This window comes from Oerskovia enterophila, assembly GCF_001692445.1.
Lineage (GTDB): Bacteria > Actinomycetota > Actinomycetes > Actinomycetales > Cellulomonadaceae > Oerskovia > Oerskovia enterophila.
The window spans coordinates 1-88,805 of record NZ_MAQA01000014.1 but is presented as its reverse complement, the minus strand read 5'-3'; the positions used below and the strand labels follow the sequence as shown (position 1 = coordinate 88,805).

At 72.1% G+C, this 88,805-nt stretch carries 77 protein-coding genes, 2 pseudogenes and 1 riboswitch; of the genes and pseudogenes, 20 read left to right on the top strand and 59 right to left on the bottom strand.

Annotated elements, in window-relative coordinates; genetic code table 11:
- A pseudogene (locus tag OERS_RS22230) lies at positions 1–126 on the top strand (biotin/lipoyl-containing protein); the annotation flags it as partial.
- A gap of 18 nt (positions 127–144) precedes the next feature.
- Here OERS_RS22230 and OERS_RS07850 read toward each other — a convergent pair.
- Positions 145–1,581: an MFS transporter gene (locus OERS_RS07850; RefSeq protein ID WP_322788285.1), complete on the bottom strand. Its 1,437-nt coding sequence runs from the start codon at positions 1,579–1,581 to the stop codon at positions 145–147.
- Positions 1,582–1,753: 172 nt separating this feature from the next.
- On the opposite strand from OERS_RS07850, the gene OERS_RS07845 reads away from it, so the two are divergent.
- Entirely contained in the window at positions 1,754–3,055 is a 1,302-nt protein-coding gene (locus OERS_RS07845) for a benzoate/H(+) symporter BenE family transporter (protein ID WP_231907809.1), read from the top strand.
- Positions 3,056–3,218: 163 nt separating this feature from the next.
- The gene (locus OERS_RS07840) at positions 3,219–3,761 is read left to right on the top strand and encodes an NUDIX hydrolase (protein WP_231907810.1); all 543 of its coding nucleotides are present in this window, start codon (positions 3,219–3,221) and stop codon (positions 3,759–3,761) included.
- 48 nt (positions 3,762–3,809) lie between these two features.
- Here the strand turns inward: OERS_RS07840 and OERS_RS07835 are convergent, their stop codons facing one another.
- Entirely contained in the window at positions 3,810–4,190 is a 381-nt protein-coding gene (locus OERS_RS07835; protein ID WP_068625351.1) for a DMT family transporter, read from the bottom strand.
- Between the two features lies 1 nt (position 4,191).
- Positions 4,192–4,506 carry a DMT family transporter gene (locus tag OERS_RS07830; protein ID WP_056650383.1) on the bottom strand — a complete coding sequence of 105 codons (315 nt, stop codon included), beginning with the start codon at positions 4,504–4,506 and terminating at the stop codon, positions 4,192–4,194.
- A 13-nt stretch (positions 4,507–4,519) separates the two neighbouring features.
- A riboswitch (guanidine-III (ykkC-III) riboswitch) is annotated at positions 4,520–4,587 on the bottom strand.
- 241 nt (positions 4,588–4,828) lie between these two features.
- Here OERS_RS07830 and efeU point away from each other — a divergent pair.
- The 3 genes from efeU to efeB are packed head-to-tail and all read left to right on the top strand — an operon-like array spanning position 4,829 to position 8,317.
- Positions 4,829–5,704 (top strand): iron uptake transporter permease EfeU, encoded by an 876-nt coding sequence (gene efeU, locus OERS_RS07825; RefSeq protein ID WP_068625350.1) that lies wholly within the window; start codon positions 4,829–4,831, stop codon positions 5,702–5,704.
- Positions 5,701–6,921, top strand: a complete 1,221-nt coding sequence (gene efeO / locus OERS_RS07820) for an iron uptake system protein EfeO (RefSeq protein WP_068625349.1) — start codon at positions 5,701–5,703, stop codon at positions 6,919–6,921. Before efeU ends, efeO begins: the two co-directional genes overlap by 4 nt.
- Before the next feature lie 13 nt (positions 6,922–6,934).
- Positions 6,935–8,317: an iron uptake transporter deferrochelatase/peroxidase subunit gene (gene efeB / locus OERS_RS07815; protein ID WP_068625348.1), complete on the top strand. Its 1,383-nt coding sequence runs from the start codon at positions 6,935–6,937 to the stop codon at positions 8,315–8,317.
- A gap of 19 nt (positions 8,318–8,336) precedes the next feature.
- Here efeB and OERS_RS07810 read toward each other — a convergent pair whose 3' ends face one another.
- From OERS_RS07810 to OERS_RS07790, 5 genes are all read right to left on the bottom strand, one after another.
- A complete protein-coding gene (locus OERS_RS07810) occupies positions 8,337–9,455 on the bottom strand; it encodes a TIGR03842 family LLM class F420-dependent oxidoreductase (protein WP_068625347.1) in 1,119 nt (372 codons plus the stop codon).
- Positions 9,456–9,471: 16 nt separating this feature from the next.
- Positions 9,472–10,908, bottom strand: a complete 1,437-nt coding sequence (gene hydA / locus OERS_RS07805) for a dihydropyrimidinase (RefSeq protein WP_056650367.1) — start codon at positions 10,906–10,908, stop codon at positions 9,472–9,474.
- Between the two features lie 83 nt (positions 10,909–10,991).
- Entirely contained in the window at positions 10,992–11,825 is an 834-nt protein-coding gene (locus OERS_RS07800; RefSeq protein WP_056650364.1) for a nitrilase-related carbon-nitrogen hydrolase, read from the bottom strand.
- Between the two features lie 101 nt (positions 11,826–11,926).
- Positions 11,927–13,297: an aspartate aminotransferase family protein gene (locus tag OERS_RS07795; RefSeq protein WP_068625364.1), complete on the bottom strand. Its 1,371-nt coding sequence runs from the start codon at positions 13,295–13,297 to the stop codon at positions 11,927–11,929.
- 82 nt (positions 13,298–13,379) lie between these two features.
- Positions 13,380–14,918, bottom strand: coding sequence for a CoA-acylating methylmalonate-semialdehyde dehydrogenase (locus OERS_RS07790; protein ID WP_068625346.1), 1,539 nt, complete (start codon positions 14,916–14,918; stop codon positions 13,380–13,382).
- Positions 14,919–15,105: 187 nt separating this feature from the next.
- Between OERS_RS07790 and OERS_RS07780 the strand changes: the two genes are divergently transcribed.
- Entirely contained in the window at positions 15,106–17,745 is a 2,640-nt protein-coding gene (locus tag OERS_RS07780; RefSeq protein ID WP_139107747.1) for an endonuclease/exonuclease/phosphatase family protein, read from the top strand.
- 112 nt (positions 17,746–17,857) lie between these two features.
- On the opposite strand, the gene OERS_RS07775 is transcribed toward OERS_RS07780, so the two are convergent.
- The gene (locus OERS_RS07775) at positions 17,858–19,309 is read right to left on the bottom strand and encodes an NAD(P)H-quinone dehydrogenase (protein ID WP_056763291.1); all 1,452 of its coding nucleotides are present in this window, start codon (positions 19,307–19,309) and stop codon (positions 17,858–17,860) included.
- Positions 19,310–19,419: 110 nt separating this feature from the next.
- Here OERS_RS07775 and OERS_RS07770 point away from each other — a divergent pair, with 110 nt between their 5' ends.
- Complete coding sequence (locus tag OERS_RS07770; protein ID WP_056650348.1) at positions 19,420–20,259, top strand: purine-nucleoside phosphorylase; 840 nt, start codon at positions 19,420–19,422, stop codon at positions 20,257–20,259.
- Position 20,260: 1 nt separating this feature from the next.
- Complete coding sequence (locus OERS_RS07765) at positions 20,261–22,087, top strand: phospho-sugar mutase (protein ID WP_083201305.1); 1,827 nt, start codon at positions 20,261–20,263, stop codon at positions 22,085–22,087.
- Positions 22,088–22,177: 90 nt separating this feature from the next.
- On the opposite strand, the gene OERS_RS07760 is transcribed toward OERS_RS07765, so the two are convergent.
- The 15 genes from OERS_RS07760 to OERS_RS07690 form a co-directional block, all read right to left on the bottom strand.
- Positions 22,178–22,990, bottom strand: a complete 813-nt coding sequence (locus OERS_RS07760; RefSeq protein WP_068625344.1) for a siderophore-interacting protein — start codon at positions 22,988–22,990, stop codon at positions 22,178–22,180.
- A 117-nt stretch (positions 22,991–23,107) separates the two neighbouring features.
- Entirely contained in the window at positions 23,108–23,815 is a 708-nt protein-coding gene (gene deoC / locus OERS_RS07755) for a deoxyribose-phosphate aldolase (RefSeq protein ID WP_056763287.1), read from the bottom strand.
- A complete protein-coding gene (locus OERS_RS07750; protein ID WP_056763285.1) occupies positions 23,812–24,924 on the bottom strand; it encodes an adenosine deaminase in 1,113 nt (370 codons plus the stop codon). Before OERS_RS07750 ends, deoC begins: the two co-directional genes overlap by 4 nt.
- Before the next feature lie 88 nt (positions 24,925–25,012).
- Positions 25,013–25,285, bottom strand: coding sequence for a hypothetical protein (locus OERS_RS21065; RefSeq protein ID WP_068625343.1), 273 nt, complete (start codon positions 25,283–25,285; stop codon positions 25,013–25,015).
- A 30-nt stretch (positions 25,286–25,315) separates the two neighbouring features.
- Complete coding sequence (locus OERS_RS07740) at positions 25,316–26,419, bottom strand: hypothetical protein (RefSeq protein ID WP_068625342.1); 1,104 nt, start codon at positions 26,417–26,419, stop codon at positions 25,316–25,318.
- A gap of 58 nt (positions 26,420–26,477) precedes the next feature.
- Positions 26,478–26,792 carry a DUF202 domain-containing protein gene (locus OERS_RS21725; RefSeq protein WP_056650332.1) on the bottom strand — a complete coding sequence of 105 codons (315 nt, stop codon included), beginning with the start codon at positions 26,790–26,792 and terminating at the stop codon, positions 26,478–26,480.
- The gene (locus OERS_RS07730) at positions 26,789–27,223 is read right to left on the bottom strand and encodes a YidH family protein (RefSeq protein ID WP_068625341.1); all 435 of its coding nucleotides are present in this window, start codon (positions 27,221–27,223) and stop codon (positions 26,789–26,791) included. Before OERS_RS07730 ends, OERS_RS21725 begins: the two co-directional genes overlap by 4 nt.
- A 1-nt stretch (position 27,224) precedes the next feature.
- Positions 27,225–28,571: a thymidine phosphorylase gene (locus OERS_RS07725; protein WP_068625340.1), complete on the bottom strand. Its 1,347-nt coding sequence runs from the start codon at positions 28,569–28,571 to the stop codon at positions 27,225–27,227.
- On the bottom strand, positions 28,568–28,978 hold the full coding sequence (locus OERS_RS07720) for a cytidine deaminase (protein WP_056650323.1): 411 nt from the start codon (positions 28,976–28,978) through the stop codon (positions 28,568–28,570). The genes OERS_RS07725 and OERS_RS07720 overlap by 4 nt, the downstream gene beginning before the upstream one ends.
- 4 nt (positions 28,979–28,982) lie before the next feature.
- Positions 28,983–30,251, bottom strand: a complete 1,269-nt coding sequence (locus OERS_RS07715; RefSeq protein ID WP_056651346.1) for an ABC transporter permease — start codon at positions 30,249–30,251, stop codon at positions 28,983–28,985.
- Between the two features lie 5 nt (positions 30,252–30,256).
- Positions 30,257–31,513, bottom strand: coding sequence for an ABC transporter permease (locus OERS_RS07710; RefSeq protein ID WP_056763279.1), 1,257 nt, complete (start codon positions 31,511–31,513; stop codon positions 30,257–30,259).
- On the bottom strand, positions 31,510–33,063 hold the full coding sequence (locus OERS_RS07705; protein WP_068625339.1) for an ABC transporter ATP-binding protein: 1,554 nt from the start codon (positions 33,061–33,063) through the stop codon (positions 31,510–31,512). The genes OERS_RS07710 and OERS_RS07705 overlap by 4 nt, the downstream gene beginning before the upstream one ends.
- A 112-nt stretch (positions 33,064–33,175) precedes the next feature.
- Positions 33,176–34,267: a BMP family lipoprotein gene (locus OERS_RS07700; RefSeq protein WP_068625361.1), complete on the bottom strand. Its 1,092-nt coding sequence runs from the start codon at positions 34,265–34,267 to the stop codon at positions 33,176–33,178.
- A 289-nt stretch (positions 34,268–34,556) separates the two neighbouring features.
- Positions 34,557–35,690 carry an amidohydrolase gene (locus OERS_RS07695; RefSeq protein WP_248948455.1) on the bottom strand — a complete coding sequence of 378 codons (1,134 nt, stop codon included), beginning with the start codon at positions 35,688–35,690 and terminating at the stop codon, positions 34,557–34,559.
- A gap of 300 nt (positions 35,691–35,990) precedes the next feature.
- The gene (locus OERS_RS07690; RefSeq protein WP_068625338.1) at positions 35,991–37,154 is read right to left on the bottom strand and encodes a mannose-1-phosphate guanylyltransferase; all 1,164 of its coding nucleotides are present in this window, start codon (positions 37,152–37,154) and stop codon (positions 35,991–35,993) included.
- Between the two features lie 324 nt (positions 37,155–37,478).
- On the opposite strand from OERS_RS07690, the gene sdhC reads away from it, so the two are divergent.
- The 4 genes from sdhC (at position 37,479) to OERS_RS07670 (ending at position 41,013) form a co-directional block, all read left to right on the top strand.
- A complete protein-coding gene (sdhC, locus tag OERS_RS07685; protein ID WP_082608862.1) occupies positions 37,479–37,862 on the top strand; it encodes a succinate dehydrogenase, cytochrome b556 subunit in 384 nt (127 codons plus the stop codon).
- The gene (locus OERS_RS07680) at positions 37,862–38,323 is read left to right on the top strand and encodes a succinate dehydrogenase hydrophobic membrane anchor subunit (protein ID WP_056650313.1); all 462 of its coding nucleotides are present in this window, start codon (positions 37,862–37,864) and stop codon (positions 38,321–38,323) included. The genes sdhC and OERS_RS07680 overlap by 1 nt, the downstream gene beginning before the upstream one ends.
- An 84-nt stretch (positions 38,324–38,407) precedes the next feature.
- Complete coding sequence (sdhA, locus tag OERS_RS07675) at positions 38,408–40,240, top strand: succinate dehydrogenase flavoprotein subunit (protein WP_056763275.1); 1,833 nt, start codon at positions 38,408–38,410, stop codon at positions 40,238–40,240.
- Positions 40,240–41,013 (top strand): succinate dehydrogenase iron-sulfur subunit, encoded by a 774-nt coding sequence (locus OERS_RS07670; RefSeq protein WP_056650307.1) that lies wholly within the window; start codon positions 40,240–40,242, stop codon positions 41,011–41,013. Before sdhA ends, OERS_RS07670 begins: the two co-directional genes overlap by 1 nt.
- Positions 41,014–41,101: 88 nt before the next feature.
- On the opposite strand, the gene OERS_RS07665 is transcribed toward OERS_RS07670, so the two are convergent.
- The 7 genes from OERS_RS07665 to sigE form a co-directional block, all read right to left on the bottom strand.
- The gene (locus tag OERS_RS07665) at positions 41,102–42,163 is read right to left on the bottom strand and encodes a YihY/virulence factor BrkB family protein (protein ID WP_068625337.1); all 1,062 of its coding nucleotides are present in this window, start codon (positions 42,161–42,163) and stop codon (positions 41,102–41,104) included.
- A gap of 29 nt (positions 42,164–42,192) precedes the next feature.
- Positions 42,193–42,744, bottom strand: coding sequence for a 2'-5' RNA ligase family protein (locus OERS_RS07660; RefSeq protein WP_068625336.1), 552 nt, complete (start codon positions 42,742–42,744; stop codon positions 42,193–42,195).
- Positions 42,744–43,781, bottom strand: a complete 1,038-nt coding sequence (gene trpS / locus OERS_RS07655; RefSeq protein ID WP_068625335.1) for a tryptophan--tRNA ligase — start codon at positions 43,779–43,781, stop codon at positions 42,744–42,746. The genes OERS_RS07660 and trpS overlap by 1 nt, the downstream gene beginning before the upstream one ends.
- Before the next feature lie 70 nt (positions 43,782–43,851).
- Complete coding sequence (locus tag OERS_RS07650; RefSeq protein WP_068625334.1) at positions 43,852–44,226, bottom strand: twin-arginine translocase TatA/TatE family subunit; 375 nt, start codon at positions 44,224–44,226, stop codon at positions 43,852–43,854.
- A gap of 9 nt (positions 44,227–44,235) precedes the next feature.
- Positions 44,236–46,092, bottom strand: coding sequence for a S1C family serine protease (locus OERS_RS07645; protein ID WP_083201303.1), 1,857 nt, complete (start codon positions 46,090–46,092; stop codon positions 44,236–44,238).
- On the bottom strand, positions 46,089–47,087 hold the full coding sequence (locus OERS_RS07640; RefSeq protein WP_068625333.1) for an anti-sigma factor family protein: 999 nt from the start codon (positions 47,085–47,087) through the stop codon (positions 46,089–46,091). Before OERS_RS07640 ends, OERS_RS07645 begins: the two co-directional genes overlap by 4 nt.
- Positions 47,084–47,713: an RNA polymerase sigma factor SigE gene (gene sigE, locus OERS_RS07635; protein ID WP_231907597.1), complete on the bottom strand. Its 630-nt coding sequence runs from the start codon at positions 47,711–47,713 to the stop codon at positions 47,084–47,086. Before sigE ends, OERS_RS07640 begins: the two co-directional genes overlap by 4 nt.
- Positions 47,714–47,940: 227 nt before the next feature.
- Between sigE and OERS_RS07630 the strand changes: the two genes are divergently transcribed.
- A complete protein-coding gene (locus tag OERS_RS07630) occupies positions 47,941–48,591 on the top strand; it encodes an O-methyltransferase (protein WP_369800608.1) in 651 nt (216 codons plus the stop codon).
- 124 nt (positions 48,592–48,715) lie between these two features.
- On the opposite strand, the gene OERS_RS07625 is transcribed toward OERS_RS07630, so the two are convergent.
- The 6 genes from OERS_RS07625 to dapE all read right to left on the bottom strand — a co-directional run bounded on the left by OERS_RS07625 (position 48,716) and on the right by dapE (position 55,015).
- Entirely contained in the window at positions 48,716–50,341 is a 1,626-nt protein-coding gene (locus OERS_RS07625; RefSeq protein ID WP_248948452.1) for a leucyl aminopeptidase family protein, read from the bottom strand.
- 6 nt (positions 50,342–50,347) lie between these two features.
- A complete protein-coding gene (locus OERS_RS07620; RefSeq protein WP_064506638.1) occupies positions 50,348–50,515 on the bottom strand; it encodes a DUF3117 domain-containing protein in 168 nt (55 codons plus the stop codon).
- A 161-nt stretch (positions 50,516–50,676) separates the two neighbouring features.
- Complete coding sequence (locus tag OERS_RS07615; protein WP_139107745.1) at positions 50,677–52,008, bottom strand: hypothetical protein; 1,332 nt, start codon at positions 52,006–52,008, stop codon at positions 50,677–50,679.
- 14 nt (positions 52,009–52,022) lie between these two features.
- Positions 52,023–52,913 carry a dihydropteroate synthase gene (gene folP, locus OERS_RS07610; RefSeq protein ID WP_248948450.1) on the bottom strand — a complete coding sequence of 297 codons (891 nt, stop codon included), beginning with the start codon at positions 52,911–52,913 and terminating at the stop codon, positions 52,023–52,025.
- 134 nt (positions 52,914–53,047) lie between these two features.
- Positions 53,048–53,866, bottom strand: a complete 819-nt coding sequence (locus OERS_RS07605) for an LOG family protein (RefSeq protein WP_068625332.1) — start codon at positions 53,864–53,866, stop codon at positions 53,048–53,050.
- Positions 53,867–53,908: 42 nt separating this feature from the next.
- The gene (dapE, locus tag OERS_RS07600) at positions 53,909–55,015 is read right to left on the bottom strand and encodes a succinyl-diaminopimelate desuccinylase (protein ID WP_068625356.1); all 1,107 of its coding nucleotides are present in this window, start codon (positions 55,013–55,015) and stop codon (positions 53,909–53,911) included.
- Between the two features lie 110 nt (positions 55,016–55,125).
- Between dapE and dapD the strand changes: the two genes are divergently transcribed.
- Together dapD and OERS_RS07590 are read left to right on the top strand one after the other, a co-directional pair.
- Positions 55,126–56,109 (top strand): 2,3,4,5-tetrahydropyridine-2,6-dicarboxylate N-succinyltransferase, encoded by a 984-nt coding sequence (gene dapD / locus OERS_RS07595; RefSeq protein ID WP_068625331.1) that lies wholly within the window; start codon positions 55,126–55,128, stop codon positions 56,107–56,109.
- 1 nt (position 56,110) lies between these two features.
- Entirely contained in the window at positions 56,111–57,121 is a 1,011-nt protein-coding gene (locus OERS_RS07590) for a hypothetical protein (protein WP_248948448.1), read from the top strand.
- Positions 57,122–57,251: 130 nt separating this feature from the next.
- On the opposite strand, the gene OERS_RS07585 is transcribed toward OERS_RS07590, so the two are convergent.
- The 3 genes from OERS_RS07585 to fdxA all read right to left on the bottom strand — a co-directional run bounded on the left by OERS_RS07585 (position 57,252) and on the right by fdxA (position 60,274).
- Positions 57,252–58,550, bottom strand: a complete 1,299-nt coding sequence (locus OERS_RS07585; protein WP_056650274.1) for a citrate synthase — start codon at positions 58,548–58,550, stop codon at positions 57,252–57,254.
- 251 nt (positions 58,551–58,801) lie between these two features.
- Positions 58,802–59,935 (bottom strand): succinyldiaminopimelate transaminase, encoded by a 1,134-nt coding sequence (dapC, locus tag OERS_RS07580; RefSeq protein WP_068625330.1) that lies wholly within the window; start codon positions 59,933–59,935, stop codon positions 58,802–58,804.
- A gap of 21 nt (positions 59,936–59,956) precedes the next feature.
- On the bottom strand, positions 59,957–60,274 hold the full coding sequence (gene fdxA, locus OERS_RS07575) for a ferredoxin (protein WP_056764260.1): 318 nt from the start codon (positions 60,272–60,274) through the stop codon (positions 59,957–59,959).
- Positions 60,275–60,364: 90 nt separating this feature from the next.
- Between fdxA and OERS_RS21970 the strand changes: the two genes are divergently transcribed.
- Complete coding sequence (locus tag OERS_RS21970; RefSeq protein WP_248948446.1) at positions 60,365–60,700, top strand: hypothetical protein; 336 nt, start codon at positions 60,365–60,367, stop codon at positions 60,698–60,700.
- A 48-nt stretch (positions 60,701–60,748) separates the two neighbouring features.
- On the opposite strand, the gene OERS_RS07565 is transcribed toward OERS_RS21970, so the two are convergent.
- From OERS_RS07565 to OERS_RS07525, 9 genes are all read right to left on the bottom strand, one after another.
- A complete protein-coding gene (locus tag OERS_RS07565; protein ID WP_068625328.1) occupies positions 60,749–61,150 on the bottom strand; it encodes a RidA family protein in 402 nt (133 codons plus the stop codon).
- A gap of 179 nt (positions 61,151–61,329) precedes the next feature.
- Entirely contained in the window at positions 61,330–62,346 is a 1,017-nt protein-coding gene (locus OERS_RS07560; protein WP_068625354.1) for a prephenate dehydrogenase, read from the bottom strand.
- Positions 62,343–63,341 carry a prephenate dehydratase gene (locus OERS_RS07555; protein ID WP_082848752.1) on the bottom strand — a complete coding sequence of 333 codons (999 nt, stop codon included), beginning with the start codon at positions 63,339–63,341 and terminating at the stop codon, positions 62,343–62,345. Before OERS_RS07555 ends, OERS_RS07560 begins: the two co-directional genes overlap by 4 nt.
- The gene (locus tag OERS_RS07550; protein WP_056654578.1) at positions 63,338–64,225 is read right to left on the bottom strand and encodes a hypothetical protein; all 888 of its coding nucleotides are present in this window, start codon (positions 64,223–64,225) and stop codon (positions 63,338–63,340) included. The genes OERS_RS07555 and OERS_RS07550 overlap by 4 nt, the downstream gene beginning before the upstream one ends.
- A 292-nt stretch (positions 64,226–64,517) precedes the next feature.
- The gene (locus OERS_RS07545) at positions 64,518–67,403 is read right to left on the bottom strand and encodes a VanW family protein (protein ID WP_068625326.1); all 2,886 of its coding nucleotides are present in this window, start codon (positions 67,401–67,403) and stop codon (positions 64,518–64,520) included.
- Between the two features lie 81 nt (positions 67,404–67,484).
- Entirely contained in the window at positions 67,485–67,955 is a 471-nt protein-coding gene (locus OERS_RS07540; RefSeq protein ID WP_197486997.1) for a DUF6113 family protein, read from the bottom strand.
- The gene (locus tag OERS_RS07535) at positions 67,952–69,073 is read right to left on the bottom strand and encodes a PIG-L family deacetylase (protein ID WP_068625324.1); all 1,122 of its coding nucleotides are present in this window, start codon (positions 69,071–69,073) and stop codon (positions 67,952–67,954) included. The genes OERS_RS07540 and OERS_RS07535 overlap by 4 nt, the downstream gene beginning before the upstream one ends.
- A 97-nt stretch (positions 69,074–69,170) precedes the next feature.
- Positions 69,171–71,081 (bottom strand): translational GTPase TypA, encoded by a 1,911-nt coding sequence (gene typA, locus OERS_RS07530; protein WP_068625323.1) that lies wholly within the window; start codon positions 71,079–71,081, stop codon positions 69,171–69,173.
- A 248-nt stretch (positions 71,082–71,329) separates the two neighbouring features.
- Positions 71,330–73,153 carry an ABC transporter ATP-binding protein gene (locus OERS_RS07525; RefSeq protein WP_068625322.1) on the bottom strand — a complete coding sequence of 608 codons (1,824 nt, stop codon included), beginning with the start codon at positions 73,151–73,153 and terminating at the stop codon, positions 71,330–71,332.
- Positions 73,154–73,224: 71 nt separating this feature from the next.
- Here OERS_RS07525 and OERS_RS22395 point away from each other — a divergent pair.
- A pseudogene (locus OERS_RS22395) lies at positions 73,225–73,530 on the top strand (PH domain-containing protein); the annotation flags it as partial.
- A 253-nt stretch (positions 73,531–73,783) separates the two neighbouring features.
- On the opposite strand, the gene OERS_RS07520 reads toward OERS_RS22395, so the two are convergent.
- From OERS_RS07520 to OERS_RS07510, 3 genes are all read right to left on the bottom strand, one after another.
- Positions 73,784–74,839: an ABC transporter permease gene (locus OERS_RS07520; protein ID WP_068625321.1), complete on the bottom strand. Its 1,056-nt coding sequence runs from the start codon at positions 74,837–74,839 to the stop codon at positions 73,784–73,786.
- Positions 74,836–76,362 (bottom strand): ABC transporter permease, encoded by a 1,527-nt coding sequence (locus tag OERS_RS07515; RefSeq protein WP_068625320.1) that lies wholly within the window; start codon positions 76,360–76,362, stop codon positions 74,836–74,838. Before OERS_RS07515 ends, OERS_RS07520 begins: the two co-directional genes overlap by 4 nt.
- A 259-nt stretch (positions 76,363–76,621) precedes the next feature.
- Complete coding sequence (locus OERS_RS07510; protein WP_068625319.1) at positions 76,622–78,469, bottom strand: ABC transporter family substrate-binding protein; 1,848 nt, start codon at positions 78,467–78,469, stop codon at positions 76,622–76,624.
- Positions 78,470–78,858: 389 nt separating this feature from the next.
- Here OERS_RS07510 and OERS_RS07505 point away from each other — a divergent pair, with 389 nt between their 5' ends.
- The gene (locus OERS_RS07505; protein ID WP_139107743.1) at positions 78,859–79,413 is read left to right on the top strand and encodes a hypothetical protein; all 555 of its coding nucleotides are present in this window, start codon (positions 78,859–78,861) and stop codon (positions 79,411–79,413) included.
- Positions 79,414–79,471: 58 nt separating this feature from the next.
- Here OERS_RS07505 and OERS_RS07500 read toward each other — a convergent pair whose 3' ends face one another.
- From OERS_RS07500 to OERS_RS07475, 6 genes are all read right to left on the bottom strand, one after another.
- Entirely contained in the window at positions 79,472–79,843 is a 372-nt protein-coding gene (locus OERS_RS07500; protein WP_068625317.1) for a zinc ribbon domain-containing protein YjdM, read from the bottom strand.
- 85 nt (positions 79,844–79,928) lie between these two features.
- On the bottom strand, positions 79,929–81,179 hold the full coding sequence (locus OERS_RS07495; RefSeq protein ID WP_068625353.1) for a DUF6357 family protein: 1,251 nt from the start codon (positions 81,177–81,179) through the stop codon (positions 79,929–79,931).
- Positions 81,176–81,829 (bottom strand): hypothetical protein, encoded by a 654-nt coding sequence (locus tag OERS_RS07490; RefSeq protein WP_068625316.1) that lies wholly within the window; start codon positions 81,827–81,829, stop codon positions 81,176–81,178. The genes OERS_RS07495 and OERS_RS07490 overlap by 4 nt, the downstream gene beginning before the upstream one ends.
- Positions 81,830–81,928: 99 nt before the next feature.
- A complete protein-coding gene (gene ychF, locus OERS_RS07485) occupies positions 81,929–83,014 on the bottom strand; it encodes a redox-regulated ATPase YchF (protein WP_030152107.1) in 1,086 nt (361 codons plus the stop codon).
- 136 nt (positions 83,015–83,150) lie between these two features.
- Positions 83,151–84,737: a hypothetical protein gene (locus OERS_RS07480; RefSeq protein WP_056654563.1), complete on the bottom strand. Its 1,587-nt coding sequence runs from the start codon at positions 84,735–84,737 to the stop codon at positions 83,151–83,153.
- On the bottom strand, positions 84,719–85,627 hold the full coding sequence (locus OERS_RS07475) for an ABC transporter ATP-binding protein (RefSeq protein WP_083201300.1): 909 nt from the start codon (positions 85,625–85,627) through the stop codon (positions 84,719–84,721). The genes OERS_RS07480 and OERS_RS07475 overlap by 19 nt, the downstream gene beginning before the upstream one ends.
- 132 nt (positions 85,628–85,759) lie before the next feature.
- On the opposite strand from OERS_RS07475, the gene rmuC reads away from it, so the two are divergent.
- Positions 85,760–87,370, top strand: coding sequence for a DNA recombination protein RmuC (gene rmuC / locus OERS_RS07470; protein WP_248948445.1), 1,611 nt, complete (start codon positions 85,760–85,762; stop codon positions 87,368–87,370).
- 218 nt (positions 87,371–87,588) lie between these two features.
- On the opposite strand, the gene OERS_RS07465 is transcribed toward rmuC, so the two are convergent.
- Entirely contained in the window at positions 87,589–88,608 is a 1,020-nt protein-coding gene (locus OERS_RS07465) for a 4-hydroxy-3-methylbut-2-enyl diphosphate reductase (RefSeq protein ID WP_056654561.1), read from the bottom strand.
- Between the last annotated feature and the right edge of the window lie 197 nt (positions 88,609–88,805).

Genomic DNA, 88,805 nt, shown 5'->3' with positions numbered 1-88,805 from the left:
GCCGTGGCCGAGGGTGCCGTGGTCGCCGAGGGCGACCTCATCGTGGTCCTCGAGGCCATGAAGATGGAGCAGCCTCTCGTCGCGCACCGTGCGGGGCGCATCACGGGCCTGACGGCGGGCGTCGGCGTCTCCGGCGTCTGGCGGTCAGACCGTGGTCGAGGTGTGCTCGTCCGCCGCACGCATGGCCCGGCGCCCCGAGGGAAGCAGGGTCGCGACCGCGATCACGACGAACATGAGCGCGCCCGACACGATCAGGAGCGACTCGACCGAGTACCGGTCCGCGAGCGGGCCGAAGATCAGCATGCCGAGCGGCATCGCGAGCGCCATCACGATGCCGACGAACCCGAAGACACGCCCCTGCCGGTCGGGTTCGACCGTCTCCTGCAGGACCGTCATCGAGGTCGTGGCGAAAGCGGGCACGGCGACGCCGAGGAGGAACATGAACGTGAAGAAGACCCACATGTTCGTCGACAGGCCCAGACCGACCGAGAGCACGCCGAACACGAACGTCGCGCCCACGATCATCGCGACCCGGTTCTTGAGCCCGCCCCAGGTGGCGAGCAGCACGCCGCCGACGATCGCGCCGAACGAGAACGCGAGCTCGTTGGCCGTGAGCTTCCAGACCTCCTCGCCGAACGTCCGCACGACCATGAGCGGCGTGAGATAGGACGGGGCCACGATCAGCAGGAACACGATCGCGTAGAGGCCCAGGACCCAGCGCACGAAGGTGTGGCCGCGCAGGTAGCGCAGGCCGCCCACGAGGTCGTCGAAGTACCCGACCTTCTCGCCCGCCGCCAGGTCGGCGCGCAGCACCTTGGTCACGGGGATCAGCGCCAGGAGGCCGATCCCGATCACGGCCGTGACGACGTCGACGAAGAAGATCGCGACGATCGAGGCGCTCGCGTAGACGCCCGCCGCGACCGCGGGGGCGAGCAGCGTCATGGCCGACTGGATCGACCCGTTGATGCCGTTGACCCGCATGAGCTTGCTCACCGGGACGAGCTGCGGGAGGAGCGAGGACACCGCGGGCATCTGGATCCCGGCACCGACCGAGCGGATCGCGAGCGCGGCGTAGATGAACCACAGGTCGTCGCTGCCCGAGAGCATGAGCAGCGCGAGGGCGAGGGTCGTGACCGCGATCGAGGCGTCGGCCGCGATGATCAGGAACTTGCGGTTGAGCCGGTCCGCCCAGACCCCGCCGAAGATCGACACGACCGCCTGGGGCAGGAACCCGAAGACGGTCGCGAGCGCCAGGACCGACCCGGACTTGGTCTCGAGCGTCAGGTGCCACATGATCGCGTACTGCACGAGCATCGACCCGAACAGCGAGACGGTCTGCCCGCCCAGGAAGATCGTGGCGTCGCGACGCCAGCGCGGCTTGTCGGCCTCGTCGTCGGTCGGCGGCGGGCCGGACGGGCTGGCGGGGTCAGCCTGGTCTGCGGGCTCTGGCTGGCCCGCGGGACCGTAGGGAGCGGCCGCAGGATCGGCGGGCTCGGCGAGGGAGGAGGGACTGGCGTCGGCGCCTGTCGAGGCATCCTCTGCGGTCGGGTCGGACACGATGTTCGGCTCGGGATGACTCACCCGTCCATGGTGCGGGGCGCAGGACCGTGCGTCCACCGAATTCGAGCCCGTCGTCCGCCCGCAGTCGAGTCGTCCGGCCCGCCCGCTGTCCCGGACCGCCCCCCGGAGTCGGCACGGCCGTCTCTCCGCCCGGTTCCCGCTCGCGGCACCGTCGTGGTGGCAGGGTGGGCCCGTGACGTCCGAACCGCCCGCACCGCTCCCCGCCGGGAGCCCCCGCGCCGCCCCTGCCCGGACGGTCGACCTGCTCACGGGCCCCGTACCCTCCCCCGGCCTGGTGCGCGCCTCGTCGGTCTCGGCCGTGGTCGCGGGCCTGGTCGCGGTCATGGTCTCGTTCGCCGGACCGTCGCTCATCATCCTGCAGGCCGCGCACGACGGCGGGCTCACGACGGCCCAGACGACCTCCTGGCTGTGGGCCGTCTCGATCGGCAGCGGACTGACGGGCGTGGTCCTGAGCCTGCTGACGCGTCAGCCCGTCATCACGGCATGGTCGACGCCCGGCGCCGCCCTGCTGCTCGGCACGCTGGGCGACTTCGCGTTCTCCGACGTCGTGGGCGCCTATCTCGTCGCGGCCGTGGCAGCGCTCGCGCTCGGCGCGAGCGGGGTGTTCGGACGGCTCCTGGCGGCGGTCCCGCCCCAGATCCTCTCGGCGCTGCTCGCGGGGGTCCTGCTCCCGTTCGTCCTGGGGGCGGTCGTGAGCGCGGTCGGCTCGCCCGCGATCGGGGCGAGCGTCGCGGTCGCGTTCGTCGTGGTGCGTCGCCTCGCGCCGCGCTACGCCGTCCTGGCGGCGCTGCTCGCCGGGGTCGTGGCGGCGCTCGTCGCGGGCGACGTCTCGCGTCCGACGACCGCGCTCGCCCTGGCCGTCCCCGAGTGGACCACCCCGACGCTCGACCTGGGCGCGGTCGTCGGGATCTCCGTCCCGCTCCTGCTCGTGACGCTGAGCGCCCAGAACGGCCCGGGCCTGGAGATGCTGCGCGCGAGCGGATACCGCCCGAACAGCCGGCTGCTGGTCGGCGGGACCGCGGCGGCCTGGGCCTTCCTCGCACCGTTCGGTGCGCACGGCATCAACCTGGCCGCGATCACCGCGGGTATCTGCACGGGCCCGGAGGCCCACGAGGACCGCACGCGCCGCTACGTCGCGGGGGTCGCGTGCGGCGTGGGATACCTGGTCGTGGGGACGTTCGCGGGGAGCCTGGTCGGCCTGTTCCACGCCGTGCCGACGGCCCTGGTCACGACCGTCGCGGGCGTCGCGCTCGTCGGTGCGCTCACGGGTGCCCTCGCGGGGACCTTCGCCCCCGCGGCCTCGACGCCCGGCGCGAGCCCCTCTCCTGCGGCACTCGAGGCGGCCGTGCTGACGCTCGTCGTCACCACCTCGGGGATCGTGGTCGCCCACGTCGGGTCGGCGTTCTGGGGAGTCGTCGTCGGGCTCGTCACCTACGGGGTCCTCACGGTCGGCAGGCGTCGCCGCGCGGCGTGAGGGCCGCCCGGGCCGCGTGGCGCCGTCGGGCCGGTCCTTCCTCCTGCCCGACGGCGGAGCCTCCGTTCTCGTCGCACCTCGCCCGTGCGGGGCTGCTGTCCACGACGTGGTCACCGCGGCCGGGCGCTGTCCCGGCGGGCCCGCCGGATGGCAGGGTGGGACCGTGACGATCCCGACCGAGCCCACGCCTCCGAGCCCCACGACCGACGCGCCCCGCGCTCCCCGCCACCTCCAGCCCGGGGACGGCTGGGTCGAGTGCACGTGCGGCAGGCGGCACTGGGGGCTCGCGGGAGCCGCGGGCCTGCTCGTCGCGCGCCGGGGCGAGGACGGGCGCGTGAGCCACGTCCTGCTGCAGCACCGGGCGACCTGGAGCGACCAGGGCGGCACGTGGGGCGTGCCCGGTGGTGCGATCCACCCCGACGAGACGCCCGAGCAGGGCGCGCTGCGCGAGGCGCACGAGGAGGCCGGCGTGGACCCCGCACTCGTGACGATCGTCGGCGACCGGGTCCTGGACCACGGGCCGTGGCGATACACGACGGTGCTCGCGGAGGTCGTGCCGGGTGCGCACCTCGAGGCACGAGCGACCGACGCCGAGAGCCTCGAGATCGCGTGGGTCGCGGTCGAGGACGTCACCTCGCTCCCCCTGCTGGACGCGTTCCGGGACGCGTGGCCCGAGCTCGTGGGGCGATTCGCCGAGGTCGCCTGACAACGTCGGCCGCCACGCGAGGCCCTGGTGCGCGAACGGCCCGTGGCGCTAGTGCTCCGGTCCGTCCGCCGGGGCGCTCTCGACCTCGGTGGGCGCGGGCTCCTTCGCGGGTCCGTGCGGGACGAGCTTGAGCCCCACGACCGCGGCGATGATGCCCGCGATGAAGACGACCTTGCCGACGGAGGCGGACTCGTCGCCCGTCAGGATCGCGTAGGACACGGTCAGGGCCGCACCGATGCCGACCCACACCGCATAGGCGGTGCCGATCGGGATGTGCTTGACGGCCCAGCCGAGCCCACCCATGCTGACGGCGAGCGCGACGAAGAAGACGATCGACGGGACGAGGTTCGAGAAGCCGTCGGACTGGCCCAGGGCCGTGGCCCAGACGGCCTCGAAGACGGCGCTGACGAGCAGGACGATCCACGGCATGTCAGCTCACCACCTTGAGGCCGACCACGGAACCGACGAGCAGGACCAGGAGCAGCCCGCGCAGCCAGGTGAACCGCTCGGCGCCGGTGAAGAATCCCCAGACGACCGTGAGCGTGGCGCCGATGCCGACCCACACCGCGTAGGCCGTACCCGTGGGCAGCGAGGTCATCGCCCAGGCGAGACCGACCATGCTCAGCGTCAGGGACAGGGCGAAGACGACCGTCGGTCGCTTGCGCGTGAAGTTCTCCGATGCGGACAGCGCCGTCGCCCAGACGGCCTCCAGCATCCCGGAGAGGACGAGGACAACCCAAGCCATGACAAGTAACCCCTCTGAGTCAGTCTTGTCCGTGCGGGTACTGCTCCCTCGTCCGCGCGTTCCTCGTCGGAGGAACTTGGTACCAGTGTACCAAGAGTGCGCCGCTGCGGCCAGGGAGAGGATCCAGGGTGGTGTGGGACAGGTCACGCGGACTCCGGTTCCCGCACCCGGGCGACGGGAGTACTGTTCTCGCGGAGGAAGGCAAGCCTTACCAAACTAGGACGCGAGTCCCAAGTCGGCCGGGCCCCACCGCTGCGACCACCGGCCGCCCCGGCCTCCGGCTCCCGGGCTCCCCCGCCCCGCGACCCGTCGAAGGACTCCCGTGTTCGCCAACTTCCTCATCGGCCTGCGTGAAGGCCTCGAGGCCGCGCTCGTCGTCAGCATCCTCGTCGCCTACCTGGTCAAGACCGGTCGGCGCGACCTGCTCCCGTACCTCTGGCTCGGGGTCGGCATCGCCGTGGCCGTCTCGATCGGCTTCGGCGCGGCCCTGACGTACGGGCCGCAGGGGCTGACGTTCGAGGCCCAGGAGGCCATCGGCGGCACGCTGTCGATCGTCGCGGTCGGACTCATCACGTGGATGATCTTCTGGATGGGCAAGACCGCCCGGCACCTCAAGACCGACCTGCAGCACAAGCTCGACGACGCCGTGGCGGCCGGGAAGTGGGCCGTGGTCGTCATGGCGCTGCTCGCCGTCGGGCGCGAGGGCCTCGAGACCGCGCTCTTCCTGTGGGCCGGCGCCCAGGCCACGGGCACCACGACCAAGCCGCTGCTCGGAGCCGTGCTCGGGCTGGCCGTGGCCGTCCTGCTCGGCTGGGCCGTCTACAAGGGTGCCGTCAAGCTCAACCTGCGCGTCTTCTTCGCCTGGACCGGCCTGTTCCTGATCGTCGTCGCCGCAGGAGTCCTCTCCTACGGCGTGCACGACCTCCAGGAGGCCGGCATCCTGCCCGGGCTGCACAACCTGGCGTTCGACGTCAGTGCGCAGATCCCGCCCTCGAGCTGGTACGGCACGGTCCTCAAGGGCGTCTTCAACTTCTCCCCCGCGACCACCTGGCTCGAGCTCGCCGCCTGGTGGCTCTACCTCGTCCCCACGCTGTTCTTCTTCGTCCGGACCGTCTGGTTCAGCGCGCCTCGCAGCAGTGCCCCCGCGCAGGCCAGCACCCCGGCAACCATCGTCACGACTCCCGGAGGAAACCGATGACCCGCTCACGGGCCACCCGCGTCGCAGCGCCGCTGCTCGCCGTCGCACTGCTCGTCCCCGCCCTGGCCGCCTGCACGCCCAACGACCCGCCCGCTGCCGGTGCGACCGGTGCCGCGGACGGTTCCGCGAAGCTCACGGTCGACTCCTCGGCCGACGCGTGCAAGCTCTCGGCCGCAGAGGCGCCGTCGGGCAACATCGTCTTCAGCGTGACCAACACGGGAGACGACGTGACCGAGTTCTACCTGCTCGCCGAGGACGGCCTGCGGATCGTGTCCGAGGTCGAGAACATCGGCCCGGGCATCAGCCGCGACCTGGTCCTCACGGCCAAGCCCGGCCGGTACGTGACGGCCTGCAAGCCCGGCATGATCGGCGACGGCATCCGCTCCGACTTCACCGTGACCGACTCGGGCAAGGACGTCGAGCCCACGGGCGCGGTCGCCGACCAGATCGCCCTGGCCTCGACCAACTACGTCGCGTACGTCAAGGACCAGACCGAGCAGCTCCTCGAGGGCACCCAGGAGTTCGTGACCGCGTACAAGGCGGGCGACGACGAGGCGGCCAAGGCCCTCTACGCCCCGGTGCGCGTCCACTGGGAGCGCATCGAGCCCGTGGCCGAGTCGTTCGGCGACCTCGACCCCAAGATGGACCTGCGCGAGGCCGACCTCGAAGAGGGCCAGGAGTGGACCGGCTGGCACCTGCTCGAGAAGGACCTGTGGCAGCCCGCGCCCGACGCCAACGGCGGCGAGACCTACGTGGCCCTGACGCCCGAGCAGCGCACGCAGTACGCCGACCAGCTCCTCGCAGACACCCAGGAGCTCTTCGACCGCACGCACGAGGCGTCGTTCGCGGGCGGCATCGACGCGCCCGCGATCGGCAACGGGGCCAAGGGCCTGCTCGACGAGGTCGCGACGGGCAAGGTCACGGGCGAGGAGGAGATCTGGTCGCACACCGACCTGTGGGACTTCCAGGCCAACGTCGACGGCGCCAAGGTCGCCTACGACGGTCTGCGCGACGTGGTCTCGGCCAAGGACGAGAAGCTCGCCACGACGCTCGACGAGCGCTTCCAGGCCCTTCAGGGCCTGCTCGACGAGCAGAGGCAGGGCGACGGGTTCGTGCTCTACACCGACCTCACGCCCGAGCAGGTCAAGGCGCTCTCGCAGGCCGTGGACTCGCTGAGCGAGCCGCTCTCGCAGCTCACCGCCGCCGTGGTGCTCTGAGGACCGACGCACCATGACGACCTCGCCCGACCAGCCCGACTCCCGCCCCTCCACGCCCGGCGCCCCGGCGGGACCTGCCGAACCCGCGCACGAGGCGCGACGCATCTCGCGGCGCGCCGTCCTGGGGATGGCCGGCGTCGGGCTGGCCGGTGCGGGGCTCGCCGGGGGCTTCCTCGCGGGGAGCGCCGCGGCCTCGGCGCGCGACACCGCGCCGAGCGCGGGCCCGGCCGAGGGGGACGGAGCGTTCGCGTTCCTGGGCGAGCACCAGGCGGGGATCACGACCCCGGTCCAGGACAGCCTGCACTTCGCGACCTGGGACGTCACGACCCAGGACCGCGACGAGGTCGTCGCGCTGCTGCGCGCCTGGACGCTCGCGGCCTCGCGCATGACGCAGGGCCTGCCCGCCGGGGAGTTCGGCCCCATGTCCGGTCCGTACGACGCGCCGCCGGACGACACGGGCGAGGCCGAGGGGCTGCCGGCCTCCGGGCTGACGATCACGTTCGGGTTCGGCCCGTCGTTCTTCACGGCCGCCGACGGGTCTGCCCGCTTCGGCCTCGACGGGCGCAAGCCCGACCTCCTCGCCGACCTGCCGCACTTCCCGGGCGACATGCTCGAGGACGCGCGCTGCGGCGGCGACCTCGCCGTCCAGGCGTGCGCGAACGACCCGCAGGTCGCGGTCCACGCGATCCGCAACCTCGCGCGCATCGCGTTCGGGACGGCGTCGGTGCGGTGGAGCCAGCTCGGCTACGGGCGCACGTCCTCGACCACGACCGCGCAGCCCACGCCCCGGAACCTGTTCGGCTTCAAGGACGGCACGGCCAACATCACGTCCGAGGAGTCCTCGGCGATCGACGAGCACGTGTGGGTCGCGCCGGGCGACGGGGCCGACTGGCTGGCGGGCGGCTCGTACCTCGTCGCGCGCCGCATCCGCATGACGATCGAGACGTGGGACCGCGCTCCCCTGCGCGAGCAGGAGACCATCGTGGGGCGGACCAAGGGCTCGGGGGCGCCGCTGTCCGGCGGCGAGGAGCGCACCGAGCCCGACTTCGAGGCCGCGGGCCGCGGGGGTGTCCCGCTCATCGACCCGGCGTCCCACGTGCGCCTCGCGCACCCCACGAGCAACGGCGGCGCGCGCATGCTGCGCCGCGGCTACAACTACACCGACGGCTCGGACGGGCTGGGCCGGCTCGACGCTGGGCTGTTCTTCCTCGCGTACGTGCGCGACCCCGCGACCCAGTACGTGCCCATGCAGAACGCGCTCGCCAAGCACGACCTCATGAGCGAGTACCTGCGGCACACCGGCTCGGGGATCTGGGCCGTGCCGCGCGGGGTCGCCGAGGGGGCCATGCTGGGCGGGGACCAGGGTGCGTTCGTGGGTCAGGAGCTGTTCGCCTGACCCCGCCCGGGCCGGGGCGTCACCCGCGGACCCGGCCCGCCTCCTGGACCGCGGGACGAACCAGCTCGCCGTAGGCCTGGAGCGTCTCGTCGTTCGCGTCGTGCTGGAGGTAGAGCGCGAACTGGTCGACGCCGAGCGCCTTGAGCTCGAGCAGCCGCTCGACGTGCCGCTCGGGCGGCCCGACCAGGCAGAACCGGTCCACGATCTCGTCGCTCACGAACGCGGTGTGCGTGTTCCCCGCGCGCCCGTGCTCGTTGTAGTCGTAGTCGACGCGCCCGGCCACGAAGTCGGTCAGGGCACGAGGGATGCGCGGGCCCGCGTCGCCGCCCGGCCCTGTGCCCGTGCTCTCCCCCGCCCCGTAGCGCGCGACGATCTCCGCGACGTGGTTGCCGACCATGCCGCCGAACCAGCGGCACTGGTCGTAGGCGTGGGCGAGCGACCGCCCGCCCGCGCTCCCACCCGTGCCCGACGGCGCCTCGTCCGTCACGTACGCGGGTGCGGCCACGCAGATGGTCACCTCGGCCGGGTCGCGGCCGGCCTGCTCCGCGGCCTGGCGCACCGCGTCGATCGACCAGGCCACGATGTCGGGGTCGGCGAGCTGGAGGATGAAGCCGTCCCCGACCTCGCCCGCGAGCGCCAGGGCGCGCGGGCCGTACGCCGCGACCCACACGGGGGTGCGGCTGTCGGGCGCCCAGGGCAGGTGCAGGGTCGTGCCGTGGTACTCGACCGACTGCCCACCGGCGAGCCCCCGGATGGCCGTGACGGCTGCCCGCAGCTCGGCCAGGGTCACGGGCTTGCCGTTGGTCACCCGGACCGCGGAGTCCCCGCGACCGATCCCGCAGACCGTGCGGTTGCCGAACATGTCGTTGAGGGTCGCGAAGAGCGAGGCGGTCACGGTCACGTCGCGCGTCGCGGGGTTGGTGACCATGGGCCCCACGGTCACGCGATGGGTCGCGGACAGGATCTGGGAGTAGATGACGAACGGCTCCTGCCACAGCAGGTGGGAGTCGAACGTCCAGACGTGGCTGAACCCGTGGAGCTCGGCGCGGCGCGCGAGGTCGACCACGCGCCAGGCGGGCGGGTTGGTCTGCAGGACGACGCCCAGGTCGAGGCGCGCGGCGGTGCCTGCTGCGGTCATGGCTGGTTCCCGCCCGTCATCGCAGGTAGGCCGAGGTGCTGCGGCGCAGGTACCGACCGTGCCCGGGGTGCCCGTGGTACTCGCCGTCCGAGATCAGGACCGTGCCGCGCGAGATCACGACGTCCACGTGCCCGTCGATCTCGAAGCCTTCCCACGCGGAGTGGTCCATGTTCATGTGGTGGGTCTTGCCGTTGCCGTCCGAGGGGTAGCCGATCGAGGTGTGCCCGGCGGGGTCGTAGACCACGACGTCGGCGTCGGCCCCCGGGGCCAGCACGCCCTTGCGGTCGCCCAGCCCGAACATGCGCGCCGGCGTCGTGCAGCACAGCTCGACCCAGCGCTCGAGCGAGATCTTCCCGTCGACCACGCCCTGGTACACGAGGTCCAGGCGGTGCTCGACGCCGCCGATCCCGTTGGGGATCTTGGAGAAGTCACCGAGCCCGAGCTCCTTCTGCTCCTTGAAGCAGAACGGGCAGTGGTCGGTGCTCACGACCGACAGGTCGCCCGTGCGCAGGTAGCGCCACAGCTCGTCCTGGTGCTCCTCGGCTCGCGAGCGCAGCGGGGTCGAGCAGACCCACTTGGCTCCCTCGAAACCGGGCGCCCCGAGCTGTTCCTCGAGCGAGAGGTACAGGTACTGCGGGCACGTCTCGCCGAACACGTTCCAGCCGTCGTCGCGGGCCCGGGCGAGCGTGGCCACGGCCTGCTTGGCCGACATGTGCACCACGTAGAGCGGGGCGCCCGCGAGCCGCGCGAGCATGATCGCGCGGTGCGTGGCCTCCTCCTCGGTCTCCCAGGGGCGCGTGGTGCCGTGGAAGTAGGGGGCCGTGTCGCCGCGGTCGAGGGCCTGACGCACGAGGACGTCGATCGCGATGCCGTTCTCGGCGTGCATCATGACCATCGAGCCGTTGGTCGCGGCCTTCTGCATGGCCCGCAGGATCTGGCCGTCGTCGCTGTAGAACACCCCGGGGTAGGCCATGAAGAGCTTGAAGCTCGTGATGCCCTCGGCCACGAGCTCGTCCATGGCCTTGAGCGAGTCGTCGTCGACCCCGCCGAGGATCTGGTGGAACCCGTAGTCCACGGCGCAGTTCCCCTCGGCCTTGGCGAACCAGGCGGCGAGCGAGTCCTGGACCCGCTCCCCGGTGCGCTGGACCGCGAAGTCGACGATCGTCGTCGTGCCTCCCCAGGCCGCGGCGCGCGTCCCGGTCTCGAACGTGTCCGAGGCGGCCGTGCCGCCGAACGGCAGCTCCATGTGGGTGTGCGGGTCCACCGCGCCCGGGATCACGTACTTGCCGGTCGCGTCGATCACCGTCTCCGCGACCGAGGCGAGGTCCACGCCGAGCGTCGTGTCGCCCGGGCGCACGAGCGCGGCGACCTGCTCGCCGTCGAGCAGGACGTCGGCGCGCGAGCGCCCCGTGGGCCCGACGACGGTGCCACCCGTGATGAGGGTCAGTGCCATGGTGCGGTCCTCTCGTTCGTCGGTCGGTCTTCTGCGCGGGGGCCGGCTCCGAGCTGACGAAGTGCCTGCTCGGGTCCGTCGGCTCAGGGCGCCGTCAGCGGGCCGTACGCGTCCGGGCGGCGGTCGCGGTAGAACTGCCAGCGGTTGCGGACCTCGGTCAGCAGGTCGAGGTCAAGGTCGCGGACCACGAGCTCCTCCTCGTAGGCGTCTGCCGTCTCCCCCACGAACGCTCCCTCGGGGCTCACGAAGTAGCTCGTGCCGTAGAAGTCGTTCGACCCGAGCTCCTCGAACCCGACCCGGTTGATGGCCCCGACGTAGTACTCGTTGGCCACGGCCGCCGCAGGCTGCTCGAGCTTCCACAGGTAGTTCGACAGGCCGCGGCTCGTGGCGCTCGGGTTGAACACGACGGTCGCCCCGGCCAGGCCCAGGGCCCGCCACCCCTCGGGGAAGTGCCGGTCGTAGCAGATGTAGACCCCGATCCGCCCGACCGCGGTGTCGAAGACGGGGTAGCCGAGGTTCCCGGGGCGGAAGTAGAACTTCTCCCAGAACCCGGGCAGGTGCGGGATGTGGGTCTTGCGGTACTTGCCCAGGTAGCTCCCGTCGGCGTCGATCACGGCCGCGGTGTTGTAGAGGATCCCGGGCTGCTCGAGCTCGTACACGGGCAGGACGATCACGATGCCCAGCTCCCGGGCGAGGGCCGCGAAACGCTCGGTCGTGGGGCCCGGAACCGGCTCGGCGTAGGAGTAGAACGCGGCGTCCTCGACCTGGGGGAAGTAGGGAGCGTTGAACACCTCCTGGAAGCAGATGACCTTCGCCCCCTGGTCTGCGGCCAGGCGCGTGAACGTCTCGTGGGCCGCGAGCATGGACTCCTGGTCACCGGTCCAGCGGACCTGGGTGAGGGCGGCTCGCACGATCATGGGTTCTCCTCGGGTCGGTGTGGCTGCTGGGTCGGCGGGTCTCCTGCGGAGGGCGGACCGGCTGGTCCGGCCGGGCCCACCGCCTCGGAGGGCGGGTGCGGTCAGGTGGGCGAGGGGTCGACGACGTACCGGTCGGCGACGTCGAGAGCGGCGTCGATCACGTCGAGGCCGTGCTCGAGGTCCTCGACCGACGTCACGAGCGGTGGGGCAAGGTGCAGCCGGTTGACCTGGGGGAAGGGCCAGACGCCGCCCGCCGTCACGGCCGCGACGACCTGCGCCATGGGCGCGTTCTGGGCAGCCGTCCCCTGGAAGGGCACGAGGCGCTCGCGCGTGGCGGGGTCGCGGACGAGCTCGATCGCCCACAGGAACCCGAGCCCGCGCACCTCCCCCACGCTCGGGTGGCGGGCTGCCATGTCACGCAGGCGCGCGCCGATCACCTTCTCGCCCAGCGTGCGGACGCGGTCGAGGATCCCCTGCTCCTCGAAGACCCGGATGCTCGCGACTCCCGGCGCGCACGCGAGCGGGTGCCCCGAGTAGGTCAGGCCGCCGGGGAACGCAGCATGGTCGAAGCTCGCGGCCACGCGCTCGGAGATGATGACGCCGCCGAGCGGCACGTACCCGGAGTTCACTCCCTTGGCGAAGACCACGAGGTCCGGCACCACCCCCCAGCGGTCGACCGCGAACCACTCGCCCACGCGACCGAACCCGACCATGACCTCGTCGGCGACGTACAGGATGCCGTGCTCGTCGCACAGCTCGCGGACGCCCGCGAGGTAGCCGTCGGGCGGGACGAGCACCCCGTTGGTCCCCACGACCGTCTCGAGCAGGATCGCCGCGATCGTCGCGGGGCCCTCGAGCTCGACGACCTCGCGCAGGTGACGCAGCGCTGCCACGCGCTCCTCGGCGTCGTCGGCGGCGCCGAACGCCGAGCGGTAGGTGTAGGGCCCGAAGAAGTGCCGCACGCCCGGGTCCACCTCGTTCGGCCAGCGGCGAGGGTCCCCCGTGGCCGTCACGGCCGTGCCGGTGTTCCCGTGGTAAGAGCGGTAGGCCGCCAGGACCTTCTGACGCCCCGTGTGGCGACGTGCGAGCCGCACGGCGTTCTCGACCGCGTCGGCGCCGCCGTTGGTGAAGAAGACCCGGGTCAGCCCGCCGTCGGCGCCTCCCGGCGCGCGCTCGACGACGAGCCGCGCGAGCTCGCTGCGGACCGGGTTCGCGAACGACGGCGCGACCGTCGCGAGACGCCCGGCCTGCTCCTGGATCGCGCCCACGAGCGCGGGGTGCTGGTGCCCGAGGTTGAGGTTGATCAGCTGTGACGCGAAGTCCAGGTAGCGGCGCCCGTCCGTGTCCCAGAACCAGGCCCCCTCGCCGCCCGCGATGGTCACGGGGTGGATCAGCTCCTGGGCCGACCACGAGTAGAAGACGTGGGCGTCCTCGCGGTCGCGCCGCCCCGTGCCCGTCACCTCGTCCGTCATGCGCCGGTCCTCCGTCCGGTCGTCGGCCCGCTCCCCGCGCTGGGTCGCGCGGTCACGTGCCCTCACCTGTGCTCACGGGTCGTCACCTGTTGCGGGGGAAGCCGAGGTCGATCGTGCTCGTCGCCGGGTCGGGCCAGCGCGACGTCACGACCTTGGTCCGTGTCGAGAAGTGGATGGCCTCGGGTCCGTAGATGTGCGAGTCGCCGAACAGCGAGCCCTTCCAGCCCCCGAACGAGTAGTAGCCGACGGGCACCGGGATGGGCACGTTGATCCCGATCATCCCGGCCTGCGCCTCGACCTCGAAGCGTCGGGCCGCGCCTCCGTCGCGCGTGAAGATCGCCGCCCCGTTGCCGTAGGGGTTCTCGTTGACGAGGCGCAGCGCGTCGTCGAACGTCCGGACGCGGACGACCGAGAGCACGGGGCCGAACACCTCCTCGCGGTACACGGTGTGCTCGGGCAGCACGTGGTCGACCAGGCTGGGTCGCAGGAAGAACCCGCCGCTCACGTCCACGCCGTCGGCCCCGGGGGCCACGGGCGGCCCCGCGCGTCCGTCCACGACGAGGCTCGCGCCCTCCTCGAGCGCGCTCTGCACGCGCGCCGCGACGCGGTCGCGGTGCTCGGCCGTGATGAGCGGCCCCATCTGCGAGGTGGGGTCGTTCCCCGGCCCGACGACGAGCCCCTCCACGCGCGTCCGGATCGCCTCGACCAGCCGGTCGCCGATCTCACCGACCGCGACCACGACCGAGATCGCCATGCACCGCTCGCCCGCGGACCCGTACCCCGCCGAGACCGCCGCGTCCGCTGCGGCGTCGAGCTCGGCGTCGGGCAGGACGACGAGGTGGTTCTTCGCCCCGCCCAGGGCCTGGACCCTCTTGCCGTGGCGCGTGCCCGTCTCGTAGACGTGCCGCGCGACGGGCGTCGAGCCGACGAAGCTGACCGCAGCGACGTCGGGGTGCTCCAGGAGCCGGTCGACCGCGACCCGGTCGCCCTGCACCACGTTGACGACGCCGTCCGGCAGCCCCGCCTGCGCGAGCAGGCGCACGAGCAGCAGGGAGACCGAGGGGTCTCGCTCGCTGGGCTTGAGGACGAACGTGTTGCCGCACGCGATGGCCGTCGGGATCATCCACAGGGGCACCATGGCCGGGAAGTTGAACGGCGTGATGCCCGCCATGACGCCCAGCGGCTGCTTGACCTCGTGGACGTCCACGCCCGTCGCGACCTGCTGGCTGAACCCGCCCTTGAGCAGGTGCGGGATACCTGCCGCGAACTCGACGTTCTCGAGCGCGCGCGAGACCTCGCCCTCGGCATCGCTCACGACCTTGCCGTGCTCGGCCGAGACCAGGTGCGCGATCTCGTCGCGGTGCGAGCGCAGGAGCTCGTGGAACGCGAAGAGGATCTCGACACGCCGGGACAGGCCCGTCGAGGCCCAGCCCGGGAAGGCCGCGAGCGCCACGGCGACGGCCCGGTCGACGTCGTCCACGGAGGCCAGCGCGACGTGCGCCGTGACGTGTCCCGTGGCGGGGTCGTGGACCGGGCCGAACCTCTCGGCCTCTCGCACGGGTCGGCCCCCGACGACGTGGCCGACCACCCCGGCAGGCGGGGCGGGGACGGTGCTCGTCATGCTGGCCTCCCTCCCGGGCGTGGCTCGGTGAGCGGTGGCCCGGGTCGTCGACGACTGCTTCTCAGTGTGGCACGATCGCCCTGATTCTGTGATCCGGATCACAGTACGGCCGTGGGAGGGGGTGAGCGACCTGTGAACGTCGCGCGTCCCCCGCCGCGGCGTCAGCGGCCCCTAGTACCGTCGGGCCGTGACCGACGACCACCGCACCCGTACCGACCTCCCGGACGACCCGCCGGCCTCGGCCGCTCTCCCTGCCACGGACGCACCGCGGGACGCGCCCTCGACACCCGCGACCCGGGCCGAACGTCGCGCCGCCCAGCGCGCCGCAGAGCTCGCGGACCTGGCCCGGCGGTCGGACAGCACGGTGCACCGCGTCCCCACGCACACCGCGGCGATCGGCCAGGTCGCGCCGGCGCCCTCGCCCGACCCCGCGGCACCGGAGGCCGACGCGCGCTTCGCGCCGTCCCCGTCGAACCCGCCGGCACGGTCGCGTGCACGGTCGAGCGCAGGTCCGGCAACGGCATCGGCTGCGGCGTCGGCTGCGGCCGTGCCGGCGGCGCCCGCGTCGCCGACAGCCCCCTCGGCCACCCCGGACCCGGTCGACGACGCCTCGCGCACGCCCTCGACGGAGACCGCCGGTGACGAGCCTCCCTCCTCGGCGGGCCCCGCGACCTCGGGCACCGCACCGCACACGACGCGCCGCCAGATCGCGCACGCCGCACGCCGGGTCGCGAGCCTCGGACGCGGCAACGCGGCGAGGCTGCTGCTCCTCACGGTGGTGACCGCGCTCGCGGTCGAGATGATCCGGGCGAGCGGGCCCCTGCTGGACCACGCGTTCACCTCGGGGGTCGTCACGGCCGCGGTCACGGCACTGGTCACCTACGCCGCGCCGGCCCTCGCCGTGACCATCGTCGCGGCCCGTCTGCCCGTGAACGGGCGCGTCGTCGTGGGCGCCGTGGTCGCGCTCGTGGTCTGGCGCCTGGGCCTGCAAGGACTCGGGATCGCGGCCGCCTCGGGCTCCTGGCTCGGCACGGCCCGCTACGGGCTCGGGCTCGGGGGCGCCGCGCTCGCGGTCGCGACCGTCGTCCTGGTCGCCGGGTTCGCGAGCGGCACCCGGCCTCATCCCGCGACCGAGCTCGACGCTGGCCGTGCGGGCCCGCGCCCGGCGAACGGCCGGATGGTCGCGATGGGCATGGGCCTCGGGGTCCTCGGCGCGGCCGGGGTCAGCCTGCTGCACGGCACGTGGGACGCGTACTGGCGCACCGACCTGCTCGGCTGGGTCGCGCCGGTCGTCCTGGGCGGCGTGGCCGTGGTCGCGGCCTGGCTCTTGCGTCGCGACCCCGCCACCCCGGGCTCGCGCGGCCTGTGGGTGCTCGGGCCCTACCTCGCGCTGGGCGTCATGGTCTTCGGCAACCCCGCGTTCGTCGCGTCGCAGACCGGCCTCTCGCTGCCCGTGGCCGGTGGAGCGGTCGCCGTCACGGCCCTGGTCGTCGGGCTGCTCCCGCTCTGGGGCGTCGCCGGGACGAGCACCCCCGCCGCTCGCACCCTGGCGTCGACGGGCCGCTGGGTCTCGCTCGTGCTGCTGCCCGCGTTCACCGCGGTGCTGTTCCTGGTGCCCGGGCGCACGCAGGACGTCTCGTCGCCGCTCGGCTGGGCGCTGCTGGTGTGCGTCGTGGGACTCGCCGCGACCGCGACCGACGCGGTCCGACACGCCCTGACCCGACCCGCCCACGAGCTCGGGTGGGCCCGCCTCGCCGGGGCGAGCACCGCCGTCGGGCTGGGCCTGATCCTGCCGCTGCTCGTCTACCAGCTCGACTACGACGTCCCTCTGCCCGTGCCCAACGCGACCGTCCCGGTCGCCGTCGCGGTCGTGCTCGCGGTCGCGGGCCTGCGCCGCGCACGCGGCGGTCCGGCCGACCTGCCCGAGGCAGCCGGCACAGCCGCGGGCGCCGCAGCCGACGCGGCCCACGCGCCCGCACCGGGGCTGCGCATCTCCCTGCCGGTCACCGCGGCCGTCGCGGCCCTGGCCGCCGCCGGTGCGGTGCTCGTCTCGACGAGCGCGACCCCCGTCGCGGTCGGCGACCGCGAGCAGCGCCTCACGGTGCTCGACTGGAACCTGCACTACGGCGTGAGCGCGACGCCGTCGGTCGACCTCGACGAGGTCGTCGCGATCGTCCGCGACTCGGGCGCCCAGGTCGTGACGCTCCAGGAGGTCTCCCGCGGCTGGGTGCTCGGGGGCGGAGTGGACATGGCGTCCTACCTCGCCCGCGAGACGGGGCTGGAGGTCGAGTTCGTGGGTGCGGCCGACCGCCAGTTCGGCAACGCGATCCTGTGGAACCCCGACGTGGTCGCGGCGAGCGACGTCGCGCGCCTCGCCCTGCCGCTGGGCGCCGGTCCGCAGAACCGCTCGACCGTCTCGGCCACGTTCACGCCCGTGGACGGCGACACCTCGTGGCCCGACGGCGTCCGGGTGACCTCGGTGCATCTGCAGCACCGCGAGGCGAACACCCCGACGCGCCTCGACCAGCTCGGCACGCTGTTCGCGGCCGAGCCCGTGGCGGGCCCGTACCTGCTCGCGGGAGACCTCAACGCCGAGCCCGGCTGGGAGGAGATCGAGCTCGTCGAGTCCCACGGTCTCGTCAGCGGGCAGGACGACGTCGGGGACCCCGGCGACCTGACCTCGCCCGCGGACGCGCCCGCCTACAGGATCGACTGGGTGTTCGGCGCGGGGCTGGAGTTCCAGCGCGTCACGGTGCTCGACGTCGCCTGGTCCGACCACCGCCCGCTCGTCGCGGTGGTCCGGCCGAGCGGCACGGAGCAGGAGTAGGAGGCGGACGGGCCGCAGCCGTCACGGCCGCGGCCCGTCCCCGTCGCACGCGACGACCAGGTGCCCGACGGCGCCGCACGCCCTGGGCGTGCGGCGCCGCTCGCGTGGTGGCTCAGTCCTCGCGGTGGTGGAGCATGCGGGCGACCTCGGCGATGGACCCGCTCAGCGACGGGTAGACCGTGAAGGCCTCGGCCACGTCGTCGACCGTGAGGCGGTGCGCGACAGCGAGGGTGATCGGGAAGACGAGCTCGCTGGCCCGCGGCGCCACGACCACGCCGCCGAGCACGACGCCGGCCTCGGGGTGCGCGAACAGCTTGACGAACCCGTCGCGCATGCCGAGCATCTTGGCGCGCGGGTTGCGGGCCAGGGGCAGCGTCGTGGTCACGTACTTGGAGCCCTGCTCCTTGAGCTTCTCCTCGCTGTACCCGACGGTCGCGATCTCGGGAGCCGTGAAGATGTTCGCCGCGACCGTGCGCAGCTTGATGGGGCTCACGGCGTCACCCAGGGCGTGCGACATGGCGACACGGCCCTGCATCGCGGCGACCGACGCGAGCGGCAGGATGCCCGTGCAGTCGCCGGCCGCGTAGATGCCGCGCACCGACGTGCGCGAGACCTTGTCGACCTGGACGTGGCCGCTCGGCGTGAGACGCACCCCCGCCTCCTCGAGCCCGATCCCCTGCGTCGAGGGGATGGACCCGACCGCGAGCAGGACGTGGGTTCCCTGGACGACCCGGCCGTCGGCGAGCGTGACCTCGACCCCGTCCTCGGTGCGCACGGCGGCCTCGGCCCGCGAGCGCGACATGACCGTCATGCCCCGCGAGCGGAAGACGCCCTCGATGAGCTCGGCGGCGTCGGCGTCCTCGCCCGGCAGGACGCGGTCGCGGCTCGAGACGAGCACGACGTCCGAGCCGAGGGCGTTGTACGCCCCCGCGAACTCGGCGCCCGTGACGCCCGAGCCGACGACGATCAGGCGCTCGGGGAGCTCCTTGAGGTTGTAGAGCTGGGTCCACGTGAGGATGCGCTCGCCGTCCGGGACGGCGGTCGGCAGCACGCGCGGCGTCGCGCCGAGCGCGAGCAGGATGACGTCCGCGTCGAGCGTGACGGGCGACTCGTCCGCGTCCGCGGGCGTCACCTGCACGCGCGTGGGCCCGTCGAGGCGGCCCTCGCCGAGGAGCACGCGCACGCCCTCGCGCTCGAGGCGCGCGTGGATGTCGGCAGACTGGGCGGCCGCGAGCGCCATGACACGGGTGTTGACGGCGTCGAGGTCCACCATGTGCCGGCGCATGGCCGGGTGCGCCGCCTTGACGGTGTCGACCGGCAGGCGGATGCCGAGGTCTGCCGCGCGGTCCGCGATGGTCATCCAGTCGGCGGTCGCGATGAGGGTCTTGGAGGGGACGACGTCGGTGAGCACCGCGGCTCCCCCGAGCCCCTGGCGCTCGACCACCGTGACGTCCGCGCCGAGCCGACGGGCGACGAGAGCCGCCTCGTAGCCTCCGGGACCACCGCCCACGATCACGATACGGCTGGCCTGCAGGTCACTGTTCTCGTTCGTCACGGGTGCCATTGTGTCAGGAAGTCCGAGGTCACCGTGTCAGCATGCGGACAGATCGGTCACCCGGTCCCCGGGTGGGTCTTCGGCGGGGCGCGAGGCCCAAGAACGGCTAGCCTCGTCCTATGACGACGACCTTGTCTCTCGACGACCCCACCACCGACCCGTTCCTCGTGGCCCGCGCCGCTGCCGACCACATCGCCCACGCCACCGGGATCGAGGGGCACGACGTGGCCCTCGTGCTCGGGTCCGGCTGGGGCGGGGCTGCCGAGCTCCTGGGCGACGTCGTCGCGGAGATCCCCACGAACGAGATCCCCGGCTTCTCCAAGCCTGCCGTCGCCGGGCACGTGGGCACGACCCGCTCGATCCGGATCGAGCGCGCCGACGGCTCGGTCCGCCACGCGCTCGTGCTCGGGTCGCGCACGCACCTGTACGAGGGCAAGGGCGTGCGCCACGTCGTCCACGGCGTGCGGACCGCTGCCGCGACCGGCGCGCAGACCGTCATCCTGACCAACGGCTGCGGTGGCCTGAACCTGGACCACGGGCCGGGCACCCCGGTCCTCATCCGTGACCACATCAACCTCACCGCGACCTCGCCCCTCGAGGGGGCCACGTTCGTCGACCTCACGGACCTGTACTCCCCGCGCCTGCGGGACCTGGCCAGGTCGGTCGACGGCTCGCTGGGCGAGGGCGTCTACGCGCAGTTCCCCGGCCCGCACTACGAGACCCCGGCCGAGGTCCGCATGGCCGGGATCCTGGGCGCGGACCTGGTGGGCATGTCGACCACTCTCGAGGCCATCGCCGCACGGCACGCGGGCCTCGAGGTGCTGGGCATCTCGCTCGTGACCAACCTCGCCGCCGGGATCAGCCCCACGCCGCTCTCGCACGGCGAGGTCATCGAGGCCGGCCAGGCTGCCGGTCCCCGGATCAGCTCCCTGCTCGCCCAGATCGCGAAGTTGGTGTGAGATGACGAACCCCGAGCCCCTGGCCAACGAGGTCGACGACCCCGGGTACGAGGCCGGCGCCGGCCACGCGGCCTTCCTCGCGCAGGTCGAGGCCTGGATCGAGGCGGATCCCGAGCCGGCCGACCAGCTCGAGCTGCGCACGCTGCTCGCGGAGGCCGACTCCCCCGACCCGCGCGACCACGAGGTGCGTGCACGGGCCCGCGCCGAGCTCCGCGACCGCTTCTCCGGGACGCTGCAGTTCGGCACGGCCGGCCTGCGCGGCGAGATGGCGGCCGGCCCGAACCGCATGAACCGTGCGGTGGTCATCCGCGCCGCCGCGGGTCTCGCATCGTTCCTGCGCGACGCGCTGCCCGGCCAGACCCCGCGGGTCGTGATCGGCTACGACGCCCGCCACCACTCGCACACGTTCGCGCAGGACAGCGCCGCGGTCTTCACCGCCGCCGGGGTCGAGGCGTCGATCCTCCCGTCGGCCCTCCCCACGCCTGTGCTCGCCTACGCCGTGCGCCACCTGGGCGCCGACGCGGGCGTCATGGTGACCGCGAGCCACAACCCTCCGCGGGACAACGGCTACAAGGTCTACCTGGGTGGGCGGGTCGTGACCGACTCGGGCCAGGGCGCCCAGATCGTGCCCCCGTACGACGCCGAGATCGCGGCGGCGATCCACCGCGCCCCCGTGGCGGCACGGGTCCCGCGGGCGACCGACGGCTGGACGGTCCTCGGTCGCGACCTGGCGCTCGGCTACGTCGAGTCCGTGGGCCGCCTGTCCGACGGCGCGGCGCGCGACCTGCGCATCGTCGCGACCCCGCTGCACGGCGTGGGCGGGGCGGTCGTCAACCGGGTCCTCGAGAACGCGGGCTTCACCGACGTCATCAGCGTCGCCGAGCAGTTCGAGGCGAACCCCCTGTTCCCGACCGTGGCCTTCCCCAACCCGGAGGAGCCCGGCGCGATCGACCTCGCGCTCGCCTACGCGCAGGACGCCAAGGCGGACCTGGTGATCGCGAACGACCCGGACGCCGACCGGTGCGCGCTGGCCGTCTACGACCCGCGCGTCGGGACCTACCAGGGCGCCGAGACCGCGCGCTCGAACGGGTGGCGCATGCTGCACGGCGACGAGGTGGGTTCGCTCCTCGGCGAGGAGATCGGCAAGCGGGCGGAACGGCTGCGCACCGCCCCCGGCACGCAGTTCTTCGCGAGCTCGATCGTGTCCTCGCGGCTGCTGCGCAAGATCGCCGAGAGCCACGGCCTGGGCTACTCCTCGACGCTCACGGGGTTCAAGTGGATCTCGCGCGTCGACGGCCTGGTCTACGGCTACGAGGAGGCGCTCGGCTACTGCGTGGACCCGCAGAACGTGCGCGACAAGGACGGCATCAGCGCTGCGCTGCTGCTCGCACAGCTCGCCAACCGGCTCAAGGCCGAGGGGCGCACGCTCGTCGACGCGCTCGACGACCTGGCGCGCACGCACGGCCTGCACGTGACCGACCAGCTCTCGGCCCGGTTCACGGACCTGGACCAGATCACGGCGGCCATGTCACGGCTGCGCGCAGCCCCTCCCCGGACGCTCGCGGGTTCGGGCGTGAGCGAGGTCGTCGACCTGTCGGACGGTCTCGACGGCCTGCCCCCGACCGACGGCGTGCGGCTGCTGTCCGCGGACGGGACCCGGGTCATCGTGCGCCCCAGCGGCACGGAGCCCAAGGTCAAGTGCTACCTCGAGGTCATCGTCCCGGTCGCACCCGACGCGAGCTACGACGACCTCACGGCCGCCCGCGCGTTCGCACGGACCCGGCTCGACCACGTCCGCCGCGACGTCGCGGCGGCGCTCGGGATCTGACCCGTCCCTCCCGCGCCCGCCTCGGGCCGCCGCGCAGTCCCCGTCCAGGGACGCGCGGCGGCCCGAGGCGTGCGGGCAGAAGTCCGCGGATCAGGACCGCAGCGCGGGCTCCTCGTCGCGCGCCACGGCGGCCTTCCAGTCGGCCTTCTCGGCGCGCCAGCCCTCCTCGGTGCGCCCGCGGCGCCAGTAGCCCGACGCCGAGAGCGACGTCACGGGCACCTGCCGCTCGAGGCGGACGTGGCGGCGCAGCGTCCGCACGAACCCGGCGTCGCCGTGCAGGAAGACCTGGGGCGTCCCGGGCAGGAACGTGAGGCTCTCGACGGCCTCGACGAGCGCCTCGCCGGGCGCACGGTCGGGGTGCTCGTCGCGGCGGACCCACCGCAGGTCGAGCGCTCCGGGCGAGGTGAGGGGCTGCTCCTCGTCCGCGGAGGCGACCTCGACGACCGCGAGGACGGGCACGCCGTCGGGAACTGCCTCGAGGGCCGCGGCGATCGCGGGCAGCGCGCTCTCGTCGCCCACCAGCAGGTGCCAGTCCGCGGTGCCCGACGGCGCGTAGTCGCCTCCCGGACCGAAGAAGGAGATCGGGTCGCCCACCCGTGCGGCGGACGCCCAGGGGCCTGCGAGCCCCTCGTCGCCGTGCGCGACGAAGTCGATGGCCAGCTCGCGCGCCGCGGGGTCCCACGAGCGGATCGTGTACGTGCGCATCGGGACGCGCCCCTCCGGCCCGGCCGCCTCGGGGAAGAGCAGCTTGACGTAGCGGTCGGTGTACGGGCCGGCGTCGAACCCGTCGAGCCCGTCCCCGCCGAGGACGACGCGGATCATGTGCGGCGTGAGCCGCTCGGTGCGCACCACCACGGCGTGGGTCGCGACGCGCTCGGGCCTGCGGGGGGTGGGGTCGGTCATACGGTCCTCCAGGGTGCGCTCCGCCGGTGATGGCGAAGTGAGGCTAGCCTAACCCTGGACGTGCCGAGGGGTAGCCGCCCGTCCAGGCTCGGCCACCCCTCGGTCGTGACGAACGGGTCAGTAGCCCGAAGAACCGCCCTCGGCGGGCTCGATCCCGTCGAAGCCCGCGAGCACGGCCGCGGTCCCGGAAAGGCCCAGGCGCGTCGCGCCGTGCTCGATCATCGCGAGAGCGTCGGCGAGCGTGCGCACGCCGCCCGAGGCCTTGACCCCGAGCCGGCCGCCCACGGTCTCCGCCATGATGGACACCGCGTGCGTCGAGGCGCCACCGGCCGGGTGGAAGCCCGTCGAGGTCTTGACGAAGTCGGCACCCGCGGCCTCCGAGGCGCGGCACGCCTCGACGATCTCGTGGTCCGTCAGTGCCGCGGACTCGATGATGACCTTGAGGACCTTGGGGGCCGGGACGGCGGCCCGCACGGCCGCGATGTCCGCCTGGACGTACGCCCAGTCCCCCGCCTTGGCCGCGCCCAGGTCGATGACCATGTCGACCTCGTCCGCGCCGTCCGCGATCGAGCGGGCCGCCTCGGCGGCCTTGACCTCGCTGTGGTGGGTGCCCGACGGGAACCCGCACACGGTCGCGATCTTCAGGCCCTTGCCGTCGAGCGGCAGGACCGAGGGCGAGACGCACACCGAGTAGACGCCGAGCGCCACGCCCTCGTCGACGAGCGCCTCGAAGTCCGCGCGGGTCGCCTCGGGCTTGAGGAGGGTGTGGTCGACGAACTGCGCGAGGGACGCGCGGTCCAGGGGGGACGTGCCTGCGGTGCTCACAGCTGTGCTCCTTGGATCTCCTGGTAGCCGGGGAGGATGACGTCGTCGATGAGCGCGCGGCGCTCGTCGTGGTGGATGAAGGCGCTCCACGCGGCCGTGGCCGTCACGTCGTAGAGGTCCTCGAGCGTCCAGCCGGCCTGCTCGACGAGCAGCGTCATCTCGTGGGTCATGGACGTGCGCGACATGAGGCGGTTGTCCGTGTTGAGCGTGACCGCGAAGTCGAGCTCCTTGAGGCGCGTGATGGGGTGCGTCGCGATCGAGCCCGCCGCACCGGTCTGCAGGTTCGAGACGGGGCACAGCTCGAGCGGGATCTGGTGGTCGCGGACCCAGTGGGCGAACTGCCCCAGGGCCGCGGTGCCGTGGCTCTCGTCGAACGAGATGTCCTCGATGAGGCGCACGCCGTGGCCCACGCGCGAGGCCTGGCCCAGGTGGACCGCCTCGGCGATCGACGTGACGCCCGACGCCTCGCCCGCGTGGATCGTCACGGGGAAGTTCTCGTCGGCCAGGTACTGCCACACGTCGGGGAAGCGCGAGGGCGGGAAGCCGTCCTCGGCCCCGGCGATGTCGAACCCGACGACGCCGTTGCCCCGGTTGGCGACCGCGAGCTCGGCGATCTCCTGCCAGCGGTCGGCGTGCCGCATCGCGGTCACGAGCTGGCCCACGCGGATGGTGCGCCCCTGGGCCGCGGCGAGGGCAACGCCCTCCTCGAGCCCGGCCTGGACCGCGTCCACGGTGTCCTGCAGGCTCAGGCCGCGCTGCACGTGCTGCTCGGGGGCCCAGCGCTGCTCGGCGTAGACGACGCCGTCCGCGGCCAGGTCGAGGACGGACTCGCGGGCGACGCGCGCGAGGGCCTCGGGCGTCTGCATGACGGCGATGGTGTGGTCGAAGGTCTCGAGGTAGCGCACGAGCGAGCCCGAGTCGGCCGACTCGACGAACCAGGTGCCCAGCGCGTCCGGCTCGGTCGCGGGCAGGTCGTGCCCGATCGCGGCGGCCAGCTCGATGATCGTCGCGGGGCGCAGCCCGCCGTCGAGGTGGTCGTGGAGGACGACCTTGGGGAGCGCGGCGATCGCCGCGACGGTCTCGCTCACTGAGGAGGGTGTGGAGGTCATGCGCTCACGCTACCGGGCACGGGACGGGTGCACCCGACGTCCGCCCCGCCGGGCAGGTCACGGCTGCGTCACGGGCGGTCATGCGGTCTCACGCGCCGTCGCCGCCGACAGCGCCCGGGACGTCCGCATCCTCGTCCCCGCCCTCGCCGACCGGGACCACAGCAGCCTGCTCGACGACGTCGGCCTCGGCGGCCTCACCGTCCAGGTCGGGCCGCGGGGTCCCCGGGGTGTAGTCCTCGGCGTCCTCGGGCGAGGGCGGCGGGTCGCCCTGCGACTCCTCCTCGACCAGGTTCGTGGGGACGTCGTCGGGGGTGACCAGCCCGGCGTCTCGCCAGGCCTCCGCTCCGGGCACGGTGCTCATGGGGGTGCTCCTCTCGCCGTCCCTCCATCGTCACCCGACCCGGCGCGACCCGCCAGCCCGTCCGGCGGGCAGGACCGCCCAGGTCACGTGCGGCCAGCCCCCGAGCGCGCGGCGCACGGCCTTGCTCGGCTCCCCCGCGACGCGGGTGCCCGCCAGGAGGTCCGCGACCCGCACGCGGTGCAGCGCCCCGGACGACGGCTCGTACACCGAGCACCAGCGCCCCCCGTGCGCCTGCGTCCCGTCGTCCCCTCCCGCCTCGGCCTGAGGACCGCTCACCCCGGCCAGGAGCACGACGTGCCGCGGCACCGCGGTGGACCACCCGGTCCCGACGTCGCCGCCCGTGTACAGCGGGACCGGCACGCCCGCGGCCACGGACCGCAGCGCGCTCGCGAGCACCGGGTCCCCTGGGCCACCGCCCGCGACGATCCGGTGCGTGAAGCGCACGTCCGCGTAGCGGGCGTCGCGTGCGGCCGTCCAGGGCGGCGTCCCGAGCCTGCCGGGCCACGGGAAGGGGCCGAGCGCGGCCCGCGTCGTGCGCGCCTTGAGGAGGCGCTGGAGCGCCTGGAACCGGCCCGACGACGTCTCGAGCTCCCGGGCGGTCGCGTCCACCTGGCCCTCGCTCACGACGTGCTCGCAGGCCCCTCGCGAGACGTCCGTCCCGGCGACGAGCCACAACGAGACCACCGGGTCCCCCGCCGCGGCCAGGACGGCCAGCACCGCGGACCCGCACGTCGTCTCGTCGACCTGGACCGCGCGGGCCCGGCCCAGCACGAGCGGTTCGGGGAAGCGCAGGTCCGGGCGCCCCGGGGCCGACCCCTGCCCCTGACCGACCGGCCGCCCGGCCGTCAGGTCGGGGTTGCCCGCGAGGTCACGGCGCTGGTCGGGCGCGACGGAGCGGCGACGCAGCGGGTCGAGCACGTGCTCGCGCTCCCACGGGCGCAGCGACTCGAGCACCGTGACGAGCCGGTCGGCGACCTGCCCGGGATGCCCCGCACGCAGGGCGGCCCGACGGGCCGAGGAGGCTGCGCCGTCGGGCAGGGCATAGCGCCCCGACGGAGGCGGCAGGGGCAACGGACCCCGGCCCGCGCCCGCTGCGCGCAGGACCCGGGTGAGCTGGAGGTCGGCGAGGATCATCCGGACAGCCTGCCATCCTTCGCACCCCCCGAGCGCCTCGCTCCTCGCACCGCCGCCCTCAGAGCAGCCGGACGAGCGCGCTCGCCGCGCCCAGCAGGCCCAGGACGCCCACGAGCGCGGCGACCCGGACCAGGAAACCCCACGACCTCAGACGGCCGTCCCGGGGCAGACCGCCCGACGGCGGCCGGAGGACCGCGGGCACGAGCGTCGCGACCGCGAGCGTCCCCGCGCACGCCGCGAGGACCGGCTGTCCCGCGCGCAGACCGGCCACCGCGAGCAGGATCGCGCCGATCACGACCGCGAGGACCGTGCGCTGCCAGGCCAGGGCCGTGCGCTCTGGCTGGAGCCCCGGGTCCCGGGTCGGCGGCGTCACCGCCGCCAGACCTCGGTGACCGCGTACCCGGCCACGAGCAGCGCGAGCACGACGACGCCCGCGACGAGCACGGGCAGACCGGTCGGGGACGGCAGCGGGTCGCCCCGGCGGATCGCCCGCTCGACGCGCTTCCAGGAGAGGAGCGCGTACCCTGCGAACCCGGCCCCCGCGAGGCAGGCCACCGCGGCGATCAGGTCGACGAACCCCGTGAGGTCCGCGAACGACGCGAACGACGTCAGCGCGACACCGCCCGCGACCAGTCCGAGCCCCGTGCGCACCCAGGCCAGCGCGGTGCGCTCGTTGGCCAGGCTGAAGCGGATGTCCGGCTCCTCGCCGACGCCGTAGACCGAACGGGGTCGGCGGTCGTCGGGCGGGGAGGCCTCCGGGTCGCGCGGTGCCGCGCCCCCCGAGGCCTCCCCCTCCGCCGTCATGTCAGGCGAGCCGGTCGAGGATCAGGGCCGGCGTCTCGACGGCCGTGCCCGGGTCCGCGACGGACCAGGCGCCCTCGAGCGCCTCGACCGCCCGGTCGAACCGCTCCGGGGTGTCGGTGTGGAGCGTGAGCAGGTGCTGCCCCTTGGTGACCACGTCGCCCGGCTTGGCGTGGATCTCGATCCCCGCCCCGGCCTGCACCGGGTCCTCCTTGCGGGCACGGCCCGCACCGAGGCGCCAGGCCGCGACCCCCACGCCGAACGCGTCGAGGTGCGAGAGGACGCCGTCACGGTCGGCGACCACGTGCTCCTTCTCGCGCGCCACGGGCAGCGGAGCGCGGGCGTCGCCGCCCTGCTCCGCGATCATCTCGCGCCACTTGTCCATGGCCCGGCCGTTCGAGAGCGCGTGCCGCACCTCGTCCTCCGGGACGGGCCTGCCCGCCGCGTCGAGCATCTCGACAGCGAGCGCGACCGTCAGGTCGACGACGTCGCGCGGCCCCCCGCCCGAGAGCACGTCGAGCGTCTCGCGGACCTCGAGCGCGTTGCCTGCCGTCAGCCCCAGCGGGGTCGACATGTCGGTCAGCAGCGCGACCGTGCGGACACCCGCGTCCGTGCCCAGGTCCACCATGGTCCGCGCGAGCTCGCGCGCCTGCTCGATGTCCTTCATGAACGCGCCCGAGCCGACCTTGACGTCCAGGACGAGCGCACCCGTGCCCTCGGCGATCTTCTTGCTCATGATCGAGGACGCGATGAGCGGGATCGCTTCGACCGTGGCCGTGACGTCGCGCAGCGCGTAGAGCTTGCGGTCGGCCGGGGCCAGCCCCGAGCCCGCCTGGCAGATGACGGCGCCCACGTGCTCGAGCTGGTTCATCATCTGCTCGTTCGTCAGCGCGGCGCGCCAGCCGGGGATGGACTCGAGCTTGTCGAGCGTGCCCCCCGTGTGCCCCAGACCGCGCCCCGAGAGCTGCGGCACCGCGACCCCGAAGACCGCGACGAGCGGAGCGAGCGGCAACGTGATCTTGTCCCCCACGCCTCCCGTCGAGTGCTTGTCGGCCGTGGGGCGCGAGAGCGCCGAGAAGTTCATGCGCTCGCCCGAGGCGATCATGGCCGCGGTCCAGCGCCCGATCTCCGTGCGGTCCATGCCGTTGAGCAGGATCGCCATGTTGAGGGCGGCCATCTGCTCCTCGGCCACGACACCGCGCGTGTAGGCGTCGATGACCCAGTCGATCTGCTCGGCCGACAGACGGCCCTTGTCCCGCTTGGTGCGGATGACGTCGACCGCGTCGAACGACTCGGTCTCCTTGTTCGGCAGCGCGCCGGAGGCGCCCACCGGAGTGCTCTGCGTGCTCATGCTCGCTCCACCAGATCTTCAGGCCCGAAAGCGTCGGGCAGCACATCGGTCATGGGCTTGATGCCTCGGGTCGTCTCCACGAGCAGCCGGGGCCCGCCGTGCTCCCACAGGAGCTGGCGGCACCGTCCGCACGGCATGAGCACGTTGCCGTGCCCGTCGACGCAGGCGAAGGCCACGAGGCGCCCGCCTCCGCTCCCGATCAGGTCGCTCACGAGCGAGCACTCGGCGCACAGCGTCACGCCGTATGCCGCGTTCTCGATGTTGGCGCCCGTGACCAGCCGGCCGTCGTCGACCAGCGCGGCGGCCCCGACCTTGAACGAGGAGTAGGGCGCGTACGCCTTCTCCATCGCGGCCCGGGCAGCGACCCGCAGGCCCTCCCAGTCGATCGTCGGTGTCTCGTCGCTCATCCGGTCATCCCTTCACGTACGGTTCGCCCGCGGCAGCGGGCCCGCGCACGCGACCGACCAGGCCGGCGACCGCGAAGATCGTCACGACGTAGGGCAGCATGAGCATGAACTGGTTGGGGATCGGGGTCTCGAGGACGCCGAGCACCTGCTGCAGCTTGTCGGCGAACCCGAAGAGCAGCGCGGCGCCCAGGGCCCCCCACGGGCTCCAGCGGCCCAGGATCATCGCGGCGAGCGCGATGTAGCCCTTGCCGGCCGTCATCTCCTGGCCGAACGCACCCACGGACCCGATCGTGAAGAACGCACCGCCGAGGCCCGCGACCATGGACCCGAGCAGGACGTTGCCCCACCGGGTGCGGTTGACGTTGATGCCGACCGTGTCCGCGGCCTGGGGGTACTCCCCGACCGATCGGACGCGCAGGCCCCACCGGGTGCGGAAGAGCGCGATGCTGATGACGATGACCGCGACGTAGAGCAGGTACACGATGATCGACTGGCGGAACAGCACCGGGCCGATGATCGGGATCTCGGAGAGCAGCGGGATCGGGAGCGTCGGCAGGCGCGGGGGCGTGTTGAGCGTCGCGGGGTCGTTCTTGAGCACCGAGGAGAACAGGAAGCTCGTCAGGCCCACGGCGAACACGTTGAGCACCACACCGACGATGATCTGGTTCACGTGGTACTTGACCGTGAACAGCGCGAGCATCGCGCCGATGAGCAGCCCCGCGAGCGGAGCAGCGACCAGACCCACGTACGCGTTGCCCACGACCGAGGCGAGCACGGCGGCGCCGAACGCGCCCGTGAGCAGCTGACCCTCGATCGCGATGTTGACGACGCCGGCCCGCTCGTTGAGCAGACCGCCGAGCGCACCGAACGCGAGCGGGACCGCGAGGAGCAGCGAGCCCTGCAGGAGGCTCACGATCGACGTGCTCTTGTCCGCGACGGCCCACACGAGGAACGTCAGGACCCACAGGACGCCGAAGACCGCGAGCACCCAGCGCCCGACCGGCTTGTCCGCGCGGACCCGCAGGGTCGCGTAGCCGGCCAGGAGCAGGCAGAGCACCGAGAGCACGATCGCGGTGGCCCGCGTGGGGAGCTCGACCGGGTCGAACTTGAGGAGGTCGGCCCCCGTGGAGATCCCGAAGGTCGTCACGGAACCTGCCGGCCCCAGGAGGCCGAACAGGACGAACGAGAGCAGGCCGAAGACCCCGAGCGTGATGGGGACCTTCCAGCTGCGGGTCGCCGTCACGGCAGCGACCTGGGTACGCGGTGCGGCCATGGCGGTCATGCGCTGGCTCCCTTCACGACGACGGGGTTCGGGGCGGGCAGCCGGAAGATGGCCCGGACGAGCGGCGGGGCCGCGATGAAGAGCACGACGAGCGACTGGATGACCAGGACGATGTTGATCGACGTACCCGTCGAGGCCTCCATGGCCCGTCCACCCACGTTGAGCCCGGCGTACAGCAGGCCCGCGAAGAAGATGCCGAGCGGCTTGGACCTGCCCAGCAGGGCGACGGTGATCGCGTCGAACCCGATCGAACCGGCGATCCCGCCGGTCAGCGCCTTCTCCGTGCCGAGGATCTGCACGGCGCCCGCGAGGCCCGCAAGGGCACCCGAGACGACCATGACGAGCACGAACGACGACGCCACTCCCATGCCTGCGGTCCGGGCGGCCTGCGGGTTGGAGCCCACCGCGCGGAACCGGAAGCCCCACGTCGAGCGGGACATGAGCCACCAGACGAAGACCGCGGCCAGGATCGCGACCAGGAAGCCCGCGTTGAGGCGGAACTGGTCGCCCAGGAGCAGCGGCAGCTGGGCCGTGTCCTTGACGCCCGGGCTCTTGGGCTGGTTGGAGCCCGGCCGGGTGAACGCGCTGGTCGTGAGGAACCAGGCGACGAGATAGAGCGCGACGTAGTTCAGCATGATCGTCACGATCACCTCGTGCGCGCCCGTACGGGCCTTGAGGAAGCCTGCGATGCCGGCCCAGAAGCCACCGGCGAGCACGCCGCCGAGCAGCGCGAGCAGCAGGTGCAGGACGGGCGGCAGGTTCCAGGCGAAGCCCACGTAGCCGCCGATCGCAGCCCCCATGAGGACCTGCCCCTGCGCACCGATGTTGAACAGGCCCGCACGGAAGCCGACGGCCACGCCGAGGGCCGCGATGATGAGCGGCGTCGAGACGGTCATGGTCTCGGTCAGCGAGCGGATGCCGCGGGCGAACGTCGGGGCCTCGTAGTTGTAGACCGCGCCGCGGAACATGGCCGAGTAGGCGTCAGCCACCGCGCTCCAGGCCGCACCGAAGAAGTCGGCGGGCTTGGCGAAGAGGTAGCTCGCGGCAGCCGTCACGTCGGGGTCTGTGACGATGATCAGGAGCCCGCCGATGACGAGCGCCAGGACGAACGCCAGGACGGTGACGCCGAACGGGCCCGTCGTGATCTCCCGGAAGGTCGCAGCCCAGCGGGCGTCGCTCGCTGGCTTCGCCGCGCGCGGCGCCTCGGGGGCCGGCTCCCCCGTCGCCGGAGGGACGGGCTGCTGGTCGGTCACTGGGTTGCTCCCGTCGTGTCGGTCTGGTCGGTCACCTGTGCGGTGGCCTCGTCGTAGGGCACGCCGGCCATCATGAGGCCGAGCACCTCGCGCGACGTCGTGGGCGGGACGAAGCCCACGATGCGCCCGCGGTACATCACGGCGATCCGGTCGGCGAGCTCGACGACCTCGTCGAGCTCGGTCGAGACGATGATCACCGGGGTGCCGTTGTCGCGCTCCTGGACGATGCGGCGGTGCAGGAACTCGATGGACCCCACGTCCACGCCGCGCGTCGGCTGGCTCGCGATGAAGAGCTTGAGCGGGCGCGAGAGCTCGCGCGCGAGGACGACCTTCTGCTGGTTGCCGCCCGAGAGCCGGCCGACCTCCTGGCCGGGGCCCTGCGTGCGGATGTCGAACTCGCTGATGCGGTGCTCGGCGTTGCGCCGGATCTCCGGCAGGTTGAGCGCGATGCCCCGCGCGTACGGGGACTTGTCGTAGAGGTCGAGCACGAGGTTCTCCGCGACCGTGAAGTCGAGGACGAGCCCGTCGACCTTGCGGTCCTCGGGCACGAACCCGATCCCGGCGTCGAGGGCCGCGTCGGGCGAGAGCCCGCGCAGCTCCTTGCCGTGGAGCGAGATCGCCCCCTCCGCGGAGGGCAGCAGCCCGAGGATGGCCTCGGTGAGCTCGGTCTGCCCGTTGCCCTGCACGCCCGCGACGGCGAGGATCTCGCCCTCTGCGACCGAGAACGAGACGCGGTCCACGACGGCCTGCCCGTTGGGCGCGAGGACCGTGAGGTCCGTGACCACGAAGGTCTCTTCACCGAGCTGCGGGGGTGCCTTGTCGAGACCGAGCGAGACCGAGCGCCCCACCATGAGCGACGCGAGCTCCGTCTCGGAGGCCGACGGCTCGGCCGTGCCGACGACCGCGCCACGACGGATGACCGTGATGACGTCGGCGACGGCCTTGACCTCGCGCAGCTTGTGCGTGATGAAGACGATCGACGTGCCCGAGGCCTTGAGCTGTCGCATGATCTCGATCAGCTCGTCGGTCTCCTGCGGCGTCAGCACCGCGGTGGGCTCGTCGAGGATGAGGACCTTGGCCTCGCGTGCGAGCGCCTTGACGATCTCGACGCGCTGCTGCACGCCGACCGGCAGGTCCTCGACGACGGCGTCCGGGTCCAGGCCGAAGCCGAACCGCGCGGACAGGTCCCGCACCCGGGCACGTGCGGCCTCGAGGTCCAGGAATCCCCCGGCCTTGACGTCCTCGTGCCCGAGCATGACGTTCTCTGCGACGGTGAACACGGGCACGAGCATGAAGTGCTGGTGCACCATGCCGATCCCGGCGGCGAGCGCGTCGCCCGGTCCCCGGAAGGCGCGCTCCTCGTCGTCGAGCAGGATGGCGCCCGAGTCGGCCTGGTAGAGGCCGAACAGCACGTTCATCAGCGTGCTCTTGCCTGCGCCGTTCTCCCCGAGAAGGGCATGGATCTGCCCCGGTTCGATGACGAGGTCGATGTGGTCGTTGGCGACGAGCGGTCCGAACGACTTGGTGATACCGCGGAGCTCCAGCTTCACGTACGGTCCCTTCGATGCACAGGCAGCCTTGCCTGTGACGTTAGCCCAAGACTGGTCGAGCCGGCCCGGCGAGGATGCCGGGCCGGCTCGGACCACGAGGTACAGCGTCAGGTCACGGCGAGCTCGGGGACTCCACGACGATGGTGCCGTCGATGATGTCCTTGCGGAGCTGGTCGATCTCGTCCTTGAGCTCCTGCGGGACCTTGGAGTCGAAGTCGTGGTACGGCGCGATGTCCACGCCGCCGTTCTCGAGCGTGCCCACGTAGGGCTCGTTCGAGAACTCGTCCTCGGAGGCCGCGGTGATGACGTCCTCGACGCCCGCACCGATCTCCTTGAGGACCGAGGTCAGGATCAGGTCGCCCGAGTCGGGGTTGGTCTCGAAGCCGTCGGCGTCGACCCAGATGACCGACACGTCGGTCGCGTCCTTGGCCGCGGCGAGCGTGCCGACACCGACCGGACCGGCGACGGGCATGATGATGTCCGCACCCTGGTCGATGAAGGTCTGCGTGAGCTGCTGGCCCTGGGACTGGTCCTCGAAGCCACCGGCGAACGAGCCGTTCTGCGACTCCTTGTTCCAGCCGAGGGTCTTGACGTCGGTGCCGTGCGTCTCGTTGTAGTTCGCGACGCCGTCGACGAAGCCGTCCATGAAGATCGTCACGGACGGGATCTGCAGACCGCCGTACGTGGCGACCGTGCCCGTCTTGCTCATGCCCGCGGCGAGGTAGCCCGCGAGGAACGAGGCCTGGGCGGTGTCGAAGCTGATGGGCTTGACGTTGTCGAGCTCGATCGTGTTGCCGTCAGCGTCTTGCGCCGTCGAGTCGACGATCGCGAAGTCGACGTCGGCGTTCGCCTGGGCCGCGTCGCCCGTGGCGGTCGCGAGCAGGAAGCCGACCGTGACGATGATGTTGCAGTTCTCGGAGATCAGGTTGTCGATGTTCGGAGCGAAGTTCGACTCCTCCTTCGACTCCGCCGTGGCGGTCTGGATGCCCAGGTTCTTCTCCGCAGCCATGAGGCCGTTGTAGCCCGACTCGTTGAAGGACTTGTCGTCGAACCCGCCGGCGTCGGACACCATGCAGGCCTTGAAGCTCGACTCGGAGCCTCCCGCCGTTCCCGTGCTGCCACCCTCGTCGGGCGCGCTGCCACATGCGGCCAGCGTCAGCGCGGCGACCGCCGCGAGCGCGGTCATCTGCGTTGCTCTCTTCACCATGAGCTCCTGTCGATCTCGTCGATGGCCTCACGGAGATGACCGGGACCCACCCGCGCGCCGTTGCACGGGAAGGTCACGGAGTCCGTCGGCCTGTATGGATCGAACACTAGCCACGTCCAGGAATCGCGGACGTTACTTGCGGGTAACGACGCCGCTTCGTTATGGAAGCGTCATCTGGCGTCTCAGCCGTGGTCGTTCTCGGTCCACGGATCGGACACCTGGTTGTGTCGAGCAACCACGACGCACCCTCGAGAGACGCCGCCACGGCTCCCGGGCGGCCTCCCCCTCAGCCCAGCGCGACGCGCGCGAGCAGCCGGACCCCGGCACCGATCGCCGACTCGTCGACCTGCAGGTCGCCCTGGTGGATGTCGTACGACCGGCCGCCGGGAGTCCGGGTCCCGAGCCGTGCCATGGCGCCCGGCACCTTGGTCAGGTACCAGGCGAAGTCCTCCCCGCCGAGCGACTGCTCGGTCAGCAGCACCGAGGTCGGCCCGAGCACGTCGCGCGCGGCCGCCTCGAGGGCGCCCGTGCAGTCCTCGGCGTTCTCGACCGGCGGCACGCCGCGCGTGTGGTTCACGGTGACCTCGACCTCGTAGGGCGCGACGACCTGCTCGACCGCGTCGTGGAGCACCTGCCCGGCGAACTCCCAGGCCCGCACGTCGAGGCAGCGCAGCGTCCCCCGGACCGTCCCGGTGCTGGGGATCGCGTTGTGCGCCGACCCCGCGTGCACGGCACCCCACGTGAGGTTGACGCCCGAGCGGGGGTCGAGCCGGCGCCCGAGCACCGCGGGCACCTGGGTGATGACCTGGCCGAGCGCGTAGACGACGTCGCCCGTCAGGTGCGGCCGCGAGGTGTGCCCCCCGGGCGACGTGATGGTCACGGACACCTCGTCCGAGGCCGAGGTGATGGGCCCGATGCGCGTGCCGATCTGCCCCGCGTCGACCTTGGGGTCGCAGTGGACCGCGTAGATCTCGTCGACCCCGTCGAGGCCCCCCTGCGCGATGACGTCGAGCGAGCCACCGGGCTGGACCTCCTCGGCGGGCTGGAAGATCAGCCGGACGGGGCGGGCGAGCTCACCGCGCTGCGCGAGCTCGGCGAGGACCAGACCGGCCCCGAGCACCACGGTCGTGTGGACGTCGTGGCCGCACGCGTGCGCGACCCCCGGGACGGTCGAGGCCCACGGCAGCTCGCAGCGGTCCTGGAGCGGCAGCGCGTCGATGTCGGCGCGCAGCGCGACCCGGCCGCGCGTCTCGCCGTCGGGACCCTCGGCACCGCCGATGTCGCACACCAGACCGGTGCCCTGCAGCAGGCGCGGCGAGAGCCCGGCCGCGCGCAGGCGGTCGGCGATCAGTGCCGTGGTGCGGGTCTCTGCCCGCGAGACCTCGGGGTGCGCGTGGATGTCGCGCCGGATCGCGACCAGCTCGTCCGCGGGCGACGCCGCGACGGCCGTGACGCGGTCCCCCGCCTCGGTCCGCCCCCCGCCCGAGGGCAGCGACGGGGACCGGTCGTTCTGGGTGCTCTCCTCAGGCGTGCTCACACGCCGAGACTAACGCCGACCCGTGCAGGTGGGGCGGGGGCGGCCACGCACCGGGACGGCGAGAGGCCTGCGCGGGCCGCGCTGCGCCGCCGGGCCGCGAGCGATCTCCCGCCCGCGGCCCGACGGCGCAGCCCGCCCAGGTGCGCGAGCGCACGCCCGCCCCGGGTGCACGGGTGAGGAGAGTCAGAGCAGCTCGTCGAGCCCGCGCTCGCGCACCGCGTCGACCATGGACTTGACCTGCTGCGCACGCGCACGCGTGGTGACCAGGAGCGCGTCGGGCGTGTCGACGACCACGACGTCGTCGAGGCCGAGGATCGTCACGACGCGCTCGCTCGCCGGGACGACGACCGAGCCCGCGCTCTCGAGCCGGACGACCCGACCGGCGTCCCCCAGGACCTTGGAGCCCGACTCGTCCGCAGCGGGCAGCAGGGCGGCGAGCGAGTTGAAGTCACCCACGTCGTCCCAGCCGAAGTTCCCCGGGACCACGGCGACCCCGCCCACGGCCGCGACGGGCTCGGCGACCGCGTGGTCGATCGCGATCTTCTCGAGCCCGGGCCACTCGTCCGCGAGGACCTGGTCCCGCTCGGGCGTGTCCCAGGCCGCGGCGATCCGTCGCAGCCCGTCGTGGAGCTCGGGGCGCTGGTCTGCCAGGTGCCCGAGCAGGACCGAGGTCCGCGTGATGAACATGCCCGCGTTCCAGCGGTACTCCCCCGAGCGCACGTAGCGCTGCGCGGTCAGGGCGTCGGGCTTCTCCGTGAAGCCCTCGGCGTGCAGACCCGTCGGCGCCCCCTCGAGGCCGAGCGGCGCCCCGCTGCGGACGTAGCCGAATGCGGTGGAGGGCCTCGACGCCGCGATGCCGACCGTGACGACGTAGCCCGCCCGCGCGGCCTCCACGCCCTCCCGGACGGCCTGCTCGAACGCCGCCTGTCCCGTGATGACCTGGTCGGCCGCGAACGAGCCGATCACCACGTCGCCGTGACGCTGCTCGAGGACCGCGGCCGCCAGCCCGATGGCCGCCATGGAGTCGCGGGGGGACGGCTCGGCGAGCACCGAGTCCTCGTCGAGCCCCGGCAGCTGCGTCCTGGCCGAGGCCACGTGCTGGCGACCCGTGACCAGGACGATGCCCCCCTCGCCCGTCAGGGGCGCCAGGCGGTCGACCGTGGCCTGGAGCAGCGAGCGCCCGGTACCCGCGAGGTCGAGCAGGAACTTGGGGTTGCCCCGCCGGGACAGAGGCCACAACCGTGTCCCGGCCCCGCCCGCGGGGATCACGGCATAGAAGCCGGGGACGGCCCGGTCGTCCGTGGACGACCCGCCGGGAGCAGGGGCAGGCGCAGGAGTGGTCGACATGCTCGAAGCATAGTGACCACGGGTCGAGACGCCGTCGGGGACGCCCGCGAGACCGGTCCTCGGCAGTTCCCCGAAGCCATGTGGAATGAGTCACAATCCGGGGTGGGCAGGGCGCCTGGAAGCCTCGGCGGTCCGCAACCTGACGCCGATGTCACTATGGTGGAACCCCAGAGACGGATATCGACGGACTCCGGCGAGCCCTGGATCTGCCGCTCCTCCCGACTCCTCGGAGCCTCGAGACGGAGCGGTCGTGAACGGCCACCGGCGGACGACGTCGTCCAGCTCGATATCTCACCCCTGAACTCGCCACAGGAGGCCCCTAAAGTGCCCAGTGCACCTGCTGGCACGCTGTACCGCGGCCGTGAAGGCATGTGGTCGTGGGTCGCGCATCGCGTGACCGGCGTGCTCATCTTCTTCTTCCTCCTCGTGCACGTGCTGGACACAGCGCTGGTACGAGTCTCGCCCGAGGCGTACGACGCCGTGATCGGCACGTACAAGACCGTGATCATGGGACTCGGTGAGGCCGGCCTGGTCGCCGCCATCGTGTTCCACGCCTTCAACGGTGTCCGGATCATCCTCGTGGACTTCTGGGCCAAGGGCCCCAAGTACCAGCGCACCATGCTGTGGGTCGTCGTCGGTCTGTTCGCCGTGACCATGGCGGGCTTCCTGCCCCGCCACCTCATGAACGTCTTCGGAGGTGGGCACTGATGGGCACCACGACCACCAGCTCGCCCCTCGCGGCCCCCCGCGACCCGTACAAGCGCCAGAAGACGACGCGCTCGAACTACGAGCTGTACAGCTGGGTCTTCATGCGCGCCTCGGGCGTCGTGCTGATCGTCCTGATCTTCGGGCACCTCTTCGTCAACCTCATGGTCGGCGAGGGCGTCCACGCGATCGACTTCGGCTTCGTCGCCGGCAAGTGGGCCTCTCCGTTCTGGCAGGTCTGGGACCTCCTGATGCTCTGGCTCGCGATGATCCACGGCACCAACGGTGTCCGCACCATCATCAACGACTACGCCCAGCGCGACGGCACCCGCATGGTCCTCAAGTGGGCCCTGTACCTGGCCTTCGTGATCGTCACCGTGCTCGGCACCCTCGTGGTCTTCACGTTCGACCCGTGCCCGCCGAACGCGCTGGACTACCAGCTCCCGTCGTTCTGCACCGCCTGACGGACCTGCCGGTCGGCGTTCCCCCAGACGCCGCCTGACAGCCCCCGTCCCCCTTCCCACTCGTCACAGGAGGCATCGACACCGATGCAAACCCATCAGTACGACGTCGTCATCGTCGGAGCAGGCGGCGCCGGCATGCGCGCGGCGCTCGAGTCGTCCGGCAAGGTCCGCACGGCGGTCATCTCGAAGCTCTACCCCACCCGGTCCCACACCGGCGCGGCGCAGGGCGGCATGTGCGCCGCCCTCGCGAACGTCGAGGAGGACAACTGGGAGTGGCACACGTTCGACACGGTCAAGGGCGGCGACTACCTCGTCGACCAGGACGCCGCGGAGATCATGGCCAAGGAAGCCATCGACGCGGTCCTCGACCTCGAGCGCATGGGTCTGCCGTTCAACCGCACGCCCGAGGGCAAGATCGACCAGCGTCGCTTCGGCGGTCACACCCGCAACCACGGCGAGGCCGCGGTGCGCCGCTCGTGCTACGCCGCGGACCGCACGGGTCACATGATCCTCCAGACGCTCTACCAGAACTGCGTCAAGCAGGACGTGGAGTTCTTCAACGAGTTCTACGTCCTGGACCTCATCACGGACCACGACCTCGCCGCCGAGGACGTCCCCGACGGCGAGACGGTCAACGCGACCGGCGTCGTCGCGTACGACCTGGCGACCGGCGAGATCCACGTCTTCCAGGCCAAGGCGATCATCTTCGCCACGGGCGGCGCGGGCAAGATCTTCAAGACGACCTCCAACGCGCACACCCTCACGGGTGACGGCATGGCCCTGGCCTACCGTCGCGGTCTGCCGCTCGAGGACATGGAGTTCTTCCAGTTCCACCCGACAGGTCTCGCCGGCCTCGGCATCCTCCTGTCGGAGGCGGCCCGCGGTGAGGGCGGCATCCTGCGCAACGGCGAGGGCGAGCGCTTCATGGAGCGCTACGCACCCACCATCAAGGACCTCGCACCGCGTGACATCGTCGCGCGGTCGATGGCGAACGAGGTCCGCGAGGGACGCGGCGCCGGGCCGGACAAGGACTACGTCCTGCTCGACCTGACGCATCTCGAGCCCGCGCACATCGACGCCAAGCTGCCGGACATCACCGAGTTCGCGCGCACGTACCTCGGCATCGAGCCCTACACCGAGCCCGTGCCCGTCTACCCGACCGCGCACTACGCCATGGGCGGCATCCCGACCAACGTCGGCGGTGAGGTCCTCCGCGACGGTCACAACGTCGTCCGCGGCCTGTACGCGGCCGGCGAGGTCGCGTGCGTCTCGGTGCACGGCTCCAACCGCCTCGGGACCAACTCGCTCTTGGACATCAACGTGTTCGGCAAGCGGGCGGGCCGCCAGGCCGCCGCGTACGCCGCGACCGCCGAGTACCGCGAGCTGCCGGAGAACCCCGCGGCCGCGGTGATCTCCCAGCTCGACGAGATGCGCAACCGCCCCGACGGCGAGCGCGTGGCGGACGTCCGCAAGGCGCTCCAGGAGACCATGGACGCCAACGCGCAGGTGTTCCGCACGGGTGAGTCGCTCAACCAGGCGCTCTCGGACATCCGCACCCTCCAGGACCGCTACCGCAAGGTCTCGGTCCAGGACAAGGGGCGCCTGTTCAACACCGACCTGCTCGAGGCCATCGAGCTCGGCTTCCTCCTCGACATCGCCGAGGTCACGGTCATCGCGGCCATCAACCGCAAGGAGTCGCGCGGCGGTCACTACCGCGAGGACTTCCCGGACCGCGACGACGCCAACTACATGCTCCACACGATGGCCTACCGTCGCCCCACGGCTGCCGGCGACACCGCCGACGGGCACGTGGAGGGATACTTCGACCACGTCGAGGAGTTCGATTCCTACAAGATCGTGCTGGGTTCCAAGCCCGTCACCCAGACCCGGTACGAGCCCATGGAGCGTAAGTACTGATGACTGCCACACTCGAAGCCCCTGCCGGTTCGGAGAAGACCGAGGTCGGCGCCGTGCCCTCCTTCGAGGTCACGATCAAGCTCCGCCGCTACAACCCCGAGTCCGAGCACGGTGAGGACGCGTACTGGGAGGAGTACACGGTCCTGGCCCACGGCACGGACCGCGTGCTCGACGCGCTGCACAAGATCAAGTGGGAGCACGACGGCTCGCTGACCTTCCGTCGCTCGTGCGCCCACGGGATCTGCGGCTCGGACGCGATGCGCATCAACGGTCGTAACCGACTGGCCTGCAAGACGCTCCTCAAGGACGTCAACCCGGACAAGCCGATCACCGTCGAGCCCATCAAGGGCCTGCCGGTCATCAAGGACCTGGTCGTCGACATGGAGCCGTTCTTCGCCTCCTACCGCGAGATCATGCCGTTCCTCATCACGTCGGGGAACGAGCCGAGCAAGGAGCGCCTGCAGTCTGCCGAGCAGCGCGAGCGCTTCGACGACACCACCAAGTGCATCCTGTGCGCGGCGTGCACGTCCTCGTGCCCCGTGTTCTGGACGGACGGCCAGTACTTCGGCCCGGCCGCGATCGTCAACGCGCACCGCTTCATCTTCGACTCGCGCGACGACGGTGCGACCCAGCGCCTGGAGATCCTCAACGACAAGGAGGGCGTGTGGCGCTGCCGCACGACCTTCAACTGCACCGAGGCGTGCCCCCGTGGCATCGAGATCACCAAGGCGATCCAGGAGGTCAAGCGCGCGATGATCACCCGCGCCTTCTGACGCCCTCCCTGCACTGCCCGACGGCGGTCCCCGGCTCCGGCCGGCGGGCCGCCGTCGTCGGTCGCGGGCTCGAGCCGAGCTGCGGCGCTCAGACCTCGGCGTGCACCCGCGGCGCCCGGCCCCGGCGCACCCCGCGCACCAGAGGGCTCCAGGGATATCCGTAGCCGGCCCCTCGCCGGACCTCCGCGTCCAGCCGCTCCTCCTGCTCGGCCTCGGCCTGCGCGCGCAGCTCGTCGACCGTCGGCTGGGCGGGCGGGTCGGCGATCCAGGCCGCGACCATGAGCAGGATCCGGGTCACGAAGTTCGCGAGGAGCAGGATCGTGACGAACGTCGCGAACGAGCCCAGCAGGGCGTTGCGGGACGAGCTGCCGACGATCACGCTCGTCCCGAGGTAGCGCAGGACGCCGAACGCCGCTGCGGCCGTCATGGCCCCGATGTACAGGTCCTTGCGGGGCGGACGTACTCCCGCCACGAAACGGATGATGAGCAGGACCACGAGCGCGTCGAAGACCAGGCCCACGAGGATGCCCGCCACGGGCACCAGGACCGAGGCGAGCGCCCCGTCGCCGAAGAGCGTCGCTCCCAGCGTCTGGACGACCACCGTGGCCGCTGCCGAGATCACCACGCTCAGCCCCAGGACGGCGAACCCGCCGAGCTCGCGCAGCTTGGACAGGACCGGGTTCTGGCCCACGTTGGTCAGCGAGAACATCGCGCGGGTCGAGGTGCGCAGCGCAGCCATGAACGACACGGCGCTGAAGAGCAGCACGAACACCGCGACGACGCTCGAGACGCTGAGCCCCGAGTTGATAATCAGGTCGTCGGGCGAGAGGATGCCGCTCCCCGTCGGAGTCGTCTTGATCAGCCCCGGGATCGCCTTGTCGATCTGCGCGAAGATCTCGTCGCGCAGCTCCTCGCGGTTGCCCAGGAAGGCCATGAAGGCCGTGTAGAAGATCGTCAGGCCCGCGAACAGCGAGAACAGCGCCGAGTAGGCCATACCGCCGCAGAGGAGCGCCCCTCGCTGGACCCCGTACTGCGCGAGGGCCCGGGCAGGCCGGGTCGTGTTCCACCAGGCCTGCACCGCCTTGGCCCGGGTCGTGAGCCGAGCCACCAGGCCGGGAGCCTCGTCGTCGGGCGTCGTGGGAGAGGTCATCGCCCGAGCCTAGGAGAGGAAACCTCGACTCACCCGTCCGACAGACCGGAGAGCTCGAAACGGCGAGCCGGACGCCAGACCCCGTCGTCCCCGTGCTCGTAGAGGTGGATGCCCGTGACGTCGAACGATGCCTCGAACCCTGCCATCTCCTCGAACGCGAGGTCGAGCGCCTCGTCGTCGACCTCGTGGGCGACCGTGACGTGCGGGTGGTAGTTGAACCGGAGCTCCTGGTCCAGCACGCCCGAGCGCACCGCGCCCTCGAGCTCCTCGCACTCCGCGATCCCCTGCGCGACGATCACGAAGACGACGGGCGAGACGGGACGGAACGTCCCGCTGCCGCGCAGGATGACCCGGAACGGCGCAGCCTGCGCGGTCACGCGGTCGAGGTGGGCGTACACGTCCTCGAGGGCCGACTCGTCGACGACCGTCGGGCCGAGCAACGTGATGTGCGGCGGGATGTCCCCGGCGAAGGGGTCGCCGAACGCCGCACGAGCCTCCTGGAGCGCAGGACCGAACGGCTCGGGGATCTCGATCGCGATGCCGATCCGCACCTGCGACGGACCGCGCTCGGGCAGGTTCATCAGCGGGTCCGACGAGCCGGCAGCAGACCGACGCGGTCGTAGATGCGGTCCAGGGTGGTCTGGGCGAGCCCTCGCGCGCGCTCGGCCCCGCGGGCCAGGACCGCGTCGAGCTCGGCGGGGTCGGACAGGTACTCGTTCGCCCGGGCCTGGAACGGCGTGAGGAAGTCGACGACGACCTCGGCCAGGTCCACCTTCAGGCGCCCATACCCCTTGCCCTCGTAGTCGGCGGCGATCGCCTCGACCGGACGGGAGGTCAGTGCCGAGAAGATGGTCAGCAGGTTGGAGATGCCCGGCTTGCTCGCCGGGTCGTAGCGGATCTCGTTCTCCGAGTCGGTCGCCGCGGAGCGGATGCGCTTGGCGGCGGCCTTGGGGTCCTCGAGCAGCCAGATGACGCCCTTGCCGCCCGACGACGACTTGCTCATCTTGGCGGTGGGTTCCTGCAGGTCGTAGATCTTCGCGACGGCCTTGACGATGTGGGGCTCGGGGACCACGGCGGTGTCCTCGCCGAACCGCGAGTTGAGGCGCTCCGCGAGGTTGCGGGCCAGCTCGAGGTGCTGACGCTGGTCCTCGCCCACGGGCACGAGCGCCGCGTCGTAGAGCAGGATGTCCGCGGCCATCAGGACCGGGTAGGTGAAGAGGCCCACGGTCGTGCCGTCGGTGCCCTGCTTCGCGGACTTGTCCTTGAACTGGGTCATGCGACCCGCCTCGCCGAACCCCGTCTGGCACGACAGCACCCAGGCGAGCTCGGCGTGCTCGGGGACGTGCGACTGGACGAACAACGTCGAGGACTCGGGGTCCACTCCCCCGGCCAGGTACTGCGCCGCGGTGCGCCGCGTACGCTCGCGCAGCTTCGCGGGCTCGGGGTTGACCGTCAGGGCGTGCATGTCCACGACGCAGTAGATCGCGTCGTACGACTCCTGCAGCGCGACCCATTGGCTCAGAGCCCCGATGTAGTTGCCCAGCTGGAGCGAATCCTCCGTGGGCTGCATCCCCGAGAAGATGCGTGGACGCCGTTCACCGGGAACCTCGTTGACCATTGCCCCATTCTGACAGGTCGACGTGCCTCGACCGAATCCGGGCTCGTCCGCTGGGACGCCGGGCCTGCGCTCAGGTCGCCTCGTCGTCGAAGGGGGCCGGGACGCGCACGCCGTCCGCGTCCACGGGCGCGGGGGGCGGCGGCGGGACGGGGGACGCGCTGCGGGGCCGCGAGGACGTGCCCATCAGGTCGTCGTCGTCGAGCAGCGCCTCGCGGACGATCCGTCGCGGATCGTACTGACGAGGGTCCAGCTTGGACCAGTCGACGTCGCCCACCTCCGGCCCCAGCTCCTCGTCGACGCGCGACTTGGCGTCCTTGAGGAAGCCGCGGGCGGTGCGGACGAACGCGCCGAGCTGCTCGGCATAGCGGGGCAGTCGCTCGGGACCGATGACGATCACGGCGACGACGAGGAGGACGACGAACTCGGCGCCGTTGATACCGAACACGCGGTCAGACTACTCGCTCGTGGCTTCGTCGAGCACAACGCGGACGTCGCGCTCGGCGTCGCCCGTGCGCACGCGCAGCGTCACGGTGTCTCCGGGGGCCTTCGCGCGGATCGCCACGATGAGCTCGTCGCTCAGGCTCACGGGCCTCCCGTCGATCGCGAGGATGACGTCCCCGGCCTGGATCCCGGCCTCGTCCGCCGGACCGCCCGCGGTCACGGGCGACTGCCCGCCCTGCGGTTCGGTCGTGACCTGGACGCCCTCGCCCTGGTAGCGCGAGTCGAGCAGGACCCCGATCACGGGGTACGTGGCGGTGCCCTTCTCGATCAGCTCCTCGGCCGTCCGCCTGGCCTGGTCGGAGGGGATCGCGAACCCGAGGCCGATGCTGCCCGTCGCGCCACCCGTCCCGGGCGGCTGCGCGATCGCGGAGTTCACGCCCACGACCTCGCCCGCTCCGTTCACCAGCGGGCCGCCCGAGTTCCCCGGGTTGATGGCCGCATCCGTCTGGATCGCGTTGATGAACGCGGTCTCGGCCGAGTCGCCTGCCGCGACGGGACGGTTCAGCGCACTGACGATCCCGGTCGTGACGGTCCCGTTGAGCCCGAGCGGGGCACCGATCGCGACGACGGGGTCCCCCACGACCACGGCGTCCGAGTCGCCCAGCACGAGCGGTGTCAGACCGGCCTCGTCGACCTTGACGACCGCGAGGTCGTAGTCCGCGGTGCGACCGACGATCGTGGCCGGACGCTCGCTGCCGTCCGCGAAGAGCACCGTGACCTTGCCGCCGTCCGCGCCACCGGCGACCACGTGGTTGTTGGTGAGGATGTAGCCGTCCTCACGGATCACGAAGCCCGAGCCCGTCGAGATCCCGTCCGCGCCCTCGACCTGCAGCGACACGACGCTCGGCAGCACGGTCGCCGCGATCGCCGCGACCGAGCCCGCGGGACGCTCTGCCTCGGGGGCCGTCCCCGCGAGCGGGAGCGACGCGCTGACCGGGCGACGCTGGGTGCCGTCGACGATCCGGTCGGCCGCGATGCCACCGACCGCCCCCGCCACGAGGGCGAGCGCAGCGATGCCGGCGACCGCGCCGGCACCGATGCGGCGACGGGGCTTCTGCGCGGGCGGCGGGGGCGGGGCCCCCCACGGCTCGACGGGCGTCGTGGAGCCGTGCGGGTCGGGCTCTCCGGGCAGGCTGCCCGCTCCCTGATACGCCGGCTGCGGCGGGGTGGTTCCGTGCTGCGCGGGCCCGCCCGGCGTGGCCGTGGCGTGCTGGTACGCGGCGGCGTACGGGTGCTGCCCGGCCGGTGGCTGCGGGGCATATCCGGGAAGGCCGGGGCGGGCGACGGGCAGTGTGCCCAGGGGCGCTCCGTACGGGCGCGTGTCGTGCGGACCGGGCGGAGGCACGGGGCCGGGAGCTGCGGGGCGCGCACCCGGCGCGACGGGGCTCAGGGGTGCGGTCGTCGTGGACCGGAACGCCGACGGCGGAGCGAAGGGGTTGGGAGCGGCCGGAGGCTGCGTGGGGGCCGGGCGAGGCACCGGTACCTCCTCGGTGCGCTGCTCTCCCACGGGTGTGGGTGTCTGCTCCGAAGAGGCGCCGGGCGCCAGGGCCGACGGCTCACCGCCTGGCTCGCGCTCCGACGCGGGAGCGTCCGGTGCCACGACTGCCGTCTGCGCCTCGACCGTCGACCGCCCCGAGGGGCCCTCGGGGGCGTCGGCCTGCGAGGTCGACGCCCGCTCGGGCGACGACGGAGCAGCCTCGACCGTGGCGGGGTCGCTCGCGGTCTCGGGGGCCTGCGAGGGCGATGGCGCGTGAGGCTGCGCAGCGGGCTGCGGCTCGGCGGGGTCCAGCGCTGAGTCGTGTGCGGTCATGGGGTGCCCAAGGCTCCTGTCATGGTCGTCCAGCCCCGGGAGATGCGGGCCGGGACCCCCGCGTCGAAGTCGTGCGCGGGGAACGTCGCCACGAACGAGGCGAGGACGTCCTTGCTCACCTCTGCCACGACGTCGATCACCGTGTCCCCAGCCTGCCACACCAGGTGGGGCGGCTCGTCGGACAGGACGTAGACGGCGCGCCCCTCGAAGCCCTCGGAGCGCGAGAGGCTCGACGTGTCGAGCCGACCGACCTGCTCGCGGACCACGATGGTCCCCTCGGGGCCCGTGAGGTCCACACGGAGCACGTCGCGCTCGGGCCCGACGAGCTGGACCGAGGTGACGTCGAACCCGTCGAGGATCCCCGTCGGGCTCGTCCATCCGTGCTCGGCCATCCAGGCGAGCGCGGTCGAGTCCGCGAGGTCCACGCTGCTGGCACCGTCCCCGGCGCCCGCGGCGTCCGAGACCTCCGGCAGGACGGGGACGAGGGCCACCTCGGTGGCCCCTGCCGCCGTGGCACCGCCGGCCTCTGCCAGCACCGTCAGCGGCGACGCCACGTGCCGGTCCGGCACCACGACGGGACGGTCACCGAGCGTGAAGAGCGCGACGGCCAGCACGGCGACCCCGCTCGATGCCGCGACGAGCACGCGACGCGAGCGGCGTCGTCGGGCATGGGCAGCGATGTCTCCCGTGAGCGCGCAGCTCAGCGCCCCCGCCTCGGGAGCGGGCGCCCACGGGTCGCGCGCCGCCGGCCCCTTGCGCAACGGGTCGCCCTCGGCGTCGGGGATCTGTGCCGAGAGCGCGAGGAGCCGGGAGGTGAGGTCGGTCGTCGGCAGGACGTCCCGCGCGCACGACAGGCGCTTGCGGACCGCACGCGCGACCGCGAGCTCGGCGGCGCACTGGTCACATCCCGCGACGTGCGTCAGCGCCCGCTCACGCGTCGCGGGCGGGAGCTGGTCGTCGGCCAGCGCGCTGATGAGGGTCCCGAGGTGCGTCATGGTCCCCCCGGTGCGGTGCGGGTCCCGAGTGCCGTCAGCTCGTCGACCGCGACGTCCCCGGACGGTGCACCGTCCGTGGCGGCGCGCTCGGACGGGTCACGGTGCGGAAGGGCCGCACGCAGCTGCGAGCGCGCGCGGTGGATGCGCGAACGCACCGTGCCGAGCTTGATGCCCAGGGTGACCGCGATCTCCTCGTAGCTCAGCCCCTCGATGTCGCACAGCACGACCGCCGCCCTGTACTCGGGCGACAGGGCGTCGAGCGCACGCTGGACGTCGTGGTCGAGGTTCGTGTGCTCGTACCCGCGCTCCGGGTGCGTCATCTCCCCCGTGGCCGCGTACTGGGCCGAGTCCTCGCCCATGGCCTCCATGCGGATGCGCTGCTTGCGACGTACCTGGTCCAGGAACAGGTTCGTGGTGATGCGGTGCAGCCACCCCTCGAACGTCCCCGGGGTGTAGCTCGACAGCGACCGGAAGACGCGGATGAACGTCTCCTGGGTCAGGTCCTCGGCGTCGTGCTGGTTCCCGGTCAGGCGGTACGCCAGCCGGTACACGCGCGCGGAGTGCTCCCGCACGATCTGGTCCCACGAGGGGGGCGTCCAGGGCTGGGCACTCACGTCACTGCTCACACGGTCCATTGTCCCCGTACAACGCGGTGCGTCGCGCATCCGTTCCCGACGTCGCACGGACGTGCGCACCACGTCCACGAAACCTCCCCGGGACGTGGGCGCATCCAGCGCCACGGAGCCCGCGGGCCGGTACGATCGCCTCACCTGCACCGCGCAGGACGGCAGCACCGCAGCAGTCCGTCCGGGGTTCCCCGGAGGCGCGCGGTGCCCGAGACCAGGAGGGCCCTATCACCACCGACATCGGCCGGACCAACGCCAAGGCGTCGAGCTGGACCTACTGCGAGGAGTTCGTGCCGGAGGACGACGTCCTCCTGCGCGCTCGCGAGCGTGCCGCCGAGCTGGGTTGCCCCGCCGTCCTGCCAGGCGTGGGAGCAGTGCTCCAGGCCCTCGCGGCCGCCCTGGGCGCCCGCTCGGTCGTCGAGATCGGCACCGGCACGGGAGTCGCGTCGCTCTGGCTCCTGCGCGGGATGCCCGAGGACGGCGTCCTGACGACCATCGACGTCGAGGTCGAGCACCAGCGTGCCGCCAAGGACGCGTTCGCCGAGGCCGGGATCCGCGCCACCAGGACCCGGACGATCCCCGGCCGTGCGAGCGACGTCCTGCCCCGCCTCACCGACGGCGCGTACGACCTGGTCCTCGTCGGCGCCGACCGTCACAGCTACCCCGAGTACGTAGAGCAGGCACTGCGTCTCCTGCGTCCGGGCGGCATCGTCGCGGTCGACGGCGCGCTCGTCGGCGACCGCGTGGCGGACCCTGCCCGGCGCGACGAGATCACCACGATCGTGCGCGAGGTCGGTCGCTCGCTGCGCGCCGACGACCGCGTCCTGCCCGCACTCATCCCGAGCGGCGACGGACTGCTCCTCGGCGTGCGCCGGTAGCGCACCGTCGCCTCCCGCGGCGCTCCGCACGCAGCCGCGCGAGCGTGAGCACGACGAGGGCCCCTCACCCGCCGAACGGGTGAGGGGCCCTCGTCATGTGCCCGGCAGGTCGCCGGTGCCGGCCTCAGCGGAGGTCGGTGAGGTACCGGAGCAGCAGGCGCGCCCCGTACCCCGTCGCCCCCTCGGTGACCTCGTGCCGCGACGACGTCGCCCGTGCCGGGCCGGCGATGTCGAGGTGGACCCAGGGCAGCCCTCCCGTGAACTCCCGCAGGAAGAGCGCAGCCGTGATGGATCCGCCACCCCCGGCCTCGAGCGGCACGTGCCGCAGGTCCGCGACGGTCGATCGCAGCGCGGACGTGTAGTCCTCGACGAGCGGCATGTGCCAGACCCGTTCACCCGTCGCGGCTGCGGCGGCCTCGAGGCCGGTCACGAGCTCGGGAGCGGTCGCGTAGAGCGCCGCGTGGCCCCGCCCGAGCCCGATGCTCGCTGCTCCGGTCAGGGTCGCGACGTCGATCAGCAGGTCCGGCGCGAGCTCGGCGATCGCATAGCCGAGAGCGTCCGCGAGGACCAGTCGCCCCTCGGCGTCGGTGTTCGCGACCTCGACCGTGCGTCCCGAGTAGGTACGCAGCACGTCCCCGGGACGGTAGGAGTCCGCGCCGAAGTGGTTCTCGGCGAGCGGGAGGACCGCGGTGACCTGGTGCCGCACACCGGCCTCTGCCGCGCCGAGCACCACGGCCAGCGCGACGGCGGCCCCCGCCATGTCCGTCTTCATGGGCACCATGGCCTCGCGCGGCTTGATCGAGAGCCCGCCGGTGTCGTACGTGATGCCCTTGCCGACGAGGACCACGTGCTGCTCGGCGTCCTCCGGCACGTAGGTGACCGTCACGAGCCGGGGAGGGCTCGCCGAGGCAGCACCCACGGCCAGGAGACCGCCGAAACCCTTCGCCGCGAGCTCGCGCGGACCGAGGACCTCGGTCTCGAGGCCGGCGGCACCCGCGAGGCCGGTCGCCTGCTGGGCGAACCAGGCCGGGTCCTTGATGTTGGACGGGGTGTTCGACAGGTCGCGCACGAGCCAGGTCGCGCTCGCCGCGATCCGAGCAGCGAGGATCTGCTGCTCGGCTCCCTCTCCGAGGAGGACGAGCTGTTCGGCGGCCGCGTGCGGGTCCGGGGCGGGCCCGCGCACCTTGCGGCTCGGGGCGAGCCCGCCGAAGCGTGGCGTGCGGTAGGCCGCGAGCAGGTACCCCTCGACGAACGCCGTGACGCCGCTGGGGGTGGCGTCGGCCGTCGCGGCGCTCACGACGCGCTCGAGACCCCGCGTCGCCCCGGCCAGCGCCGCTCCCGCACGCCGGAGCTCGAGGTCGGAGCCTGCGCCGATACCGAGCAGAACGATCGTGGACGGGAGACCCGCCCAGGGCAGCGGGTTGGCCGCTCCGGCGTGCGTGCGCGGCAGGTCGACGGTCGTGACCTCGCCGGCCGCGCCCCGGAAGCTCGAGCCTCCGGAGCGGTCGGCCAGCTCTGCGAGATCGATCCCGTAGCGCGCGGCCGCGTCCACGGTCCCCGCACGCGGCTGCAGCCCGTCCTCCTCCTCGAGAGGAGGGGCCACGGCCACCACGAGGGCCGAGACCGCGTCGTCCGTCAGGAACGGGCAGTCCAGGACGGTCCCCGGCGTCTCGACCACCTCGGGGAGGTGGCGGGGAGCTCCCCCGACAGGAGGAAGGTCCAGGAGCGGCTGTGCGTCGCGCGCGGTCAAGGCGTCTCAGCCCACGACGGCTTGGAGCGCCTCGCCCAGCTCGCTGGCCTCGGTCGCGTTGAGCTCCACCACGAGTCGACCGCCACCCTCGAGCGGGACACGCATGACGATGCCGCGGCCCTCCTTGGTGACCTCGAGCGGGCCATCCCCCGTACGCGGCTTCATCGCAGCCATTGTGGGCTCTCCATTCCGTAGTCCAGTACTGCTGTGGTCGGCGCCCCGGCAGGGTGGCAGCACGTCACCGCGCCGACCGCCCGAGGACGCCCGTGCACCATTCTAGTTCACCCGTGCGACACGCCGTCGCGGCAAATGCGCAGATCGTGACCTGGTTGCCGCTAGGGCGGCCATCCGCTCGGCGGGGTGAGCCTCCACAGGCCCCAGACCCACCAGGCCTGCCCCGCGACGCACGCTACGACGCACCCCCAGAACCACCACCGCGACCGGGTCCACCCGAGCGTCACGGCTCCGAGCGGGAACGCGAGCAGGAGGAACCGGACCAGGCTCGTCCAGGGCTCGATCACGGCGACGAGGTATCCCAGGTAGGCGAGCGGCCACACCTGGAGCTCAGGGCCGAGCCGGCGCGCGACGGGGCTCAGGCCCACCGCGGCCACGGCGGCCAGGACCGCCACGAGGACCCAGGGGCCGGCGCTGCCGAAGAGCATCTGCGAGACCTGGACCCAGGGCACGAACGGGACGACCGGTCCGGTCCCACGCCAGGCCTCCTGCGTCAGGAAGTAGGCGTCGGGCCGACCGGTCACCAGGCCGCACAGGACCTGCCACACGAGTCCGCTGAGCACCGTGACGACGAGGAGCCCCCCGATGCGGGCGACGTCGCGCCAGGGCACCGCCACAGGACCAGCACCCGGCTCCAGCCCGACCACGCGCCTGGCGCGCCACCACACCCTCCCCCGGACCACCGCGTGCCACGCGACGACCAGGGCGAGCGGCAGCGCGACGGCACGGCTGAAGCCGAGCAGCACGACCACGAGCCCCGCCCACTCGTAGCGGCGCGCCCACACCAGGTACAGCGCGCCGGCGATCAGCAGGAGCGCGAGGGCCTCGGTGTAGGCCACCTGGAGCACGACCGACGAGGGGAAGACGCTCACGAGCGCGACCGTGGCGAGCGGGAGGCCCGGACGGCGCGCCACGGCGAGGCGACCGGCCCGCTCGACCAGGCGGTGGATCACGAGCATCGCCCCGGCGCCGCACAGCAGCGCCACGGTCGGTGCGACGACGTCCCATCCCAGGCCGGTGACCTGCTGCACGGCCCGCACCAGGAAGGGGAAGAGCGGGTAGAACGCCCAGACGTTCTGCTGCACCCGCCCGTCGCCCCCTACGGGCAGCTCGGCGGGGTACCCGTTCTCGGCGATCTGCTGGTACCAGGACGCGTCCCACATCCGCCCCGTCCACGCGGAGTACGACGGCGCCGCGTCGGTCCAGAGGTTGGCCTCCTGCGAGCGCGCGACGACCAGGAGGATCACCGCGGTGACGAGCCGCGCCGCAGCGTAGACCGCGAGCACCTGCACCCACCACGTCCACCGTGCGGGCGCCCGGAGGACTGCCAGGAGCGCGGAGTCCCGCCCGGACCGTGCGGCGTCGCCCCCGGTCGGTGGGGCCGGCGCCCTGGCCCCGGGCCGGGTCGCGCGCTCGTCGCCGGGTCGCTGCACCGCGGCAGGCTCGCTCACGCGAGCCCGCGCAGCGCGACCGCCGGTGGCGCGTCGCCCCGGATCGCGGCCACGGTGTCCAGCGTCCGCCGTGTGGCCGCCACGTCGTGGGCGCGGAAGACCCGGGCGCCGAGCCACGCGGCGACTGCCGTCGCGGCGAGCGTCCCCTCGAGCCGCTCGTCGGCCGGGAGATCGAGCGTCTCGCCCACGAAGTCCTTGCGGGACAGCGCCATGAGCAGCGGGAAGCCGAGACCCGCGAGCGCCTGGGTCCGGCGTACGAGGTGCAGCGAGTGCCACGTGTTCTTGCCGAAGTCGTGCGTCGGGTCGACGAGCACCGAGGCCGCGGGCACCCCGCACGCGACCGCACGCGCGGCAGCCGCGGTGAGGGTCGCGACGACGTCCTGCACGACGGCGTCGCGAGGGTCGTCCGGCCGGGTCGCCGCGCCGTCGTCCTCGTGGGAGCGGTAGGCGACCCGGAACGGGTCCGTCCGCGGCGTGGCGCCGCCCGTGTGGGAGCACACGACCCCGACGCCGAGCTCACCCGCGACCTCGACCAGGCGTGGGTCGTGCCCTGCCCAGGTGTCGTTGATGAGGTCCGCACCGGCCAGCGCCGCCTCGCGCGCGACCTCGGCTCGCCAGGTGTCGACGCTCACGAGGAGGTCGGGGAAGTCGGCCCGCACCCGTTCGACGAAGGGCACGACCCGACGGATCTCCTCGGCCGGTGTGACCTCGGGCCCGGTCCCGGCACGCACTCCCCCGACGTCGACGATCGCCGCGCCCTCGGACCACGCTCGCGCGACGGCCTCGAGCGCGGCGCCGTCGTCGAGCTGTCGCGCGGGCGCGTAGAACGAGTCCGTCGTCCGGTTGACGATCGCCATGACCACGGGGCGCACGGGGCGACCTGGCACGCTCTCGTCGACCCCCACCTCCCGCCCCCGCAGGACGAGCGGAGCGCACTGCGGGGGAACCGGCGCGAGGGGTCCGGTCGAGGACGTGTCGTCGCCGGCCCCCGGGCCTCCCGACGCCGGGGTCGCGGCGCCGGTCACCGGTCGCCGGCAGCCCGCTGCTGGGCCGCCGCGGTCTCCTCGACGGACTCCCGTTCCTCGGCGCGGAGCTCCGCGCCCCGCTCGCACACGTACTCGACGGCCTCGGCCGGGTCGTCGCACAGGTACAGCAGGTCGAGGTCGTGCGCGCTGATCATGCCGCGCCCGGCCACGGTCGTCCGTGCCCAGTCGAGCAGGCCCTGCCAGTACTCGGTGTCCACGAGCGCGATGGGGAACTCGGTGACCTTGTGCGTCTGGACCAGGGTCAGCGCCTCGAAGAGCTCGTCGAACGTGCCGAACCCGCCCGGCAGGACCACGAAGCCCTGCGCGTACTTGACGAACATGGTCTTGCGGGCGAAGAAGTACCGGAAGTTCACGCCGAGGTTGACGTACTTGTTCATGCCCTGCTCGAACGGGAGCTCGATCCCGAGGCCGATCGACAGACCGCCCGCCTCGTTGGCACCCTTGTTCGCGGCCTCCATGATCCCGGGGCCACCACCCGTGATGACCGCGAGGTCGCGCTCGGCGAGGAGTCGGCCGACCTGCTCGGCCAGCGCGTAGTCCGGGTGGTCGGGACTCGTGCGCGCCGATCCGAAGACCGACACCGCCGGGCCGACCTCGGCGAGGGCTCCGAAGCCCTCGACGAACTCGCTCTGGATCCTCATGACCCGCCACGGGTCGCTGTGCACCCAGTCCGCGCTGCCGGCGGTGTCCAGGAGGCGCTGGTCGGTCGTCTGCTGGGGGATCTGCTCGCCCCGCAGCAGCACCGGCCCCTTGCGGTAGCCGGTGCCTGCCTGGGGAACTCCGTCGTCGCTCATGCTCTCGAGCCTAAGCGTTCACAGGACCCGTGGCGGGGACGATCAGCGGGTGAGCCACGCGTGCAGCGCGTCGTGGCACAGCGCGAGGTGCCCGACCGGGCAGCGCTCGTCGTCCTTGTGCGCGAGCAGCGGGTCGCCGGGGCCGAAGTTCACGGCCGGGACCCCCAGCTCCGCGAAGCGCGCCACGTCGGTCCAGCCGTACTTGGGCGCCGGCCGGCCGCCCGTGAGGCTCAGCACCGTCTCGGCGAAGTCGGCGGCGATCGGGTCGTCGAGCCCGGGGCGCGCACCGGGGGCGGCGTCGGTGACGACCACCTCGAATCCGGAGAAGAGGTCGCGGACGTGCGCCTCGGCGTCGGGCAGCGAGCGCGAGGGCGCGAAGCGGTAGTTGACCGTGACCACGCACTCGTCCGGGATGACGTTCCCCGCGATGCCGCCGCAGATGCCGACCGCGTTCATGCCCTCGCGGTAGACGAGCCCCTCGACCTCGATCGACGCGGGCTCGTAGGCCGCGAGGCGGTCGAGCACGACCGACGCCGAGTGGATCGCGTTGGACCCCATCCACGCCCGCGCCGAGTGCGCCGTGACCCCGGGGACGCGGACCTCGACCCGCAGCGTCCCGTTGCAGCCGCCCTCGATGCCCGCGGCCGTGGGCTCGCCGAGGATCGCGAAGTCGCCCTGGAGGAGCTCGGGGTGGTTGCGGGCCAGGCGTCCCAGACCGTTGAGGTCGGACGCGACCTCCTCGAGGTCGTAGAAGACCCACGTGACGTCCTGGTTGGGCGAGGTCAGCGAGGCCGCGAGCGCGAGCTGGATCGCGACCCCACCCTTCATGTCGACCGTGCCGCGCCCCCAGACCTCGGCCTGGGCACCCTCGCCGACCACGCGGGTGGGCAGGTTCGGCGGGTCGGTGAGCGGGACCGTGTCGATGTGCCCGGCGATCACGACGCGGCGCGAGCGCCCGAGGTGCGTGCGGGCGACGATCGCGTTGCCGTCACGCACGACGTCCAGGTGCGCGAGCGGTCGCAGCGCGGCCTCGACCGCGTCGGCCAGAGCCCGCTCGTCCCCGCTCACGGACGGCACGTCGCACACCGCGCGGAAGAGCGCGGTGAGGTCGCCGTCGAGGTCGAGCCGGATCACCGGTACCGACGACACCGGCGGTGCGGTCTGGTCGGAGGACTGGTCGGGAGTCTCGTCGCTGGTCACACGCAGACCCTACCCGGACAGTTCACCCCCCGGCCTGGAGTGACGGATAGGGTGAAGGCATGACTTCAGCGACTCCCACCGGCGCCGCAACGGGCCCCCGCACCGCCTGGGCCTTCGGCCTCGCCACCGTGACCGACGAGGGCGCCGTCCTCGACGTCTGGTACCCGTCCCCCGTGCTCGGGGAGGCCCCCTCGGACGAGACCGTCCCCGCGTCGCTCGACGCGCTGACCGAGCACGACGAGGCACGCCGCGTGGACGTCGTGGTCGTGCGCACCGTGATCGACCTGGACGCCGCACCGTCGGGCGCGGCGGACGCCTACCTGCGCCTCCACCTGCTCTCGCACCGCCTCGTGGCCCCCCACGGCCTCAACCTCGACGGCGTGTTCGGCGCCCTCGCCAACGTCGTCTGGACCAACCACGGCCCCTGCGCGGTCGAGGGCTTCGAGGAGACGCGCCTGCGCCTGCGCGCCGCGACGGGCCAGCCGGTGCAGGTCCTCGGGGTCGACAAGTTCCCCCGCATGGTCGACTACGTGGTCCCCTCGGGCGTGCGCATCGCCGACGCCGACCGCGTGCGCCTGGGCGCGCACCTTGCCGCGGGCACGACCGTCATGCACGAGGGCTTCGTGAACTTCAACGCCGGCACCCTCGGCACCTCGATGGTCGAGGGCCGCATCTCGGCCGGCGTGGTCGTGGGCGACGGGTCGGACATCGGCGGCGGCGCGTCCATCATGGGCACGCTCTCGGGCGGTGGCCGCGAGATCATCTCGATCGGCCAGCGCTCGCTCCTCGGCGCCAACGCCGGGCTGGGCATCCCGCTCGGCGACGACTGCGTCGTCGAGTCCGGGCTCTACGTGACTGCGGGCACCAAGGTCACCCTCGTGGGACGCAGCGGTCCCGACGGCGGGCCCGTGGTCGTCAAGGCCCGCGACCTGTCGGGCCAGGACAACCTCCTCTTCCGCCGCAACTCCCTCACGGGCGGTGTCGAGGCGGTCTCGCGCACGGGCGTCGGGATCGAGCTCAACGCCGCGCTGCACGCGAACTGACATGTCCTCCGTCTTCGGCGCCCCGGGCCACCAGGGCGCCCCGTCCGCTCCTGGGCAGGAGGGCACGAGCCTCCACGCCCAGGGGCGCGACGTCCGCAGGCGTCGGCGCCGCCCGCTGCGCCTCGCCGTCACGGTCGTGACCGTCCTCGCGGTCGCGAGCGCCGGGGTCGTCATCGCGCTCAACCGGCTGACCGACCACACACCCGTCGCCGAGCGCTGCTCGGCCGAGGCCGACGGGCAGGCCTGGCACCTCTCCCCTGCCCAGGCTGACAACGCCGCCCTGATCGCCGTCACGACGGTGCGTCGCGGCATGCCCGCACGTGCCGCGACGATCGGCCTCGCGACGGCGCTGCAGGAGTCGCGGCTGCTCAACATCGACTACGGCGACCGCGACTCGATCGGGCTGTTCCAGCAGCGCCCGTCCCAGGGCTGGGGAACCGTCGAGCAGATCATGGACCCCGTCTACTCGACCACGGCGTTCTACGACGGCCTCGACGCGGTGGACGGCTACGAGGACCTCCCGGTGACGGTCGCGGCCCAGACCGTGCAGCGTTCCGGCTTCCCCGACGCCTACGCGCAGCACGAGTCCAGGTCGCGCGCGTGGGCCTCGGCCCTGACGGGCAACTCCGAGGGCACCCTCTCGTGCGAGCTCGTCGCGGTCGACCCGGCCACGCTCGTGAGCGTCGAGGACTCGAACGAGGCGCTGAGGGCGCGCGTCGTGCGCGACCTCGGAGACCTGCCGGTCACGGTCGAGGGAGCGAGCACCGTGGTGGACACCGCGCCGCTCACGGGAGTCGCGTCGGAGGCCCGCCGGACCGGGTGGGCCGTCGCCCAGTGGGCCGTCGCGAGCGCCGACGCGACGGACGTCGTCCGGGTGGACGTCGGTGACAGCACCTGGACCCGCGAGGACCCCGTGTGGACGCCGTCGGGCGACCTGCCTCCGGACGAGGCCGGCGATGCCCTCCCGGTCGGCCAGGTGCGGGTCACGGTCGCCACGGCCGACGAGGCGTGACCCCTCGCGCGCAGCGACCGTCAGGGCTGAGCGGTCGCGCTCCCTCCTACCGAGCACTTCCCGCACGCGACGACGGCGCCCCGCACCGAAAGGTGCGGGGCGCCGTCGTCAGCGATGGCGATCGACGAGGTCAGCGACCGTCGACCGGCAGGTACGGACGCTCGGTCGCGCCCGTGTAGACCTGGCGCGGGCGCCCGATCTTGGTCTGCGGGTCCTTCATCATCTCGCGCCACTGCGCGATCCACCCGGGCATGCGGCCCAGGGCGAACAGCGGGGTGAACATGGCCGGCGAGAAGCCCATGGCCTTGTAGATCAGGCCGGTGTAGAAGTCGACGTTCGGGTAGAGCTTGCGCTCGATGAAGTAGTCGTCGTTGAGCGCGATCTCCTCGAGCCGCAGCGCGATGTCGAGCAGCTCGTCCTTCTTGCCGAGGGTCGAGAGCACCGCGTCGGCCTTGGCCTTGACGATCGCCGCGCGCGGGTCGTAGTTCTTGTAGACCCGGTGCCCGAAGCCCATGAGGCGGACGCCGTCCTCCTTGTTCTTCACCTTCTTCATGAAGGTGTCGACGTCGAAGTCGCTGTTCTGGATCTTGTCCAGCATCGACAAGACGGCCTCGTTGGCACCACCGTGCAGCGGGCCCGAGAGCGCGTTGACGCCCGCGGCGACCGACGCGTAGAGGTTGGCGTGGCTCGAGCCCACGACGCGCACGGTCGAGGTCGAGCAGTTCTGCTCGTGGTCCGCGTGCAGGATGAGGAGCTTGTCGAGCGCGTCGACCACGGTCGGGTCGGACTCGTACTTCTCGTAGGGCGTCGCGAACGTCATGCGCAGGAAGTCGTCGACGTACCCGCGCGAGTAGTCCGGGTAGAGCAGCGGCTCGCCCACGGCGCGACGGTGCAGGTAGGACGTGATGGTCCGCGTCTTGGCGAGGAGCAGGACCGTCGCGAGCTCGACCGTCTCGTCGTCGAACGGGTCGAGCGACTCCGGGTAGAACGTCGACAGCGCGTTGATCGCCGACGACAGCACCGCCATGGGGTGCGCGTTGCGGGGGAACGTCCCCATGAACGTACGGAAGTCCTCGTGCACCAGGGTGTGGCGGTTGACGCGCTCGACGAACGCGTCGAGCGTGGGCCCGTCCGGGAGCTCGCCGTGGATCAGGAGGTAGGCGACCTCGAGGAACGTGGACTTCTCCGCGAGCTGGTCGATCGGGTACCCGCGGTAGCGCAGGATCCCCGCGTCGCCGTCGATGTACGTGATCTCCGACTCGCACGAGGCGGTGTTCATGAACCCGGGGTCCACGGTGACGAGCCCGGTCGACTTGAGCAACGAGGACACGACGATGCCGTCGTTGCCCTCGGTCGCTGCGACCACGGGCAGGTCCTGGCTCGATTCGTTGACGACGAGCCGAACGGTCGCCTGCTGGGTGGTGGTCATGTCTTCCTTCCTTGCGCGCTGCCGCTCCCCCTGCGGGTGGCTGCGCGTGTCTTCCGTGGTGTCGCCGCGAGATCGCCACCTGTCCGGCCGAGCCGTCGGTGGCCGAAGTGTCGGACAGCGTTGGCCTGGGTCGACGGTACTCGCTTCACCCACACGTGACCAATCTGGAACGGTCACACAACCGACACTCGCCTGTGATGCGGGTCACAGGCGAGAACGAGGCGCAGTTCGCCCAACAATCGACAGGTGGGTCACACCGCGGTCAACCGGGCCGCCGCCTCGTGCACCCGCTCGTCGCTCGCGGTGAGCGCCACGCGGACGTGACCCGCCGCCGTCGGGCCGTAGAAGGCCCCGGGACCCACGAGGATGCCGAGGTCCGCGAGAGCCCCCACGGTCTGCCAGCAGTCCTGGTCCTCCGCCGCGCCCGCGGGGCGCGACCAGAGGTACAGACCCGCCTGCGACCCGTCGACCTCGAGACCCGCGTGCCCCAGCGCAGGCAGGAGCACGTCCCGACGTCGCCGGTACACCTCGCGCTGCGCCGCGACGTGCGCGTCGTCCGTGAGGGCCGCGACCATGGCCGCCTGGACCGGGGCCGGCACGATCATGCCCAGGTGCTTGCGCGTCGTGAGCAGGTCGGCGACCACCGCCGGGTCGCCCGCGACGAACGCGGCCCGGTACCCCGCGAGGTTCGACTGCTTGGACAGCGAGTAGGCGGCGAGCAGGCCCTCGTTCGACCCGCCGCTCACGCGCGGGTCCAGGATGCTCGGCACGCCGGAGCTCGCGAACGGCTCCTCCCACGCGAGCTCGGCGTAGCACTCGTCGCTCACGACGACCGCGCCGATCTCCCGGGCGGCCGCGACCACCCGCGCGAGCTCCTCGACCCCGAGGACCTCGCCCGTCGGGTTGCCCGGCGAGTTGACCCAGACCAGACGCACGTCGTCGCGCCCGGCCCAGTCCTCGACCCGGTCGGTCGCGAGCGGGGTCGCCCCGGCGAGCCGGGCACCCACGTCGTACGTGGGGTACGCGGTGGCCGGGTGCACGACGACGTCCCCCGGGCCGAGCCTCAGCAGCGACGGCAGGAGGCCCACGAGCTCCTTGGAACCGACCGTCGGCAGCACGGCGTCCGGGTCCAGCCCGGGCACGCCGCGACGCCGCGCGAACCAGTCGACGACGGCCTCGCGCAGCGCGGGCGTGCCGTGCGTGGTCGGGTAGCCGTGCGCGTCACCGGCTGCGGCGAGCGCGTCGCGGACGACGGCGGGGGTCGGGTCGACCGGCGTGCCGATCGAGAGGTCCACGATCCCCCGCGGGTGCTGACGGGCGCGCTCGGCGAACGGCGTGAGCGAGTCCCACGGGTAGGCGAGGCCACCCAGGCTGGCGAATCCCATGGTGTTGTCCGGCCTCCGGGCTCAGGCCTGGGGGGCCAGGGCAGCGATCATCGGGTCGTCCTTCTCGATCATGCCCATCTTCGCCGCACCACCCGGCGACCCCAGGTCATCGAAGAACTCCACGTTCGCCCGGTAGTAGTCGCTCCACTCCGAAGGCACGTCGTCCTCGTAGTAGATCGCCTCCACCGGACACACCGGCTCGCACGCACCACAGTCCACACACTCGTCAGGATGGATGTACAACGACCGCTTGCCCTCGTAGATGCAGTCCACCGGACACTCCTCGATGCACGCCTTGTCCTTCACGTCCACACAAGGCTGAGCAATCACGTACGTCACGTCGGAGGTCCTTCCACCTTCTGCACAGGGCACTTCCCCCTAGTATCTCTCAGGAGACGGACATCCTGGCCACCCGCCGACCAAGGGAGCGTGACGACTGCTGTGAACCCCTCGCACCGCTTCCCCGCCGTCGACCCCGATTGGGCCGACTGGCCCACGGGCACGCGCGTCGTGCTCCGCCGGCGCCTGAGCGCCGCGGAGTCGCTCGCGACGCGCGACGCGGCGAGCGGCGAGGCCGCGAAGACCGTGACCGACGTGATCGGGATCGTCCTGTCGACCGTGCCCGGCCGGTCCGTGACGGTCCGCACCGACGCCGGCGGATCGCGCGAGGCGGTCGAGGTGACGATCCCCGCCGACCAGCTCGTCGCGGCCAAGCGCATCCCTCCGAGGCCACCCCGCCGGCTGCCCCGCCAACCGGTCGACTGAGCCCGGCACCGGGCCGAACCCCGCGCGCGGGGCCGTCCCCGCCCGGCCTCAGCCCGGGACGACCGCGGCGATCGCGCTCACCTCGATCAGCGCTCCCGGCACCCCGAGCCCCGCGACGCGCGCTGCGGTCACCAGCGGCGGCGCCCCGGAGGTCGCCAGCCGCGGCGCGATCGCACCGTAGGCCGCACCGAGGTCCGCGTCGGCGACCAGCAGGACCGTCCACTGCACGACGTCGGCGAGCGAGGCCCCCGCTGCCTCGAGCGCGATGCTCACGTTGTCGATCGTCCGGACCGACTGCTCGACGACGTCGTCCGAGACGACCGCGCCCGTGTCGTCGACGCCGTTCTGGCCGCCCACGTAGATGGTCGCGGCGCCCGCAGGGACGATCGCGACATGACTGAACGCCGGGCTCACCACGAGCCCGGCCGGCTGCATCCGTGTGATCTCCATGGCCCCCACGGTTCCACGGACCCCCGACACCGGCAGCGCGAGGGGCACCCGGGCGGCACCCGGGCGGCACTCGAGCGGCACCCGAGCGGCACTGGGGTGGCCCGCGGAACCGGGACCGGCTCTCGGCGGCGCAGGACAACGGCTCCACGGCGGGACCGCCGTGCCGCCGAAGGCCGGGCCTACCGGTGCAGGCCCACGAGCGAGTCCTGCACCGAGACGACGGCCCAGCCCGCGAGGCAGAGCTCGACGAGCTCCGCTGGACCGTCGGGCTCCGCGAGGTCGACCGTCAGCTGCTCCCCCGAGCCGTCTCTCACCGGTACCCCTGACTCGCCCGACGACGGCCCGGCGGCGCCCCGAGGCTGCCAGGTCGACCGGACGTCGTCGGCCCGGTCGAAGAACTCCGACGTCGAGGCGTTGGCCTCGAGCGCCGTCGCGAGCGCCTCCAGGTCCCGTGCCGCGAGACGCAGGGCCGGGGCGACCCACCCCGCGTTCTCGGTGAGCATGGCCTCGGTCCGGCGTGGATCGGTCCGGCCCACCCGGGTCCCGTCCCGGAAGCTGCCCGCCGCGAGCGCCAGCGCGACGTCACGCACCGGGGCCGCCGAGACCAGGTTCAGCAGCTCGATCGCGAACGCGTGCGGGACGTGGCTGACGAGCGCCGCTGCCTCGTCGTGCACCTCGTCCGTCAGGACGTAGGCGCTCCCACCCGCGGGTCCCGTCACGAGCGCGAGCAGCCTCACGAGCAGGTCCGCCCGCGTGCGCTCGGTGACCGTGACGGCCCACCGCGCGCCGTCGAGCAGCGACGCCGAGGAAGACCCGAAGCCAGACTGCTCGGTACCCGCCATGGGGTGCGCACCGACGTAGCGCTCTCCCAGCCCGCACGCGTCGAGGACGTCGCGGACCGGCCCCTTGACCGACCCGACGTCCGTGACGAGGGTCGTCGCCGGCACGTGGCGTGCGACCTCGGTGGCCACCGGACGCATGGCCCGCAACGGCACCGCGAGGACCAGGACGTCGGGGGCAGCGCTGCACAGGGCCTCGACTTCCGCCGCCACGAGGATCCCGGCCGTCGCGGCCTCGGCGCGCGTCGCGGCCGAGGAGTCGTACCCCGTGACCTCGATCCCCTGGGCCACGAGCCGCCGGGCCAGTGACCCACCGATGAGCCCCAGGCCCAGGACCGCGACGGTCGGCGGCGTCATGCCCACAGCAGCCCCCGGTCCAGCTCGTCGGCTCCGGCGCCCGCCCCTACCGACCCCACCGGGACGTGGTCGCTCGAGAGCGCCTCGTCGATCTCGCCACGGGCCGGGAAGACGCCGAGCGTCTTGACCGAGTCCCCCGCGGCCAGCAGGCCCTCGAGGACCTCACGCACCGCCGGTTCCCACGGTGCCGCGTCGGCCGTCAGGACGAACACGTACTTGCCCTCGAGCGCCTTGAGCGGACGCGTGATGAGGCTCGACAGGTTGACCCCGCCCGCCCCGAACGCCTGCGTGATGCGCGCCAGGACCCCCGGTCCCGTCACGAGGGGCGTGAGCGCGAGCATGGTGCGCCACTGTGCGGGCCCCGCGGCCCGCGCCGCCGCGAGCGCGTCGCGCGCCCGGTCTCGCCGGACGATCGTGAGGAACCGGGTCCGTGCGCCGTGGAAGTCCTCGACGCCCGCCTCGAGCAGGTCCAGGCCGTAGAGCTCTCCGCAGATGCTCGGGCCCAGCGCCACCTGGTGCACGGTCGCGTCCCGGCAGGCCGCCGCGTTGGACGCGGCCGGCACCGGCAGCGCCCCCGAGCGCGTCACGAAGCCCTGGCACTGCGCCAGGCCGTGCGGGTGCGCGGTCACTTCGGTCAGCTCGCCGTGGCCCGGCCGGACGAACGCGTCGAACGTGATCTCGAGGACCACCTCGTCGATCGCGACGACGTCCTCGCTGCCCACGATCGCGTCGAGCGACGGGACGACGTAGCCCTCGACCGAGCTCTCGATCGCGACGATCCCCTGGTCGAAGGCCCCCGAGGCGACCCCCGCGTAGACGTCCGTCACGGCCTGGACGGGCACCAGCTCGACGGGCACGCCGTCAGGGCGCTCGGCACGGTCCGAGGTGCCGGGTGATGCCGGGCCCGCAGCGTGCTGCGCCTGGGACCGGACCCACTCCACGGCCGCCTGGTGCGTGAACGTGCCCTCCGGCCCGAGGTAGGCGACCCGGCTCACGAGCCCACGTGCTCCGGCGCCCACTGCGGCACCAGGGCGTCCGGACCGGGCAGGAAGTCACGTCCCGGGAGCACCGCGAGGACGCGGTGCGCGACGTCGCGCGCCGCGAGCTCGGTCACGAGCGAGGACAGGACCGACGCGTCGGGGCACGAGAACGACGAGAAGAAGATGTGCGGCCCCGCGAGCGAGCGGTGGCTGCGCAGGTGCTGCATGTCGATCCCGCTCTCCGCGATGACCGACAGCGTCTGCTGGAGCGAGCCACGGTGGTCGTCGCGCGGACCGAACGCGAACCACACCTGCGCCTGCCCCTCGACGACGGGCGCGGGGCGCCTGGCCTCGACGAGCCCATACCAGATCGGGGCGCCCGCGCTCAGCTGCTCGCTGCCCGGGATCTCGGCCCATCCGGCGGGGATCTCCGAACGCTCGACCACGAGGGTCCCGTCCCGGCCCGAGAGAGCGATGCGCTCGTCGAGCGCGGTCCGCGACGGGACCAGGCGGGGGTTCGCACCCAGGGTCCGCAGGACGTGACGGCAGTCGCGCATACCGGCCTCGTCGACGACCACGCTGCCCGTGGCCTGCCCGGGCCGACCCACCCACACCCACTGGGCGGGGACCGCGACGGCCGACGTCACGACCAGGGACGGCGACGCGGCCAGGAGCGCCCGCTCGAGGTCGTGCGACGGCTGTGCAGGGTGCCCGATGTGCATGACGGCCGCCAGGTCGTCGATGCTCGCGACCGTCGCCAGGGTCGACGTCGTGGACCCCAGGTCCAGCAGGTCGTCGGCGCCGGTCCCCGCGGGCAGACCGTCCGCGCCGTGCCACTTCGCGATCTGCGCCGCGAGCCGCGCGTGGGCCCCCGACTCGCGTTCACTACGTCCGAGCATCGAGTGTCTCTGCCTTGCCTCGAGGGGTGGCTGCGCGAGCGCAGCGCCGGTCAGCGTCCGCCGAGCAGTCTAGCCGCGGGGGCACGACCTGGCGGCGGACGCCAGACCCTGTGGGACGGCCCGGATCACGCGCGGGCCCCGACCCTACGTGCGGTGACAGGCGTGGTGCGCCCCACGACGGAGCGGGCCGCGGCCTGGTGGCCACGACCCGCTCCGTGATGGTGCCCGGCGCCATGCCGCGCACCCGACAGCGACCCGCCGACCTCCGGTGGGAGGTCAGCAGGTCAGCTCGTCAGGGCGCGCAGACGACCTGGTTGTCCGGCTTGTACGTCCACGTGTTCTTCTCGTCCTTGACGACCTTGCCGTCGAGCAGGACCTTGCGAGGCGTCGTGATCGTGAAGCCGGGGTTGCCCTTGGGCTGCGGCACGCAGTCGGCACCCGAGTGGGTCACCGTGCTCGGCTGGACGACGTTGCGCTTCTCGCCCTCGCTCGTCTGCACCTCGTAGTACTTGGTGCTCCAGATCGCGACGTGCAGCTCGCCGCCTGCGACCCACGACTGCATGAGGACGCCGTAGGGCGTGTCGTTCTTGAACTTCATGTCGATCGAGCCGACGAAGATGGTCGCCTCGCGCCCCGCCGGGTAGCGGGTGAACCAGTAGCTGTGCTGGCGGTGCTCGACGTCGTCGAGGCCCGCGAAGAACCCGGCGTTGTAGGTCGTGGTCGCCATCTGCGACAGACCGCCACCGATGCCGTCGACGTGCTTGCCGTCCTGGACGATCCCGGCCGAGAAATAGCCGCCGGCCTTGGTGATCGGCGACAGCGTCTCGGTCAGAGAGAACGTCGCGCCCGGCAGCACGAGGGTCCCGTTGACCTTGCTCGCACCCACGCGCAGGTTCTCGGTCCGCTGGGCGTCGTTCGTCAGGGGCGTCGAGAACTCGGAGATCTTCTCCTTGACCCCGAGAGCCTCGAGCGCGGCGACGGACTGTGCGGGGTCCGACTCGACGAGCTCGACGGTCGCCGTCCGCTCGGTGCCCGCCCCAGCGGTCGCGACCGCTGCACTGAGGGCTGCGGGGTCGATCGTGGTCCCGGGTGCACCGCCCTCGATGACGGGAGCGCCGTTGACGAACACGAACTTGGCGTCGGCCGCCTCGTTGAGCAGGTTGTCCGTCCCGTCGACGACCGCCTCGAGGAGCGTGGCCCCGTCGAACGTGAGCTGGAGCGAGCCGTCCGCCGCGTTGAAGGCCGCGGCCTCGGCCAGCACGGCCGGGCTCAGCTCGGCGCGCTGTCCGCCGACCTCGACCGTGACCGGCGCGGAGACCAGGGTCGTGGCCTGCGCCAGCGCTGCGTCCGTCTCGGCCTGGGTGATCGCCGGGGCGATCGGGTCGGTCGGCAGCTCGAGCGGCTGCGCGGCCGTGAGCCACGACGACTCGATGATCGTGGTGGCCTCGTCCGCGACGACCTCGGCGCCGTCCTGCGCCGGCGTCGCGGTCGGCTGCCCGTCGGTGAACACGACCGAACCGTCGACCGGCTCGAGGTTGAGGCCCGCCTCGATCTCCGCGACCTGGGCCGCGAGCTTGGTCTTGTCGACCGTGGTGACGGGCGGCTCGTCCTCGCCACCGAAGAGCTGCTTCCACAGCTGGACCGGGCTCATGGAGAACGACGTCAGCTCGTCGGCCGTCGCCTGGGCGTCGAACGCGAGACCCGCTGCCGCAGGGTCGAGCGTCGTGGTCGCCTCGCCGGCCTGGAGCGTGATCGGCTCCTTGGCACGTCCCGAGAGCCCCTTCTCGAGGGCTGCCACGGCGGAGGTCCGGTCGAGGCCACCGACCTCGACGCCCGCCACCGTGGTCTCGGGCGGCACCTTGTCCGAGTAGAACCACTGGGCACCCGTGTAGAGACCACCGAGCACGACGACACCGATGCCCGCCCACAGGGCGACCTTGGGCAGTCGGCTCGGAGCCTTGTCACCGGACAGGCCTGCGAGCGGCGAGTCGTCGGCCGGCGGCTCCACGTTCGCCGGGGCAGACGCCCCGACGGGCGTGAAGGCCGAGGTGACGGACGTCCGCGCAGGAGCGGACGGTGCGGGGGGCACCGCAGGGCCCGACGTCGCGGCACTCGTCCACGCGGACGTCGCCGGAGCGAAGGGTGAGGTGGGCACCTCGGAGGCCGCGGGCGCCTCGACCGGGGTCGCGGGCACCTCGGGGACGTCCTGCACGGGCGCGATGACCTGGGTCGCCTGGACGTCCGGGGCCGGGGCGGCCGGGGCCGGGTCGACGGCCGCGGCCTCAGACGCAGCGGCGGCGGGCGCGGTGGGCTCTGCGGAAGCGACGGGCGCAGCGGCGGCGGGCGCGGGTGCGTTCTCCACGGGCGGCAGGACCTCGGTCACAGCGCCGGTCGGCGCCTCGGTAGCCACAGCCTCCGTGGCAGCGTCCGACTGATCGAACGCGAAGACCCGCGGCGAGTAGGGGACGTCGTCGTCATCGTCGAACGACGGACCGCGCGGTGCCGCGGAAGCCGTGGCGGTCGACTCGGGAGCGACGGCCTGCTCGGCAGCGCTCGCCGACACGGTGGGCGCGGCAGCTGCCGGCACGGTGGGCTCGGCAGCCGCCGGCGCCGGTTCGATGGGTGCAGGTGCGGCAGGAGTCACGGCCTGGGCCTCCGACACGGGGGCCGCGGGCTCGGGCGTCGTGGTGCCGATCGGCTCGGGCGTCTCACCTGCGGGAGCTGCTGCCGCTGCGGGAGCGACCGGCTGGGGCGCCGTCGGGAGGACGGGGTCTGCGTCGGAGACGACCGGCGGAGCGTCCGCAACGGCTTCCGCCGTGCCCTCTGCACCGAGCACCTCGGCGGGCTGCTCGTCCGGGGACGGAGTGTCCGCAGCCGATGCTGCCTGGTCCACGAGGACGGTCGGCTCGCTCGACGTGGAGCTCTCGACCGGAGCCGGCTCGTCCGCGGGCTCGACGATCTCCGGACCGGAGGCGGCGGTCTCGGCCTCGGGTGTCACCGTGTCCGACACGGTCGCGGAGGCCTCGCTCGCCGGGCTCGCCGGAGCGCCGGCCGCACCGGGCACCCCTGCCGGGGCTGCCGCGGACTCAGCGACCGGGGCTCCTGACTCCACAGGAGTCGCAGTCCCGTCGCTCAGGCTCGGGTCGGGCGCGTTCTCACGCTCGGTCGGGTGTCCCATCGACTGTCTCCGTGATGATGTGGGTGCGCGGTCGAGCCGCGACGAAAGTGGGGGGATGCGGGAGCCCGCACGGGGGCAATTCTATGCGTCTGTACCGAAGTGTCCGGTGGTTGTCCGGGGTGAAGATCCCGTGGTGATCTGCGGCTGCGACGACTCGTCGCTCGCGCGGGCGACGGCCCGCACGGGCCGGTCGCTGAACCAGGACGCCGGCAGGAAGGCGGTGACCGCCACGAGCAGCATCCCGCCGTAGACCCACACGAGCCCGACGGTCTGGTTGGGAACGAGCAGGTCACCACCCGGACCGCGCATCGACAGGACCTGGACGGCGACGACCCATCCGATCGCGAAACCCACGACCCCGGCGTAGCCGGCCCAGGCCCGCGCGAGGGTCCCGGCGGCCAGCACCGCGAGCAGCGCGACGACGACCCCCACGGGAAGGAGGTGGTCGGTCACCACGACTCGGTGCATGACCGTGCCGACGATGCCCACGACGAGGCCCAGCAGCACGCACAGCAGCGCATGCGTCAGGCGACGGGTTCCGGTCTTCTTCACGACGTCCACGCTACTGGTCCTGTCTGATCATTTCCCGTGAACGTGCGAGAGGCTCCCGCAGACTCCGAGGTCACCGTGTAGAACTCGCGTGAAGGAAGGGCAGCGAGGACGTCGTTGCTCAGCGCGTACCAGCCGAGCGCCTCCGCGGCACCACCCTGGCCCCCCTCCCTCGTCGGGTCCCCGTCGCCGCTCCCCAGCGCGACGCCGACGTGCTGCACCTGGGTCGCGTGCGCACGCAGTGCGCCGACCACGGCACCGAGCACCGGCCTGACGTCGACCACCACGACCTCCTCGAGACCCTTCTTGGCCACGGGGGGCAGCGGCTCGTCGGGGTCCGGCAGCGTGAGCTCCGGGTGCTCGGAGCGCAGCGTGGCGACGCCGGGCAGGACGGCCAGCTCACGGCGAGCTGCTCGCGCGACCTCGGCGGGCACCACCGACTGCCACAGCTCGAGGTCGTGACCGGCCGACGGGTCGCCTGCGCGAGCACCACCCACCCGGACGACCTCCGGGTCCGACGCTCCGCCGTCGGGCACCACGGAACCCTCTTCCCGGGCGATCTCGATCGCGCGGACCGTGATCTCGTGCGCCCGCACGTGGTCCGGGTGGCCGTAGCCGCCCGACGGCTCGTACGTCACCACGACGCGCGGGCGTCGCTCGCGCAGCACGTGCGCGAGCCGGCGCGCCGCCTCGTCGAGCGGGACCCCGACCAACGCCCCCTCCGGGAGGTCCGCCTCGGCCGCAGCCCGGGCGATACCCGGCGCGGCCCACGCCATGCCCGAGTCCCGGAAGGCACGCTCACCGGCCTCACCCGGCGAGCTGCGAGGCTCGTCGGGCTCGACCTGGTCGAGGAACACGTGGTCGGACACGCCCAGGCTCTCCAGCGCGGCGGCCAGCTCGCCTTCCCGGTGCGCCGCGAGGGCCGGACCGTCGCCCTCGAGGTGCGCGAGCTCGGCGCCGATCACCTCGCCCTGCTCGCCACGCGTGCACGTCACGAGCGTCACGGGTTCGCCCGACGCCGCCCAGGTCGCCAGCAGCGCGCCGGTCGCGAGCGTCTCGTCGTCGGGATGGGCGTGCACGGCGAGCAACCCGCCGCGGGGCCGGACCGGCTCGGTCCTCATGCGCTCTCCAGAGGGGCAGGAAGCGCGGAGCCCGCGCCGCCGGTCACGAGGACCGGCGGCACGGGCTGCACGCTCAGGCGGACGGCTGAGCCGGCGCTCAGGACTTCTTCGCGCGGGAGAACGCGCGGGCGCGCTCGGTCTGGTCGAGGATGACCTTGCGGATGCGCACGACCTCGGGGGTGACCTCGACGCACTCGTCCTCGCGGGCGAACTCGAGGGACTCCTCGAGCGTCAGGTGCTTCGGAGGGGTGAGGTTCTCGAACGTGTCGCTCGACGCGGCACGCATGTTCGTGAGCTTCTTCTCCTTGGTGATGTTGACGTCCATGTCCTCGTTGCGCGAGTTCTCGCCGACGATCATGCCCTCGTAGACCTCCTGCGTGGGGTCGACGAAGAAGGAGCCACGCTCCTGCAGGTTGATCATCGCGAACGGCGTCACCACACCGGAGCGGTCCGCGACGAGCGAACCGTTGACGCGGGTCTCGATGGGGCCGGCCCACGGCTCGTAGCCCTCGGCGATCGAGGACGCGATGCCCGTGCCGCGCGTGTCCGTGAGGAAGCGCGTGCGGAAGCCGATGAGCCCACGAGCCGGGACGACGAACTCCATGCGGACCCAGCCCGTGCCGTGGTTCGACATGGTCTCCATGCGGCCCTTGCGCTGCGCGAGGAGCTGCGTGACGTTGCCCAGGTACTCCTCGGGCACGTCGATCGTCATGCGCTCCATGGGCTCGTGGCGCTTGCCGTCGACCTGCTTGGTGACGACCTGCGGCTTGCCGACGGTCAGCTCGAAGCCCTCACGACGCATCTGCTCGACGAGGATGGCGAGCGCGAGCTCCCCACGACCCTGGACCTCCCACGCGTCAGGACGCTCGGTCGGCAGGACGCGCAGCGACACGTTGCCGATGAGCTCCTTGTCGAGGCGGTCCTTGACCTGGCGGGCCGTGACCTTGTGGCCCTTGCCGCCCTTGCCCGCGAGCGGGGACGTGTTGATACCGATCGTCATCGAGATCGCCGGGTCGTCGACCGTGATGAGCGGCAGCGGACGCGGGTCGTCGGGGTCCGTGAGGGTCTCACCGATGGTGATCTCCTCGATGCCGGCGACGGCGACGATCTCGCCCGGGCCCGCGGAGTCCGTGGGCACGCGGGTGAGCGCCTTGGTCTCGAGGAGCTCGGTGATCTTGACGTTCTGCATGGTGCCGTCGGCACGGGCCCACGCCACGGTCTGGCCCTTGTGGATGGTGCCGTTGAAGATGCGCAGCAGCGCGAGGCGGCCGAGGAACGGCGACGCGTCGAGGTTGGTGACGTGCGCCTGGAGCGGCGCGCCCTCCTCGTACGTGGGGGCCGGGATCTTGTCGAGGATGACCTTGAACAGGGGCTCGAGGTCCTCGCTGTCCGGGACCGAGCCGTCGGCCGGCTGGACCGTCGAGGCGCGCCCGACCTTGGCCGCGGCGTAGACGACGGGCATGTCGAGGATCGCGTCGAGGTCGAGGTCGGGGACCTCGTCCGCGAGGTCGCTCGCGAGACCGAGCAGCAGGTCGGTCGCCTCGGCGACGACCTCCTCGATGCGCGAGTCGGGACGGTCGGTCTTGTTGACCACGAGGATCACGGGGAGCTTGGCGACGAGCGCCTTGCGCAGCACGAAGCGCGTCTGGGGCAGCGGGCCCTCCGAGGCGTCGACCAGGAGCACGACACCGTCGACCATGGACAGGCCGCGCTCGACCTCACCACCGAAGTCGGCGTGGCCCGGGGTGTCGATCACGTTGATCGTGATGCCGTCGGGCTGACCGGCGGCGATCGCTGCGGGACCGGCATAGTGCACGGCGGTGTTCTTCGCGAGGATCGTGATGCCCTTCTCGCGCTCCAGGTCACCGGAGTCCATGGCCCGCTCGTCGACGTGCGCGTGAGCGCCGAAGGCGCCGGACTGGTGCAGCATCGCGTCGACCAGGGTCGTCTTGCCGTGGTCGACGTGGGCGACGATCGCCACGTTGCGCAGGTCAGAGCGCACAGACATACAGAACTCATTTCGGGAGAGGAGCAAGCGACGGAGGTTTCCGCCCCGGAGTTGGTGGCCAGCAGACGGGCGCCGCCCGCGCAGAGCACGCGCGCGCCGTCGTCCGGGCACGGCTATCTTACCGGGTGCAGGCCAGTGCGTGGAGGGGGTGCTCCGTCACACCCCGCTCCCCTGCCCGCAGACGCGAGATGCCCGACGACGGCGCGTGCCGTCGTCGGGCATCTCACCCGCGCTGTGCGCGAGACCGGTCAGACCGGCTGCTGCGGGATGCGGTCGCCCTCGAGGTCCTCGCGGTCCTCGTCCTGCGTACGCGCGAGAGCGCCGAGCTCCTTGCGCTCGTCGCGCGCCAGGTCGTTCTTGGACGCGTCGAGCAGGGCGTCACGCACCTCACGACGCCGACGCTGCTCGGCAGGGTCCGGCACCGGCACCGCAGCGAGCAGGCGCTGCGTGTACGGGTCCACGGGCGCGTGGACGATCTGCTCGGTGGTCCCGACCTCGACCAGCTTGCCCTGGTGCATGACCGCGACGTGGTCCGAGAGCATCTCGACGACCGCGAGGTCGTGCGAGATGAACAGGCACGCGAACCCGTGCTCACGCTGCAGGTCCTGGAAGAGGTCCAGCACACGGGCCTGGACCGAGACGTCGAGAGCCGACGTCGGCTCGTCCGCGACCAGCAGCTTGGGCTCGAGCGAGAGCGCGCGGGCGATGCCCACACGCTGACGCTGGCCGCCCGAGAGCTCGTGCGGATACCTGTTGCGCATGGCCCGGGGCAGCTCGACCTGGTCCAGCAGACGCTCGACCTCGGCACTCAACGCCTTGCCCTTGATGCCCTTGTGGAGCATGAGGGGCTCGCCGATCGACTCTCCGATGGGCAGGCGCGGGTTCAGGGACGAACCCGGGTCCTGGAAGACGATCCCGACCTCCTTGCGGAGCGGGCGCAGCGCCTTCGGGGAGACCCCGACCATGTTCATGTCGCCGACGCGCAGCGAGCCACCCGTCACGGGCAGCAGCCCGACGACGGCGCGGCCGATGGTCGTCTTGCCCGAGCCGGACTCGCCCACGAGGCCGAGCACCTCGCCCTTGCGGATCGAGAAGCTCACCTGGTCGACGGCACGGAACGCCTTCTGCCGACGGCGGGCCGGGTACTCGATGATCATGTCGGTCGCCTCGAGGACGACGTCCTTGTCCACGACCGGAGCCGTGGCAGGTGCACGGTGCGTCACGGACTCGACGCCGGTCTTCGACGTACCCAGGTGCGGGACGGCGTCCAGCAGACGACGCGTGTACGGGTCCTTCGGCGCGCCGAAGACCTCTGCCGAGGTCCCACGCTCGACGACGTGGCCGTCCTTCATGACCATCATGGTGTCGGCCATGTCCGCCACCACGCCCATGTCGTGCGTGATGAGGATGATCGCGGCGTCCACCCGGTGACGCAGGTCGCGGAGCAGGCGCAGGATCTCCGCCTGGACCGTGACGTCGAGCGCCGTCGTCGGCTCGTCGGCGACCAGGAGCTTGGGGTCGCAGGCGAGGGCCTGGGCGATCATGGCGCGCTGACGCTGACCGCCCGAGAGCTGGTGCGGGTACGCGTCGAAGCGACGCTCGGGCTCGGGGATGTCCACGAGACGGAGCAGCTCGATCGCACGCTTCTTGGCCTCCGAGGGGCCGACCGTGAAGTGCGTGCGGATCGTCTCCACGATCTGGAAGCCGACCGTGTAGACGGGGTTGAGCGCGGTCATGGGCTCCTGGAAGATCATCGAGATCTCCCGCCCACGGATGTTGCGCAGGCCGCCCTGCGTCAGGCCGATGAGCTCGCGGTCGCCCAGCTTGGCACTACCGCGTGCGCGCCCGTTCGAGGGCAGCAGACCCAGCAGGGCGAGCGAGGACTGGGACTTGCCCGAGCCCGACTCGCCCACGATCGCCAGGACCTCGCCCGCGTACAGGTCATAGCTGATGTCGGTCGCCGCCGGGTACCAGACCCCGTCGACGTAGAAGTCCACGCCCAGGTCGCGCACCGAGAGCACGGGGCTCCCCGTGGGCGTGAACTGAGGCACGGAAGATGTGTCGATGGCCACGATGATCAGTGTCCTTCCAGCAGGTGGGAGACCTGGCGCTCGTGGCGCCGCATCTCTGGGAACATGGGGCCATGGGTCCCACGAAGGTCTTCTTCTCGATGTACGGCCGAGTGCTCACCGTGGCGGTGGGCGTGGTCGGTGTGATGCTCTGCGCCGCGATCTGGACGTCCGACGGCGCGGCCGCGGGCCTGCGCACGCTGCCCGGCGCGGCACTGGTGACCTGGGCGGTCGCCATGCTGTTCTGGGCGCCACGCGTCGAGGTGTCCGACGGCGGGATCGACGTCCACAACGTGGTGCGCAGCGTGCACGTCCCGTGGCCCGCGTTCGAGGGCGCCGAGACACGCTGGTCGCTCGAGGTCAGGTACCGCGGCGGCTCCGTGACCGCCTGGGCCGCGCCCCGGTCGAGCGGCAGCGCACGCTGGCTGCGCACCCGCCGTGACGGTACCCAGCGCGGCAGCGGCGCCACGCGGCCCTCGTCGCGGCGGGCTACCTCGATGCCCGCCGCGACGACACGCCCGGCGCCAGCACCCGCTGGAACGTCCGCCAGCTCGCCGTGCTCGGCGCCCTGGTGGTCGCGACGATCGTGGTCACGACCGTCGGAGGGTGACCCGACGCGCCGTGGCGCGCAGGTCACGGGGTGCTCGGTTCCGCAGCGGCACCCGTGCCGTCGGTCGGGCGCGTCGTGGGCAGCGGACGCTCGATGCGGCGCGCACGCGCCATCTTGCGCAACGAGGGGATCCGCTTCTGACGCGGGTCGAACGCGTCGCGCAGACCGTCACCGATGAAGTTCACGCACAGCGCGATCGACACGATGAAGGCACCCGGCCACCAGAAGAGCCAGGGGCGCGAGGCGAACGCCTGCTGGTAGTCGTTGATCAGCAGACCCAGCGAGATGGACGGCGACTTGATGCCGACCCCGAGGTAGCTGAGCGACGTCTCCAGCAGGATCGCCGAGCTCAGCAGCAGCGTCGTGTTGACGATGATGACGCCGACCGCGTTGGGCAGCATGTGCTTGAAGATGATGCGCGTGTTGCTCGCACCGGCGACACGAGCCGCGTCGACGAACTCCCGCTCGCGCAGCGAGAGGAACTCGCCACGCACCAGACGGGCCAGCGGCGGCCAGAGGATCAGACCGAGGAACGCGCCGAACACCGCAGCGTTGTTGCCGCCCGACATCAGACCGAGGACGGCACCCAGGACGATCACGGGCATCGTGATGATGAGGTCCGTGAAACGCATCAGGAGCGAGTCCGTCGTGCCTCGGAAGAACCCGGAGAGCGCGCCGACGACGATGCCCATCACGGTCGCGATGAGGCCCACCGAGAACATGATGATGAGCGACGTCTGCGTGCCGCGCATGACGCGGGCGAAGATGTCACGACCGGCCTCGTCCTGCCCGAAGGGGTGCACCGAGCTCGGGGCGCCCCCGTTGACCAGAGGGTTGGTCGCTCCCTGACCGGACGGGACGAAGTTCCACCAGCCGGTCCACGAACCGAAGCCGACCGAGGTGACCGCGAGGACCGTGATCAGCGCGAGGACGACGACCGAGATGACCGCGCCCTTGTGGCGGAGGAACCGCCGGCGGACGATCTGGTTCTGCGAGAGCCCCTCGACCTCCTTGAGCTCGATCTGGTTCTCGACGTTCGGGTCGAACGTGGAATCTTGAGGAGAAATGGCGTTGCTCATGCGTTCACCCGGATCCGCGGGTCGAGGGCTGCGTAGATCAGATCAGCCACGATGTTGGCGATGATGGCGAGGGCCGCCACGATGACGAGGTACGCCATCACTGGATCGACCTCAGCACCCTGCAAGGAGTCGATGAACAGGGTGCCCATGCCCGGACGGGCGAAGACCTTCTCGGTGATGATCGCGCCACCGAGGAGCGTGATGACGTCGATCGGGACGATCGTCGCGAGCGGAATCAGCGTGTTGCGGAACCCGTGGCGCATGATGACCGTCCGCTCCGGCAGGCCCTTGGCGCGCGCGGTGCGGATGTAGTCCTGGCTCATCACCTCGAGCATGCTCGACCGCGAGTAGCGGGTGTAGCCGGCGAACTGGATGAGGACCAGCGCGATCGTCGGCAGGAGGAGGTGCGTGAAGCTGTCCAGGGTCCCGACCCAGAAGTTGCCCCCGAGGTTCGGGGTGGCGTCTCCGATGGTCGCGAGCGGCCGGCCGTTGATCGCCGGGGCCTTGAGGTAGGCGGGCCAGATCGACATGACCTTGTCCACGAAGATCATGGACGCCACGAGGAACGCCGTGATCGCAGCGCTGCGCGCGGAGATTCCTCGGTCCGGTCCTCCCCAGAGGTAGCCGATGCCGATGCCGACGGCGATCGTCAGGACCGCGAGGCCACCGACGAGAGCCCAGCTGTCGACCGCACGGAGGACGGACCTCAACGGGTAGTAGAGCGCCAGCCCCAGTGCCACGGTCGACAGCGCCGCGCCCAGGGCCCGGCGGTTCTGCAGACCGGCCGTGAGTGCGGTGATCGCGAAGGCGAGCGCCGTACCCGTGATCAGGATGATGACGGGGCCGAGGTTCGGCTGGAGCCACCAGTTGGAGAGCTGGAGGTAGTAGAGCGCGCCGACGGTGACCAGGAAGGCGCTGCCGAACGTGATGAGCCGCTTGCGGGCCGTCCCGCCGAAGGCGAGCATCCAGGCAGTCCCTGCCAGCGCACCGGCGACCGCTATCACGAGCGGACTCAGCGACGGATCCTTGAGGAAGTCGTTGAAGCCGATCGCCCCCCACTGCTTGAGCAGCACGGCGACCCAGAAGGCCGGGAGCGAGTAGAGCACGAAGGACAGGAAGATCGTGATGTAGTCGAACGAGCTGTACTGGCGCAGCGCGCTCACGATGCCGATCATCACGCCGAGGATGATCGCGATGACCGTCGCCGCGGCGACGAGCTGGATCGTGGAGGCGACGGCCCCCTGGAGCAGGCTCGAGACGGGCTGACCGGAACGCCAGCCGACGCCGAAGTCGCCGGTCACGAAGTCACCGAGCCACTTGAAGTAGCGGATCACCGGGTGCGTGTTGAGATCCAGGATCTCGGTACGCTCGGCGATCCTCTGCGCCTTGACCGCGCCGTCCGTCAGCGACTCGAGGTCTTCGAAAGGCCTGATCGACTTGCTCACGAGCAGGTACATGGCGAACGTCGACACGAGCAGGGTTCCCAACCCTGCCAGCAGACGCCGCGAGATGAAAGAGAACATTGGAGGGCATACCTCGCTGAAACTAGGGACCCAGGTTAGGGCCGGGCAAGTCTACGCGCGGGTAGCGCGAGGAGACGTTCAGCCGGCGCGAGGTGAGGGTCATGGTGGACTCCTGCCGCACAACCCACGACGAGGACACCGGTGATCGAATCGACCGGTGCCCTCGTCGTGCGACGCGCCGAGCACGGGCCGGCACCAGGCGTGGGCCTGGTGCCGGCCGGGGGCTTGGCCCCGTGCTCAGGAACGGATGGGCTCGACGCTACGCGCCGAGCTCCCAGTTCCAGAAGCCGTAGAAGATCGTCGGGCTGATGGTGATCGCGTCGACGCCCTTCAGGTTCTCGTTCCAGCCCTGGATCGCGGGGAACTGGAAGATCGTGGTGCCGAAGGCGTCGGCCCACAGGTTCTTCTCGACCTCGAGCTGCAGCGCGAACTGCTCGTCGGGGTCGGTCGAGACCTGGAGCTGGTCGAGCGCAGCGTCGACGGCCGGGTTCGAGTAGAAGCCGTAGTTGTTCAGGCCACGCTCGGGCGAGTAGCGGAAGTTGGCGTCCGACTCGGTGACGGCGGTCGAGGTCGACTGCCACCCGAAGAGCGATGCGTCGTACTCCTGCTGGCCGGTGCCGAGGAGCGTGCCCCACGTAGCGGCCGGGCGGCCGGTGTCGACGATCTCGAAGCCGGCCTGCGACGCGGTGTCGGTGATGAGCGCGACCTGGTTCACACGGCGCGCGTTCTCGTTGTTGTACGCGAAGCGGACCTTGACGGGGGTGGTCACGCCGGCCTCGGCGAGCAGCGCCTTGGCCTTCTCGACGTCACCCGCGGGCGGGTAGAAGTTCGAGCCGTTCTCCTCGACCATCTTGTCGTAGTTGGGCGAGCCCGGGATGAGGATCTGCGAGTTGCGGACCTCGGCGTCAGGGTTCAGCGGGACGATCAGGTTGTCGACGATCGTCTGGCGCGGGATGGAGAGGAGGAACGCCTGGCGGACCTTCTTGGCCTTCTCGGCGTCGCCGCCGTAGGTCGCGGGGCTGAAGGGGCCACCGTTCTCGAAGACCAGGTCGACGTGCTCGAACGTGCCCTCGACGCTGTTGTTGGTCTCGATCGCGGGCAGGGCCTCGAGGGCGCTGCGCACGTCTGCCGAGGCCTGCGGGCCGATGAGGTCGACCTCACCGTTCTGCAGCGCCTGGACCTGGGCCATCGGGTCGTCGATGTAGCGGACCGTGATGGTCTCGACCGACGCCTTGTTCTTGCCCTTGAAGTCAGGGTTCGCCTTGAGGGTCAGGTACTGGTTCTCCTCGTACGCGTCGAGGAGGTAGGCACCGTTCGAGAGCACGAGGGACTTGTCCTCGGGCATCTTGGTCATCTCGAAGCCGGAGTTCCAGAAGGTCGCGATGGGCGAGAGCTTGGCGACGTCGGCGTTCAGGATGGCGTCACGCAGAGCGTCCTTGGCCTCCTGCGGGTCCTGGATGTCGAGCGTCTTCTGAGCGACCACGTGCGCCGGGACGAACTGGTTGGTGAAGTTCAGGGCCCAGTCACCGAAGGGCTTGTCGTACACGAAGGTGATCGACTTGCCGTCTTCGCTGATCTCCGGGACCGCGCTGATGAGCGAGGCGCCGGGGGTCGTGCCGTCGAAGTAGACACCGGCGTCCAGGGCGGCCTGGTTCGTGACGTTGCCCTCCTCGTCGGTCTCGGGCTGGACGTTGTTGAACTTGGCGGAGGTGCCGGCCCACTGGAGCAGGATGTCCGTCGCGTCGAACGCCGTGCCGTCGGACCACTTGGTGTCGTCGGCGACCGTGTACTTGACCGTCAGCGGGTCGTCGGAGACCTTCTCGTACGAACCGAACGAGGTGTCCTCGACAAGGTTGAGGTTCTCGTCGTAGTAGTTGAAGCCCGAGTTCAGCATGTAGCCGATCACGGCGTTCTGCGTCGCGTTGCCGTTCGTCGAGCTGAGGTTGAGCTCGTTGAGCGGTGCTTCCCAGGCCACGGTGACCGCGGACTCCTGGTTGATGCCTGCGTCGTCAGTTTCCGCCTCGTTGGCCGTGCCACCGCATGCGGTCAGCACCAACGCGACCGAGGCCACGGCCGCGGTAACGGCACTTGTGCGCCTGATGTTCAATGTTCCTCCTCAAGGGGATGGCGACTCCCTTGCCTCGAGGACCGCGCGGGTGACCCGCAGGGCGTCCTCGGCGGCGTCGTCAGGGAAGCCCACCATGGTTTGGGGCAACGGTACCGACCAAGATGGGTGACTTCACCCGGTTGCGCCTTTCGGGCAGCCGATCGTTACCGAGTTGATACTGGCCGGTACGGTCCTGTTTCCGTCCGGATACCGGGAGAAACCGGTACGTAACACCCTGGACACGAAGAACGGGCACCTGCCGCGTCTCACGATACGGCGGCGCCCGTCCCACGAACGGGGAGTGTGACCGGCCTCTCGGAGACCTCCGTCACGCAGCCGATCCTCCTGCGACCCACACGTCGCAGGAGCTTCGCCATAGGCTCCTCGTCGTGACAGTGCCCCCTCCGGCGACAGCCGCCCTCCCCTCCAGGACGCTGCGCACCGCCTCGATCGTCGTCCTCGCCTTCGCGGCCGTGTTCCTGCTGTTCGGCCTGAGCATGCTCGGAGCCGCGCTCGGACCGGGCCTGGAAGCCAGAGAGCTCGTCGCGTCGGGGCAGTCGGGGACCGTGACCGATGCCCGCGTGCACTCCTGGTCCGCGGACCAGCAGATGCACAGCTCGCTGGAGCTCACGTTCACCGGCACCGACGGAGAGCAGCTCGTCGCCGAGACCGACCACCGGCCGGAGTACGTCCGCGGTCGGTCCGTCACCGGGTGGGCCGACGAGTTCCAGGGAAAGGAACAGCTCATCGGCCGACCTGTCACGTACCTGCTCGACCCGCCGACCGTCGAGCTCACGAGCGAGCTGCCGGCCCTCGCGTCCGGCGGGTGGGGCTTCCCGCACTTCCTGGGACTGGCGTTCGTCGTGATCGGCTGCGGCGCCGCCGTGGGCGGGCTGATCAGCCTGCACCGTGCCCGGCGGCGGATGGCGCTCGAACGGTCCTGAGCACGCCGCGCACGGGGAGGCAGACCAGGTACTGGTCGGGCCGGACGCATCGAACGGGCTAGAGAACCTTCTTGACCACGCTCGACTTCAGCTGCATCTGCCCGAACCCCGGCACCTTCGCGTCGATGTCGTGGTCACCTACGCCGTCGGAGATCAGCCGGATGCCGCGCACCTTGGTGCCGACCTTGACGACTCCGCCGCCGGCACCCTTGACCTTGAGATCCTTGGCGATCGTGACGTCGTCGCCGTCCTCCAGCGGATTGCCGACGGCATCCTTCACGACACGTGCGTCTGGCGCGTCGGCGTCGTCGGTCTCCTCGACGCTGCCGGGCGCCCACTCGTGGCCGCACATCGGGCACACCAGCAGCGCACCGGACTCGTAGGTGTAGTCGCTCGCGCACGAGGGGCACGGGGGCAGCTGATCAGACATTGGACCTCCAGGTCGTCGTGTGTCGAGGAAGCGGCCTCGAGCCGGTTCTGGTTCCCCGTCGAGGTGCGGGTGCCTCGAGCCGGGACTACCGGGCGTCGCGCCGCCGGCGTGCACGCTCGAGCTCGGCGGCATCCGACATCCACGGGCCGTGCTGGTCGAGCCCCGCGCAGCCGCCGCGGACGAAGGCGCTCACCACGGTCCGGTACCCGCGCATCCCGTCGACCAGACCGTACTCGACCCGGTACTCCGGTTCCGCCCCGCCGACACCCTTGCGCACGGTCGTGACCCGGGCGATCGAGTCCGCGTAGAAGTGGAGCTGGATCCCTTCGCCCATCGTCTCGTCCTCGATGGTGAACACCTCGTTGTCCGAGGCTGACCGATCACCGACGAACTCCCAGAACTCCGCGTCGGCAGTGCGTGGGCCACCCTGCTGCCACCGCTTCTCGACCTCCTTGTCGTCCGTGAACGTCAGCCTCGTCTTTCTCGCGCCGGCATGGTCGCCCAGCACCACGGCTTCGTCCTCCACGGGCAGGTCCCGTGTGCGGTCCGCGACCTCCGAGCACATCAGGAAGCTCACGGTGCGCACCGCGTCGTCGACGAGCTCAGGGTGTGCGCCCCGCACGGCGGCCTCGACCACCCCCGCCACGCGGTCCCACTCGCGCTTGTCCGTGGCACGCTTTCCCCGTCGCGGGTCGATGCCGATCCGCATCTCGGAGCTCGCCTGCTCTGCGGTCGCGATCACGCGCACGACGTCGGAGAGCAGCGCAGGGTCGACGGCGTCCGGAAGGCGTCGCGGGATCGTCGCACCGTGCAGGTGCTGTCCGGTGAACTTCAGGATCGCGGTGTCGAGCGGGCCGAGGACCACCCCACGCTCGGCTCGACGACGGTCCGCGGAGTACACCTGCGCTCGCCTCCCGTCGGGCGTCTCGGTCGCCGCACGCATCGAAGCGCAGACCTGACCCCGCTCGAGCAGGTCGATGTCGGCCCCGTGCGCGACGAGCCGGCTCCTGTCCCACGGGATGCGCTCGAACAGCGCGTCGACGTCGACGGACGGGGAGAGGAGCACAGGGTCCAGGAGCGCGACAGCGACGTCCTCGTCGAGGCGCCCCCGGGTCCCGGCCGCGTCGCACAACGGAAGGACCGCGCTCCACAGCAGCAGGTGTCTCGCCAGGTCCTCGCGGATCACCGCCAGATGGGCTTCCCCGATCGGGAAGGTGAACGTCCGCGGGTCGTGGTTGGCGTCGGCCCCGGCAGCGAGCATCAACCTCAGCTCGCCGTCCTCCCGGATCACGGTCGGGATCCAACCGCTCGCGCGCGTGAAGACGACGTCCCTCATGACCACTTCTCGAGCTCGACGTCGAGGCGTTCGTCGGTACGCACCCAGACCTCCCCTGCGGCGGCCCCGGCCGGGGCAGCGACCCGCTGGAGCCCGAGGAACGTGATCAGTCCGAGCAGCTCGGCTCGATCTGCCGGGGCATCGTCGAGAGCGTGCGCATCGAAGAAGACGTAGAACTGGTCGCTCGGGTCGACGATGCCCGAGTCTCCCCAGATCCGAGCGACCTTCTCGATCGCCTCGGCTTCGGTCGTGATCGCCGCGGCGCGGGCGGCACCGCGAGCCTCCGGCGACGCGTCGAGGTCGGCGAGCTCCGGGAGCCACTGGCCGAAGCGGTCCAGGCCGGCATACCCGTTCTCGAAGAACAGCATGGCGCTCGGCAGGTAGCGATGGGGCCCGTCGACCGTGAGGTACTCGCTCCGGGCCCGTCCCGTCACCTCGCTCCGCGCGATCACACCTCGACCGGGCATGAGCACCAGGCGTTGGCCTGCCGGCTCGTCGTCGACGGTGTAGGTGTCGGACTCTCGACCTCTGAAGAACGCAGAGAACGCGACGTAGGCCTCCTGCGGGTCACCCACGGAGACCTCGTGGTCGTTGCCGTCGCCGACGCCGAAGACGAACTGCTTCGGTCCCGGGTGGTACGGGCGGGCCATGACTGTCCTCCGTCGTCGTTCGTGCGGTCCCCGCCGGCGTCGTCGACCCGACCCGACCCGGGCTGGCGCCGACCTGGCCCGGCCCGGGCTTCCGTGCGACTACACGTTGAAGCGGAACTCCACGACGTCGCCGTCGACCATGACGTAGTCCTTGCCCTCGATGCGGGCCTTGCCCGCCGCGCGGGCCGCCGCGACCGAGCCGGTCTCGACGAGGTCGTCGAACGAGATGACCTCGGCCTTGATGAAGCCGCGCTCGAAGTCGGTGTGGATGACGCCCGCCGCCTGCGGCGCGGTCCAGCCCTTGCGGATGGTCCAGGCGCGCGACTCCTTGGGCCCGGCGGTCAGGTAGGTCTGCAGGCCGAGCGTGTCGAAGCCGACGCGCGCGAGCTGGTCGAGCCCCGACTCCTCCTGGCCCGTCTCGGCGAGCATCTCGGCCGCTTCCTCGGGCTCGAGCTCGGCGAGCTCGGACTCGAACTTGGCGTCCAGGAAGATCGCCTGGGCCGGCGCGACGAGCGCGCGCAGCTCGTCCTTGCGGGCCTCGTCCACGAGCCCCGCGTCGTCGGTGTTGAAGACGTAGATGAAGGGCTTGGCCGTCATGAGCTGCAGGCTCGCGATCTCGGCCAGGTCCAGGCCCGCGGCAGCGGCGCCCTGGAACAGCGTGATCCCCTGCTCGAGCAGGGACTGGGCCTTCTGCGCGGCCGCGACCAGGACGGGGTCGCCCTTCTTGATCTTGACCTCCTTCTCGAGGCGCGGCAGCGCCTTCTCGAGGGTCTGGAGGTCGGCGAGGATCAGCTCGGTGCTGATGGTCTCGATGTCGTCAGCGGAGTCCGTGGACCCCTCGACGCGGATCACGTCGGGGTCGTCGAACGCACGGGTCACCTGGCAGATCGCGTCCGCCTCGCGGATGTTCGCGAGGAACTTGTTGCCGAGGCCCTCGCCCTCGCTCGCACCCTTGACGATGCCCGCGATGTCGACGAACGAGACCGTCGCGGGCAGGATGCGCTCGCTGCCGAAGATCTCCGCGAGCTTGTTCAGCCGGGGGTCCGGGAGGGACACCACACCGACGTTCGGCTCGATCGTCGCGAACGGGTAGTTCGCTGCGAGGACCTGGTTGCGCGTCAGGGCGTTGAAGAGGGTGGACTTGCCGACGTTGGGCAGGCCGACGATGCCGATTGTAAGAGCCACGGGGCCTGAGTCTACGGGAGCGGCGCACGGGCCCGCTCGCGCTCTCGGTGACCCGCTGCCCGACGGCGTCGCCCACCCGGGTGCGCGCGTGCAGGACGGCGCGTGCGCACCCGGGCGAGAGCCGGCGTCGGGCCTGCTACTTGTAGCTCATGACCTGCTGGAGCAGCTCCGGCCCCCGCTGGTCCACCAGGCGGCCGCCCCAGCGCATGCCCAGCACCAGGAAGAGCCCACCCAGACCGATCCCCACGACCAGCGCGAGCCAGCCCCACACCGCGTCGCCCGTCAGGACGTTCGTGAGCGCCAGGCCAGCCGCCGGCAGCGACAGCGCGAGGAGCACGAGCATCGTGATCATCTGGGCGAACATGGTCGCCATCGCGGCCCCCTGGGGCGACTTGAAGGGGCTGTCCCCCGGCTTGGGCACCGGGTAGAGGAGCCGCGCCGAGACCACGCTCGACACGCCGAGCCCCGTCGCGAGCACGCCCAGGCTCAGCCCGACCGTGGCGACCAGGAGGTCCCACCGCCCCGTGAAGGCGACCGAGACGACCGCGAAGACCGTCACGACCGGGACCCCCAGCACGGCGGCCGCGAGCACACGACCCGCACGGTCCGCGAAGCCCGTGACCCCGGACGAGAGCTGCGTCCAGAACGCCGTGTGGTCGTAGGCGATGTCCGCCGAGATCGCGAACCCGAACGTGAACGCCGTGAGCGGCCCGAGCACGAGCATGAGCTCGCGGAACCCGTCACCGCCGTCGATCCCCATGCTCGAGCCGACGAACCACAGCAGGACCGGGAGCAGCGGGACGACCGCGATGGACCCGGAGTAGCGCGGGTCGCGGAACCAGTACGTGAGGCATCGCGCTGCGACGGCCCCGACCGGGGTCGCCGGGAAGCGGTCGAACCAGCCCAGGCCCTTGGACTTGCCCGCGCTCGCACCGCCGCGCGGGGCGACGAGCGCCTTGGCGAGCGCACGGTCCCACACGACCCACGCCAGCGCGACGACGACCACGGCGATCGCGAGCCGGGCGAGCGCGAGGCCCCAGGCGCCGTCGGCGACCGCGGACGCGACGGCCCACGGCGCCCCGAACGGCGTCCAGCCCAGGACGGCCGCGATGACCGGCAGGACGTCCTGGCCGCGGGCGATCGCCGCGGTCGCCCAGCCGATGAGGGGGCCGGCGAGCATGAGCGGCACGAACGCCGCGATCGACAGGACCTCGCGGTAGCGACGCGAGTCGAGCAGGGGCGCGAGCGCCGTCGTGGTCGCGCGCGAGCCCACGACGCACATCGCGACCGCGAGCAGCCCGCCCACGACCGCGGCGAGAGCCGCGACGGGAGAGCGCCACCACGCGAGCGTCGTGCCGAGCGAGACCAGGAGCGTCACGACGCCCGGGATGCCGACCAGGCCCGCGACCGCGAGGCCCGCGAGGAGCTGACGCTGGGGCACCGCGAACGTCACGAAACGCTGCGGGTCGAGCGTGGCGTCCACGCCGAACGCGAACAGCGGCACGACCCACCACGCGATGACCACGACCGAGCCGACGATCGTCACGATCTGCCCAGCGGTCTCCGGGGCCGTGGTCCCCAGGACCGCGAGCCCGATCAGCGCCATGGTCGCGATGCCGAGCCCGTAGAGGATCCCGAGGGCCAGGCCGATCGTCTGCCACACGCTCTTCTTGAGCGTGTTGCGCATGAGCGTGAGCTTGAGCCTTACGAGGTGCGCAACCACGACAGCCCCTCCGTGGTGTGACGGCCGCCGACGAGGTCGACGAAGCGGTCCTCGAGGCTCTGGCCCGCGCGGACCTCGTCCACGGTGCCCGCCGCGAGCACGTGCCCGCCCGCGATGACCGCGACGTGGTCGCACATGCGCTGGACCAGGTCCATGACGTGCGAGGAGACGATCACGGTGCCGCCGCTCGCGACGTACCCGTTGAGGATCTCGCGGATGTTGGCCGCGGAGACCGGGTCGACGGCCTCGAACGGCTCGTCGAGCACGAGCAGGCTCGGCGCGTGGATGAGGGCCGAGGCGAGCGCGATCTTCTTGGTCATGCCCGCCGAGTAGTCGACGACGAACGTGTTCGCGTCGGCCGCCAGGCCCAGGGCCTCGAGGAGGTCCGCGGTGCGCTCGGCGACCGTCTGCCGGTCCATGCCGCGCAGCAGGCCCGCGTAGGTGATGAGCTGAGCGCCCGTGAGGCGGTCGAACAGACGCACGCCGTCGGGCAGGATGCCGAGCATGCGCTTGCCCTCGAGCGGGTTGGCCCACAGGTCCAGGCCGTGCACGTGGACCGCGCCGAAGTCGGGGCGCAGCAGACCCGTGGCCATGGACAGCGCGGTCGTCTTGCCCGCGCCGTTGGGGCCGACGAGCCCGTAGAACGATCCGGCCGGGACGTCGAGGTCGATCCCGGCCACGGCGATCTTCTCGCCGAACTTCTTCCACAGCCCGCTCACCGAGAGCGCGGGGGCCGCGGGCCCCTGCGTCGCCGGGGTCGGCGGTGCCGCGGGGGCGAGCACGGGAGCGGTCGGGGCGGACGCCTCGGGGTGTGCGGGAGCGCCGAGCGCTCCCGTCGTCCCAGGGGTCGCGGGTGGGAACTGGTCGCGGGGCTCAGGATCGTGGGCCATACGGACAAACGTAGCGGAGCGGGGCCGCCGCTCCCCCTGTGAAATGTCACTACTTTCGAGGTGGGAGGCTCGTCCGCAGGCCCGACGGCGTCGCTCACCGGTCCTGTCGGTGGCACCTGGCAGAGTGCGGGCATGGACAACGCCTTGCCGTGGTTGATGCTCGTCGTCGGGCTCCTCGTGGGTGCCCTCCTGGGGTGGTTCGCGCGGCGGTCCGCGCCCGACTCGGGACGGGAGGAGATGGGCCGACTCACAGGCCTGCTGTCCCAGGCGCAGCAGGAGGCCGCGCGCGGCGCCGGGCTCGCCGAGCGCCTCGCGGCCGAGCGCGAAGGGTTCGAGCGCCAGCTCCGCACCGAGCGCGAGGGGTTCGGACGTCACCTCGCGGGCGTCGAGCGAGCAGCGGACGAACGGTTCGACATCGAGCGCGCCAACCACGAACGGGCGATCGAGGAGCTGCGCGCGGGCTCGGAGAAGAGGCTCGGCGAGATCCGCGGCGACCAGGCCCGCCTCGAGGCGCAGTTCGAGGTCCTGGCCCGCAAGGCCCTCGCGACCAGCAGCGAGCAGTTCCTCACCCAGGCCGAGGAACGCTTCAAGCGCAGCCAGCAGGTCGGCGAGTCCGAGCTGGCCAAGCGTGAGCAGGCCGTCCAGCAGCTCGTCGAACCCCTGAGCAAGGCCCTCGACCAGGTCAAGGCCGAGGTCACGGCCGCCGAGCAGGCCCGTCGGGAGGCGCACGGCACGCTCACGGAGCAGGTGCGCAGCATGCGCCTCGACTCCGAGGCCCTGCGCTCGGAGACGGCCCAGCTCGTCACGGCCCTGCGGTCCTCGCAGGTGCGCGGGGCGTGGGGTGAGCTCCAGCTGCGCCGCGTGGTCGAGGCCGCGGGCATGATCCCGCACGTCGACTTCATGGAGCAGGACCAGGTCAGCACCGACGACGGCGCGCTGCGCCCGGACATGGTGATCAGGCTCGCGGGCGGCAAGAACGTCGTGGTCGACGCCAAGGTCGCGTTCCTCGGCTACCTCGACGCCCAGCAGACCGCCGACCCTCGGGTGCGTGCAGAACGCCTGGCCGCGCACGCCCGCCACTTCCGCAAGCACATCGACGACCTGGCGGGCAAGCGGTACTGGGACCAGTTCAGCCCCGCCCCGGAGTTCGTGGTCATGTTCGTCCCCGCCGAGTCGTTCCTGTCGGCCGCGATCGAGCAGGACCCCTCGATCCTCGAGTACGCGGTCGCCAAGAACGTCATCATCGCCGCCCCCATGACCATGATCGCGCTGCTGCGGACCGTCGCGTACGCCTGGCGCCAGGACGCCCTCGCGGCCAACGCCCAGCAGGTGCTCACGCTCGGCAAGGAGCTGCACGGTCGCCTCGCCGTCATGGGCAGCCACCTGGCCAAGCTGGGACGGTCCATCCAGGGCGCCGCCGAGTCGTACAACAAGACGGTCGCGTCGCTCGAGACCCGTGTCCTCGTCAGCGCCCGCCGGTTCGCCGACCTCAACGTCGTGGACGAGGACCTCGAGACCCCCGCCCCGGCCAACCCACAGCTCAGCGCCGTGAGCGCCCCCGAGCTGCTCGCCTCGGTCAACGAGTCGGTCGTCGCGCTCGACGAGCTGAGCGGCCCCTCGGGTACGGGCGCGGAACACGGCCTGCGCAGCGACAGCGGGTCCAGCGTCCTCGACGCGGGCATGCTCGGGACGATCAACGGGCCCGGGCGGCACGAGCGCGACCGCGGGGCCGACGCGTCCTGACGCGCAGCGCGACCCGGGGTCGCCGCGAGGCGAGCGTCCCGTGCCGTCGGCCTCCGCATGCCGTGAGCGGCACGTGCGGTGAGCGGCGCAGGATGGGAGGCACGGTGACGGACGCACCCCGGTGAGCGGCGCCGTCGGGCCGGACGACGAAGGCCCGCCCCCGGCATCGGGGGGCGGGCCTTCGTGCGGCTGCTGCGTGCGGCCGTACCCCCGACGGGTCAGACGGGCTCGACCGAGAGCGACGTCCGGTTCTCGCGGCGCGGGCGCGCAGGCGCGTTGCCCGCGGCCTTGAGGTCCGCGCGCAGCTCCTTGGGGAGGGAGAACATGAGGTCCTCGGTCGCGGTGCGCACCTCCTGCACGTCGCCGTAGCCGCGCTCGGCCAGGTACGCCAGCACGTCGTTGACGAGGATCTCCGGGACCGAGGCCCCCGACGTCACACCGACCGTCGTCACGCCCTCGAGCCAGGACTCGTCCATCTCCTGCGCGCGGTCGATGCGGTACGACGCGTCCGCGCCGGCACCCAGCGCGACCTCGACCAGTCGCACCGAGTTCGACGAGTTGGCCGAACCGACCACGATCACGAGCTCGCACTCGGGGGCGAGCTTCTTCACGGCGACCTGACGGTTCTGCGTCGCGTAGCAGATGTCGTCCGACGGCGGGTTCTGGAGCGTCGGGAAACGCTCGCGCAGGCGGTCGACGGTCTCCATGGTCTCGTCGACCGACAGCGTCGTCTGCGAGATCCAGACGACCTTCTCCGGGTCGCGGACCGTGACGTTCGCGGCGTCGTCGGGCGAGTTGACGACCTGGACGTGGTCCGGCGCCTCGCCGGCCGTCCCCTCGACCTCCTCGTGCCCCTCGTGACCGATCAGCAGGATGTCGTAGTCGTCCGCCGCGAAGCGCACGGCCTCCTTGTGCACCTTGGTGACCAGGGGGCACGTCGCGTCGATCGTCTGGAGGTTGCGCTGGGCGGCGGCCTCGTGGACGGCGGGCGAGACCCCGTGGGCCGAGAACACGACGCGCGCGCCCTCGGGTACCTCGTCGGTCTCGTCGACGAAGACCGCGCCCTTGTCGCTCAGCGACTCGACGACGTACTTGTTGTGGACGATCTCCTTGCGGACGTACACGGGGGCGCCGTAGTGCTCGAGCGCCTTCTCGACCGCGATCACGGCGCGGTCGACTCCCGCGCAGTAGCCGCGGGGGGCGGCGAGGAGGACACGCTTACCAGTCGGGGAAGTCACCCCACGAGTCTAGGCGACGGGCCCCCGGGGCCGGGCCGTGCGGGTGGGTCGGCGTGCGGTCCGGGCCAGGTCCTGGCAGCAACTCCACAGGATCCCCACGGGTCGGCGCGCACACGGTGGCCCTGTCAGTCCCATGAGGCAGTCTTGACCCGTGACCGACCGACCCGCCGACACCGCCGACCCCACGAGCCCCGCCC

Excerpts from the sequence above, each read along its gene's own strand:
- OERS_RS07835 (WP_068625351.1), bottom strand. The coding sequence starts at position 4,190 with ATGCCGTGGATCGTCCTGCTCGTCAGCGCCGTCTTCGAGGCCGTCTGG.
- OERS_RS07830 (WP_056650383.1), bottom strand. The coding sequence starts at position 4,506 with ATGGCTTGGGTTGTCCTCGTCCTCTCCGGGATGCTGGAGGCCGTCTGG.
- efeO (WP_068625349.1), top strand. The coding sequence starts at position 5,701 with ATGACCCGCTCACGGGCCACCCGCGTCGCAGCGCCGCTGCTCGCCGTC.
- efeB (WP_068625348.1), top strand. The coding sequence starts at position 6,935 with ATGACGACCTCGCCCGACCAGCCCGACTCCCGCCCCTCCACGCCCGGC.
- OERS_RS07810 (WP_068625347.1), bottom strand. The coding sequence starts at position 9,455 with ATGACCGCAGCAGGCACCGCCGCGCGCCTCGACCTGGGCGTCGTCCTG.
- hydA (WP_056650367.1), bottom strand. The coding sequence starts at position 10,908 with ATGGCACTGACCCTCATCACGGGTGGCACCGTCGTCGGGCCCACGGGG.
- OERS_RS07800 (WP_056650364.1), bottom strand. The coding sequence starts at position 11,825 with ATGATCGTGCGAGCCGCCCTCACCCAGGTCCGCTGGACCGGTGACCAG.
- OERS_RS07795 (WP_068625364.1), bottom strand. The coding sequence starts at position 13,297 with ATGACGGACGAGGTGACGGGCACGGGGCGGCGCGACCGCGAGGACGCC.
- OERS_RS07790 (WP_068625346.1), bottom strand. The coding sequence starts at position 14,918 with ATGACGAGCACCGTCCCCGCCCCGCCTGCCGGGGTGGTCGGCCACGTC.
- OERS_RS07775 (WP_056763291.1), bottom strand. The coding sequence starts at position 19,309 with ATGGCACCCGTGACGAACGAGAACAGTGACCTGCAGGCCAGCCGTATC.
- OERS_RS07770 (WP_056650348.1), top strand. The coding sequence starts at position 19,420 with ATGACGACGACCTTGTCTCTCGACGACCCCACCACCGACCCGTTCCTC.
- OERS_RS07765 (WP_083201305.1), top strand. The coding sequence starts at position 20,261 with ATGACGAACCCCGAGCCCCTGGCCAACGAGGTCGACGACCCCGGGTAC.
- OERS_RS07760 (WP_068625344.1), bottom strand. The coding sequence starts at position 22,990 with ATGACCGACCCCACCCCCCGCAGGCCCGAGCGCGTCGCGACCCACGCC.
- OERS_RS07750 (WP_056763285.1), bottom strand. The coding sequence starts at position 24,924 with ATGACCTCCACACCCTCCTCAGTGAGCGAGACCGTCGCGGCGATCGCC.
- OERS_RS21065 (WP_068625343.1), bottom strand. The coding sequence starts at position 25,285 with ATGAGCACCGTGCCCGGAGCGGAGGCCTGGCGAGACGCCGGGCTGGTC.
- OERS_RS07740 (WP_068625342.1), bottom strand. The coding sequence starts at position 26,419 with ATGATCCTCGCCGACCTCCAGCTCACCCGGGTCCTGCGCGCAGCGGGC.
- OERS_RS07730 (WP_068625341.1), bottom strand. The coding sequence starts at position 27,223 with ATGACGGCGGAGGGGGAGGCCTCGGGGGGCGCGGCACCGCGCGACCCG.
- OERS_RS07725 (WP_068625340.1), bottom strand. The coding sequence starts at position 28,571 with ATGAGCACGCAGAGCACTCCGGTGGGCGCCTCCGGCGCGCTGCCGAAC.
- OERS_RS07720 (WP_056650323.1), bottom strand. The coding sequence starts at position 28,978 with ATGAGCGACGAGACACCGACGATCGACTGGGAGGGCCTGCGGGTCGCT.
- OERS_RS07715 (WP_056651346.1), bottom strand. The coding sequence starts at position 30,251 with ATGGCCGCACCGCGTACCCAGGTCGCTGCCGTGACGGCGACCCGCAGC.
- OERS_RS07690 (WP_068625338.1), bottom strand. The coding sequence starts at position 37,154 with ATGTCGACCACTCCTGCGCCTGCCCCTGCTCCCGGCGGGTCGTCCACG.
- OERS_RS07680 (WP_056650313.1), top strand. The coding sequence starts at position 37,862 with ATGGGCACCACGACCACCAGCTCGCCCCTCGCGGCCCCCCGCGACCCG.
- sdhA (WP_056763275.1), top strand. The coding sequence starts at position 38,408 with ATGCAAACCCATCAGTACGACGTCGTCATCGTCGGAGCAGGCGGCGCC.
- OERS_RS07670 (WP_056650307.1), top strand. The coding sequence starts at position 40,240 with ATGACTGCCACACTCGAAGCCCCTGCCGGTTCGGAGAAGACCGAGGTC.
- OERS_RS07665 (WP_068625337.1), bottom strand. The coding sequence starts at position 42,163 with ATGACCTCTCCCACGACGCCCGACGACGAGGCTCCCGGCCTGGTGGCT.
- OERS_RS07660 (WP_068625336.1), bottom strand. The coding sequence starts at position 42,744 with ATGAACCTGCCCGAGCGCGGTCCGTCGCAGGTGCGGATCGGCATCGCG.
- trpS (WP_068625335.1), bottom strand. The coding sequence starts at position 43,781 with ATGGTCAACGAGGTTCCCGGTGAACGGCGTCCACGCATCTTCTCGGGG.
- OERS_RS07645 (WP_083201303.1), bottom strand. The coding sequence starts at position 46,092 with ATGACCGCACACGACTCAGCGCTGGACCCCGCCGAGCCGCAGCCCGCT.
- OERS_RS07640 (WP_068625333.1), bottom strand. The coding sequence starts at position 47,087 with ATGACGCACCTCGGGACCCTCATCAGCGCGCTGGCCGACGACCAGCTC.
- OERS_RS07620 (WP_064506638.1), bottom strand. The coding sequence starts at position 50,515 with ATGGCTGCGATGAAGCCGCGTACGGGGGATGGCCCGCTCGAGGTCACC.
- OERS_RS07605 (WP_068625332.1), bottom strand. The coding sequence starts at position 53,866 with ATGAGCGACGACGGAGTTCCCCAGGCAGGCACCGGCTACCGCAAGGGG.
- dapD (WP_068625331.1), top strand. The coding sequence starts at position 55,126 with ATGACTTCAGCGACTCCCACCGGCGCCGCAACGGGCCCCCGCACCGCC.
- OERS_RS07590 (WP_248948448.1), top strand. The coding sequence starts at position 56,111 with ATGTCCTCCGTCTTCGGCGCCCCGGGCCACCAGGGCGCCCCGTCCGCT.
- OERS_RS07585 (WP_056650274.1), bottom strand. The coding sequence starts at position 58,550 with ATGACCACCACCCAGCAGGCGACCGTTCGGCTCGTCGTCAACGAATCG.
- dapC (WP_068625330.1), bottom strand. The coding sequence starts at position 59,935 with ATGGGATTCGCCAGCCTGGGTGGCCTCGCCTACCCGTGGGACTCGCTC.
- OERS_RS07565 (WP_068625328.1), bottom strand. The coding sequence starts at position 61,150 with ATGGAGATCACACGGATGCAGCCGGCCGGGCTCGTGGTGAGCCCGGCG.
- OERS_RS07560 (WP_068625354.1), bottom strand. The coding sequence starts at position 62,346 with ATGACGCCGCCGACCGTCGCGGTCCTGGGCCTGGGGCTCATCGGTGGG.
- OERS_RS07550 (WP_056654578.1), bottom strand. The coding sequence starts at position 64,225 with ATGCTCGGACGTAGTGAACGCGAGTCGGGGGCCCACGCGCGGCTCGCG.
- OERS_RS07545 (WP_068625326.1), bottom strand. The coding sequence starts at position 67,403 with ATGGGACACCCGACCGAGCGTGAGAACGCGCCCGACCCGAGCCTGAGC.
- OERS_RS07535 (WP_068625324.1), bottom strand. The coding sequence starts at position 69,073 with ATGAGGACCGAGCCGGTCCGGCCCCGCGGCGGGTTGCTCGCCGTGCAC.
- typA (WP_068625323.1), bottom strand. The coding sequence starts at position 71,081 with ATGTCTGTGCGCTCTGACCTGCGCAACGTGGCGATCGTCGCCCACGTC.
- OERS_RS07520 (WP_068625321.1), bottom strand. The coding sequence starts at position 74,839 with ATGAGCAACGCCATTTCTCCTCAAGATTCCACGTTCGACCCGAACGTC.
- OERS_RS07515 (WP_068625320.1), bottom strand. The coding sequence starts at position 76,362 with ATGTTCTCTTTCATCTCGCGGCGTCTGCTGGCAGGGTTGGGAACCCTG.
- OERS_RS07500 (WP_068625317.1), bottom strand. The coding sequence starts at position 79,843 with ATGTCTGATCAGCTGCCCCCGTGCCCCTCGTGCGCGAGCGACTACACC.
- OERS_RS07495 (WP_068625353.1), bottom strand. The coding sequence starts at position 81,179 with ATGAGGGACGTCGTCTTCACGCGCGCGAGCGGTTGGATCCCGACCGTG.
- OERS_RS07490 (WP_068625316.1), bottom strand. The coding sequence starts at position 81,829 with ATGGCCCGCCCGTACCACCCGGGACCGAAGCAGTTCGTCTTCGGCGTC.
- OERS_RS07475 (WP_083201300.1), bottom strand. The coding sequence starts at position 85,627 with ATGGCCCACGATCCTGAGCCCCGCGACCAGTTCCCACCCGCGACCCCT.
- rmuC (WP_248948445.1), top strand. The coding sequence starts at position 85,760 with ATGGACAACGCCTTGCCGTGGTTGATGCTCGTCGTCGGGCTCCTCGTG.